The 85,155-nt window shown below is 70.3% G+C and carries 78 protein-coding genes; 41 read left to right on the top strand and 37 right to left on the bottom strand.

Going from position 1 to position 85,155, the window contains the following annotated elements:
* From Q8S40_RS10360 to Q8S40_RS10345, 4 genes are all read right to left on the bottom strand, one after another.
* Positions 1-561: NAD(P)-dependent oxidoreductase (locus tag Q8S40_RS10360; RefSeq protein WP_305670318.1), on the bottom strand; the 561-nt coding region annotated here is incomplete at its 3' end.
* Positions 562-671: 110 nt separating this feature from the next.
* Positions 672-1,610, bottom strand: coding sequence for a lactate/malate family dehydrogenase (locus tag Q8S40_RS10355; RefSeq protein ID WP_305670317.1), 939 nt, complete (start codon positions 1,608-1,610; stop codon positions 672-674).
* A 1-nt stretch (position 1,611) separates the two neighbouring features.
* Positions 1,612-3,093 carry a DASS family sodium-coupled anion symporter gene (locus Q8S40_RS10350; RefSeq protein ID WP_305670316.1) on the bottom strand — a complete coding sequence of 494 codons (1,482 nt, stop codon included), beginning with the start codon at positions 3,091-3,093 and terminating at the stop codon, positions 1,612-1,614.
* A gap of 227 nt (positions 3,094-3,320) precedes the next feature.
* Entirely contained in the window at positions 3,321-4,088 is a 768-nt protein-coding gene (locus Q8S40_RS10345; RefSeq protein WP_304807936.1) for an SDR family oxidoreductase, read from the bottom strand.
* A gap of 46 nt (positions 4,089-4,134) precedes the next feature.
* On the opposite strand from Q8S40_RS10345, the gene Q8S40_RS10340 reads away from it, so the two are divergent.
* Positions 4,135-5,082 carry a 2-hydroxyacid dehydrogenase gene (locus Q8S40_RS10340; protein WP_305670315.1) on the top strand — a complete coding sequence of 316 codons (948 nt, stop codon included), beginning with the start codon at positions 4,135-4,137 and terminating at the stop codon, positions 5,080-5,082.
* 50 nt (positions 5,083-5,132) lie between these two features.
* Here Q8S40_RS10340 and Q8S40_RS10335 read toward each other — a convergent pair whose 3' ends face one another.
* The gene (locus tag Q8S40_RS10335; RefSeq protein ID WP_305670314.1) at positions 5,133-5,567 is read right to left on the bottom strand and encodes an OsmC family protein; all 435 of its coding nucleotides are present in this window, start codon (positions 5,565-5,567) and stop codon (positions 5,133-5,135) included.
* Positions 5,568-5,706: 139 nt separating this feature from the next.
* Here Q8S40_RS10335 and Q8S40_RS10330 point away from each other — a divergent pair, with 139 nt between their 5' ends.
* Complete coding sequence (locus Q8S40_RS10330) at positions 5,707-6,381, top strand: RraA family protein (protein WP_305670313.1); 675 nt, start codon at positions 5,707-5,709, stop codon at positions 6,379-6,381.
* Between the two features lie 25 nt (positions 6,382-6,406).
* The gene (locus Q8S40_RS10325) at positions 6,407-7,714 is read left to right on the top strand and encodes a Coenzyme F420 hydrogenase/dehydrogenase, beta subunit C-terminal domain (RefSeq protein ID WP_305670312.1); all 1,308 of its coding nucleotides are present in this window, start codon (positions 6,407-6,409) and stop codon (positions 7,712-7,714) included.
* Here Q8S40_RS10325 and Q8S40_RS10320 read toward each other — a convergent pair.
* Positions 7,674-7,913: a hypothetical protein gene (locus Q8S40_RS10320; protein WP_305670311.1), complete on the bottom strand. Its 240-nt coding sequence runs from the start codon at positions 7,911-7,913 to the stop codon at positions 7,674-7,676. The two genes, Q8S40_RS10325 and Q8S40_RS10320, sit on opposite strands and share 41 nt — an antisense overlap.
* 62 nt (positions 7,914-7,975) lie before the next feature.
* Positions 7,976-10,555: a PAS domain-containing protein gene (locus tag Q8S40_RS10315; RefSeq protein WP_305670310.1), complete on the bottom strand. Its 2,580-nt coding sequence runs from the start codon at positions 10,553-10,555 to the stop codon at positions 7,976-7,978.
* Between the two features lie 309 nt (positions 10,556-10,864).
* Between Q8S40_RS10315 and Q8S40_RS10310 the strand changes: the two genes are divergently transcribed.
* The 4 genes from Q8S40_RS10310 to Q8S40_RS10295 are packed head-to-tail and all read left to right on the top strand — an operon-like array spanning position 10,865 to position 14,566.
* A complete protein-coding gene (locus Q8S40_RS10310) occupies positions 10,865-11,782 on the top strand; it encodes an ABC transporter permease (RefSeq protein WP_305670309.1) in 918 nt (305 codons plus the stop codon).
* Positions 11,779-12,663, top strand: coding sequence for an ABC transporter permease (locus Q8S40_RS10305; protein WP_304807922.1), 885 nt, complete (start codon positions 11,779-11,781; stop codon positions 12,661-12,663). Before Q8S40_RS10310 ends, Q8S40_RS10305 begins: the two co-directional genes overlap by 4 nt.
* Positions 12,660-13,619, top strand: a complete 960-nt coding sequence (locus Q8S40_RS10300; RefSeq protein ID WP_305670308.1) for an ABC transporter ATP-binding protein — start codon at positions 12,660-12,662, stop codon at positions 13,617-13,619. Before Q8S40_RS10305 ends, Q8S40_RS10300 begins: the two co-directional genes overlap by 4 nt.
* On the top strand, positions 13,616-14,566 hold the full coding sequence (locus Q8S40_RS10295; protein ID WP_305670307.1) for an ABC transporter ATP-binding protein: 951 nt from the start codon (positions 13,616-13,618) through the stop codon (positions 14,564-14,566). Before Q8S40_RS10300 ends, Q8S40_RS10295 begins: the two co-directional genes overlap by 4 nt.
* Positions 14,567-14,570: 4 nt before the next feature.
* Here Q8S40_RS10295 and Q8S40_RS10290 read toward each other — a convergent pair whose 3' ends face one another.
* Together Q8S40_RS10290 and Q8S40_RS10285 are read right to left on the bottom strand one after the other, a co-directional pair.
* Positions 14,571-16,112 carry an ABC transporter substrate-binding protein gene (locus Q8S40_RS10290; RefSeq protein ID WP_305670306.1) on the bottom strand — a complete coding sequence of 514 codons (1,542 nt, stop codon included), beginning with the start codon at positions 16,110-16,112 and terminating at the stop codon, positions 14,571-14,573.
* 74 nt (positions 16,113-16,186) lie between these two features.
* Entirely contained in the window at positions 16,187-17,761 is a 1,575-nt protein-coding gene (locus Q8S40_RS10285; protein WP_305670305.1) for an ABC transporter substrate-binding protein, read from the bottom strand.
* A 104-nt stretch (positions 17,762-17,865) separates the two neighbouring features.
* Here Q8S40_RS10285 and Q8S40_RS10280 point away from each other — a divergent pair, with 104 nt between their 5' ends.
* The gene (locus tag Q8S40_RS10280) at positions 17,866-19,299 is read left to right on the top strand and encodes an amidase (protein ID WP_305670304.1); all 1,434 of its coding nucleotides are present in this window, start codon (positions 17,866-17,868) and stop codon (positions 19,297-19,299) included.
* 7 nt (positions 19,300-19,306) lie between these two features.
* Here the strand turns inward: Q8S40_RS10280 and Q8S40_RS10275 are convergent, their stop codons facing one another.
* Positions 19,307-20,548 (bottom strand): aminotransferase class III-fold pyridoxal phosphate-dependent enzyme, encoded by a 1,242-nt coding sequence (locus Q8S40_RS10275; protein ID WP_305670303.1) that lies wholly within the window; start codon positions 20,546-20,548, stop codon positions 19,307-19,309.
* A 122-nt stretch (positions 20,549-20,670) separates the two neighbouring features.
* Between Q8S40_RS10275 and Q8S40_RS10270 the strand changes: the two genes are divergently transcribed.
* Entirely contained in the window at positions 20,671-22,137 is a 1,467-nt protein-coding gene (locus Q8S40_RS10270) for an ABC transporter substrate-binding protein (protein WP_305670302.1), read from the top strand.
* 44 nt (positions 22,138-22,181) lie between these two features.
* Here Q8S40_RS10270 and Q8S40_RS10265 read toward each other — a convergent pair whose 3' ends face one another.
* Together Q8S40_RS10265 and Q8S40_RS10260 are read right to left on the bottom strand one after the other, a co-directional pair.
* Positions 22,182-24,338, bottom strand: a complete 2,157-nt coding sequence (locus Q8S40_RS10265) for a thiamine pyrophosphate-dependent enzyme (protein ID WP_305670301.1) — start codon at positions 24,336-24,338, stop codon at positions 22,182-22,184.
* A complete protein-coding gene (locus Q8S40_RS10260) occupies positions 24,335-25,060 on the bottom strand; it encodes a GntR family transcriptional regulator (RefSeq protein WP_305670300.1) in 726 nt (241 codons plus the stop codon). Before Q8S40_RS10260 ends, Q8S40_RS10265 begins: the two co-directional genes overlap by 4 nt.
* Before the next feature lie 62 nt (positions 25,061-25,122).
* On the opposite strand from Q8S40_RS10260, the gene Q8S40_RS10255 reads away from it, so the two are divergent.
* Positions 25,123-27,438: a penicillin acylase family protein gene (locus Q8S40_RS10255; RefSeq protein ID WP_305670299.1), complete on the top strand. Its 2,316-nt coding sequence runs from the start codon at positions 25,123-25,125 to the stop codon at positions 27,436-27,438.
* Between the two features lie 3 nt (positions 27,439-27,441).
* Here the strand turns inward: Q8S40_RS10255 and Q8S40_RS10250 are convergent, their stop codons facing one another.
* From Q8S40_RS10250 to Q8S40_RS10235, 4 genes are read right to left on the bottom strand one after another with little or no spacing between them, the layout of a single operon-like run.
* Complete coding sequence (locus tag Q8S40_RS10250) at positions 27,442-28,773, bottom strand: cytosine deaminase (protein ID WP_305670298.1); 1,332 nt, start codon at positions 28,771-28,773, stop codon at positions 27,442-27,444.
* Positions 28,770-29,630: an ABC transporter permease gene (locus Q8S40_RS10245; protein WP_305670297.1), complete on the bottom strand. Its 861-nt coding sequence runs from the start codon at positions 29,628-29,630 to the stop codon at positions 28,770-28,772. The genes Q8S40_RS10250 and Q8S40_RS10245 overlap by 4 nt, the downstream gene beginning before the upstream one ends.
* Positions 29,627-30,379, bottom strand: a complete 753-nt coding sequence (locus Q8S40_RS10240) for an ABC transporter ATP-binding protein (protein ID WP_305670296.1) — start codon at positions 30,377-30,379, stop codon at positions 29,627-29,629. Before Q8S40_RS10240 ends, Q8S40_RS10245 begins: the two co-directional genes overlap by 4 nt.
* Before the next feature lie 3 nt (positions 30,380-30,382).
* Entirely contained in the window at positions 30,383-31,402 is a 1,020-nt protein-coding gene (locus Q8S40_RS10235; RefSeq protein WP_305670295.1) for an ABC transporter substrate-binding protein, read from the bottom strand.
* A gap of 267 nt (positions 31,403-31,669) precedes the next feature.
* Between Q8S40_RS10235 and Q8S40_RS10230 the strand changes: the two genes are divergently transcribed.
* The 3 genes from Q8S40_RS10230 to Q8S40_RS10220 are packed head-to-tail and all read left to right on the top strand — an operon-like array spanning position 31,670 to position 35,516.
* Positions 31,670-32,749, top strand: coding sequence for an ABC transporter ATP-binding protein (locus tag Q8S40_RS10230; protein WP_304807892.1), 1,080 nt, complete (start codon positions 31,670-31,672; stop codon positions 32,747-32,749).
* On the top strand, positions 32,746-33,789 hold the full coding sequence (locus Q8S40_RS10225; RefSeq protein ID WP_305670294.1) for an extracellular solute-binding protein: 1,044 nt from the start codon (positions 32,746-32,748) through the stop codon (positions 33,787-33,789). The genes Q8S40_RS10230 and Q8S40_RS10225 overlap by 4 nt, the downstream gene beginning before the upstream one ends.
* A 23-nt stretch (positions 33,790-33,812) precedes the next feature.
* Positions 33,813-35,516, top strand: a complete 1,704-nt coding sequence (locus Q8S40_RS10220; protein WP_305670293.1) for an ABC transporter permease subunit — start codon at positions 33,813-33,815, stop codon at positions 35,514-35,516.
* Here Q8S40_RS10220 and Q8S40_RS10215 read toward each other — a convergent pair.
* Positions 35,443-36,360 (bottom strand): IclR family transcriptional regulator, encoded by a 918-nt coding sequence (locus Q8S40_RS10215; RefSeq protein ID WP_305670292.1) that lies wholly within the window; start codon positions 36,358-36,360, stop codon positions 35,443-35,445. The two genes, Q8S40_RS10220 and Q8S40_RS10215, sit on opposite strands and share 74 nt — an antisense overlap.
* A gap of 33 nt (positions 36,361-36,393) precedes the next feature.
* Between Q8S40_RS10215 and speB the strand changes: the two genes are divergently transcribed.
* From speB to Q8S40_RS10185, 6 genes are all read left to right on the top strand, one after another.
* Entirely contained in the window at positions 36,394-37,278 is an 885-nt protein-coding gene (gene speB / locus Q8S40_RS10210) for an agmatinase (RefSeq protein WP_305670291.1), read from the top strand.
* Positions 37,279-37,841: 563 nt separating this feature from the next.
* Positions 37,842-39,062, top strand: a complete 1,221-nt coding sequence (locus tag Q8S40_RS10205) for a type III PLP-dependent enzyme (protein WP_305670290.1) — start codon at positions 37,842-37,844, stop codon at positions 39,060-39,062.
* 59 nt (positions 39,063-39,121) lie between these two features.
* On the top strand, positions 39,122-40,540 hold the full coding sequence (locus Q8S40_RS10200; protein WP_305670289.1) for a homospermidine synthase: 1,419 nt from the start codon (positions 39,122-39,124) through the stop codon (positions 40,538-40,540).
* A gap of 56 nt (positions 40,541-40,596) precedes the next feature.
* Positions 40,597-42,228 (top strand): ABC transporter substrate-binding protein, encoded by a 1,632-nt coding sequence (locus Q8S40_RS10195; protein ID WP_305670288.1) that lies wholly within the window; start codon positions 40,597-40,599, stop codon positions 42,226-42,228.
* Positions 42,225-43,115: an alpha/beta hydrolase gene (locus Q8S40_RS10190; protein ID WP_305670287.1), complete on the top strand. Its 891-nt coding sequence runs from the start codon at positions 42,225-42,227 to the stop codon at positions 43,113-43,115. The genes Q8S40_RS10195 and Q8S40_RS10190 overlap by 4 nt, the downstream gene beginning before the upstream one ends.
* Positions 43,116-43,186: 71 nt before the next feature.
* A complete protein-coding gene (locus tag Q8S40_RS10185; RefSeq protein WP_305670286.1) occupies positions 43,187-43,927 on the top strand; it encodes a FadR/GntR family transcriptional regulator in 741 nt (246 codons plus the stop codon).
* On the opposite strand, the gene Q8S40_RS10180 is transcribed toward Q8S40_RS10185, so the two are convergent.
* A complete protein-coding gene (locus Q8S40_RS10180; RefSeq protein ID WP_305670285.1) occupies positions 43,924-44,877 on the bottom strand; it encodes a tripartite tricarboxylate transporter substrate binding protein in 954 nt (317 codons plus the stop codon). The genes Q8S40_RS10185 and Q8S40_RS10180 overlap by 4 nt on opposite strands.
* Positions 44,878-45,075: 198 nt before the next feature.
* On the opposite strand from Q8S40_RS10180, the gene Q8S40_RS10175 reads away from it, so the two are divergent.
* Positions 45,076-46,413 carry an MmgE/PrpD family protein gene (locus tag Q8S40_RS10175; RefSeq protein ID WP_305670284.1) on the top strand — a complete coding sequence of 446 codons (1,338 nt, stop codon included), beginning with the start codon at positions 45,076-45,078 and terminating at the stop codon, positions 46,411-46,413.
* 4 nt (positions 46,414-46,417) lie between these two features.
* Here the strand turns inward: Q8S40_RS10175 and Q8S40_RS10170 are convergent, their stop codons facing one another.
* Positions 46,418-46,594, bottom strand: a complete 177-nt coding sequence (locus Q8S40_RS10170) for a DUF1289 domain-containing protein (RefSeq protein WP_304807868.1) — start codon at positions 46,592-46,594, stop codon at positions 46,418-46,420.
* Positions 46,591-47,973, bottom strand: a complete 1,383-nt coding sequence (locus tag Q8S40_RS10165) for an FAD-dependent oxidoreductase (protein ID WP_371136826.1) — start codon at positions 47,971-47,973, stop codon at positions 46,591-46,593. Before Q8S40_RS10165 ends, Q8S40_RS10170 begins: the two co-directional genes overlap by 4 nt.
* Positions 47,974-48,100: 127 nt before the next feature.
* On the opposite strand from Q8S40_RS10165, the gene Q8S40_RS10160 reads away from it, so the two are divergent.
* Complete coding sequence (locus Q8S40_RS10160) at positions 48,101-49,069, top strand: tripartite tricarboxylate transporter substrate binding protein (RefSeq protein WP_304807865.1); 969 nt, start codon at positions 48,101-48,103, stop codon at positions 49,067-49,069.
* Between the two features lie 15 nt (positions 49,070-49,084).
* Here Q8S40_RS10160 and Q8S40_RS10155 read toward each other — a convergent pair whose 3' ends face one another.
* From Q8S40_RS10155 to Q8S40_RS10095, 13 genes are read right to left on the bottom strand one after another with little or no spacing between them, the layout of a single operon-like run.
* Positions 49,085-50,059 carry an ABC transporter ATP-binding protein gene (locus tag Q8S40_RS10155; RefSeq protein ID WP_304807863.1) on the bottom strand — a complete coding sequence of 325 codons (975 nt, stop codon included), beginning with the start codon at positions 50,057-50,059 and terminating at the stop codon, positions 49,085-49,087.
* Positions 50,056-50,934 carry an ABC transporter permease gene (locus Q8S40_RS10150; protein WP_304807861.1) on the bottom strand — a complete coding sequence of 293 codons (879 nt, stop codon included), beginning with the start codon at positions 50,932-50,934 and terminating at the stop codon, positions 50,056-50,058. The genes Q8S40_RS10155 and Q8S40_RS10150 overlap by 4 nt, the downstream gene beginning before the upstream one ends.
* On the bottom strand, positions 50,931-51,872 hold the full coding sequence (locus tag Q8S40_RS10145) for an ABC transporter permease (protein WP_304807859.1): 942 nt from the start codon (positions 51,870-51,872) through the stop codon (positions 50,931-50,933). The genes Q8S40_RS10150 and Q8S40_RS10145 overlap by 4 nt, the downstream gene beginning before the upstream one ends.
* Before the next feature lie 31 nt (positions 51,873-51,903).
* A complete protein-coding gene (locus tag Q8S40_RS10140) occupies positions 51,904-53,463 on the bottom strand; it encodes an ABC transporter substrate-binding protein (RefSeq protein WP_304807857.1) in 1,560 nt (519 codons plus the stop codon).
* Between the two features lie 32 nt (positions 53,464-53,495).
* The gene (locus Q8S40_RS10135; protein ID WP_304807855.1) at positions 53,496-54,614 is read right to left on the bottom strand and encodes an FAD-binding oxidoreductase; all 1,119 of its coding nucleotides are present in this window, start codon (positions 54,612-54,614) and stop codon (positions 53,496-53,498) included.
* Positions 54,614-55,972, bottom strand: a complete 1,359-nt coding sequence (locus Q8S40_RS10130) for an FAD/NAD(P)-binding oxidoreductase (protein WP_305670282.1) — start codon at positions 55,970-55,972, stop codon at positions 54,614-54,616. Before Q8S40_RS10130 ends, Q8S40_RS10135 begins: the two co-directional genes overlap by 1 nt.
* Positions 55,969-56,244, bottom strand: coding sequence for a (2Fe-2S)-binding protein (locus Q8S40_RS10125; RefSeq protein WP_304807851.1), 276 nt, complete (start codon positions 56,242-56,244; stop codon positions 55,969-55,971). Before Q8S40_RS10125 ends, Q8S40_RS10130 begins: the two co-directional genes overlap by 4 nt.
* Positions 56,241-56,933 carry an SDR family NAD(P)-dependent oxidoreductase gene (locus Q8S40_RS10120; RefSeq protein WP_304807849.1) on the bottom strand — a complete coding sequence of 231 codons (693 nt, stop codon included), beginning with the start codon at positions 56,931-56,933 and terminating at the stop codon, positions 56,241-56,243. The genes Q8S40_RS10125 and Q8S40_RS10120 overlap by 4 nt, the downstream gene beginning before the upstream one ends.
* A complete protein-coding gene (locus tag Q8S40_RS10115; protein ID WP_304807847.1) occupies positions 56,926-57,909 on the bottom strand; it encodes an ABC transporter ATP-binding protein in 984 nt (327 codons plus the stop codon). The genes Q8S40_RS10120 and Q8S40_RS10115 overlap by 8 nt, the downstream gene beginning before the upstream one ends.
* Before the next feature lie 33 nt (positions 57,910-57,942).
* On the bottom strand, positions 57,943-59,058 hold the full coding sequence (locus tag Q8S40_RS10110; RefSeq protein WP_305670281.1) for an FAD-binding oxidoreductase: 1,116 nt from the start codon (positions 59,056-59,058) through the stop codon (positions 57,943-57,945).
* 31 nt (positions 59,059-59,089) lie between these two features.
* Positions 59,090-60,496, bottom strand: a complete 1,407-nt coding sequence (locus Q8S40_RS10105; RefSeq protein WP_305670280.1) for an NAD(P)/FAD-dependent oxidoreductase — start codon at positions 60,494-60,496, stop codon at positions 59,090-59,092.
* The gene (locus tag Q8S40_RS10100) at positions 60,493-60,789 is read right to left on the bottom strand and encodes a (2Fe-2S)-binding protein (RefSeq protein ID WP_305670279.1); all 297 of its coding nucleotides are present in this window, start codon (positions 60,787-60,789) and stop codon (positions 60,493-60,495) included. Before Q8S40_RS10100 ends, Q8S40_RS10105 begins: the two co-directional genes overlap by 4 nt.
* Complete coding sequence (locus Q8S40_RS10095; RefSeq protein ID WP_305670278.1) at positions 60,773-61,909, bottom strand: FAD-binding oxidoreductase; 1,137 nt, start codon at positions 61,907-61,909, stop codon at positions 60,773-60,775. The genes Q8S40_RS10100 and Q8S40_RS10095 overlap by 17 nt, the downstream gene beginning before the upstream one ends.
* A gap of 66 nt (positions 61,910-61,975) precedes the next feature.
* Between Q8S40_RS10095 and Q8S40_RS10090 the strand changes: the two genes are divergently transcribed.
* The 3 genes from Q8S40_RS10090 to mscL all read left to right on the top strand — a co-directional run bounded on the left by Q8S40_RS10090 (position 61,976) and on the right by mscL (position 65,420).
* The gene (locus Q8S40_RS10090; protein ID WP_305670277.1) at positions 61,976-63,496 is read left to right on the top strand and encodes an ABC transporter substrate-binding protein; all 1,521 of its coding nucleotides are present in this window, start codon (positions 61,976-61,978) and stop codon (positions 63,494-63,496) included.
* A 66-nt stretch (positions 63,497-63,562) separates the two neighbouring features.
* A complete protein-coding gene (locus tag Q8S40_RS10085) occupies positions 63,563-64,858 on the top strand; it encodes a M20 family metallopeptidase (RefSeq protein ID WP_305670276.1) in 1,296 nt (431 codons plus the stop codon).
* Positions 64,859-64,934: 76 nt separating this feature from the next.
* Entirely contained in the window at positions 64,935-65,420 is a 486-nt protein-coding gene (gene mscL, locus Q8S40_RS10080) for a large conductance mechanosensitive channel protein MscL (protein ID WP_304807833.1), read from the top strand.
* Here the strand turns inward: mscL and Q8S40_RS10075 are convergent.
* The gene (locus Q8S40_RS10075) at positions 65,377-66,294 is read right to left on the bottom strand and encodes a BMP family ABC transporter substrate-binding protein (protein WP_305670275.1); all 918 of its coding nucleotides are present in this window, start codon (positions 66,292-66,294) and stop codon (positions 65,377-65,379) included. The two genes, mscL and Q8S40_RS10075, sit on opposite strands and share 44 nt — an antisense overlap.
* Positions 66,291-67,268, bottom strand: coding sequence for a tripartite tricarboxylate transporter substrate binding protein (locus Q8S40_RS10070; protein WP_305670274.1), 978 nt, complete (start codon positions 67,266-67,268; stop codon positions 66,291-66,293). Before Q8S40_RS10070 ends, Q8S40_RS10075 begins: the two co-directional genes overlap by 4 nt.
* A 104-nt stretch (positions 67,269-67,372) precedes the next feature.
* Here Q8S40_RS10070 and Q8S40_RS10065 point away from each other — a divergent pair, with 104 nt between their 5' ends.
* The 11 genes from Q8S40_RS10065 (at position 67,373) to Q8S40_RS10015 (ending at position 76,901) form a co-directional block, all read left to right on the top strand.
* A complete protein-coding gene (locus Q8S40_RS10065) occupies positions 67,373-68,110 on the top strand; it encodes an aspartate/glutamate racemase family protein (RefSeq protein WP_305670273.1) in 738 nt (245 codons plus the stop codon).
* On the top strand, positions 68,110-68,463 hold the full coding sequence (locus Q8S40_RS10060; protein ID WP_305670272.1) for a hydroxyisourate hydrolase: 354 nt from the start codon (positions 68,110-68,112) through the stop codon (positions 68,461-68,463). The genes Q8S40_RS10065 and Q8S40_RS10060 overlap by 1 nt, the downstream gene beginning before the upstream one ends.
* The gene (locus tag Q8S40_RS10055) at positions 68,460-69,377 is read left to right on the top strand and encodes a polysaccharide deacetylase family protein (RefSeq protein ID WP_305670271.1); all 918 of its coding nucleotides are present in this window, start codon (positions 68,460-68,462) and stop codon (positions 69,375-69,377) included. Before Q8S40_RS10060 ends, Q8S40_RS10055 begins: the two co-directional genes overlap by 4 nt.
* Positions 69,374-70,105, top strand: a complete 732-nt coding sequence (locus Q8S40_RS10050; protein WP_305670270.1) for an aspartate/glutamate racemase family protein — start codon at positions 69,374-69,376, stop codon at positions 70,103-70,105. The genes Q8S40_RS10055 and Q8S40_RS10050 overlap by 4 nt, the downstream gene beginning before the upstream one ends.
* A gap of 1 nt (position 70,106) precedes the next feature.
* Positions 70,107-71,018: a TraB/GumN family protein gene (locus tag Q8S40_RS10045; protein ID WP_305670269.1), complete on the top strand. Its 912-nt coding sequence runs from the start codon at positions 70,107-70,109 to the stop codon at positions 71,016-71,018.
* Positions 71,019-71,072: 54 nt separating this feature from the next.
* A complete protein-coding gene (locus tag Q8S40_RS10040) occupies positions 71,073-72,071 on the top strand; it encodes a tripartite tricarboxylate transporter substrate binding protein (RefSeq protein ID WP_305670268.1) in 999 nt (332 codons plus the stop codon).
* 95 nt (positions 72,072-72,166) lie between these two features.
* A complete protein-coding gene (locus Q8S40_RS10035) occupies positions 72,167-73,141 on the top strand; it encodes a tripartite tricarboxylate transporter substrate binding protein (protein WP_305670267.1) in 975 nt (324 codons plus the stop codon).
* Positions 73,142-73,178: 37 nt separating this feature from the next.
* Complete coding sequence (locus Q8S40_RS10030) at positions 73,179-74,489, top strand: MATE family efflux transporter (RefSeq protein ID WP_305670266.1); 1,311 nt, start codon at positions 73,179-73,181, stop codon at positions 74,487-74,489.
* A 39-nt stretch (positions 74,490-74,528) separates the two neighbouring features.
* A complete protein-coding gene (locus Q8S40_RS10025; protein WP_305670265.1) occupies positions 74,529-75,659 on the top strand; it encodes an acyl-CoA dehydrogenase family protein in 1,131 nt (376 codons plus the stop codon).
* Complete coding sequence (locus Q8S40_RS10020; protein WP_305670264.1) at positions 75,656-76,423, top strand: 3-ketoacyl-ACP reductase; 768 nt, start codon at positions 75,656-75,658, stop codon at positions 76,421-76,423. The genes Q8S40_RS10025 and Q8S40_RS10020 overlap by 4 nt, the downstream gene beginning before the upstream one ends.
* Before the next feature lie 10 nt (positions 76,424-76,433).
* The gene (locus tag Q8S40_RS10015) at positions 76,434-76,901 is read left to right on the top strand and encodes a MaoC/PaaZ C-terminal domain-containing protein (RefSeq protein WP_305670263.1); all 468 of its coding nucleotides are present in this window, start codon (positions 76,434-76,436) and stop codon (positions 76,899-76,901) included.
* Here the strand turns inward: Q8S40_RS10015 and Q8S40_RS10010 are convergent.
* Positions 76,878-77,897: a Gfo/Idh/MocA family protein gene (locus Q8S40_RS10010; protein ID WP_305670262.1), complete on the bottom strand. Its 1,020-nt coding sequence runs from the start codon at positions 77,895-77,897 to the stop codon at positions 76,878-76,880. The genes Q8S40_RS10015 and Q8S40_RS10010 overlap by 24 nt on opposite strands.
* The gene (locus tag Q8S40_RS10005) at positions 77,894-78,625 is read right to left on the bottom strand and encodes an enoyl-CoA hydratase/isomerase family protein (RefSeq protein ID WP_305670261.1); all 732 of its coding nucleotides are present in this window, start codon (positions 78,623-78,625) and stop codon (positions 77,894-77,896) included. Before Q8S40_RS10005 ends, Q8S40_RS10010 begins: the two co-directional genes overlap by 4 nt.
* A 63-nt stretch (positions 78,626-78,688) precedes the next feature.
* On the opposite strand from Q8S40_RS10005, the gene Q8S40_RS10000 reads away from it, so the two are divergent.
* From Q8S40_RS10000 to Q8S40_RS09975, 6 genes are all read left to right on the top strand, one after another.
* Positions 78,689-80,227 (top strand): acyl CoA:acetate/3-ketoacid CoA transferase, encoded by a 1,539-nt coding sequence (locus Q8S40_RS10000; RefSeq protein WP_305670260.1) that lies wholly within the window; start codon positions 78,689-78,691, stop codon positions 80,225-80,227.
* Entirely contained in the window at positions 80,224-80,661 is a 438-nt protein-coding gene (locus Q8S40_RS09995; RefSeq protein ID WP_305670259.1) for a MaoC family dehydratase, read from the top strand. The genes Q8S40_RS10000 and Q8S40_RS09995 overlap by 4 nt, the downstream gene beginning before the upstream one ends.
* 84 nt (positions 80,662-80,745) lie before the next feature.
* Entirely contained in the window at positions 80,746-81,744 is a 999-nt protein-coding gene (locus tag Q8S40_RS09990) for a TRAP transporter substrate-binding protein (RefSeq protein ID WP_304807798.1), read from the top strand.
* 76 nt (positions 81,745-81,820) lie between these two features.
* Positions 81,821-82,336: a TRAP transporter small permease gene (locus Q8S40_RS09985; protein ID WP_304807796.1), complete on the top strand. Its 516-nt coding sequence runs from the start codon at positions 81,821-81,823 to the stop codon at positions 82,334-82,336.
* Positions 82,337-82,377: 41 nt separating this feature from the next.
* Positions 82,378-83,655, top strand: coding sequence for a TRAP transporter large permease (locus tag Q8S40_RS09980; protein WP_305670258.1), 1,278 nt, complete (start codon positions 82,378-82,380; stop codon positions 83,653-83,655).
* Positions 83,656-83,755: 100 nt separating this feature from the next.
* Positions 83,756-85,155, top strand: a 1,400-nt coding sequence (locus Q8S40_RS09975; RefSeq protein WP_305670257.1) for an ABC transporter transmembrane domain-containing protein, incomplete at its 3' end; no start/stop codon positions are given.

The following is an 85,155-nucleotide window of genomic DNA, read 5'->3' as shown; positions in this document are numbered from 1 at the left end:
GCGCCGCTCGAGCCCAGGCCGAGGAACGAGCCGCCAAGGCACGGGCCGCCGCGGCTGACGGCCACAAGCTACGTGGCCGTTAAACCCAAAGACCCCCACGCCGCCCTGGCCCGTGCCGAAGCCGACCACGCCGAGCGTGCGGCCGTGCAGTTCCATCATCTGCGCCTCGTAGCGCAACCGCCAATCCAGGCCGCGCACCGCGGCATCGGCCGGGATCACCTTGCGGGCGAGGGCCAGCACCAGCGCCATGGCGTGTTCGGCCACGGAACGGGCATTGGCGGTGGGGGTGAAGACGGTCGGGATGCCGAGTGCGGCGGCCGCCCCCAGGTCGATCTCATTGGTGCCGACGCCATGGTTGGCGATGACGCGCAGGCTCGGCGCCGCTCGCATCGCCGCCCCGTCCAGCCCGGCGCTGCGGGTGATGGCGGCGACGCAGCCGGGCAGTTCGCGCGCCACACTCGCCATGTCCGGCGCCGTGGCGAAACGTGGCGTGACGCCGCCCGCCCGCAGCGTTTCGAGACCCGCCGGGTGGATCGGCTGGATGATCAGGCACTCAGTCATCGGGCCACGATCCCGCGCAATGATGTGGCCTGACGACCAGGCTCACCGGCGGCGATACGTCACTGCGCGCGCCCCGGCAACCGGCCGGCGGCGCGGTCGCGCACAGCCTGTCACGCCAGCCCGGCGCGGATGGCCTCCTGCAGCAGCGCGGCGCTCTGGCGCAGCGCCTCCGTCTCCGCCGCATCCGTGTCCGGCAGCAAGGGATGCGAGGCACCGCGGGCGCCGAGCAGATGCGGCAGGGAGACACAGGTCTCGGTCACCCCCAGAAGTTCCTCCATGAAGGTGGAGACGCTGAAGACCGCCTGTTCGTCATTGACGATGCTGCGCGCAAGCCGGGCGATGGAGCCGGCGATCCCGAAATTGGAGACGCCCTTGCCTTCCTTGATCCGATAGGCGGAGGTGCGGACCTCGCTGGCCATCGCTGTTCGCATCTCGGCGGGCAGCGGGCGGCCGATCTGTTCGGCGAAGCGCAGCAGCGGCATGCCCGCCGCCTGCGCGCCGCTCCAGTGCAGCACCTCGGAATCGCCATGCTCGCCCAGCACATAGGCATGGACGGAGCCGGTGGCGATGCCGAGATAGCGCGCCAGGCGGTCGCGGAAGCGCGCCGAATCCAGCGCGCATCCGGTGCCGATCGCCCGCCCCGGCGGCACCCCGAAGCGCCGCACCGCCAGCGCCGGCATGACGTCGACGGGATTGGTCGCGAACAGCAGCACGGCGTCGGGCGCCACAGGCAGCACCTGCTCCAGCACGGCGCTGACCACCTTCACATTGGCGGCCAGCAGATCGAGCCGGGTCTGGCCCGGCTTCAGGCTGGCGCCCGCCGTGATGACCACGAGCTGCGCGCCCGCCAGATCGGCATAGTCGCCGGAGGCCACCTGCGCGGCCGGGCCGAAAGCCGCGGCATGGCTGATATCGGACGCCTCGGAAGCCGCCCGCGCCGCATCCTGGTCCAGCAGGATCAGCTCATCGACGCCGGAGGTCTGCGCCAGCAGAAAGCCGGAAGCGGCACCCACCTGGCCCGCGCCCACAATGCCCACCTTGCCGCGCATGTCAGAGCACTCCCATCATCGGCCAGATCGTGGCCGAGAGCAGCAGGATCAGCCCCAGCCCCGCGAGGGTCATCACCACGCCGACCTTGGCGAGTTGCATCGTGTTGAAGGCGCCGGTCCCGTAGCAGAGCATGTTCTGCGGCGCGTTGGTCGGCAGGATGAAGCCGAAAGAGACGACATAGGCCTGGATCATCACGATGCCGAAGATGGTCTGCGGCCCGAAGGGCAGGGTCTGCGCGAAGGCGATCATGATCGGGATCAGCGTGCTGGCCAGGCCCGTCGCCGAGGCGAAGCCCAGATGCAGGATGATGCTGAACAGCGACAGCGCGCCCACCACCGCCACGACGGAACGCGTCTCCAGCCCCAGCTGCCCGAGCGTGACGCTGGCCAGCCATGCGGCGGCACCGGTGCGCGCCAGCAGGATGCCGAGCGCAATGCCGGCCGCGAACAGCACGATGGTGCCCCAGGGCACCTGCTTCTCGGCCCCCGCCCAGGTCATGACGCCGAAGCGCGGCATCAGCAGCACCGCGATGCCGACCAGCGTGACCGTGGTGGTATCCAGTGGATGCAGCCAGCCCTCGGTGGACCAGGCCACCAGAAGCAGGCCGGCGACCAGCATCAGCCGCCATTCCGCCGGCGTTACCGGGCCGAGGCCCGCAACCTCCTTCGCCAGCCGCGCCTGCGCCTCCTCTGCCGGTGGCACCTGCGGGCGCAGCAGGAGCAGGGAGACGAAGAACAGCACGACGCTCATGGACAGCGTGAGCGGCAGAGCGGTGACGAACCATTCGCCCCAGGTCACCGTGCGCTCGAAGCTGGACTGCATGAAGTTCAGGCTGATCAGGTTCTGTGCCGCACCGGTCTTCACCGCGATGTTGAAGATGGAGCAGGCCTGCGCCGTCACGATCATCAGCGTGGCGCCCAGGCTGCTGGCCACGGGCAGGCCCAGCGCTACGGTCACGCCGATCATGATGGGAATGATGGCGCCGACACGGGCGGTGGCGGAGGGGATGAACAGCGCCAGCACGAAACCCACGATCATGGCGCCCAAGGTGAGCCGGGCGGCCGAAATGCCGACGCGGCTCATCACCAGCAGCGCCACGCGGCGATCCAGACCGGTGATGCGCAGCGCGACGGCCAGGAACAGCGCACCCGCCACGAGAATGACGGCGGAGGAGGAAAAGCCCGCCAGCATCACCGACAGCGCCTCGACCGAGCGCATCGGCGCGCCGCCCGCCTGCAGGGGCTTGCCCATGAGGCCCAGCACGGCACCGCCGATCAGCAGCACGGCGCTGGCGGCGGGCGAGACGCATTCGCTGATCCACAGGATGACCACCAGCGCCAGCAGCCCCAGCGCCACCTGCCCCGAGGCCGAGAGGCCATCCGGCGTCGGCAGCAGCAGAATGGAAATATACGTGCCGATGGCGAGGGCGAGGAAGGCAAGTTTTCGATTTGAGGAAGGTTCGGCTGGGGAGATGAAAGGCATCAGGCGCAGTCCTTGCAGTCGCCCGGACAATCGGCTGGGCGCTGCGCCTTGGTCCTTCTGCGCTGGCGGAGCAAGCGCGGAACGATGACTTCGCTGTTTTTCAATAAATTATTGTGCCGGGACGCTTAATAAGCCGGATGTCTCGGCACAATATTTGGATCTTGATGCCGGATTTTCCCGCTTTCTTGGAAGGCCCGCGGATCGTGACCGGCCCGCGGGAATTTGCCTCACACCACCGCCGTCATCCCGCCATCCACATACAGCAGGTGCCCATTGACGAAGTCCGAGGCGCGGGAGGCCAGGAACACCGTCGCCCCCACCAACTCCTCCACCTTGCCCCAGCGCCCAGCCGGCACGCGCTGGCACAGCCATTCGGTGAACTTCGCATCATCCACCAGCGGCTTGGTGAGGTCGGTGGCGAAATAGCCCGGCGCCACGGCGTTCACCTGGATGCCGCCCTTGGCCCATTCGGCACACAGCGTGCGCGTCATCATCCGCACCGCGCCCTTGCTGGTCGCATAGGGAGAGATGGTGGCGCGGCCCAGTTCGGACTGCACGCTGGCGATGTTGATGATCTTGCCATGGCCGCGTTCCAGCATGCGCTTGGCGACCGCCTGGGCCATGAAGAACACCGCCTCCACATTGGTGGACATCACTTCCCGGAAGGTTTCGGGCGTGACGGAAACGGCCGGGAAGCGGCGGTTGATGCCGGCATTGTTCACCAGCACCTCGATCGGGCCGAGGCGCGTCTCGATCTCGGCGATGGCGGCGTCCAGCGCATGCGGGTCGGTCACGTCGAACCCGGCCTCGGTGACGTCCAGCCCCTCCGCCGCCAGGGTGCGCGTGGCATCCGCCAGCACCTTGGGGTCGCGGCCATTCAGCACCACGCTGGCCCCAGCCTGGCCCAGCCCGCGCGCCAGGGCGAAGCCGATGCCGCGGCTGGAGCCGGTGATCAGCACCCGGCGCCCCTTCAGGTCGAACAGCCCTTGCGTCATTCTCGTCTCCTGCCCTTCATGCGGGGCGAAAATGCGGGGAAACGCGATGTCGGACAAGCCGGGGCTGCTGGTGGTGGGCGAATTGCCCGATTGGGACTACGCCGCATTGGAGCAGCGCTTCACCCTCCACCATTACTGGCAGGCCACGGACAAGGCCGCCCTGCTGGCAGCCGGGCGGGACAGCATCGTCGCCATCTGCACCAAGGGCGAGATCGGCGCCGACGCGGCGCTGATGGATGCGCTGCCGGGCACGAAAATCATCGCCTGCTACGGCGTCGGCGTCGATGCCATCGACCTCGAGGCGGCACGCGCCCGCGGCATCCGGGTGACCAACACGCCGGATGTGCTGACCGAGGAAGTGGCCGACATGGCCATGATGCTGATGCTGGCCGCCGCGCGGAATTTGCGCCTCGGCGAGGCCTGGGTGCGCGATGGGTCCTGGCAGGCGAAGGGCGCCATGCCGCTGACCACGCGGGTCTGGGGCAAGCGGCTCGGCATCGTCGGGCTTGGGCGCATCGGCAAGGCCATCGCAACACGCGCGGCCGCCTTCGGCATGTCCATCAGCTATTCCGGCCGCAGCCCGCAGCCGGGGCTGCCCTACACCCACTTCGCCACGCCGGCGGCGCTCGCCCCGCATGTGGATGTGTTCTGCGTCTCCGCCGCCGGGGGTGCCGCCACCCGCGGCCTGGTGGACCGCGCGGCGATCGCGGCGCTGAAGCCGGGGGTGGTGTTCGTCAACGTCTCCCGCGGCACCGTGGTGGATGAGGCGGCGCTGCTGGCGGCGCTGCGGGATGGGCGGATCGGCGCCGCCGGGCTCGACGTATTCCTGAACGAGCCGGCGATCGACCCGGAATTCCTGACCTTCCCCCACGTGGTGCTGCAGCCGCATGCGGCCAGCGGCACGGTGGAGACGCGCAAGGATATGGGCCGGCTGATGCGGGAGAATCTGGAAGCGCAGCTCGATGGCCGCCCGCTTCTGACCGCCCTGGTCTGAAGCCCTCCCCCTGCTGAGGGGGGAGGGTTGGGTGGGGGCTTGCGGCCTTGTTACCCCTCCAGCGTCGCGTCCAGCGTGATCTCGGCATTCAGCACCTTGGAGACGGGGCAATTCGCCTTGGCCGTCTCCGCCAGCTTGCGGAAGGTCGCCTCGTCGCAGCCCGGAATGCTGGCCTTCAGCGTCAGCGCGACGCGGGCGATCTTCCAGCCGCCCTCCACCTGGTCCATCTCGACCTTGGCCGAGGTGTCCATCCTGGTCGCCTTGAGCTCCGCCCCGGCCAGCTGGAAGGCCAGCGCCATGGTGAAGCAGCCGGCATGGGCGGCGGCGATCAGTTCCTCCGGATTGGTGCCGGGGCCTTCGGCGAAGCGGGTGTTGAAGCCGTAGGGCGCCTGTTTCAGCACGCCGGACTGGGTGGAGACGTGGCCGGTGCCGTCCTTGCCGCCGCCTTCCCAATGGGCGGAACCGCTGCGTGAAATGCTGGCCATGGTGGCTCTCCTTCTGTTGCCGCAGCGGCAGATGGGGCGCCACCGCCCGCATCCCGCATGACAAAGCCGCGCGCGCCCACCTTGCCGCCGCCGCGCCCCACCTGTAGGCGATGAAAAAGTCCTGCCTGGAGAGACGCCCATGCCCGTCGGTTTCCGCATCCTGCCGCGCACCCGCGCCGTGGCCCCCGCGCTGGTCGAGCGCTTCCGCAAGCTGCCCGTCGCCAATGTCTCCGACAGCATGTCCCGCATCTTCGCCGCCGGCCCGCGCCTGCGCCCGATGCACCAGGGCGGCGTGATGGCCGGCCCGGCCTTCACCGTGCGCTGCCGCCCCGGCGACAATCTGATGGTCCACAAGGCGATCGACATGGCCGAGGCCGGCGACGTGGTGGTGGTGGATGCCGGTGGCGACCTGACCAATGCGATCATCGGCGAGCTGATGCTGGCGCAGATGGTGCGCCGCAAGCTGGGCGGCATCGTCATCAATGGCGCGATCCGCGACAGCGGCGCGCTGGCGAAGCAGCCCTTCCCGGTCTACGCCGCCGGCATCACCCATCGCGGCCCCTACAAGGACGGCCCGGGCGAGATCAACGTTGCCATCGGCTTCGAGGGGCTGGTGATCGCGCCGGGCGACATGATCCTGGGCGACGAGGACGGCTTCGTTTCCATCCCCTATGCCGACGCCGAGACGGTGTGTGTGGCCACGGAGGCGAAGCACGCCGCCGAGGGCAAGCAGATGGCGGAGATCGAGGCCGGCACGATCGACCGCGCCTGGGTGGATGCCACGCTCCGCAAGCTGGGCTGCGAGGGCGTCTGAGCCCGGCGCCGGCGGCACCCCGTCCATGACATCCGCGGCGGTGCAGGTGCCGGCGCTCGGCCCTGCGGCGCCGCGCGGGCTGTGCACGGATTGCGGTGTCTCCCGCATGGCGGATGCCAAGGCCTGCGGGCGGGCCTGCCAGTTCATCCAGCCCGACTATGCCCGGCTCGAGACGCAGGTGCATGGCCGGGCGCGCGACCCATCCCGGCCGGATGAGCTGCATTTCGGCCCGCACCGCCAGATGCTGCGGGCGCGCCTCGCCGCTCCCCGCCCCGGCGCACAATGGACCGGCATCACCACGCGCCTTGCCGAGAAGCTGCTGGAGGTGGGCGCGGTGGATGCCGTGCTGACCATGGCGCCGGACCCCGATGACAAATGGCGCCCGGTGCCGGTGCTGGTGACGAAGCCGGAGGGCATGGCGCAGTGCCGCGGCATGCGGATGGGCTACGCGCCGCTGCTGGCGCTGCTGGAACCGGCGCGCGCCGCCGGCCACAAGCGGCTCGCCATCATCGGCATCCCCTGCCAGGTCTATGCGCTGCGGGCGCTGGAGGCGGAGCTGGGGCTGGAGCGCCTGTTCGTGATCGGCACGCCATGCTCCGACAACACGACGACGGAGAATTTCCACCAGTTCCTGGCGCTGCTGGACGCGGATCCGGACAGCATCACCTATCTGGAATTCCGCGCGGATTATCATGTGGAGCTGCGCTTCGCGGATGGCCGGGTGCGGGAAATTCCCTTCCTGCAATTGCCGATCAGCCAGCTGCCCGGCGATTTCTTCCCCCTCACCTGCCGCACCTGCGTCGACTACACCAATGTGCTGGCCGACATCACCGTGGGCTACATGGCCGGCGAGGGCGACCAGTGGCTACTGGTGCGAAACCAGCGCGGGGCGGAGTTGCTGGCCCTGCTCGGCGATGAGGTGATCACCACCACGCCCGGCAGTGCCGGCAAGCGCGCCGGCGCCGTGCGCGGCTTCCTGGCCAATACCGAACGGGCGGCGGGCGGGTTGCCGCTGCGGCGCATGCCAGATTTTCTGCGCGGCATCGTCGGCTGGCTGATGCCGCGCATCGGGCCGCGCGGCCTGGAATTCGCCCGCGCCAGGGTGGAGATGAAGGCGGTGGAAACCGTGCTGCATCTGCGCCGCCAACTCCCGGCGCGGCTCAAGAACATGGTTCCGCCGCATGTCTGGGCGCTGGTCGCGCCCTACGGCTTGCGGCCCGGCGCAGACGAGGCAGTCAGCCAGCCTGCCGGACCCCGACCTGGCACGCCCTCAACCGGCACGCCCCTGCCTGTCAGGCAACCGCCGGCGGCATCTGCGGACCGGGCGGGCTGATGCCAGGCACTTCCGGGTACTGGCCCGGATAGGGCAGGTCCGGTCCAGGCGTCGGTGTGGAGGGCGGCAGATCCGGCGCCGGCCCGGGCATGGTGTCCGGCTCCAGTGGCGGAAGCTCTCTCTCCGGCGCTGGCGGGTTCACGGGGGGCAGGCCGGGCAGTTCCGGCGGCGGCGGCTTCGGCTCGGAGGAGTGGGTCATGGCGCATCAACGCGACAGGCCGCCCACCGTTCAATCGAGTCTGCCGATCAGAGGCGTGAGGCTCAGTCGCGGGTCCTCAGTCGCTGCTCGAGATCCGGCAACAGGGCGCGGGACAGCGGCACCCGCATCTCGCAATCCAGCCCCCCGCCGCGCCAATGCAGCACGATGCGCCCGCCCAGCTGGCCGGCAATGGTCGCCTCCAACACCCGGGACCCGAAGCCGAGCCGCTGCGGCGGGGCGGCAACCGGCGGGCCGCCGCGCTCCAGCCAGCGCAGGACAAGCTGGCGCGGCACATCGTCCCGGCCCGGCGCGCCGCGGGCATCCAGCCGCCAGGACAGGTCGATGCGGCCTTCGCTGACGGACAAGGCGCCATGCTTGGTCGCATTCGTCGCCAGCTCATGCAGCGCCATCGCCAGGGCCTGCGCCGCGGTGGGTGCGATCATCACGGACGGGCCCGAGGCGGTGACGCGGCCTTCGCCCTCCGGCGTCAGGAAGGGCGCCATCTCCCCGGCCACCAGGTCATGCAGCGCCACCCCGTCCCAGCGCCCTTCCGCCAGCAGGGTATGCGCGCGGGCCAATGCGGCAACGCGGCCGAGCACGGCGGTGGCGAAGGCCTCCGCGTCATCCTTCGGCGTCATCCGCACCGCGGCCTGCACGACGGCCAGCGCGTTCTTCGCCCGGTGGTCCAACTCCCGCATCAGCAGGGTCTGGCGTTCCTCCGTCGCCCGCTGCTCCGTCACATCCAGCGCGACGCCCCGCAGCCGCAGCGCGCGGCCGGTGGCCGGGTCGCGCACCAGCTCGCCCCGCGCCGACATCCAGCGCACCGCACTCTCACCGGCGCGGTGGAACCGGAACTCGATGGACCAGGGAACCGCCCCGCTGGTCAGGACCTGGCGCAGTTCGGCATCCACGCGCGGCCGGTCCGCCGGGTGGATCGCCGCGCGCCACAGATCGAGGTCCGCGCCCGCCGCGGGGTTCGTGCCGAACAGGCGATGGCAGCTTGCCGACCAGTGGACGGCGCCGCTGACCACATCCCACTCCCAGGTACCAACCCCGCCGGCATCCTGCGCCAGGCGCAGCCTTTCCTCGCTCTGGCGCAGCGCCGTCTCCGCGCTGCGGCGCTGGATCTCGGCCTGGCGCCGCCCCTCCAGGTCCCGCGCCGCCACGGTCACGCCGCCGCCTTCGGCGGGGTGGACGTTCACTTCGAACCAGCGTCCGGCCAGCGGCGACCTGGCGCAGAAATGCGCCTCCACCCGGTCCGTGAGCGCGGCGGAGATCACCTGCCAGCTCAGGCTGCCATGCACGGCGGGAAACAGGCCCGGGAAGAGCTGGCCGAGCACCTCCTCCGCCCGCATGCCCCACATCTCCAGCGCGCGCCGGCTGGCGAAGCGGATGTGGGCCTGGCTGTCGAGCGCGTAGAGCATGTCGCCCAGGCTCTCCAGCACTTCCCGCGCCCGCTGCACCGATTCGGCCAGCGCCGCCTCGGCCAGCTTCAGCTCCGTCACATCCACATGCGCGCCCAGCATCCGCAGCGCCTGGCCGGCCGGGCCGCGTTCGATCTCGGCCCGCGCCGCAATCCAGCGCACGCCGCCGCCCGGGGTGAGGATGCGGTATTCCTGCGCGTAGTCCGTGGCGCCCGATTCATCCGAGACGGCGTCCAGATAGCGGCGTTCGGCGCGCACCCGGTCCTCCGGATGCAGCCGGGCGACCCAATCCTGGTGCAGTTCCTTCGCCGAGCGCGGCTCCAGCCCCTGCAGGTCCATGTATTCGGCAGAGCGATGGTTCTGGCCGGTCCGCAGGTCGATCTCGAAGCCGCCGACGCGGCCGATCTGCTGCACGCGGCGCAGACGTTGTTCGCTCAGCCGCAGCCGGGCTTCCGCGTGGCGGCGCTGCAAGGCGGGCCAGATGCGACCCGTCGCCTCCCGCACCAGGGCTTCCTCGGCCATGCTCCAGTGACGCGGTGCGGCGTTGTTCAGATGCAGCATCGCAACAAGCTCGCCCCGCTTCAGCACGGGCACCGTCAGGCCGCCGCCATCCTCGCCGAGGCCGAGACTGGCACCAGCCCGCAGCGCCGCCAGCTGGTCCGCGCCGCAATCCTGCAAGGGGTGCACGCCGACGGCGCTCGGCAGGCTGCCGTCGGTCCAGTCGGCCAGGATGCGGCAGGTGGCGGTCGCGGCATCCACCTCGGCAAAGGCGCAGCGCCCGGCGCCGAGGTGGCGGCCGAGATGCGTGGCGGCGGTCCGCACCACGGCCTCCGGCGAGTCCAGATCCCGCAGGGCGGCTTCGAGGTCGAGCAGGAAGGCACTGCGGCGTTCGGTCTGCACCGCGCAGGTGGTCTCGACGGCGGTCAGCAGCACGCCGGCGAGGGCACCTGCCCCGTCGCGCGCCGGCAGGACGGCCAGGCTGAAGAAGGCCGGCCCGCCCTGCCCCGGAAAGGCCAGGGTCTGCGGTGCCATCGGCTGGCCGGCAAGTGCCGCCCGCACCAGCGCCGCGACGCCACCCCCATCGGGCCACAGCGCGGCGCAGCGCCGGCCCTGTGCGGGCGCGCCTTGCGGCAGCAGGGGCAGGAACGCCGCATTGTGCAGGCAGATCAGGTCCGGCCCCCACAGAAGCGCCGCGGGCGCTGCGCTGTCGCGCACCATCGCGGCCAGCATGCGGGGCGCTACGGGCCGGCGGCTGTCTCCGGCGGAATCGCCACCCGGGCTAGGCAGAGGCGCGTGACCAGGCATTTTTGCTCGTCGGTCTCCATTGTCCTGCCACCAGGCCGCCCGCGACCTGGTGCAATCCCGGGGCTTATTCAGGCTAGCGGATTCGGCGCGGCATGCCGCGTCACGAAGACTGAGATATGGGCGGATTTCGGTCCGGCGCCCCAATTCCGCGCGATCTCCGATGCGCGGCGGCGGAACAGCGCGCTTGCCACCTCACGCAACGCGTGACTAGGCTTCCAACCGATGGTCCGTTTTCTCCTGCGCCGGTTCACCGTCGCGATCCTTGTGGCCCTGACGGTGCTGACGCTGAGCTTCCTGCTCACGCGGCTTTCGGGCGACCTCGCCATCTCCATCGCCGGGCCGAATGCAACGCAGCAGGATGTCGAGCTGATCCGTCAGGCCTATGGCCTCAACCGGCCATTGGCACAGCAGTATCTCGACTGGCTGCTGCGCGCCGTGCAGGGCGATTTCGGTGAGAGCTTCTTCTTCAAGGATCGTGTCGCCAACCTGATCGCGCATCGCCTGCCGATCACGCTGACGCTCGGGCTGGTCGGGCTGGCGCTGGCGCTGGTGGTGGCGCTGCCGCTCGGCATCATCGCCGCGGTGCGGGAAGGCAGCTATGTCGATCGCGGCGTGATGCTGGTGGCGCTGATCGGCCAGGCGATGCCGTCCTTCTGGCTGGGCCTGATCCTGATGGTGGTGCTGGGGCTGAACCTCGGCTGGCTGCCGATCTCGGGCACGGGCGGGTGGGAGTACTACGTCATGCCCGGCATCGTGCTGTCCTTCTCCGCCATCCCTTCGCTGATGCGCCTGACGCGCAGCGGGATGATCGAGGCGCTGTCCTCGGACTACATCCGCACGGCGCGCGCCAAGGGACTTTCGCGGCTGTCCATCCTGGTGAAGCACGGGTTTCGCAATGCGGCGATCCCGGTGGTGTCCATCGCGGCGGTGCAGCTGGGTTTCATGCTCGGCGGCTCCATCGTCATCGAGACGGTCTTCGCCATGCATGGCGTCGGCTACCTGGCGTGGGAGAGCATCAGCAAGAACGACTTCCCCGTGGTGCAGGCGGTGATCCTGGTGCTGGCGCTGATCTACATCGCGCTGACGCTGCTGGCGGATTTGCTGAACGCCGTGCTCGACCCGCGGCTCCGTACATCATGAGCGGCCCGGCCTTGCCTGGCCTGGTCGTGCCGGGCACCGGCGCCACGCGGCGGCTGCTGCGGAACGCCACCTTCGTGACGGGCGCGCTGATCGTCGGCTTCGCGCTGGTGATGGCGATCCTTGCCCCGCTGATCGCGCCCTATGATCCCTATGCCATCGACCTCGGCCGCCGGCTGGTGCCGCCCGCCTGGATGGAGGGCGGCACGCCGGCCAACTGGCTCGGCACGGATCAGCTCGGGCGGGATTATCTGTCCCGGCTGATCTATGGCGCGCGGATTTCGCTGATCATCGGCGTCGCCACTGTCATCACCTCCGGCCTGATCGGCACCACGCTCGGGGTACTTGGCGGCTTCTATGGCGGGCGCATCGATGATGTCGTGATGTTCCTGATCACGGCGCGGCTTTCGATTCCCGTGGTGCTGGTGGCACTCGCTGTGGCGGGGCTGCTGGGCACCAGTTTCACGCTGGTGATCCTGGTGCTCGGCCTGTTGCTGTGGGACCGCTTCGCGGTGGTCGCACGCTCCACCACCATGCAGTTGCGGACGCTGGATTATGTCAGCGCCGCCTGGTGCGCCGGCTCGTCGCACGCCAGCGTGCTGCTGCGCGAAATCCTGCCGAACATCGCGACCCACCTGGCGGTGGTGGCGACGCTGGAAATGGCGCTGGCCATTCTGCTGGAGGCGGCCCTGTCCTTCCTCGGCCTCGGCGTCCCGGCACCCCTGCCCTCCTGGGGCCTGATGATCTCGGAGGCGAAGGAATACATGTTCTTCACCCCCTGGGTGATCCTGGTGCCCGGCATCGCGCTGTTCGTGCTGGTCTTCGGCGTGAACCTGTTGGGCGATGCGCTGCGCGACATGCTCGGCACGGATTTGTCGCGTTGAGCGCGCTACTCGAGGTGCAGGATCTGCGCGTGACCTTCGGCGGCACGGCGGCGGTGCGCGGTGCCTCCATGGCGGTGGCGAAGGGGGAGACGCATTGCCTGGTCGGCGAAAGCGGCTGCGGCAAATCCGTCACCTCGCTCGCCATCATGGGGCTGCTGGCGCGCGGCGGGAAGCGGGAGGCCTCGGCACTGCGCTTCGCGGGGCAGGAGATCGGCGGCTTCAACGAACGCGAGATGTCCCGCCTGCGTGGCGACCGCATGGCGATGATCTTTCAGGAACCGATGACCAGCCTGAATCCCGCCTATACGGTGGGCAGCCAGATGACGGAGGTGCTGCGCCGGCACCGGGGCGCCACGCGCGCGCAGGCGGTGGACCGCGCGGCGGAACTGCTCGGCCGCGTCGGTATCACGGCGCCAGGACTGCGGCTCGGGCAATTTCCGCACCAGCTTTCAGGCGGCCTGCGGCAGCGCGTGATGATCGCCATGGCGCTGATGTGCGACCCCGAATTGCTGATCGCGGATGAGCCCACCACGGCGCTGGACGTGACCGTGCAGGCGCAGATCCTGCGGCTGCTGGCCGGGCTGCAACGCGACCTCGGCCTCGGCATCCTGCTGATCACGCATGACCTCGGCGTGGTGGCGCGCATCGCGGACCGCGTTTCCGTCATGTATGCGGGCGAAGTGGTGGAGAGCGCGCCGACGGCGGAGTTGTTCGGAAACCCGCGCCATCCCTATACGCGCGGCCTGCTGGCCTGCGTGCCGGTGCCGGGCAAGGTGAAGCGCGGCGATCGGCTGGGCAGCATCCCCGGCGTGGTGCCGCGCATCCCGCCCGGCTTCGCAGGCTGCGCCTTCCGCGACCGCTGCAACCACGCTCACGCGGCATGCACCGGGCCGATCCCGCGCAAGCAGGCCGGGCCGGGGCATGAGGTGCTGTGCACGCTGGATCTCGCCGCATGACGCCGGCGATCGAGGTCCGCGACCTGCGCCGCATCTTCAATGTGCGCCAGGGCCTGTTCGCGCCGCCGCGCCAGGTGCGGGCGGTGGACGGTGTATCCTTTGCCGTGCCGCCGGGCAGCGTGCTCGGCGTGGTCGGCGAAAGCGGCTGCGGCAAATCGACACTGGCGCGCATGATCCTCGGCCTGCTGCCGCCAACCTCCGGCGAGGTGCTGGTGGATGGCCAGCGCCTGTCGAATATGGACCGCAAGGCGCGCGCGCGGCTGATCCAGCCGGTGTTCCAGGACCCCTTCTCCTCGCTCAACCCGCGCCGCCGGGTGCAGGACATCGTCGCGATGCCGCTGGTGGCGCAGGGCGATATCGACCGCGCGACCGTGGCGCGACGGGTGGGCGAGGCGCTGGAGCGCGTCGGGCTTTCCGCCGAACAGGGCGGGCGCTTCCCCTCCCAGCTTTCCGGCGGGCAGCGCCAGCGCGTGGCGATCGCCCGCGCGCTGGTCCTGCGGCCGCGCATCGTCATCTGCGACGAGCCGACCAGCGCGCTGGATGTTTCCGTGCAGGCGCAGATCCTGAACCTGCTGGATGAGCTGCGCCGCGACCTCGGCCTGACCTACCTGTTCATCAGCCACAACCTTGCCGTGGTGGAACACGTCGCGAGCGAGGTCGCCGTGATGTATCTCGGCCGCATCGTGGAGCGCCAGGAATCGGAGGCGCTGTTCCACAACCCGCGCCACCCCTACACGCAGGCGCTGCTCGCCAGCGTGCTGACGCCGGAGCCGGGCCTCGGCGTGCCGGATGTGGGGCTCGGCGACATCATGCCGGACCCGGCCAATGTGCCGCCCGGCTGCCGCTTCCATCCGCGCTGCCCGAAGGTCTTCGCGCCCTGCGCCACACAGGCGCCGAGGCCCACCGCATTCGCGGCGGGCCTCGTGGAATGTCACCTGGAAGGGTGACGCCTCACTTCCACTTCGCCAGATAGAAGCGCGGCAGCTCGTCCGGGAACGCCTTGAAGTCGAGCTGGCGGGCGAAGGCGTAGGTGTTGACGTAGGTGTGCAGCGGCACCCAGTACGCCTGCTCCGTGATCCGCTTGATGGCGGCGGAATAGGCGGCGTTGCGCACCGCCTCATCGGCGCTTGATCCACCCTCCACCAGCAGGCGTTGCAGCTCCGGGTCGCGGGCGTAGTCGTCGTTGGTGTCGCCGAAGAAGTTGGGCAGGATGGCGGAGACGTCGTTGATCGAATAGCTGCCCCAGCTGCCCATCGACATCGCCAACTCGCCACGCCAGGCGCGCTGGATCTGGGCTGCCACCTGCAACAGGTTCAGCCGCGCGCGGATGCCGACGGCCTGCAGGTAGCTCTGCACCGCCTCGGACCACTGGCGCGGCTGGACGTAGCTGGTCAGCTCGATGTCGAAGCCGTTCGGGAAGCCGGCCTCGGCGAGAAGCTGCTTCGCCTTTTCCGGATTGTAGTCGTACTGCACCGCAGCATCGGCGTTGCAGCCGAACTGGCTGGGGTAGCAGGGCGCCACCGGAACCCGGGACCCGCCGGTGACCAGGCGTTCCGCAATGGTCTGCCGGTCGATCGCGTGCCAGACGGCCTGGCGCACCTTCAGGTTCTTCATCGGCGTATCGCCGCTGCGGCCGGCGGCATCCAGGCTGAGATAGCCGATCCGCATGGATTCCTGCCGCAGGGTCTGCAGGAAGGGGATGCGGTTGACGTTGGGCACCTGGTCCGGATTCATGTTCCAGATCCAGTCGACGCGCTGCGCCAGCAGCTCCGTCAGTTCCGTCGCGGCATCCGTCACGAAGCGCACAGTGATGCGGCGGATGGCCGGCTTGCCCTTCGGGCCGCCCTCATAATAATCGTCGAAGCGCTCATATTCCACGCCGGTGGCGACATCGAACTTCGTGATCTTGTAGGGGCCGGCGCCCATCGGCGCGCGGCTGTAGCCCTCCACGCCGACACGTTCCCGATACGCCTGCGGCCAGATCGGCGTGACGAGCGCCAGATAGTCCAGCGCCGCCGGTGTCGGCCGCTTCAGATGGATGCGCAGCTTGAAGTCGCCATCCGCCTCGGCGCGTTCGATCCAGGCGTAGTTGCTCGGCGTCGCGACGCGGGTTTCCGGGTTGGAGACGGTGTTGAGCGTGTAGACGGCATCCTTCGCGGTGAAGGGGCTGCCATCATGGAACTTCACGCCCTGGCGCAGCGTGAACTCCAGCAGCAAGGGGTTCACCCAGTTCCACTCGGTCGCCATTGCCGGCACCACGCGGAAGGTTTCCGGGTCCCGGTGCACCAGCCCGTCCCAGGCCTGGTGGCCAAGGATCAGCCCGGTGCGCTGGCTGTTGAAATAGGGGTCGATGTTCGGCACCGCATCGCGGAACACCAGGCGCAGCGTATCCTGCGCCCGCTGCGCCTGCGCCTCGCCTCCGATCAGCCCTGGAATGGCAAGCCCGCCTGCCGCGGCAAGGCCTTTGCCGAGCGTCCTGCGTCCGATGGTCATCTCATTGCTCTCCCGTTTGAACACAGCGGAGCGTAGGAACCACGCGCCCCCCATGGCAAGCGGAGAGAGTGCGCTCAGGCCTTCTCGACGTTCCAGAAGATCGGGAAGGAGGATTCCATCAAGCCGGTGAGCGAGGTGCGATAGGCCGCCGGGATGGTGAACTGCCCCCACATGACGGAGGGGGTCAGCTCATAGGACAGGCGCTGGATTTCCTCGGTCAGGCGCCGGCGCTCCGCCGGGGTTTCGGCATTCGCGAATTCCTGCGTCAGCCGGGGAATGCGTTCGTCGCAGGACCAGCCGGGGAAGTCCGCGCAGGTGCTGGCGATATAGAAATGGGTCAGCGGCGTGATCATGTCGACGCCGTTCGAATAGACGGCGAACATGCTCCACCCATCGCGCCGTGCGCGGCGCGCGAGCACGGTGCCCCAATCCATCTGCTGCTCGTCCACCGTGAAGCCGGCCTGCTTCATGTTCTGCACCAGCACCATCGCCGCGGTCTGGGAGATGGAGCCGGCCACCTGCAGGAACTGCACCGGCTGGCCGGCATAGGCGGTCTTCGCCAGCTCCGCCCGCGCTTCCGCGATGGAGAATTTCGCAGCCTCCGCACCGGCATCGGTGCTGTAGGGCGCGTCGCACATCCAGAAGCTGGTGCATTGCGGCGCGCGAAACCGCTCCGGCACGCCGATCGCCTGCAACACCATGTTCTGGTCCACCAGCTTCCACAGCACGCGGCGCACGGCGGGATCGTCGAAGGGGGGTGCTGCATGGTTCAGGCGGAAATTGCCCTGGAACTGATGCAGCCCGCCGAGCGAGAGCAGCCGCACATCGCGGGAACGTTCAAGGCGCGGAATCCAATCGAAGGGCACGTATTGCTGGTAGTCGATCTCATTCGCCAGCAGCGCCGTGGCACCCGTCGCCTGGTCCGGCATGACGCGCAGCGACAGGCTGTCCACCTTCACCACCTTGCCGCCGGAGAGGAAATCCGGCGCCTCGCTGCGCGGCACGTAGTCCGGGAATTTCTCCAGCACCATGTAGTTGCCGGGGCGCCACTGGTCCGGGCGGAAGCGGAAGGGGCCGGAGCCGATGATCTCCGTGATGCGCGTATCGCCCGGGGTCCGCGCCAGGCGTTCGGGCAGGATGAAGGGCACCGGCGCATTCGGCTTGCCGAGCACATCCAGAACCAGCGGGAAGGGTCGCTTCAGCACCAGCTCGAAGCCGAGCGTGCCCTTGGCGGTCAGGCTCTCATGCGCGTCCCGCAACATGCGCCCCAGCGCATCCTTCGGCATCCAGCGTTGCAGCGACAGCACCACGTCGGTTGAGGTGACCGGCGAGCCATCATGGAACTTCATCCCCGGGCGCAGGGTGAAATTCCAGGTCAGCCGATCGGCGGAGGTGGTGTGGCTTTCCACCATCTGCGGCTGGATGCGGCCCTGGCCATCCATCGCATAGAGCGTGTCGAAGATGTGGAAGCCGAAGGTCCGCGTGATCGCGGCCGTGGTCATGTAGGGGTCGAGGATGACCACCTCCGACTCCAGCACCAGGTTCATCTGCCTGGCGGCGCGCGCCTCGGGTGGGCGGATCAGCCCGGAGGCGGCGAGCGCGGTGCCGCCCGCCATCAGGCCACGACGCCCGATCTGGATTTGGGACATGCCTCGATTTCCTCTTCCCCAGGCGGGGTTGGCCCCTCGCCGTTCGATATATCCTATGCCAGCATGACCCCCTGGAAGCGGTCTGCGCAAGAAGGAAACGGGCGATGGACGACACGGATCTGCTGTTCATGCCGGCAACCAGGGCGGCCGCGCTGATCCGCCGCCGCCGGCTTTCGCCGGTGGAGCTGACACAAGCCGTGCTGGCGGCGATCGACCGTCAACAGCCGCGGCTGAACTGCTTCGTCACGGTGCTGCACGACCAGGCGATGGAAAGTGCGCGGCGGGCCGAACAGGCGGTGATGGATGGCGCCGCATTGGGGCCGCTGCACGGCGTGCCGCTGCACATCAAGGACCAGGTCGATACCGCCGATGTGCTGACGACGCACGGCTCCGCCATCTTCGCCAGCAACGTGCCGGTGCGCGACGACGCCACGGCGGCGCGGCTGAAGGCGGCGGGCGGCATCCTGCTCGGCAAGACCACCATGCCGGAATTCGGCCATAAGGGCCTGACGGATGGCCCGAGCTTCGGCACCACGCGCAACCCGTGGGATCTGTCGCGCACCACCGGCGGGTCCTCCGGCGGCGCGGCGGCGGCGGTCGCGGCGGGGCTGGGGCCGCTCGGGCTGGGCACGGATGGCGCCGGGTCCGTGCGAATTCCGGCCGCCTGCTGCGGCATTGTCGGGCTGAAGGCGACGCTCGGCACGGTGCCGTGGGAAGCCTCGGCCGATACCTTCGCGAATAATGTCTACGCGGGGCCGATGACGCGCACGGTCAGCGATGCGGCGGTGATGTTCTCCGTCATCGCCGGACCCAGCGAGCGCGACGCGCAGAGCCTGCGCGGGCCGGGTATCGCGCCGCTGCCGCCGGGGCTGATCGGCGGCGACCTGCACGGGCTGCGCGTCGGCTACATCGCGCGTGCCTGCAATGCCAAGGTGCAGGCGGAGATGGCGGAGAACACGCTGGCCAGCCTCGATGCGCTGGCCACCCGCGGCGCCTTCGTCGAGGAAGTGACGGATGCGATCGACTGGATGGAGCTGCCCGGCCGCATCATGTACCAGGCCGGCTTCTTCGTGAGTTGCACGCCGCATCTGGCGCAATGGCACAACCAGATGGACCCGGTGCTGCTGGCCTTCATGGAGCGCGGCTCGGGCTTCTCCCTCACCCAGTTCCGCGAGGCGCAATTCGCCCGCACCCAGCTGTTCCGCACCATCCAGGGCCTGTTCCAGCGTTACGACGTGCTGGTGACGCCGACGCTGACGCGCACCGCTTTGCCCGCCGATTTCGACGCCGCCGATGGCCAGATCGAGATCGAGGGCGAAATGTGCGGCATCACCCGCCAGGGCTGGTCCAGCTACATGTACCCCTTCAACCTGACCGGCCACCCGGCGGTGACCATCCCCTCCGGCTTTGCCAAGGACGGCCTGCCGACGGCGGTGCAGCTTGTCGGGTCCTGGGGTGCGGATATGAGCCTGCTGCGCCTCGGCGCGATCCTGGAACAGGACCGCCCCTGGGCGCAGCACCGCCCGCCTTCAGCTTAGGCCGCCTTCAGCCCAGGATGCGCGCCAAGGCGGCGAAGCCCTGCTCCGCGGCTTCCAACCCACGATCCACCGCGGCCGCGTCATGCGCGCAGTTCAGGAACATGTTGTGGCGCGGGTGGAAATAGGCGCCCGCCGCCAGCGCCGCCGAACAGAAGGCCTCGCCGAGCCGGAAATCCATGTCGCCGTCGAATTGCAACAGCGGCATTTGCGGCGGGCCGGATTGGATGATGGCCAGGCCGTGCCGTTCCGCACCCGCCGCCAGCCCGTCCCGCAACCGCTGGCCCATCTCGCGCATGCGGGCCGGGCCGTCGATGCGCTGCAATTCCTCCAGCGTTGCCAGCGCCGCGGCCATCGGCACGGCGCCGCACCAGAAGGACCCGGTGGTGAAGACCTCGGTCGCCGCGCGGCGCAGCCATTCGGCGCCGGTCACGGCGGCCAGAGGGTGGCCATTGGCGATCGCCTTGCTGTAGGCGGCGAGGTCCGGCCGGACGCCCACCGTCTCCCACGATCCGCCGAGATGCAGCCGGAAGCCGGCCCGCACATCATCCAGGATCAGCGCCGCGCCGGTCTCGTCGCAGATGGCACGCAGCGCGCGGGCGAAGGCGGGGTCGGGCAGGTCCAGGGTGCGGGACATGTCGTGCCGGAAGGCGGTGACCAGGATGCCGGCCAGGTCGTCCTTCGCCGCCTCCGCCGCGTCCTGCACGGAGGCCACGTCGTTGTAGTCATAGAACACCAGATGCGCGCGATCCTCCGCCGTGACGCCAGCCGTGGAGGGAGAGCACCAGGGCACCGCGCCGTGATAGGACCCGCGCGCCACCAGCACCTTGCGCTTCCGCGTCGCCGCCCGGGCGATGGTGACGCAGGCGGTGGTCGCATCCGTGCCGTTCTTCGCCAGAAGGCACCATTCGGCATGTGGGATGGTAGCGACCAGGCGCTCCGCCAGTTCCACCAGCACCGGCGCCGGGCCGTTCATGCAATCCCCCAGTTGCGCTTGCCGCCGCGCCGCTTCCTCCACCACCGGGTCATGGTGGCCGAGCACGATTGGGCCCCAGGAGGACATGAAGTCCACCACCTCCCGCCCATCCACATCCCATAGCCGGCAGCCCTCGGCGCGGCTGTAATATTGCGGGTAGCCGGCGGGCAGGCGCGCGGCGTTGAGGTGGCCCCAGAGGCCGCCGGGGATCACCCGCCCGGCACGCTCGCGCAGCGCCGCGTCGCGGCTGAGATTGGCGGGGTAGGAATCAGGCATCCGGCGCTCCATCGGCTCGGGATCGATATATCATATGGTGACACCGGGCGAAAACGATTCAAGGATGCGCTTGCAGAAACGGAGACCATGGCATGCGACCACTCCTCGCCGCCCTACTTGGCTTGACGCTGGCCCTCCCTGCCGGGGCGCAGACGCTGCGCATCGGCATTGCCTCGGACCCCGATGTGCTGGACCCGACGCTGTCGCGCAGCGTGGCGGCGCGGCAGGTGTTCATGGCGATGTGCGACAAGCTGATCGAGGTGGATGAGCAGGGCGCGCTGGTGCCGCAGCTCGCCACCGAATGGGAATGGCAGGAAGCCGGCCGCGCGCTGCTGCTGACGCTGCGCCCCGGCGTCACCTTCCATGACGGCGTGGCGCTGGATGCCGCGGCCGCGGTCGCCGGGCTGAACCGCCACATCAACGCATCCGGCTCCACCCGCCGCGGCGAACTCGGACCCGTGACGGCGGTGGAGGAAGCGGGGCCGATGCAGATCCGCATCCGCCTGTCGGAGCCCTTCGCCCCACTGCTCGCCGCGCTGTCGGACCGCGCCGGCATGCTGGTCTCGCCGCGCCAGGCGGAGGTGCTGGGCGCCGATTTCCAGCGCGAGCCCGCCTGCGCCGGCCCCTATCGCCTGACGCGCCGCGTGCCGCAGGACCGGATCGAGCTGGAGCGTTTCCCCGGCTACTGGAACGCTGGCGCGCTGCATTTCGACCGGGTGGTGTACCGGCCGATCCCCGATACCACCGTGCGGGCGGCGAACCTGCGGTCCGGCACGCTGGACGTGATCGAGCGGGTGAACCCCTCCGACGTCACCACGCTGCGGCGCGACGCCCGCGTGAAGCTGCTGGACGGGCCGTCGCTGGCTTCCGTCTATCTCGCCGTCAATGTCGCTCATGGTGATCGCGCCCGGAACCCGCTCGGCCAGGATGCGCGGGTGCGGGAGGCGCTGGAGCTCGCCATCGACCGCAACGCGCTGAACCAGGTGGCTTTCGAGGGGCTGTACCGCCCCGGCAACCAATCCACCCCGCCCGGCCACCCGCACCACATCGCGGCCCTGCCGGTGCCGGGCCGCGACCTGGCCCGGGCGCGCGCGCTGCTGCGAGAGGCCGGGCAGGAACGGGTGCGGGTGAAATTCTCCGTCCCCAACACCACCGAATACGTCCAGGCGGCGGAGGTGATCCAGGCCATGGCGGCTGAGGCCGGCATCGCGCTGGAGATCCAGGTGATCGAAGTGGCGACCCTGCTGCGCGCCTGGACCGCCGGGGATTTCGAGGTGCTGATCATCGCCTGGTCCGGCCGCACCGATGTGGACGGAAATCTCTGGGGCTTCAACGCCTGTGGCCAGAGCCTGAATGGCGGCCGCTATTGCAGCGAGCAGGCCGATGCGGCGCTGCGCGCCGGCCGCACCAGCGTGGAGCCCGCGGCACGGCTGGCCGCCTATGGCACCGCGATGGAAATCCTGCTGCGCGACCGCCCCTATATCTATCTGTGGCACCCGCAGAGCTTCTTCGGCACCACCGCCGCGGTGAGCGGTCTGCGCCTGATCCCGGACGGTCTGATCCGCATCCAGGGCCTGCGCGCGAACTGAGCCGGCAAAAGCCCTCTCCCCCCACAACGGGAAGAGGGCGCCACTCATCGCATCAGCCGCCGCAGCCCCTCCGCCACCTTCGCCGCATCCGCCAGCGCCGCAGCGTTGAGCGGACGGGAGACGGTGGGCGCGGCGCGGCTGCCATGCACGCGGGTGATCTCCGCATCCAGCCAGTCGAAGCAGCGGCGCTGGATCTCATCCACCCAGCGCGCGCCATGTGCCGTGCCATGCGCGGTCTGTTCCGCGATCAGCACGCGGTTGGTGCGCTTGATGCTAGCCTCGATGGCGGGCCAGTCCATGCCCTCGATATCCAGGCTGCGCAGGTCGAGGATCTCCGCATCGATTCCGGTCTCCGCCACCGCCACCTCCGTCTCCGGCACCATGGCGCCATAGGTGAGGATGGTGCAGGCGCGGCCCGGCCGCACCAGGCGCGCGCGGCCGAAGGGCACGATGTAGCCGAGGTCCTGCGGCACCGGGCCGCTGGTCTGGAACAGGCCCTGATGCTCGATCATCAGCACCGGATCCTCGCAGGCCAGTGCCGCATTCATCAGCCCGACATAGTCGTGCGGCGTGGAGGGATGCAGGATGCGCCAGCCCGGAAAGCCCGCGAACAGCCCGGACGGGTCCATCGAATGCTGCGAGCCATAGCCCGCCGCCGGCGAAACGCGCGCGCGCACCACCAGCGGAATGCCGAAGCCGCCGCCGAACATATGCGCGAACTTGCCGATGCCGTTGAACATCTGGTCCGCGGCGACGATGGTGAAGTCGCCGAACATGATGTCCACCACCGGCCGCAACCCACACAGCGCCGCACCCAGCGCCATCCCCGTAAAGCCGTTCTCGCAGATCGGCGTGGCGAAGACGCGTTCGGGGAATTTCTCCATCACGCCCTTCGACGAACCGGAGACGCCGCCACGCAGCCGGTGGATATCCTCGCCGATCAACACGATGCGCGGATCGCGTTCCATGTTGTGCAGCAAGGTGGCGGCGATGGCATCGATGTATTTCATCGGCTGCGCCGGCACCGCACCGGCTTCCTGCACCCGCAACCCACGCAATTCGGCAAGGTCACCGCGGATGCCGTGCTCGATATCCGCCACCTCCGGCAGCAGGCCGGGCCGCAGTTGCGGCGCATTGGCACCGGGCGGCGTCTCCACCAGCGCGGCTGCCGCATCCTCCACAACGACACGCACCCGCGCCTCCAGCGCCGCCAGCCCGTCCGCATCCAGCACGCCGAGCCGGTTCAGGATCGGCGGCAGCGTCGCCACCGGATCGCGGGCGCGCCAGGCTTCCTCCTCCGCCTTGTCGCGATAGCCGAACTGGCTGCCGAGCATCGGGCCGGATTGGTGCAGGAAGCGGTAGCAGATCGCCTCGACGAAGACTGGACCGCCGGTTTCGGCAATCTGCGCGCGCGCCCATTGCATCGCGCGCCGCACCGCCAGCACATCCATGCCGTCGCATTCGACCGATGGCACGCCGAACATGGCGCCGCGCGTGGTCAGCCGCGTCTCCCGCGTCTGGTCCTGCACATGGGTGGAGACGGCGTAGAAGTTGTTCTCCAGGAAGAACACCACCGGCAGGCGATACAGCGCCGCCAGGTTGATCGCCTCCAGCGTCTGGCCCGCCATCAGCGTGCCATCGCCGAAGAAGGCGACCGAGATATTGTCTCGCCCAAGCACCTTGTCGGCCAGCCCGTAGCCCACCGCATGCGGCACATTGCCGCCGATGATGGCGGAGGACCCGACCACGCCGGCCTCCGCGATCCGCATGTGCATCGAGCCACCGCGGCCACCATTATAGCCCTGGGCCAGCCCCATGATCTCCGCCATGGTCCGCTGCACATGGCCGCGCGCTTCCTCCGGCACCGCATCCCGCCGCGGGTCGTAGCCCGCTGGCGTCGCGGCGTTCAGCAGCTTGGCCAGGATCTGGTGATGCGCCCGATGCGTGCCGTTGATCTTGTCCGCGGTGCCGAGCACGGACAGCGCCCCGACCGCGCCACCCTCCTGCCCGATCGAGGCATGGGCGGGGCCATGGATCAGCCCGGCGCCGTGCAGATCCAGGATCTTTTCCTCGAAGCGGCGGATCAGCAGAAGCTGTTCCATCCAGCGGGCAAGGTCGGCCGGGTCCTCCGTTGCCCAGTCGGTGTCCTCGACCTCGAGCCGGAACCAGGGCGTCGCGGTGGCAATCGGGCTGAGCTTCACGCGGCTTTTCCCTTGGCAGGTGCGGGCTGTTCCATCGCCGCCAGATGACGCAGCAGGCCGGCGCCGCCTTCCTCCATATCCGCCTGCACCGCCGCCCGCGTCGCGGCCGCATCCCGCGCCCGCAGCCCGTCCAGTATGTCCAGGTGCCGGTGCCGGCCGGGGTAGGTCGGGCGGGCATCGGGGTAGAGGTAGGTCAGCATCGGGCCGTTGCGCAGCCAGATGCCCTCGATCACCGACAGCAATTCCGGCATGGCGGCGGCGCGGTACAGGCCGTGGTGGAAGCGCCAATTGGCGCGGATGGCGGACGCCCCCTCCCCGGCCGCCTCGGCGCGGACCAGCTCGGCATGGGCGCGTTCCAGGGCGCGGATTTCGGCAGGGGTGATGTGGCGCGCGGCGGCCTCGGCGGCCAGGCCCTCCAGCGCGGTGCGGACCAGGCGCAGCTCCTGGTACTGCGCCAGCGTCAGCCCCGCCACGGTGATGGCCTTGGCCTGTTCCATCCGCAGCGCCCGTTCGCGGACAAGCTGCATCACCGCCTCTCGCACCGGGGTTTCGGAGGTGCCGAGTTGCAGCGCCAGGTCGCGGATCTTCAGCCGCTGGCCGGGCCGCATGCGGCCTTCCATCAGCGCGTTCCGCAACTCGCCATAGACGCGGCCGGTCAGGTTTTCCCGGCCCACGGGGGACAGGAAGTCGATTTCGGTGGAGGGGGGGACGCTTGCGCTCATCGCTCCATCGTATTTGATATATCCAGCCCGCGGCAATCCCGGCCGCGCCGGAGGATATGCCGATGCCGCCCACCCCCGGCCATGAGGCCCTGCGCGCCGCCCTGCCGCCGCTCGATGGCCAGGTGCAGGTGCCGGGGCTGACCGCGCCCGCCACCGTGCTGCGCGACCGCTGGGGCATCCCGCATATCCGTACCGCGGGCGGGGCGCCGGACGCCTTCCGCGCCCAGGGCTTCGTCCATGCCCAGGACCGGCTGTTCCAGATGGAGCTGAACCGCCGCCGCGCGCTCGGCCGCAGCGCCGAATGGCTCGGCGCGGCGGCGGCGGAGGGCGACATCCTCGCCCGCCGCCTCGGCATCGAGGCCGCCAGCCGGCGCGACCACGCGGCACTCGGCGCGGAGGCGCAGGCGATGCTGGAAGCCTATGCCGCCGGGGTGAACGCCTTCCTCGATTCCGGCGCGCCGCTGCCGGTGGAATACACGCTGCTGGAGGCAGTGCCGGAACGCTGGGAGGGCTGGCACGCGATCGCCGTGATGCGCCGCCTCGGCCTGCTGATGGGCTCGGTCTGGTTCAAGCTGTGGCGCGCGGCAGCGCTGCCGGTGGTCGGCGCGCAGCAGGCGGTGAAGCTGCGCTACGATGATGGCGGGCAGGATCTGCTGCTGGTGCCACCGGGGGCGGAGGCGAAGCGGCTGGAGGCGGACCTCGCCGCGCTGCGCCCGGCGATCGAGGCGCTGCTGGGCGGCACGCCGCCGGATGCGACGGGCGGTGGCAGCAACAACTGGGCGGTGGCGCCCTCGCAGTCTTCCACCGGCCGCCCGGTGGTGGCCGGCGACCCGCACCGGGTCTTCGAGATTCCCAACATGTACGCCCAGGGCCACCTGGCCTGCGCGGATTTCGACGTGGTGGGGCTGACGGCGCCCGGCGTGCCCGGCTTCCCGCACTTCGCTCATAACGGCCAGGTCGCCTATTGCGTGACCCATGCCTTCGTCGACATCCACGACGTCTTCGTCGAACGCTTCGACGCGGGCGCGGAGAACGCGCTCGGCCCGGATGGCTGGGTGCCGGTGCAGCGCCGGGCCGACCGCATTGCCATTCGCGGCGGCGCGGCGCGGGAGTTCGAGGTGGTGGAGACCCGGCACGGCCCCGTCATCGCCGGCGACCCGGGCAGCGGCACCGCGCTGGCCTTGCGATCCGTGCAATTCGCCGAGACCGACCTGTCCTTCGACTGCCTACCCCGCATGCTGCGCGCCGGCAGCGTGGAGGCGCTGTTCGAGGCGACGCGCGGCTGGGGGCTGATCGACCATAATCTGGTCGCCGGCGACACCGGCGGGCATATCGGCCTCCAGATCCGCGCCCTGGTGCCGCGTCGCCCGGCCGAGAATGGCTGGCTGCCGGTGCCCGGCTGGCTGGCGGCGCCGGATTGGCAGGGCATGATCGCGCATGAGGATATGCCCCGCGTGATGGACCCGGCCGAGGGGCTGATCGTCACCGCCAACAACCGCGTCGTGGCGGATGGCGGCCCGGACTACCTCTGCACCGATTGCCACCCACCCTACCGCGCCCAGCGCGTGCTGGCCCGGCTGCGCGCGGCGCCGGAAGCCCGCAGCGTGGAGGGTGCGGCCAGCCTGCATGGCGACACGCTGTCGCTGAACGCGCTGCTGTTCCGCGAGAAGCTCGCTGGCCTGCCCGCCCCCGCCGAGCCCGGGGCCGAAGCACTGCGCCAGCGCCTGCTGGATTGGGATGGGCGGATGGCGGCGGATGCCAGCGCACCCGCCGCCTATGTCGCCTTCCGCCGGGCGCTGACGGCGATACTGGTTGAGCGCAGCGGGTTGGGCGCGCTGGCCGGCCACCCGATGCTGGCCGTCGCCCCCGGCGTGCCGCCCGCCAATCAGCTCTGGTGGACCCTGCCGAACCTTCTGCGCGCGGATGATGCCAGCCTGCTCGGCGGCATGAGCTGGCCGGAAGCCCTGACCGAGGCACTGCGCCGCGCGGCACCGGAAGCCGCCGGCACGCGCCCCTGGGGCGAGGTGCATCGCCCGCGCCTGACCCACCCGCTCTCGCCGCTATTCCCGGATTGGGCGGCGCTGCTGGACCCGCCTTCGCTGCCGATCGGCGGGGATATGGACACGGTGCTGGCCACCGGCTTCTTCGCCGCCTCCGGCAACGCCGCGGGCTACGGCGCGCTGGCGCGCTACGCCTTCGATGTGGGGGAATGGGAGAACAGCCGCTGGTCGGTCTTCCACGGCACCTCCGGCCATCCCGGCAGCCCGCATTACGCGGACCAGCACCCGGTCTGGGCCGGCACGGCGATGGTGCCGATGCTCTATGGCTGGGACGGCATCCAGGCGCAGGCGGTGTGGACGCAGGTGCTGGCGCCGTAGGCGCTATTCCGCCACCCCCACCATCGCATCCAGCTCTCGCCAATCCGGCGCCGTGGCCTCCAGCACCCGCCCCGCCCGCAGCACCACGCGATCCGATTGCGGGCGGGACAGCAGCTCCGTCATGAAGCGGGCGCCGTAGAGCACCAGGTCCGCGCTGGCGCCCACGCGGATGGTGCCATGTTCCGCCGCGATGCCCATGGCCTCCGCCGGCCGCGCGGTGGCTGCGGCGGGCCAACTGGCAAAAGGGTGGTCGAGGTGCAGGATGCGGGCGGATTCCCGGAACACCTCGGTCATGTCGAGGTCGCCATAGGCGTAGAACGGATCGCGGGTGTTGTCGGAGGCGACGGAGACGCGAATGCCCGCCGCCTGCATCTCATGCACCAGCGTCACGCCCCGCCAGCGCGGCGTGCGGTTTGCCACACGATCCTGCAGGTACATGTTGCACATCGGCAGCACGACGATGTCGATGCCGGCCTCCGCCACGCGGGCGATGGTCTCCCGCGCGAAATCCTCCGGCTGGATCGAGAGTGAGCAGCAATGGCCGCACTGGATCTTGCCGCGAAAGCCGCGCTTCAGGGCGGTGAGGGCAATCTCCCGCAGGGCACGCGCGCCGGATTCACCGCTCTCATCGACATGCAAATCGAGGTCGAGGCCGCGCGCCTCCGCCAGGCTGAAGAAATGGTCCAGCTCCGCCTGGAAGCTCTCGGGCAGCGCGTCATGGATGCCGCCGGTGTGGCGCGTGACCATGCCGAGCACGCCGCCCGATTCCGCCACCATATCGGCCAGCGTCGTGCCATCCGGCCCCGCGAAACGGTCCAGCGGGCAGATCGAGGACATCTGCAAGGCGATGCGCCCGGCCCATTCCTCCCGCAGCTTGCGGAAGACCCGCCAGGTGGTCACGCCATGCGGCAGGTAGGTGTCCAGATGGGTGCGGATGGCAACCGTGCCGTGGGCATGGGCGCAGCGCAGGGCGAAATCAGCGCGGGCCGTGATGTCGGCCTCCGACCAGGCGGCACCGCGATCGCCCATCACGGCCTGGATCGCGCCGGCGAAATCGCCGGTCGGGTTGCGGGTGCGCGGCCAGATATGGCCCTTGTCGAGATGCGTATGGGCATCGACGAAGCCGGGCCAGACCTGGCCGCCGCGCAGATCGATGCCATCCGGCGCGGTGCCCAGCGGCGCCAGCGCGGCGATGCGGCCATGCTCGATGTGGATGTCCAGCCGCACCAGGCCGTCCACATCCTGCGGGCCTTCGAAGCCTTGCACCAGCGCGGCATGAGTCCGCGCATTACGCAGCCAGAAGCTGGGGCCAACCGAAGCAAATTCGGCCTTCATCGGCGGTCTTTCATGGCGCTTTCATGCCAATGGCGCAGCGCGAGGTGGGAGATCAGGCTCATCGCCAGGAAAATCGCGATGCCGGTCAATGAAACCAGCACCAGGGCGGCGAACATCTTGGGGATCTGCAACTGGTACCCGGCCTCCAGGATGCGGTAGGCCAGCCCCGAAGCCCGCCCGCCCGTGCCGGCGACGAATTCCGCGACGATGGCACCGATCAGCGCCAGCCCGCCCGAAATGCGAAGCCCCGCCAGGAAGTACGGCATCGCCGTCGGCAGCCGCAGATGGCACAGCACCTGCCAGCGGCTGGCGCGGTACAGGCGGAACAGGTCGGTCAGGTTCTGGTCCGCGCTGTTCAGCCCGAGTGTGGTGTTCGACAGGATCGGGAAGAAGGCGACGATCCAGGCGCAGATCAGCAGCGCCAGGCGGATATCATCCACCCAGATGATGATCAGCGGCGCGATCGCCACAACCGGCGTGACCTGCAGGATCACCGCATAGGGAAACAGCGACATCTCGATGATGCGGGATTGCGCGAACAGCACCGACAGCAGCAGGCCGAGGGCTGCCGCCACGAACAGTGCGGCGAAGGTGATCTGCAAGGTGACCAGCAGCGAGACGGAAAGCGACGGCCATTCGCGGATCAGCGCGCGCCCCACCTCCAGCGGTCCGGGCAGCAGGTAGGGCGGGATCTCGTTGATCCGCACCACCGCTTCCCACCCCGCCAGTGCCAGCACGCCGATGAGGCTCGGCGCCAGGATGCGGAACCAGGTCTCCGCCGTCAGCCCGGCATAGCGGGGTGCGTGGTTTTCCTCCGGCGCGTCGGCGGCCTCGTTGGCGGAGAGGGTGACGGTCATGCGCCCATGGCCCTGTCCAATGCGTGGGAAATGTCGCGGCAATGCGCCGCATAATCGGCGGAGGTCCGGAAGGCCTCGCCGCGCGGATAGGGGGCCTCCACCGCCAGGTCCTCGACAACCCGGCCCGGCCGCGCCGCCATCACCACGATGCGACGGGACAGGTACACGCTCTCGAACACCGAATGGGTGACAAAGACGGCGGTGAAGCGCTCCGCCTCCCACAGCGTCAGCAGGTCGTTGTTCAGCTTGTGGCGGGTGATTTCGTCGAGTGCCGCGAAAGGCTCGTCCATCAGCAGCAGGCGGGGCCGCGTGACCAGGGCGCGGGCGATGGAGACGCGCATCTTCATGCCGCCCGACAGCGCGCGCGGATAGCTGGATTCAAAGCCCGCCAGCCCCACCGAGGCCAGCGCGGCACGGGCCCGCCGTTCCGCCTCGCTTCGGGCCGTGCCGGCCAGGCGCAGCGGTAGCATCACGTTCTTCAACGCGCTGGCCCAGGGCATCAGTGTCGGTTCCTGGAAGACGAAGCCGATATCCCCCGTCTCCCCCCCGCCCGCGACCTCGACCCGGCCGGAGGATGGCGCGATCAGGCCCGCCATCATCCGCAACACCGTGGATTTGCCGCAGCCGGATGGGCCGAGTAGCGAGACGAAATCGCCCCGCTGCACCGACAGATCCACGCCGCGCACAGCCAGCGTGCCATTGGCGTAGCGCTTGGAGACGCCTTGCAGCGTGACGACCGCCGCCGGCACCACTCAGGCGAGGCCGACGCGCTTGTTGACGAATTCCAGGCTGTAGGCGCGCGTGTGGTCCATGCCGGCCGGATACAGGCCGACATCGCGCATGCCCTCATAAAACGACTTCCAGCGCGCATCGGTCATCGCGCCGATGCCGAGTTGCAGCGCATCGCCGGATTGCACGATGCCTGCCTCGTTCATCACGCGCACGGCGTAGGCAATCTTGGCATCGTCCATCTCCGGATTGTCGCGCTTGATGGCGGCGTTGGCGGCGCCGACATCCTCACCCTTCACATAGGCGCTCCAGCCCTCGATGGTGGCGTTGACGAAACGCTGCACCAGGTCCTTCTTCTCCGTCACCATGCGGCGAGAGACATCGATGGTGGTCTGGTAGTTCTGGTAGCCGGCGTCGGCAATCAGGAACACCCGTGGCGTGGCGCCGGCCTGCTGCGCGGCGAAGGGCTCGGAACTGATGAAGCCCTGCTGGATCGCCATGCGGTCCGCCATGAAGGGGCCGACATTGAAGGTGTAGGGCCGGATCTGTTCATCCGTGAAGCCGAAGCGCGCCTTCAGGAAGGGCCAGTAGGTGACGCGGCCGGAGGCACCGATCAGGATCGGGCGGCCCTTCATGTCCTCAAAGGAATTGATGCCGTTACCCGCATGGGTCATCAGCACCTGCGGGTCCTTCTGCATGATGGCGCCGATGGTCAGGAAGGGCAGGTTTTCCCGCGCATAGTTCAGCGCCTGGAAGCCGTTGGACATGATGAAGTCCACCCGGCCGGCCAGCAGCAGCTGCGACGGGTTCTGCTGCGGCCCGCCCATGCGGATTTCGCAGTCGATGCCGTGGCGGCGATAGATGCCGGCGGCAACCGCCTGATAGTAGCCGCCGTGTTCGGCCTGGGCGCGCCAATTGGTCTGGAAGGAGACCCGGTCCAGGCTCTGCGCCAGCGGCACCCGGGCGCCAGGTACCGCGGCCAGTGCCAGGCCCACGCCGCCCGCCAGCAGGCTGCGCCGTTCGACTCGATATCGCGTCCGCATCCGCAGATCCCTCCCTCTCTCACCGACGGCCCCGGCGGGACCATAACCGAACCGTATCAGGTGCGGGGTCGCGCCGCTGCAAGGGACAGCAAGGCCCATGCCAGCATGGCCGCCGCCTCTCGGCCGACGGATGGGCCGAAGCTCGCCTCAAACGAGAGCATTCGCAAGTTTTTTGGGCATAAAGGGTGGGGTCTTTCGTATCGCAGTCGCGGATCGGGGCCATCCCCCGCCCTGGCGCCGTGGCATTGCGTTTGCCTAGACTGGCGCGTGACCCAAACCCTCCCCCATCTGGTGCTCGACCGGCTGACCAAGCGCTATGGCGCGCAGGCGGCGGTCGATGGCGTCTCGCTTTCCGTCGGGCGTGGCGAATGCATCGCACTCCTCGGCCCCTCCGGCTGCGGCAAGACCACCACGCTGCGGCTGGTCGCCGGCTTCATCCTGCCGGATGAGGGACATATCCTGCTGAACGGCACGGCGATTGAGCGTGCGCCGCCGCATCGCCGGCAGATCGGCATGGTGTTCCAGAACTATGCGCTGTTCCCGCATTTGACCGCCGCCGGCAATGTCGCCTTCGGGCTGGAGATGCGGGATGTGAACCGCGCCGAGCGCGACCGTCGGGTGGCCGAGGCCCTGGCCATGGTGGGCCTGGCGCATCTGGCGGATCGCTACCCGGCGCGCATGTCCGGTGGCCAGCAGCAGCGTGTGGCGCTGGCCCGCGCGCTGGTGATCCGCCCCGACCTGCTGCTGCTGGATGAGCCGCTGTCCAACCTCGATGCCGGTCTGCGCGTGGAGATGCGGGAGGAGATTGCCCGGCTGCGCGATGCCTCCGGCATCACCACCCTGTTCGTGACGCATGACCAGGAGGAAGCGCTGGCACTCGCCGACCGCGTGGCCGTGATGGATCGCGGCCGCATCGTCGAATGCGCCGCGCCGGCCGAGCTGACGGAACGCCCGCGCCATATCTTCACCGCCGGATTCCTCGGCGCCCGCAGCGTCATCCCCGGCCGGGCGGAAGCGGGCGTCTTTCACGCCGAAGGCCTCGCCGTGACGCTGCCGGCGGATGCGCCGGACCGGCCCAGCCACCTGGTGCTGCGCGCCGCACGGCTGCTGCTGCTGCCCGCCGCCGTCGCCACGCCGCATCTGGCCCTGCCCGGCCTGGTGGAGGCGGCGACGCGGTTGGATGACAGCATCCACTACGAGGTCTCGGTCGGCCCGCACCGCCTGCGCGTGCACCGCCCGAGCGCCGAGCCCGGCTTCCCGCCGGGCGCCGCCATCACCCTGGCCGCGCCGCCCGAGGCGATTGCCTGGATCGAAGATTTCACCGCCACGACCGGAGCCCTGCCATGACGATCTCCCTCACCCGCCGTGGCCTGCTGGCCACCGCGACGCTGGCCGCCCCCGCCATCTGGGGCCGCGACGCCGTCGCCCAGATCCGCCGCGGCGATGAGCTGACCGTCGGCATCTGGGGCGGCGCGCAGGAACGCATCACGCGGCAGTATTGCGCGCAGCCGCTGGAGCGGCAGCATGGGGTGAAGATCAACTACATCCTCGGCGGCACCCCGGAACGCCGGGCGCGGGCCTATGCCGAGCGCGGGCGGCCCTCCTTCGACCTGCTCTATCTCAACATCTTCGAAAGCCGCCAGGCGGTGCGCGACGGCGTCACCATGGCGCCATCGGCCAATGTGCCGAACTTCGAGAACCTGTACCCGCTGGCCCGCATCGGCGGCTATGGCGTGGCCTTCAACCCGGTCACCATCGTCTATGACCGCCGCATGGTCGCGGCGCCGATGACGTCGTGGAAGGATTTCTGGCGCGACGACCTGAAGGGCAAGGTGATCTGGCCGACCTATCCGGGCGCGCAGGGCACCGCGGGGCTGCTGATGACGGCCAAGGTCTGGGGCGGGTCGGAGAACGACATCGACCCGGCCTTCCGCAAGATCGCCGAACTCAAGCCCTTCGCCGCCATCCAAGGCAGCCAGGACCAGCTCTACGGCATGTTCGACCAGCAGGTCGGCGCGGCATCGGTGGAATTCGGCAGCTTCACCCGCACCTATGCGGAAACCCGCAACCCGAACATCGTCATCGCTGAGCCCACGGAAGGCCAGGCGGTCGCCGCCAACTTCGCCTGCATCCCGACCGGCACCCGCAACCAGGCACTCGCCGAGGCCTTCGTGAACCTGCACCTCAGCCCGGAATGCCAGCAGGCCTATGCGGAGCAGACCTACTACAGCCCCACCATCCGCAACATCACCCTGCCGCCGGAGCTCGCCGCCAAGCTGATCATGGGCGAGGAGGCGGTTTCCAAGCTGATCGACTTCGACTGGGATGTGGTGATCCGCAACCAGGCCCGCTGGTCCAGCCGCTTCACCCGCGAGATCGCCGGCTGACGACACCACAGGGCGCGTAGCCGATGCAGGACTCCCCCCGCGCGGGCTGGTTGGCCGCGCCCTATGTGCTGTGGCTGCTGGCCGCCTTCGCGGCGCCGCTGGGGGCTGTCGCGCTGCTCTCGGTGCAGGAAAGCGGCGAGATCTTCGCGCCGATCTCGCTGTGGCCCTCCACCGCGCAATATGCGGAGATCCTGGGCGACAGCTTCTTCCTGCGGCTGCTGCTGAACACCGCGCTGCTCGGCCTGGCGGTCGCCGCGGCCTCCGCCGTGCTGGCCTATCCGCTGGCGCTGTGGCTGACGCGGCTGTCGCCCCGCGCCAAGCCTTTCGGCTTCGCCATCATCCTGGTGCCGCTGCTGACCAATGTGGTGGTGCGCTCGCTCGGCATCATTCTTCTGCTGGCGCCGCGCGGCGTGGTCTCCAACGCCGCGCAGGCGCTGGGTTTCCCGCCGCTCAACCTGCTGTTCGGCTGGTTCGCGGTGGGGCTTTCGCTGGTGCAGGTGTTCCTGCCCTTCATGGTGCTGGCTCTGTACGATGTGCTGGATGGGCAGGAGAAGCGGCTGGAGGAAGCCGCCGCAGGGCTCGGCGCCGGGCCGGCCGTGCGCTTCTGGCGGGTGATCTTTCCGCTGTCGCTGCCCGGGCTGCGCGGCGGACTGACGCTGGTCTTTTTGATGGCGTCCACGGCCTACGTCTCCGCCACGCTGGTCGGCGGGCGGAAGGTGCAGGTCACCGGCATGGTGGTGCTGCGGGAGGGGATGGAGATCCTGAACTACCCGCTGGCCTCCGCACTCGCGATGCTGATGCTGGCGACCTCCATCCTCGTCACCTTCGTCTTCGCCCGCGCCATCGGCGGCATGACGCCCTGGGTGCAGGCCCGCCCGCCGCGAAGCTGGCCCAGCCTGCCGCCGGCGCTGCGCCGCGTCGTGGTGGCGGCGGCGGAGGCGGTGGCGCCGGTCGTCTCACGCATTTTGCTGCTGGCCGCCATCGCCATCCTGCTGTTCCCGCTGCTGCTGGTGGCGGTGGCGTCGGTGAACGACAGCCCGCAGGCCACCGTCGCGCAATTCGTCGGCTTCACCTGGAAATGGTACGCCGCGGTGCTGCAGAATGAGCGCTATCTGTCCGATGCCTGGACCAGCCTGCAGATCGCGCTGTGCTGCGTCGTCATCTCGCTCGGCCTCGCTTTGCCCGCCGCCTTCGCCCTGGTGCGGGCGGGCTTCACGGGGAAGGAGGCGGTGGGCGCCTTCCTGATGCTGCCGCTCGCTTTGCCCGGCATCGCCATCGGGCTTGGCATGTTGCGGCTGTTGCAATGGTTCAACCAGATTCCGCCCTTCCTCGGCGTGCTGGCGGTGCATGTGGTGCTGGTGACGCCCTTCATGCTCGCCCTGCTGCGGGCTTCGGTGGCGCAGCTCGACCGCGGGCTGGAGGAAGCCGCGGGCGGGCTGGGGGCGACGCCTTCGCGCGTGTTCCGGCGCGTGATCCTGCCGCAGCTCGCGCCGGGCATCGCCGTGTCCTGCGTCATCGGCTTCCTGCTGTCCTTCGGCGAGGTCACCGTCACCGCCTTCCTCACCACGGCGCGGCTGCAGACCCTGCCGGTGCGGATCTATGCGGAGGCGACCTTCAGCCTGGAGAACACGGTGAACGCCATCTCCACCATCTTCATCCTGGTGACGGTGGCGCTGCTGGTGCTGGTGAACCGGCTGATGCCGCTGGACCGGGTGTGGAAGCGGTAGGCTTCGCGCCCGGGCCATAGCGCGTGGCGCCAAGCCGCAGGCTGATCTCCGCGGCCGCCGCCTGCAGCGCGGCCAGCATCGCCTGGTCAGGCGGGTCCGGCACGAATTGCACCGAGCCCACGATGCCGATCGAGCCCACCAGCACATGCCCCGCCGCGAAAAGCGGCGCGGCCAGCGCATTGACGCCGAGCAGCGCCTCCGACGGCGCGGTGTCCCACATCCGCCCGCGCACCACCTCCAGCCGCGCCCGCAGCCGGGCGGGGTCGGTCAGGGAATGCGGGGTCAGCGCCTCCATCTTGCCGGCCAGCGCGCGGGCCTCGGCGGCCGGTGGGCCGAAGGCGAGCATGATGCGGCCCTGGGCGGAGCAATGCGCCGGCGGGCGGTTGCCGGGCTGGACGGAGATCTGCACCGTGTTCGGCGCCTCCAGCGCATGCACCACCATCGGGTCGCCGCCGGTCGGCACCGCCAGCAGCACGGATTGCCCCACCGCATCGCGCAGCCGGTGCATGGCGGGCTCCGCCACGCGCTTCAGGTCGAACTGTTCGCCCGCCGCCTGGCCGATCTGGAACATGCGCCAGGTCAGGTGATAGCGCTCCGTCGCTTCCTCCTGCGCCACCAGCCCGGCCAGGCGCAGCGTGACCAGGTGGCGGTGGACGCGGCCCTTCGGCTCGGTCAGCCGGCGCGCCAGGTCGGAGACCCGCAGCGGGCCGCCGGCCAGCGCCATCGCCTCCAGCACCCGCACGGCCATCAGCACGGATCGGACGGCGGCGGTGCCTTCCTCGGTCCCATCCTCCCCGGGTGTCGCTTTTCCTGGACTTGTCATTGCCGCCAGCCTGCGGCCCATGGGGGGGCGCTGTCCATCCCATCAGGAGTCGTCATGGCCGGAACGCCCACCTATGCCACCCCGCCCGGCTTTCTCGGCGTCACGCGGCGGGACCCGCAGGATGCCATCGGCATTGCCGGCATCCCGATGGATATCGGCACCACCAACCGCGCCGGCACGCGGGACGGGCCAAGGGCGATCCGCGCCGCATCCCGTATGCTGGTGGATGGCGCGCATCCCGGCAGCTGGGTGGACCCGGCGGCGCTGCCGCTGGCCGATCTGGGTGATTTCGAACTGGCACTGGGCGACATCCCCGGCAGCCTGGCGCGGATCGAGCAGCAGGCGGCGGCGGTCGGCCATCTGGTGGCGCTCGGCGGCGAGCATGGCGTGACGCTGCCGCTGCTGCGGGCGCTGCGGAAGAAGCTGGGCGTCCCGCTCGGCCTGCTGGTGTTCGACGCGCATGTGGATACCTGGGCCGATAATTTCGGCCAGGCCTATGCGCATGGCTCGGTCTTCTACCACGCGATCAATGAGGGGCTGGTGGAGCCGAAGCGGATGATCCAGCTCGGCATCCGGTCCCCGGTGCAGCGGGAGGTCTGGGACTGGACGCTCGGCCAGGGCGTCACCGTCATCACCGCCCAGCAATTCCATGAGACGGGGCCGGAGGCGGTGGCGGCGCGGGTGCGCCAGGTGCTGGGCGCCGCGCCCGCCTACCTGTCCTTCGACATCGATGCGCTGGACCCCGCCTTCGCCCCAGGCACCGGCACGCCGGAGATTGGCGGCCTGGCGACCTGGCAGGCGCAGGCGGTGCTGCGGCGCCTCGGCGGCGCGGATTTCCGCGGCATGGATGTGGTGGAGGTGGCGCCCGCCTACGACCATGGCGAGATCACCGCCCTGGCGGCCGCCAGCATGGTCTGGGAATACCTCTGCCGCGGCTGAAACCCTTCCGGTCGATCAAGTCGATCACAGGCAGTCCCCCGCGACAATTCCGCAAAGGCCCGAAAAAACCTCTTGCACTCTGCGGAGGTGACCGCTATTTATCCGGCCGTGGCGACGCCTTGTGGCGCGCCGCGGAGACCCGACGCCATCGCACGTGCCGCGAGCCCCCGCCTATCCGGGGCACAGCAACGACGGGACGCGTCCTTTGTTCAGCCGGCCTGCAAGGGCCGGAAGGTTCGAGGGAACCGCCTGTGTCGCCTGATCGCCGCCGCGCGAAGCCGGGATTTCCCCCGCGACTTTCCGCGTGACCGCGCCCGAAGCGCCGCATGCCGCCCGTCCAGACCCGAGGGTCTGAGGCGCCGGCCTGCGACGCTTCCGCCGCCCGCGTCCCGTTCCCCACCGCAAGGTGGCGGGCGTGCCGTGCGCGGTGAACCAAGGGTGCGCGCCGATCCGGCCCCGGTTCCCTCCTTCCCGCCGCCGCGCCCGCCCTTCGGGGCCGTGGCGCGGCGGCGGGCCAAATTGCCCGCGCAGCCGCGCAAACCCCAGGCCCAGGGAGCCCCGCCATGACCGTCCTCCGCTTCCGCGGCGCCACCGCGCCGCTCCGCCGCCCCGCCGCTCCTGCACTACCCCGCAATGTCGCGGGCGTGGTCGCGGCGCTGCGGCCGGAAGATCCGCTGCACTGCCTGCGGCCGGCCACCATCAGCGCGGCGGGCGCCACCTTCCAGGCGGCCTTCCCGGGCACCACCATGTACGCCGTGAAGTGCAACCCGGACCCCACGGTGCTGCGCGCGCTGTGGGCCGGTGGCCTGCGCCATTTCGACTGTGCCTCGGCCGGCGAAGTGCGCCTGGTGCGCAGCCTGTTCCCGCAGGCCGTGATCCACTTCATGCACCCGGTGAAGGCGCGCGGCGCGATCCGCGAGGCCTACGCCACCCACGGCGTCCGCGACTTCGTGCTGGATTCCCCGGCGGAGCTGGCCAAGATCCTGGAGGAGACGGGGGGCGAGGATCTCAACCTCATCATCCGCCTCGGCCTGCCGAAGGGCAGCGCGGTCTATGACCTTTCCGGGAAATTCGGCGCGGAGCCGGCGGAAGCGGTGGCGCTGCTGCGTGCGGCGCGGCCACATGCGGGCAAGCTTGGGGTGTCCTTCCATGTCGGCTCGCAATGCCTGGAGCCTGCCGCCTATGCCCGCGCCATCGCCCTCGCCGCTGCCGTGATCCGGCAGGCGGGCGTGGCGGTGGAGGTGCTGGATGTCGGTGGCGGCTTCCCGGTGGCCTATCCGGATGTCGTGCCGCCGCCGCTCTCGGCCTTCATGGACAGCATCGCCACGGCCTTCGCCGAGGCAGCGCTGCCGGGGGTGGAGCTGTGGGCGGAGCCGGGCCGCGCGCTGGTGGCGGGCGGTGCCTCCATCGTCGTGCAGGTGCAGGCGCGGCGCGATGGCATGCTGTTCATCAATGATGGCGTCTATGGCGCGCTGTCCGATGCCGGCGTGCCCGGCTTCCGCTTCCCGGTGAAGCTGATCCGGCCCGGTTCCGTCAGCGAGGCGGAGACGGTGCCCTTCAGCTTCTTCGGCCCGACCTGCGACACCGCGGACCGCATGGAAGGCCCCTTCCTGCTGCCGGCCGATGTGGCGGAGGGCGACTGGATCGAGATCGGCCAGCTCGGTGCCTATGGCGCCTGCCTGCGCACCGCCTTCAACGGCATGGACCGCGCCGGCGTGGTGGAAGTGGCCGACCTGCCACTGCTGGAAACGCCGGGCTATGTGCAGGACGTGCAAGCGGCCTGAAGACCGGGAGGCGGCGCAGGCCGCCTCCACCCAAGAAACCTGAATGGAGTGCCTGGACGATGAAGCACGCAGAATTCTCCGGCCGCCTGGTCATGCTGGGCTTCGGCTCGATCGGCCAGGGTGTCCTGCCGCTGATCCTGCGGCACATCGACATCCCGTCCGAGCGCATCACCATCGTCACCGCGGAAACCCGCGGTGATGACGTGGCCGCCGAATACGGCATCCGCTTCATCCTGCAGGCGGCAACGCGCGAGAATTTTGCCGATCTGCTCTCGCCCCTGCTGGCGCCGGGCGACTTCCTGCTGAACCTGTCGGTGGACGTGTCATCGGTGGAGCTGATGAAGCTGTGCCACAAGCTGGACGTGCTGTACCTCGACACCGTCGTGGAGCCCTGGGCCGGCGGCTATACCGACACGTCGCTGACGCCGTCGCAGCGGTCCAACTACGCGATGCGCGAAGCCGCCATCGCGCTGCGTCCGGCGTTTGTGGGCGGACCCACCAGCATCACCGCGCATGGCGCGAACCCGGGGCTGGTCAGCCACTTCGTCAAGCAGGCGCTGCTGAACATCGCCCGCGACACCGGCGCGCCAATCGCCACCCCGCCGCCGGCCAGCGACCGCACCGCCTGGGCGCAAATCGCCCAAAGTCTCGGCGTGAAGGTCATCCACATCGCGGAGCGTGACACCCAGGTGGCCGAGCGCCCGAAGAAGCCGGGCGAATTCGTCAACACCTGGTCGGTCGATGGCTTCGTCGGCGAAGGCTGCCAGCCGGCGGAGCTCGGCTGGGGCAGCCACGAGAAGGCATTGCCGCCGGATGGCCACCGGCACGGCTTCGGCTGCGATGCCGCGATCTACCTGATGCGCCCCGGCGCCTCCACCCGCGTGCGCACCTGGACGCCGCTGGAGGGGCCGATGCATGGCTTCCTCATCACCCATAACGAGAGCATTTCGCTGGCGGATTACTACACGCTGCGCGATGACACTGGCGCGGTCACCTACCGCCCCACCGCGCATTACGCCTACCACCCCTGCGACGACGCGGTGCTGTCGGTGCATGAACTCGCCGGCAAGAACTGGGAGATGCAGCCGGAGAAGCGGCTGATGACGGATGAGATCACCCACGGCATGGATGAGCTGGGCGTCTTGCTGATGGGCCACGCCAGGGGCGCCTATTGGTTCGGCTCCCGCCTCACCATCGGCGAGGCCCGCCGCGCCGCGCCGCACAACAACGCCACCTCGTTGCAGGTGACGGCGGCGGTGCTGGCCGGGGTGATCTGGGCCATGGAGAACCCGCGCCAGGGCCTCGTCGAGTCGGACGAGATCGATCATGCAAGGGTGCTGGACATCTGCGCGCCCTATCTCGGCGACGTGGTCGGTGAATATGCCGGCTGGACCCCGCTGGAAGGCCGCGGCGTGCTGTTCCCCGAGGATGTGGACACCACCGATCCGTGGCAGTTCCGCAACTTCCGCGTGACCTGACTAGGCCGAACACCCTCATCGGCGGCATGATGGCCGACGGCTGAGGGATGCACGGCATGAGGCGAGTTGTTCTGGCAGGCGCCGCCTGCCTTGGTGTCTGGACAGGGGCCGGCTGGACGGGGCCCGGCGCCATCGAGGCGCAGGCACAGACGCTGCGCATCGGCATGGCGGCGGAGCCGACCTCGGCCGACCCGCAGCAATACGCGGCAGCCCCCAATTCCACCCTGCACAACCATGTCTTTGAATCCCTGGTCGCGCTGGATGCGCGGCTGAAGGCGGGGCCGTCGCTCGCCACCGCCTGGTCCCGGCGCGACGACACCACCTGGGTCTTCGACCTGCGGGAAGGGGTGAAATTCCACAATGGCCAGGATTTCACCGCCGCGGATGTGGTGTTCTCCTTCTGCCGCATCCTGAACAATGAGGGGGAGCTGGCCAGCTCCTTCTCCTCCATCGTCCGCCGCCTGGACCGGGTGGAGGCGGAGGGGCCGCACCGTATCGTCATCGGCACACGCCAGCCGGAACCGCTGCTGCCGGCGGACCTGTCCACGCTGCGGATCATCCCGGCCGGCCTGGTGCCGGCACGCCCCATCGCCTTCAGCCTGGAAGATCAGTGCGGCGGACGCGGCCAGCCCTGGCCGGCGCTGGCGCAGTTCAACGATGGCTCGGCGGCGATCGGCACCGGCCCCTTCCGCCTGCGGCATTTCGGCCGCAGCGGCGTGACCGAACTGGCGCGGCATGACGGATACTGGGGCGAGACGCCGCATTGGGCGCAGGTGCGGCTGCAACCCGTGACCGCCGCCGGTCCGCGCCTCGCCGGGCTGCTGGCCGGTGACCATGATGTGGTGGAGGCACCCGCCACCGGCGACATCCCGCGGCTGCGCAACAATGCCGCCATCGGCCTGGCCGTCGCGCCGACCACGCGGCTGATCTTCCTGCAGCTGGACCAGCGCAACCCGGCGCCCTTCGTCAATGGCGGCATGGCGCCGAACCCGTTGCAGGATGTGCGGGTGCGCCAGGCGCTGTCGCTCGCCATCGATCGCAACGCCATCGCCAGCCGGGTGATGGATGGGCTCGCTTTGCCCGCCGCGCAATTCCTGCCGGAGGGCATGTTCGGCACCATCCCCGGCCTGCCCGTGCTGCCCTACGACCCGGCCCGCGCCCGCGCCCTGCTGGCGGAGGCCGGCTACGCCAACGGCTTCAGCCTGACCCTGCACGCGACCAACAACCGCTACGTCAATGATGCCCGCGTGATCCAGGCGATCGGCCAGTATTTCGCCCGCATCGGCGTGCGGGCGGAGGTGGATGCGATGCCCTCCAACGTGTTCTTCGGCCGCCGCGCCCGGCGCGAATTCTCGATTCCGATGGGCGGCTGGGCGGCGAGCGCGGAGGAAACGCTGCTGTTCTTCCGCACCTGGATGGCCAGCACGGATCGCGAGCGGGGCGTCGGCGGCAGCAACTACGGCAACTGGTCCCACGCCGCCTTCGACGCCGCGGCGCTGACCGCGCTGACCACCATGGGAGAGCCGGAGCGGGAGCAGTTGCTGCGCGAGGCCAGCCGCATCGGCCTGCAGGAGATGCCGATCCTGCCGCTGCATTTCGAAAGCGCCATCTGGGCTTTCCGCCGCGGCCTCACCTATGCCGGGCGGATGGACCAGCAGACCCTGGCGCAGGAGATCCGCCCGCAATGAGCCCGCCCCTGTCTCCCCTGGCGCTTGCCTTCTCGCAGCCCGGCCGCAGCGCCATTCCCTGGGCGGATGCGGCCTGCGACCTGGCCCGGCCGCTGACCCTGCATGGCTATCGCCCGGCCAGCCACCGGCCGGAGAATCCCGTCGTCATCGTGCAGCACGGCATGCTGCGGAATGGTGACGACTATCGCGATTTCTGGATTCCGGCGGCCGAGAAGCACGGGCTGCTCATCATCGCCCCCACCTATGGCAAGCAGGCCTGGCCGGAGGCCGAGCACTACAATAACGGCCTGGTGCTGGATGACCTCGGCCAGCCGCGGCCGGCCGAGAGCTGGGGCTACGCCATTCCGCAGCGCATCTTCCAGGCGCTGCGCCAGGCTGGCGTGACCACGCGGGACAAGGCGCATCTGTTCGGCCATTCCGCCGGCGGGCAGTTCGGCCACCGGCTGCTCTCAACCCAGCCGCATGACTGGCTGGAGGCGGCCACCATCGGCAATCCGGGCTGGTACACGCTGCCGACTCTGGACCGGGCGTTCCCCGAGGGGCTCGGCGGCATCGGGCTGGGGGAGACGGCGCTGCTGGCGCTGCTCGCCTTTCCGATGACCATCCTGGCCGGCGACCAGGATACCGAGACGGACGGCCCCTCCCTCCCCTCCCAGCCCGCCGCGCTGGCACAGGGCCCGCATCGCTTCGCCCGCGCGCACAACTACCTGGAAGCGGGCCGTGCGGAGGCGGCGCGGCGAGGCGTGGCGTGCAACTGGAAGCTCGTGCCGGTGGCCGGCGTGGGGCATGACGGGCGCGCCATGTCCGCCATCTGCGCGGCGCTCTGGTTCGAGGATCGGCTGATCTCGGCGGCGGAAGCGGGCGTCTCAGCGGAGCGGGTTGCCTGAGCCTGAATTGACGGCAGGGGCCGAGGGTTGTCATATCATATGATGACCCAACGCCACCTGACCCGGCTGCCATGATGCGCCGCGACATCGGCATGGCGCCGCTGCGCCCGGCCGCAAACCTGACCGGCGCCCTGGTGCATCGCCTGGCCGAGGAAATCCGCTCCGGCCGCCTCGCTCCCGGCGCCCGCCTGCCGACCGAGCAGGATCTGATGCGGGAAGCCGGCGTCAGCCGCACCGTGGTGCGCGAAGCGGTGGCGGCGCTGCGGGCGGAGGGGTTGGTGGTGACCCGCCAGGGCGTCGGCGCCTTCGTCACCGAGCGCCCCGGCGAGGGCATCTTCCGCCTGACCCCCAGCGAGGCCGAGGGACTGCAACAGGTCATCCAGGTGTTGGAACTGCGCCTGGCGCTGGAGGTGGAAGCCGCCGGCCTCGCCGCCGAACGCCGCAGCCAGGCCGCCTTGACCCTGATCGGCGAGGCCGAGGCGACCTTCGATGCCGCGGTGGCCGCCGGCGGCGATGCGGCGGAGGCCGATTTCGCCCTGCACCGCGCCATCTTCATGGCCACCGGCAACCCGCATTTCCTGCGCTTCCTGGAAGTGCTCGGCCGCCATGCCATCCCGCGCCGCGCGCTTGGCCTGGTCGAGCGCAGCGATGCGGAGCGGAAGCAATATTTGGCGCAGGTGCGCGGCGAGCACCGGCTGGTGGCGGAGGCGATCGCGGCGGGCGATCCGAAGGCCGCCCGCGGCGCCATGCGCCAGCATCTGGAGGCGGCGCGCGAACGCTACCGAAAACTGGCGGCGCAGGCGGCGGCCTAACGCCGCCAGGGCCTCTCGCGCCACAGCGCCCGGTGGGTGGCATCCACCTGGCGCAGGAAGGCCACGTAATCCGCGGGGTTCAGGTAGCGCAGCGGCTGGAAGGCGCGCTCGCTGGTGGCGCGGAAGGCGGGGTTGGCCAGCACCTTGTCCAGCGCCGACGAAATCCGCGCCACCACCTCCGCCGGCATGCCCTTCGGCCCACCCAGCCCGCGCAGCGACCCGCCGCGGATGTCGTAGCCGGCTTCCTTGAAGGTCGGCACATCGGGCGCCATCGGGTGCCGCGCATCGGACATCACGCCGAGCGTCCGCCAGGGCTGGCGCTGGGCGAAGGTCAGGCTCTCACCCAGATTGGCGGTGGCGACCTGGATCTCCCGCGTCATCAGCGCCTGCGCGCCCGGCGCGGTGCCGGCATAGGCCACCGGCTCGAACCGCACGCCGGCCGCCTGTTCCAGCAGCATGACGCTGATGCTGCCGGCGGAACCCGGTCCCTGGTCGGCCACGGTGATGCGGCCCGGCTCGCGCCGCGCCGCAGCGACCAAGTCCGCGATGCTGCGGATTTCGCTGTCCGGGTGCACGGCGAGGGTGGCCGGGTCGTCCACCACGGCGGCGATGAAGGTGAAGCTGTCCATCGACCAGCGCGGCGTACGCTCGATCGGGATGGTGACGATGCCGGGGGTGTTGATGATGCCGAGCGTGTAGCCATCCGGCCGCGCATCGGCCAGCGCCGTCAGCCCGATCTCGCCGCCCGCGCCGCCGCGATTCTGCACCACCACCGGCTGGCCCAGCTCCACCTCCAGGAACTGCGCCATGACCCGGGCGGAAACGTCCGTGCCGCCGCCGGCGGCGAAGGGCACGATGATGGTCAGCGGCCGCTCGGGCCAGGCGGCATGGGCCGGGCGCGTGGCGGCAAGCAGGCCTGCCCCGAGGGCAAGGCGGCGGGTGAGGATCATGGAGCGGTCCCTTGTCTCGATGGGTGCAGCCGCGCCGGCCTTCCTCGCGCCGCGTCCCGCTCTGCCGGCGGGTAGGTTGAGCGCAGGGTCTGGATACCAGCTGCATTTCGTTTTGCCCCCAGCAACCGCGCGCCACGGGCTGGCGCCGGGCGGCGCGCGGTGCATGCTGGCGGCACTGGGACAAACGGAACCGCACGCATGGACAACCCCCTGATCCGCCTCGCCGCGCATGCCGCGAGCTGGCGCGACCGGCCCTTGCCGGAGGATGTCGCGCATCACGCCCGCCGCGCGTTGATCGACTGGTTCGCCGCGTTGCTGCCGGGCGTTTCGCAACCCCCCGCAAGCCTGATGGCCCGCGTGCTGGCGGACCAGCGCGGCAACGGACGCGCCATCTGCTACGTCGATGGCCAGGCGGGCGGGCTGCGCCACGCGGCACTGCTGAACGCCACCGCCAGCCACACGGTGGAATTCGACGACATCTACCGCGATGCCGGCTACCACCCTGGCTGCCCCACGATCCCCGCCGCGCTCGCCGCTGCCCAGGCGCAAGCCAGCGACATGGACCTGCTGCTGCGCGCCATCACCGCGGGCTATGAGGTCGGCTGCCGCATCGGCCTGGCGGTCCAGCCCAGCCATTACCGCTGCTGGCACACCACCGGCACCGTCGGCACCTTCGGCGCGGCGGCGGCCGTGGGCGTCGTGCTCGGCCTGGACGAGACGCGCATGGCCCATGCGCTGGCCACCGCCGCCACCATGGCCGGCGGCCTGCAACAGGCCTTCCGGGGCGAAGGCATGAGCAAGCCGCTGCATCCCGGCCATGCGGCGGAGGCTGGCGCGCTGGCCGCCCTTGCCGCTTCCGCGGGCGTCACCGGCGCGCTGGATGTGCTGCACGGCCCGGTCGGCTTCGCCGCCGCCACCAGCGAGGATGCCGGCAAGTGGGACAAGGCGCTGGCGAGCCTCGATGACCACATCGCCATCACCAGCATGACCTTCAAGAATCACGGCTGCTGCGGCCACATCTTCGCGGGCCTCGACGGGCTGGCGGCGATGCAGGCGCAGCACGGCTTCGGGGCGGGGGATGTCGCCGCCATCCATCTCGGCGGCTACTCCGCCACCAAGGATGTGTGTGACCGGCCGGAGGTGGCGACGGAACAGCAGGCGCGGTTCTCGGCACAATACTGCCTCGGCGCGCTGCTGGTGCTGGGCGGCGTGCGGATTGCCGCCTTCACGCCGGAAAGCCTGGCCGATCCGCGCATCCGCGCGGTGATGCCGAAGGTGACCGTCAGCCTCGACCCGGCGCTCGCCGCCGACTACCCGGCCCGGCGCGCCGCCAACCTCGAGGTGCGGCTGACCGATGGCCGCGTGCTGCGCCACCACCAGCCGACCCGCAAGGGCGACCCGGACGCGCCGCTGAGCGATGCGGAGCTTGCCGCCAAGTTTCGCGAATTGGCGGAGCCGGTGATCGGCACCTCCGCCGCCGCCGAACTCCTCGACCTGCTGCGGCAGGGAACGGCGCTGCCCGGCGCCATTCCCTGAAGCCTCAGGCGGGGCGCGCCACCGGGGCCAGCCGCGCCGGCAATTGCCGCATCAGCGCCTCGCGCGCGGCAGGGGACAGCCGGCTCCAGCCCGTGATCTCCGCCATGGTGCGGCCGCACCCACGGCACAGGCCGCTATGCGCGTCGATCTCGCACAGCCGGGTGCAGGGGCTTTCGATCATCGCGCCGCGGCGCGCCCGGCGCGCAGCCCCAGGGCGAAGGATTGCGCCAGGCCATTGCCCGGCACATAGCCGGCAGCGCCCCGGCCCGAAATGCCGCAGGCCACGCCGCCGGCGGCGAACAGGCGCGGGATGGCGGTGCCATCGGCGCGCAGCACCCGCGCATCCGCATCTACCCGCACGCCGCCCTGGGTATGGGCGAGCGCGCCCGTGACCTCCGCGGCAAAGAAGGGCGCCCGGGGTGGCCCGTCCCAGCGGCGACGACCGAAGCGATCCGGCGCCGCGAAGGTCTCGGCCAGCGCGTCCTCCGGCAGGTCGAAGCGCGCGGCGAGTTCGGACAGGTCGGCGCAGCGCAGCACCGCGCCCAGTTCCACCGCCCGCCGGAACGGGCCGCCGGCCAGCGCCGCCTGCTGCGCCGCCTCCCCCCACACCTCCACCGCCACACCGCCGGGTTGCGCCAGCAGATGCGCGGTGAGTTCGGAGGGGCCGATATCCTCCGCCACGAAACGCCGCCCCAGCCGGTTCACCAGCACCGCGCCCAGCGCCGGCAGCGAGGCGCCGAAGCGCGGCCGCACGCCGCCCACCAGATGCGGCGAGACATGCGGCTGGCCCTGGTAGCTGTCCATGCAGAGCAACTCCGCCCCCAGCGCCGCCGCCCAGGCGATGCCGGCGCCATCGGCGTGTTGGCCGCCGACATGCACCGCCTGCGCCGCCTCCGGGCAGTATTGCGCGACAAGCCCCGGCGCACCGCCGAAGCCGCCCGTGGCGAGCACGATGGCGGCGGCATCCATCGCACCGTCACTGGTCGCCACCCCCTCCGGCCGCAGCGCCGTCACCGCCACGCCATCCTGGAAGCTGATGCGTGGCTGCCGCGCCACCGCCTGGCGCAGCAGTGCCTGCAATTCCGCGCCGCTTTCCGCCGGCGTCGCATGCAGCCGCATGGCGGAATGGCCGGGCCAGCGGGAGGCAGTGTGCAGATGGATCGGCAGGCCCGCGAGATCGGCGAGGAAGGCCACCGCCTCCGCCGCCCCCTGCGTCACCGTCTCCAGCAGCACGGCATCCACCGCCGCGCCGCTTTTCGCCCGCACATCGGCAGCGAAGGTCCCGGGGGAGTCGCGCTCCCCCACCGCATCCTGCCAGCGCGTGCCGGCGGCGGAGATCAAGCCGCCGGAGACGGACAGCGTGCTGGGCGCCGCCGCATCGCGCTCCAGCAACGCCACCTGCGCGCCGCGCGCCGCGGCCACCAGCGCTGCCATCATCCCGGCCGCGCCGGCGCCGGCCACCACAACATCGAAGCTCTGCATCCGGGCGATATGGCCCGCGGCGCGCGACCTGCCAATCCGGCGTCTTGACAGCGGCAGGCGCCCGGCTTGTCGTTGCATCCCGCTGAACACATTCAGGATCTTCGATGCTCCTGCCGAATACCGCGGATCGTGAGCGAGCCGCCCTCCGTCACCGCATGAGCGTCGGGCGCCATTCTGCGCCTCCGCCGGCCACAGCGTCCGGGCCATGAAAGCGGGTATCGCACGCCGCCACCTGATCGCCGCCGGCCTCGCCCTGCCGGTGCGGCCCGCCCGGGCACAGGGCCTGCCCGACCGGCCGGTGCGCTGCGTCAATCCCTTCGCCGCCGGATCGGCCGTGGATGTGGTGATTCGCCTGGTGGCGCAGGATCTGTCGGAGCGGCTTGGAACGCCCTTCATCGTCGAAAACCGCACCGGCGCCTCCGGCAATATCGGCACGGATTTCGTGGCGCGCGCGCGGCCGGATGGTGCCACGCTGCTGGTTGGCTCGCCCGGCACCATGGCGATCAACCCCTTCCTGTTCCGCAGCCTGCCCTACCGGGTCGAGGATTTCGTCGCGGTCAGCCACCTGGTGTCCTTTCCCCAGGTGATGGTGGTGAACCCGAACAGCCCGATCCGCAGCCTGGGCGACCTGGTGCAGGCGGCGCAGGCGCGGCCCGGCGCGTTGAATTTCGCAACCTCCGGCGCCGGCTCCACCAGCCATCTGGCCTTCGAACTGGTGCGCGCCGCAACCGGCATCGAGATGACGCACATCCCCTTTCGCGGCGGTGCGCCGGCCATCCAGGCGGTGATGCAGGGCGAGGTGCAGGTGACGATCGAAGGCCTGCCCTCCCTGCCCGGTTTCCTCTCCTCCGGCCAGCTTCGCGCCATCGCCGTCACCTCGGGCACGCGCGCGGCGATGCTGCCGGAGGTGCCGGCGGTGGCGGAGACGGTGGCCGGCTTCGATGCCGCGGCCTGGGTGATCGTCTTCGCCCCCGCAGGCACGCCGCCCGCCATTGTGCAGCGGCTGTCGGCGGAGATGCAGGCGTCGCTGGCCAGGCCAGCCGTGCGGGAAAGGCTGCAGGCGCTGGGCGCCACCGTCATTGGCAGCGACGCCGCCACCACCACGGCCTTCCATGCAGCGGAATTGGCGAAGTGGCAGCGCGCCGTCCAGCTTTCCGGCGCGCGCGTGGAGTGAACGGCCGGCGGCGCCTCAGCCGTGCAGGTGGCAGGCGACCCCGCCCTGGTTGTCGCCCGCTGCCAGCGTCCAGCCCGGCATCACCTGGCTGCATTGCGGCATGGCGTGGACGCAGCGCGGGTGGAAGGGGCAGCCCGGCGGCGGATTCGCGGCTGATGGGATTTCCCCGATGATGCGCGGCAGCACGCCGCGCCGCGCCGGGTCCGGCACCGGGGAGGCATCGCGCAGCATCTGCGCGTAGGGGTGCATCGGGTTGGCCAGCACGCGGCCGGCCGGACCTTCCTCCACAATGCGGCCGAGATACATCACTGCCACGCGGTCGCAGAACCAGCGCACCACGGACAGGTCATGGCTGACGAACAGGAAGGACAGGCCGCGGCGCTTGCGCAGATCCTGCATCAGCAGCAGCACCTGCGCCTGCACCGAGACATCGAGCGCCGAGACCGGCTCATCCGCCACGATCAGCTCCGGCTCCACCGTCAGCGCGCGGGCGATGCCGATGCGCTGGCGCTGGCCGCCGCTGAATTCATGCGGGAAGCGATCCAGCGCGGCCGGCGGCAGGCCCACCTCCTCAAGCAGCGCACCGGCACGGCGGCGGGCTTCCTGGCCTTCCGCCAGGCCATGCACATGCATCGGCTCCATCAGCGCGCTGCCAATGGATTGCCGAGGATCGAGCGAGGAATAGGGGTCCTGGAATACGATCTGCATGCGCCGGCGCAGCGCCTTCAGCGCCGCACCCTTGGCGGTGAGGACATTCTCCCCCTTCCAGGTGACGGTGCCGGCATCGGGTTCGATCAGCCGCAGCAGGGCGCGGGCGGCGGTGGATTTGCCGCAGCCGGACTCACCGACCAGGCCAAAGGCCTCCCCGGCATGGATGGTGAAGGAGATATCCTCCACCGCCCGCACGCGGATGGTGCGCGGTTTTGGAAACCCCTTCTTCGCGACGAAATGCTTCCGGAGACCTTCGACGATGAGGACGGGTGCGGTCATTCGTTCCTCAGCTTCGGGTCGGTCGCATCGCGCAGCCCATCCCCCACCATGTTCAGCCCGAGCACCAGGAACAGGATGGCGAGGCCCGGGAACACGGCGAGCCAGGGCGCATCCAGGATATTCTCGAAGCCATCACGGGTCATGCCGCCCCAGGTCGCGGTCGGCGGCTTCACGCCGAGGCCGATGAAGGACAGGGACGCCTCGACACGCACCGCGGTCGCCAGCCACAGCGTGCCCATCACCATCACCTCCGACATGATGTTGGGCAGGATATGGCGGAACAGCACGCGGGTGTGGCTGAAGCCGAGCGCGCGCCCGGCCTCGACGAAGGCGCGTTCCTTCAGCGCCATGGTCGGCGCGCGGGCGACGCGGGCGAAGGGGGCGATGGCAGTCAGCGCGATGGCCACCACCAGATTGATCAACTCCGGCCCCAGCAGCGCCACCACGATCAGCCCGAGGATGAGCGAGGGGAAGGACAGCAGCACATCCATCACCTGCATCACGAACAGGTCGAACCGGCCGCCGATATAGCCGGAGATCAGGCCGATGGCGCCGCCGATGATGGCGGCGGCGAAGATGGCGCCGAGCGAGACGGTCAGCGAGATTCGCCCGCCCCACATCAGGCGCGAGAGGATGTCCCGCCCGAACTGGTCCGTGCCCAGCCAGAACTCGGCCGAGGGCGGCTGCAGGCGGTTGAAGATGTCCTGGTCGGCCGGGTCATAGGGCGCGACCCAGGGGGCGAGGATGGCGGCCGCCATGATGATGATGCAGATCACCACGCCCACCGCCGTGGTCGGATTGCTGCGCGCCTTGCCCAGCGCACGCTTCCAGCCGGCGGGCGCGGGCGGTGCCACCAGTTCCTGTGTGGTGCTCATTCCGCCTTCACCCGGGGGTCAATCACGCCATAGAGCAGATCGGTGATGAGGTTCACCACGACGATCAGGAAGCAGTAGATCACCATCAATCCCTGCAGCATCGTGTAGTCGCGCTGGTTCAGCGCGCCGACGATGATTTTGCCCAGACCCGGCCGGTTGAAGACGATCTCCGTCAACACGGAATTGCCGAGCAGGATGCCGACATACAGCCCCACCACGGTGACGATGGGGATCGAGGCGTTGCGCAGCCCATGCACCCAGACCACGCGGCGCCACGGCACGCCCTTCGCGCGCGCCGTGCGGATGTAGTCCTCACCGAGCGATTGCAGCATGGCGCTGCGCGTCACCCGCGTGATGTAGGCCGCCATCACCAGCCCGAGCGCCACCGTCGGCAGCACCAGCTTGTGCAGCCGGTCCCCGTAATCGGACAGGTCGGCGCTGCCGATGACGGGAAACCAGCGCCAATGCAGCGAAAACGCCAGCAGAAGGAAAATGCCGGAGACAAAGACCGGAAAGGACAGGCCGAGCAGCGACAGCACCCGCGCCGCCACATCGACCACGCCATTGCGATGCAGCGCCGCCCAGATGCCGACCGGCACGCCGATGACGATGCCGAAGATCATCGAGGCCAGGGTCAGGTCGATCGTATGCGGCAGCACCGCGCCGACCTCGGCCATGATCGACCGGCCGGTGACCATGGAAACGCCGAAGTCACCGACCAGCGCGCTGGTGATGAAGCTGAAATACTGCGCCCACAACGACCGGTCCAAACCCAGCCGGGTGCGCAGCGCCGCGATCGCTTCCGGCGTCGCCTGGTCGCCCAGGATCACCAGCGCCGGGTCGCCGGGCACGATGCGGACGATGATGAAGACCAGCGTCAGCACCGCGATCAGCGTCGGTACCGCGGCCAGCAGGCGCCGCAGGACGAAGCCGGTCATGTCCGCTTGGCCCCGAGGCGCCTATGCATCCTCACCGCAGCCGGGTCGCTTCGGTGATCAGCGGGCCGAGGCTCATCGACCCCTTCAGCTCATAGCCATAGTCCAGATCCGCACGGCGGGCGAAGACCAGCAGCGTCTCGATCAGCGGCACGCCGCAGACATTCTGCACCAGGATGCGCTGCGCCTCCGCCCACAGGCGCTTCTGCTCCTCCACATCGGTGCTGACCCGCGCCGCATCGATCTGGCTGTCCGCCTGGTCGCAATGCGAGAAGTTGGTCACCGCGGTCGGCGTGCGCACGCGCGACCGGCCATGGAAGAACTGCGTCAGATAGATGTCCGCCACCGGGAAGCGCGCGGCGGAGTAATAGACCATCGGCGACAGGTCCTGGCGGATCTGCTGGTGGAAGGTCGCGTGTTCCACCACCTGAAGGTCGAGCGTGATGCCGGACCGGCGCAGCTGCTGCTGCACCACCTGCATCATGTTCAGCATTTCGGGCAGCTGCGTGTGGATGGCGCGGATGGTGATGCCGTTCGGATGCCCGGCCTCTGCCAGCAGCGCACGTGCCCGCGCCGGGTCCGCCGGCAGCAGGCCGTTATCGGCGCTGAAGCCGAGATAGCCGCGTGGCACCAGAGACTGGCCCTCGCGCGCCACATCCTGGCCGCGGAAGCGCACCAGCTCCGCCCGGTTCACCGCATGGGCCATCGCCTGGCGGATGCGGATGTCGTTGAAGGGCGGCTGGTTGGTGTTGAGGTTGATGATGGCGAGCTCACCCGGCTCGAACACATCCACCACCGTGTTGGGCACGGCGCGGGTGCGGTTCAGCCAGGTCTGGTCGGCGCGGCCGTAATTCACGTCCAGCTCCCGGTTCTGGAAGGCCAGGTCGCGGGAGGCGTCGGAGGGGATGAAGCGGTAGCTGATACGCCCGATCTGCGGCGCGCCACGGAAATACCCCGCATGGGCCACCAGTTCCGCCGACTGGTTCGGCGTCACGCGGTCCAGCGCGAAGGGGCCGGTGCCGATGGGGTTACGCACGAAGGTATCGCCCCGCTCCTCAACCGCGCGCTTCGAGACGATGTAGCCGCCCGCATAATTGGTCAGGATGCCGAGCAGGCTCGGGATGTTTTCCCGCAGCACGATGCGGACGGTGTGGCTGTCCACCGCCTCGATGGTCTCGAGCGCGCGGTAATCGGCGGAGAAGGCGCTGGTCGCCGCGGTGCCGGCCTTCTTCAGCGAAAACACCACGTCATCGGCCGTCAGCTCGCCGAAGCCGCCGTGGAACTGCACGCCGCGGCGCAGGTGGAAGGTCCAGGTCTTGCCGTCGGCGCTGCTTTCCCAGCGTTCGGCCAGGTCAGACTCGATCTCGGCCGGGTTGATGGAGCCGGGCTTGAAGCGCACCAGCCCGTTGAACATCCACGCCACCACGACGCGATCGATGGTGGAGACGGCGAAATGCGGGTCGAGCCGCCCGACATCCTGCGCCGCCATGCCGACGCGCAGCGTCTGGCCCTGTGCCATGGCGCTCGTGTTGAATCCGATGGCCGATGCCACGGCCAGGGCACTGCCAAGCAGCGCCGCCCGAAATCCCCGCATGAAATTATTCCCCGTTTGCCTTGCCGGGGAGCTTAGACCGCTCCGGAGGCTGCCGTGAAGCGTCCGATATCGAAAGCGTCGAGCGGAACCTCGGTGGCGCCGTCCATCACCAGCTCCGACAGCACGGCGCCGACGCCCGGACCGGTCTGGAACCCCTCGCCGCAGAAGCCGAAGGCGTGCAGCAGGCCCGGCGTGGTGCGCGATGCGCCGAGCACCGGGAAGTGGTCCGGCATCTCGCCATCCGTGCCGGTCCAGCTGCGGATCACCATGGCGTCCCGGAGGCGGGGGATCACGGCAATGGCGCGCTGCATTGCACCAAAGGCGGCATCGGGGCGCGGCCGCGTCACGCGGATCTCGGCATCGCTCTCGCCGCGGCCGCCGCCGAAGATGATGTTGCCGCGCGGAATCTGCCGCAGATACAGATCACCACCGACCACGCCCAGGCTTTCGCGCAGGAAATAGGGCAGCGGCTCCGTCACCAGCATGTTCGGGTGCAGCTTCTCGATCGGCACCGGCTCCCCGAAGCGGGCCGCGATGGCGCCGCCCCAGAAGCCGGCACAGTTCAGCAGCCAGGGGGCGGTGAAGCGCTGGCCATTGGCCATCACCTCGAAGGCGCTGCCGTCATGGTCCAGCGTCGTCACCGCATGATGCTCGCGGATATCGGCGCCGGCGGCACGCGCGGCGCGGGCGAGCGCCGGGGCGAGCAGGCGCGGATTGGCGCTGCCATCCTCCTCCATCAGGCTGCCGGCGATGACGACATCGCTGAAATAGGGGTGCTGTTCGCGAATGGCGTTGCGGCCGATCATGCGCGGGCGCAGGCCGTGCTCGGCGGCCAGCGCGTTCCAACGCAGCAGCTCCGCCTCATCTTCCGCGCTGCGCGCCAGCTTCAGATGGCCGCAGGGGTCGAATTCGATGTCGCTGCCGGTGAGTTCGGTGATGCGCGACCAGATCTCGCGCGATTTGCGCGCCAGCGGCAGGCCGGCCGGGTGGCGCCCCTGCTGGCGCACCCCGCCGTAATTCACCCCCGTGGCCTGGCCACCGACCAGCCCACGTTCCAGCAGCACCACCCGCACGCCACGCTGCGCCAGGTGCAGCGCCGCGGAACACCCCGCGCCGCCGCCGCCAATGACCAGCACATCGGCACGCGTCATCACCCCACCTGTTGCAGCGGCACCGGCTTCACCGGCGGCTGGCCGCGCAGGCGGCCGACCTCCGGCACCTCTACGGCCAGCGCGCGGGCCAGTACGGCGGCGGCCGGCGTGCCGCAGAGCCGCCCCTGGCAGCGCCCCATCCCGACGCGGGAGAAGGCCTTGGCGCGGTTCAGCTCCGGCGCCTCCGCCGCCGCGGCGGCGCGCAGCTCGCCCGCCGTGATCACCTCGCAGCGGCAGACGGAGGTGCTGTCCTCCATCCGCGACGCGAGGCGCGCCGGGTAGGGGAAGGCGCGCTCCAGCGCCGCACGGAAGCGGCGCTCGGTCCGCAGCCTGCCGTCGAGATGCTTGCTCAGCGCCATGTCGGACGGCAGCTTCGCATCCGCCAGCAATGCCAGCGCGGCGCGCGCGCCGCCCAGTTCCGCGACATCCACGCCGCCAATGCCTGCGCCATCGCCGGCCAGGTACACGCCCGCCACAGGGGACCGCCCGGCGGCATCCTTGCGCGGCACCCAGTTCTGCTGCGTGTCGTCATAGTCGAAGGGCACGCCGGCGAGGTCGGCCAGCTGCGCCTCCGGCTTCAGGCCCCAGCCGAGCGCCACCGCATCGCAGGGGGTGACATGTTCCTTCCAGGCGGCGTCGCGCCAATGCACGGCAGTCACCTTGTCCACGCCCTCGATCGCCAGCGGCGTCACATCCTCATACATCTTCACGCCGCGCAGCTTCAGGCTGGCGTAGAGGCCCATGCCGCGCAGCAGCGTCGGGATGTTCCACAGCATGCCGCCGCCGAAGCGCGCCTTGGTCAGCAGGTCCGTGGTGTCGAGCACCGCGGCGGGCTTGGCACCGGCCTTGGCGTATTGCAGCGCGGTCAGCCACAGCAGCGGCCCGGTGCCGATCAGAACGGGGTTCGCGCCGATGCCCACTCCCTGCGACTTCAGCGCCGTCTGCGCGCCGCCCAGCGTGGTGGCGCCCGGCAGCGTCCAGCCCGGCAGCGGCAGCACCCGGTCCATCGCGCCGGTGCAGAGGATGACGGCATCATAGGACACCTCATCCTGCGCCGCGCCATTGGTCAGGGTGTGCAGCACCCTGGCATCGGGGCGGATGTTCCAGACCAGCGTGTCCGGCCGCCAATCGACGCGCGCCTTGAGGGAATCGAGCGCCGCATGCAGGCGCTTGGCGCGGCCGGCATCGGCGCCGTATAGCGCGGCGTGGCTGCGGCTGAATTCAGCCGGCGGGCGCTGCGTGATGCGGCCGCCGCCATCCGGGCCTTCCTCGATCCAGGTCGGGAACACGCCCGCGCGCACCAATTGCTCCACCGCGCGGATACCGGCCGGACCGGCGCCAACAACCACAACCTTCATCGCCTGATCACCTCAATCCCGGTTTCGACCAATGTCGTGCAGGCACGCCGAACGCCCTTCCCCACCACCACCACCCAGCAATCCTGGCAGGCGCCCATCCAGCAGAAGCCGGCCCGGCCGCCATCGCCGAATTCGCTGGTGCGGACATGGCCGAGGCCGGCCGTCAGCATCGCCGTCAACAGCGTATCGCCCTGCTTGGCCGGGACTTCCACGCCATCGACCGTGAAGATGAGCGCGGGCCGGTCCTGGTCAACCAGGCGGATGGCCGTCACAGAAGCGCCTCGAAGCGGCAATTCACCTTGATCTCGCCGACCGCCGCGGTGTTGGGCAGGCGCAGCACCATCTCGACCAGGGTGGCCACATCCTCCGGCCGGCTCATCGCCTCCCGTGGGTATTTCGCGTGCAGGGTCATTTCCGTCTGCACGAAGCCGGGGCAGATCGCGGTGGCGCGGATGCCGTGTTCCCAGCCCAGCCGGCGCACCTCCTGCGTCAGCGCCACCACGGCGAATTTGCTCATGGCATAGCCAAGGTTCTCATTCGCCACGCGCTTGCCGGAGAGCGAGGCGAGGTTCACCACCCGCCCCTCCCCGCTTTCGATCAGATGCGGCCAGGCGGCGCGGATGACGCGCATCGGTGCCTTCACGTTGACCTGCCACATCGCGTCATGCGGCGTTTCATCCGCATCCAGCAGGCGGGCCATCGGGTTGATGCCGGCGGCGTTCACCACGGCGTCGATGCGGCCGAAGCGGGCCATGGTGGCGGCCACCCAGGCCTCCGCGCTGCCTTCCTTCTCCGCATCCCAGCGATGCAGCATGAGGTCCGGCCCGGCGACCAGCTTGCCGGCGCTGCGGATGCCGGCGCTGATCATCCAGCCGGAGCCATGCAGGCGGCGCAGCACCTCCCGCCCGATGCCGCGGGACCCGCCGGTGATGAGGACGACGCGGCCGACGGGATCAAGCATGCATCAAGGCTCCGGTTGCGACATGGCAGCGTGCGGCATGGCCCTGCGCGACCTCGGCCAGCACCTGGTCCCGCTCGCATCCCGCCCGGGCCAGCGGGCAGCGTGGCGCGAAGCGGCAGCCATCCGGCATGGCATCCAGCGGCGGCACGCGGCCGGGGATGGCGGACAGCGCCTGGCCGGGCTGGTCCAGCCGCGGAATCGCGGAGAACAGCGCGCGCGTATAGGGGTGCTGCGGGTTGGCGAAGATCGCCTCGACCGGCCCCTGTTCCACGATCTCCCCAGCATACATCACCGCCACCCGGTCCGCGATCTGCGCCACCACGCCCAGATTGTGGGTGATGAACAGCACCGCCATGCCGAAGCGGGACCGCAGGTCGGCCAGCAGGCCCAGCACCTGCGCCTGGATGGTCACATCCAGCGCCGTGGTCGGTTCATCCGCCAGCAGCACCGCCGGTTCGCAGGCCAGCGCGATCGCGATCATCACGCGCTGGCGCATGCCGCCGGAGAATTGGTGCGGATACTCGTCCAGCCGTTGCGCGGCGGAGGGGATCTTCACCTCCTCGAACAATTCCAGCGCACGGGCGCGGGCCGCCTTGCGGTCCATGCCGCGATGAATCCGCAAGGCTTCCGCCACCTGGTCACCCACGGTCATCACCGGGTTCAGGCTGGTCATCGGTTCCTGGAAGATCATCGCCATGCGGTCGCCGCGCACGGATTCCAGCGCCTGGTCGGACAGCCCGGCCAGGTCCTGCCCATCCAGCAGGATGCGCCCGGCCGCCACCCGGCCAAAGGGCGGCTGCACCAGCCCCATGACGGAGAGCGCGGTCACGGATTTGCCGCAGCCGCTTTCGCCGACCAGCGCCAGGGTCTCATCCCGCATGAGGGTCAGCGACAGGTCGCGCACCGCGGGGTGCCAGCGGCCGCCGATACGGAACTCCGTCCGGAGTCCCACCAGTTCCAGGGCAGGTTTCGTCATCATGGCCGAGCCTGCGCCAGCCAGCGGCCGGCATCAAGCCGGAATGGCGAAGCGGTCCTGGGTGAAGGGCGCGATCGGCAGGTTGGTGGCACCGCGCGCCATCAGCTCCGCCACCGCGGCGCCGGCCGCAGGCGAAAGCTGGAAGCCGTGGCCGGAGAAGCCGAAGGAATGGAACAGCCCCGGCAGGCTGCGGCTTTCGCCGATCACCGGCATATCGTCCGGCGGCCGCGCCTCGGTGCCTGTCCAGGTGCGGATGATCCGCGCGCCGGCGACGCAGGGGAATATTTCGGCGGCGATCCGGGCCGCGAAGGCCAGGCTGCCGAACAGGACGGAGGAGGTTTCCGCCGCCCGGTCATTGATGCCCTGGTGCCCGCCGCCGATCACCACCGTGCCGGCGGCCGTCTGCTTGAAGGACAGCGCCCGGGCGGTCGCCCCCACCGTGGGCTCGACGAAAGGCGGCAGGCGCTCCGTCACGATCATCATGCTGGCCTTGGTGCCGCAGGGGATGGTCTCGCCCGCCAATGCGGCGAGGTCGGGTGCCCAGGCGCCGGCGCAATTGGCGACGCGCTCGGCCTCATGGGGTCCGTGGTCGGTTTCGACGCGGATGGTGCCATCGGCGGTGGCCGCCAGCCCGTTGACGGCGACGCCCTCGATGATCGTCACCCCGGCCTGTTCCGCGGCACGCCGGAAGGCCATGACGGTCCGCATCGGGTCGGCCGAGCCATCATCCCGCGTCACGATGGCGCCGACCACGTGGCGGGACACGGCCGGCAGCAGGCGGCGGACCTCAGCCTGGTCCACCACCTCCTCATGCGTCCAGCCCAGGGCGCGGACCTGGGCGACGCGGGCGTGGTTCCTGGCCATGTCGGCCTCGCTCTCGGCCACCTTCACCTGGCCGGTGGCGCGGAAGCCGCAATCATCGCCGACCAGCGCGGTGATGCCGTGCCACATCTCGGCGGCCACCACCGACAGCGCGATCTCCGGCAGCGCCCGGCCGAGGCGCCGCACGCCGCCCGCATTCACCCCGCTGGAATGCCGCCCGACATGGCGGCGTTCCAGCAGCGTGACCTGCCAGCCGGGGGTGCGGGCCAGGTGCAAGGCGGTGGACAGGCCATGCAGGCCGCCGCCGATGACGAGGGCCTTCCTCATGGGCGGGTCAGAGCCGAGGCCGGCGCCCGTCTCATCCCGCCAGCGCCGCCAATTCGCCGAGCGTCAGCGGCTTGGTCGGGAAGCGGGTGCGGAACGGGTCCACCTCGCCCCCCGGCACGCCACGCGCGGCGGCGATCACGCCATGCACCGCCGGCCCGCAGATGCGCCCCTGGCACGGCCCCATGCCGGCGCGGGTGAAGGCCTTGGTCTGGTTGGCGCCGAGGCAGCCCAGCCCGACCGCCTGCCGCACCCGCCCGGCCGTCACCTCCTCGCAGCGGCACAGGATGGTCTCATCCGGGATGGCGGCTTCCGGCAGCGGCGGGAACATGGCGTCGAGAAACGGCCGCGGGGCGAGCTGGCGGTCGCGCAGCAGGCGCAGCGGACCAGCACGGCCGTCGCGTTCATCGGTCGTGATGCGGCCAAGCGCGCGCGCCGCCTCCAGCGCCGCGATGCGGCCGGACAGCGCCGCGGCGCGGGCGCCGCCGATGCCGCCCGAATCGCCCGCCACCATCACGCCGGCCACCGCGGTGTTGCCCCAGAGGTCCAGCGCCGGCCGCCAGCAGCGCTGCACCGGGTCCCAGCCATGCGTCAGCCCGGCGATGGCCCGCGTGACCTGCGTATTCGGCACCACGCCATCATGCAGCAGCAGCAGATCGGCCGGGTGGGCGACGCCATCCACCAGCATGCGTGCGAGCTGCCCCTCGCCTTCCGCGCGCAGCTCCCGCGCCTGGATCACCCGCGTCGCGCGCTTCACCCGCTGCTGCCAGACCAGGCCGCGCAAAAGATATTCCGGCGCCTTCAACGCGCGCAGCAGGTGCGGCCGCGCCCGCGAGAACCCGCCCGGCGGCGACAGGTCGATGATGCCGGCGATCTTCCCGCCCTTGGCCAGCGCCTGCACCGCATAGAGCCACAGCAGCGGCCCCTGCCCGGCCAGCCAGACATTCCCCTCCGGCACCAGCCCCGCCGTCTTCAACGCGATCTGCGCGGCGCCGACGCTCATCACCCCCGGCAGGGTCCAGCCGGGGATCGGCAGCGGCCGCTCCGTGGCACCGGCGGCCAGGATCAGCCGCTCCGCCTGGATGCTGCGCGCAGCACCGCTCTCGGACCAGAAAACCTTGCCGCCCGGTTCCACCGCCCAGAGGGTGGCGCCGGGCCGGTACTGCGCGCCGGAAGCCCGGAATGCCGCCGCCAGCTTGGCGCCGTCCTTGTCCTGGCCGTCAGAAACGGCGCCCTTGGCCAGACGCGCCTCGACCGCGCGATGCACCTGCCCGCCCGGCGCGCCATTCTCATCCAGCACCAGCACCCGCATGCCATGCGCGCGCGCCTCGGTCGCGGCCGCCATGCCGGCCGGGCCGGCGCCGAGCACCAGCAGATCCACCGTCTCCGCCACCGGCGCCACCGCCTCCCGCCCGGCGGTCCATTCGTCGGCGACGCTCATGCCGCATCTTCCTCGAAGCTGCGGGCGCCGTGCTGAATTCCGGCGACCAGTCCAGGCGTCACCGGCACCAGGCAGGCCTGCATGTTCTGCACGCCCGCCACCTCCACCAGGCAGTCGAAGCAGGCGCCCATCAGGCAAAGCGGGCCGCGCGCCGCACCCGTCACCGGCGTCTCCCGGAAGCTGGTGATGCCGGCGGCGAGCAAGGCCACGGCCAGGCTCTCCCCTTCGCGGGCCGGCAGGTCACGCCCCTCCCAGACGATGGTGCAGTCGGTGGGTTCAGTGCGACGAAACATGGGTCATCCCAAGGAAGCGGTCCGGGTGCAGGTCGCGCGCATGGTCCGGCAGCGCGCCGGTCAGGATCGCCTCCGCCAGCGGTCCGGCATGCACGGCGGCGAGCGTGACGCCGGAATGGCAGGTGGCGACGAAGCAGCCGGGATGGGTGGGGCTTTCGGCATAGGCGGGAAAGCCATCCGGCGTCATCGGCCGCAGCGCCGCCCAGCCCCGCACCATCCGCGCCTGGCCGAGCACCGGCAGCACCCGCAGCGCGCGGGCCGCCATGCGGGCCAGGGCGGCGGTGGTCGTCGCCGTCTCGAAGCTGCCGTCATCCTCGCTGGTCACGCCGATCTGCACCGTGCCGTCGCCGGTCTGGCGGATGGCGCTGGCGGGCAGCGGCAGGATCGGCGCCAGGCGTTCGGTGACGATATTCTGCCCGCGCACCGGCCGCACCGGCACGTCGAGGCCGATCAGCGCCGCGATCGGCGTGGTCTTCACCCCGGCGGCCACCACGATGCGCGTGGCGCAGACCTCGCTGCCATCGGCGCGGGTGATGCGGTAGCCACCGGCCACAGGCTCCACCGCCTGCACCGCCGCGCCGGGCAGATGGGTGCCGCCGGCGGCCCGCATGCCGGCCTGCAACCCGCGCAGCAGGGTCAGCGGATCGACATGGCCATCGGCGGGCTGGAAGCTGGCGCCAAGCACCTCCGGCCCCAGCGGGCAGCCGGGCATCAGCTCGGCCAGTTCGCGCCGGTCCAGCATCCGCAGGCCTTCCTGGCCCTGGTTGTGCATGCGCTGCACGAACAGGCTGCGCGCCGCGAATTCACCCTCATCCAGGCAGAAGGTCAGCCCGCCCACCGCGCGATACTGCACGTCCCGCCCCGCCAGAACCGAGGCGCGTTCCGCCAGCACGGGCCACAGCCCCACGCTCTGCCGCGTCCAGGCGGCATAGGCCGGCATGCCATCGCCCTTGGATTGCGACCAGACCAGCCCGAAATTGCCGCGCGCCGCGCGCAGCGCGACATCGCCCTCATCCAGTATGGCGACCCGCGCGCCACGTTCGGCACAGCCGAAGCCGATGGCCGAGCCCACCATGCCGCCGCCGATGATCGCCACGTCAAACATATCAGGGGAAGACATGCTTGCGAGGGTGGCGCGGCCCGGCCCATCCTGCAAGCCGGGAAGGCTCTCGGAAGGACAGAACACATGCGAAGCACGCTGCTGGCCGTTGCCCTGGCGCTTGCGCTGCCGCTCACCTTGCCCCCGGCCGGGCAGGCGCAGACCCTGCGGGTCGGGCTCATCGCACAGGATATGGGCACCACGGACCCGCACCGGGCCAGCGCGACGCAGGACAAGGCGCCGCTCGCCTGGGCCTATGACGGGCTGGTACGCTTCCCGCCCGGCTCCGCCGACCCGGCGAAGCTGGAGCCGGATCTGGCGGAGCGCTTCACCCGCAGCGCCGATGGCCTGACCTACACCTTCCACCTGCGGCCCGGCGTGCGCTTCCATGATGGCAGCCCGCTGGAAGCCGAGGATGTGGTCTTCTCCCTGCGCCGCGCCGCGGACAGCGCCCGCAGCGCCTTCGCCAGCAGCTACGCGCCTATGACGGCGGTGGAGGTGGTGGACCCGATGACGGTGCGCGTCACGTTGAATGAGGCGGTGGCCGGCGCGCTCGGGCTGTTCGCCAACTACCATGGCGGCATGATCGTCTCCCGCCGCGCCGATGCCGGCGGGCAGCCGCCCGGCACCGGGCCGTTCCGCCTGGACCGCGCCGGTGGCGGTGCCGCGCGGATGCTGGCCTTCGACGATCATTGGCGCGGCCGCCCGGCGATCCGTGAGATCGACCTGCGCTTCATCACCTCCGACGCGACGCGGGAACTGGCCTATACGGCCGGGGAGCTGGACCTGTTCATCGGCCGGCGCGAACAGCGATGGGTGGCACGGATGAAGGCGCATCCGAATACGGTGGTGGAGGTCTTCTCCCCCGGTGAATTCCGCACCCTGCTGATCAGCAGCCGCAGCGCGCCGTTGAATGATGTGCGGGTGCGCCGTGCGGTGCAGCACGCGATCGACACGCAAGGCATCGCGCGCTTCGTCGGGCTGGATGTCGCGACCCCCTGGGCCAGCCCGGTGCCGCCCGGCTACCTCGGCGCGACGGAGGATGTGCCGCGCTTCCCGCACGACATCGCCCGCGCCCGCGCCTTGCTGGCGGAAGCCGGGCACCCGGATGGCGTGACCATCCGCGCCGTCGTCTCCTCCAACTCCGCGCAGCAGCCGATCATGGAGGTGATCCAGGCACAGCTGCGGCGCGCCAATATCCGGCTCGACATGGATGTGGTGGAACACGCCACCTACCACGCCCGCATCCGGCAGGACCTGTCGCAGCTGACCTTCTACGGCGCCGCGCGCTACCCGGTGGCGGACAGCTATCTGAGCCAGTTCTACCATTCGCGCAGCGCGCCCGGGCAGCCGACCATGTCGCTGAACTTCGCCCATTGCAGCGCGGCGGATGCCGAGATCGACGCGGCGCGGGCGGAGCCGGATGAGGCGAAGCAGATGGCGCTGTGGGCGACCGCGCAGCGCAAGGTGATGGAGGCCGGCTGCAGCCTGCCGCTGTTCGACCTGAAGCAGGTCTGGGTGCGCCGCAGCGGCCTGAACCTCGGCTACCGGCTGGAGGGAGCGCTGAACCTGGGTCCGGCGATCACCGCGGCCACGCGCCTGGAATGAGAGGGCCCCGGTTGCCCCGCCCACCACCTTCGCTAAGGTCGTGCCCCCGCAACCCAGGGCGACTCCATGACCGATATCGCGACACGTGTGGACCAGGCAGCCGAAGCAGGGGGTGAGGCAGCCGTGGTCTTCCTGCGCGACCTCATCCGGCTTCAGGCGGGCGGGGAGGAAGCGGTGCAGGCCCGCGTCGCCTCGGCCTTCGAGGATCTCGGCTGCATCGTGGAGACCCGCCGGTACCATCCCGCCAGCATCGTGCTGCGGGAGGAATTCGCCAGCGAGACCGCCATGGCGACGGAGGAACGCGCCGCCGTCATCGCCCGCTTCCCCGGCAGCGGCGGCGGCCGCAGCGTGATCTTCTTCGCCCATCCGGATGGCGAGGCCTTCCAGCCCAACCATGGCTGGCTGCACGACCCGATGGCCGGCGAGATCGACAATGGCCGCATCCATGGCTGGGGCGTGGCCGATGACCTGGCGGGCGTCGCCACGATGGTGGAGGCGCTGCGCGCCGTGCGTGCCGCCGGGCTGACGCCGAAGGGTGATGTCATCCTGACCTCCACACCCTCGAAGCGCCACGCGCGCGGCGTGCATGCGCTGCTCGCCAGCGGCATCACCGCGGATGCCGCAGTATATCTGCACCCGGCCGAATCGGGCATCGGGATGCGGGAGGTGAAGGCGCTCGCCTCCGGCCAGCTCGTGTTCCGCATCGTGGTGAAAGGCCGCCTGCCGGCGACGCAGGAGCCGGGCCACGCCGCCTTCGCCCACACCGCGATCAACCCGATCGACAAGGCCACGTCGGTGCTCGCGGCCCTGAAGGCGCTCGATGCGAAGCGCGGCGCGCGGGTGCATCACCCGGCGCTGGATGCCGCGGTCGGGCGCAGTACCAACCTGCTGGTCGGCGACTTCAAGACACTCGGCGATGGCCGCGCCGCGCGCGTGCCGCCGGCCGTGCAAATCTCCTGCGCCCTGTCCTTCCCGCCTGGTGAGAAGCTGGCCGATGTGCAGGCGGAGGTGGAGGCCGCGCTGGCCGAGGCGGTGGCCGCCGATGCGGACCTGATGCTGGAAACCAGCTTCCTGTCCGGCGTCACCGGCGCCGAGGTGCCGCTCGACCACCCGCTGTGGATCGAGACGAGCGAGGCGGTGCGCCGTGGCACCGGCACGCTGCCGGAGATCAACCCGATGCACACCTCGTCAGATATCCGCAACCCGATGGTGCAGTCGGGCATTCCCTGCGTCGGCCTCGGCCCGCTCTGTGGCGACCTGACGCAGAATGGCGGGCGCGACGAATGGGTGGATGTGGCGGATTACCGTCGCGGGGTCGCCGTGGTGGCGGCGCTGATCACCGGCTGGTGCGGCGCCGCCTGACCGGGGCAGGCGCGGCTTTTTGCGTGGCGCGGCGGCGTGTGGCAACGCACCCTGCCGCCCCCTTCAGGAGCTGCCCATGAGACCCCCGATCACCATCAACGAACCGGCCTGGCTGGCGGAGTTCAAGGCCTTCATCATGCGCGGCAGCGTGGTGGACCTGGCCGTCGGCATCGTCATCGGTGCGGCCTTCACCGCCATCGTCGGCAGCCTGGTGGAGGATCTGATCAATCCCCTCATCGGCCTGATGATCGGCGGGATCGACTTCTCCAACGTCTTCCTGGTGCTCAGCGGCGAACGCCAGACCACGCTGGAAGCGACGCGCGAAGGTGGTGCGGCCGTGCTGGCGGTGGGCCGCTTCATCAACGCCATCATCAAGTTCCTGATCGTGGCGATGGCGATCTTCTGGCTGCTGAAGGCGCTGACCCGGCTGCGTGTGCGGCAGGAGGCGGTGAAGGGGCCGAGTTCCACCGACCGGTTGCTGGCGGATATCCTGGCGGAGCTGAAGGCCAGGCCGCCCCTTACGGCGCCCACTCCGCCCCCTGCCACGCCTCCGGCACCCTGACCGCACCCTCCAGCACCGCCGCGCGCAGCGCATCCAGGCGTGCGGCGAGCCCGGCCGGCACATCGGCCGCCAGCGCAAGCCGCACCGCCTCCGGCGCCTCCAGCCCGATGCGGCGATCGGTGAAATCGCCGGCCAGGAAGGCCTCGATCGCCGCCTGCATCGCCACGCCATTATCGGCGATGGCGGAGGCGAGGAACACCGTATCCTCCACCGTCCAGTCGCGCACATTGCCGATGGCGCGCATGCCCGCTGCCTTGCAGGCCGCGATCGCCCCGGCGCGGCCACCATCCAGCATGGCGAAGTTCAGCGTGGCGCCCGCCGCCGCCTGGCCTGCGATCCAGCGCGCCGCGAGGTCCGGGTCGTGCTGGTTGCCGCAGAAGCCACTCAGCAGCCGCGCATCAGGGTTGGCATGAGCGAGGCCCGCGGCGAAGCCGGCGCGCCCGCGCAGGCCGGGTGGAACCGGCTCGCCCGACAGATGCGCGGCGATCCCGCCAGGGGCGATCCACCAGCCGGCCAGCGCCCCGGCGAGGAAGGCCGATTGCTCCTGCAGCACCTCGAATCCCGCGATGTTCGGGCCGGTGATGCGGCCCTGGGTCACGGCGAAGGCGACATCCGGGAAGGCCGGTGCCACGGCGGCCACCGCCGCCTCCCCCTGCCCGCCATGCGCCACCACCAGATCCGCCCGCGCCGCCGCGGCCTCGATGGTCACGGTGCGGCGGGCGGGATTCGGCTCCCACATCGTCTCCAGCCGCACCGGCAGGGCGGCGGCGCGGGAAAGGCCCTGCACGCCCGCGGCGTTGAAGGCACCGATCTCCAGCGGGTCCGTGCCCGGCCGCCCGAACAGCACGGCGACAACCCGGGGCAGGCTGCTCATTGCGCGGTGAGGCCCAGCGCCTTCACCGCGCCGCCGACCACGCGCACCTGATCCGCGACGAAGCCCGTGAATTCCGGCTGGGTCATCGGCCGCACCGCGATGCCGTGTTCCAGGATACGGGTCTTCATCATCGGCGCATCGAGCGCGGCCGCCACCTCCCGGTGCAGCGTGGCGACGATGGGCGCAGGCAGGCCGGGCGGGCCGGCGAGGCCGAGCCAGTTCTCCGCCAGCAGGCCAGGGAAGCCGGCCTCCGCCGTGGTCGGCACCTCCGGCGCCATCTGCTGCCGTGTGGGGGCGGTGATGGCGATGGGGCGCAGGCGTCCGGCGCGGATGTTCTCGACATTCTGCGGCAGCGTGTCGAAGGACAGCGGAATGGCGCCGCCGAGCAGATCCGCCTGCATGGGTGCGCTGCCGCGATACGGCACATGCGTCAACGCCGCGCCGGTGCGGCTTGAGAAAGCCTCGCCGAAGATATGGGCGACGGAGCCGGCGCCGGAGCTGCCATAGGCGGGCGGCGCCGGCTGCGCCTTCATCCAGGCGACCAGCCCGGCGAGGTCCGTCGCCGGCACCAGGCGCGGGTTCACCAGGATCACCAGCGGCGTCGCGCCGAGATAGGCGATGTGGGTGAAGCCGGCGACCGGATCATAGGGCACATTGGCATATATGGGCGGGGAGGTGACGATCGGCGCGGTGTTCGACAGCAGCAGCGTCAGCCCATCCGCCGGCTGTGTCGCGACATAGGCCGCGCCCAGCGTGCCGCCGGCGCCGGGGCGGTTTTCGACCATCACGCGCTGCGGCAGGCGCTGGGACAGCACCTCCGCCAGCACACGGGCGACGATGTCGGAGGACCCGCCGGGCGGGAAGGTGACGATGATGCGGATCGGCCGCGCCGGCCAGGCTGGCTGCGCGCGCGATTCATTGCTGGCGGCAAAGGCGGCGAGTGCCGCGATAACGGGCAGATGGCGTCGGCGCATGGGCAGGATCCTCGATCGGACCGCCAGCGACGCAATTGCCGTGCCGCGCGATGCCGGTGCAGGCTGGCCGCATGAACGCCCAAATCCTGATGCCAGACCGTTTGATGCCCGAGGCACCCCGCCTGCTGGCCAGCATCCTGCCCTCCGCCAACACGGTGGTGGAGCGCACCACCCAGGCGCTGCTGCGCGACCTGCCGGGCGTGATGCCGATCTTCACCCGCGTCGCCAAGCGCGGCGCCGTGGACCCCTTCCCGGACAGCTATGACTGGGATGCGATGATGCAGGCCGCCGAATTGCTGGCGGATGCGAAGCCGGATGCCATCATCTGGTCCGCCAGCAAGGGCGCCGTGATCGGGCTGGAGCATGACCGCGCGCTGGTGCGGCGGGTGCGGGACGCCACCGGCCTGCCCTGCACCACCTCCGGCCTCGCCTTGCTGCGCGCGCTGGAACTGCTCGGCGCCACGCGCGTCGCGCTGATCGGGCCGCATACGGCGGAGTACAACCGGCGCGCCGCCCGTGGCCTGGCGGCGGAGGGGGTGGAGATGGTGGCGGAGGCCAGCCTCGGCATCACGGACAACCTGGCCTTCGCCTCGGTGGGTTATGGCGCGGTGGCGGCGCTGGCGCGGCAGGTGGCGCGGCCGGGGGTGCAGGCAATCATCCTGTGGAACACCAATTGCGCCGGCGCGCCTCTGGCCGCGGCGCTGGAGGCCGAGACCGGAATCCCGCTGCTGGATGCCACGGCGCTGGGCGTCTGGGGCGGGCTGGGCGCGGCCGGTATTCCGGAAACCCCTGGCCGGGGGTGGGGGCGGTTGTTTACCCTGCCCGCAAAGGGGAGTGGCTGATGTCGGCTGGTATTTCGGTGCATGCGGTGGATGTGGCCAGTGGGCGGCCGGGCCTGGGGATGAAGGTGGAAATCCACCGCATCCTCCCCGATGGCAGCCGGCAAGCCGTGGCGGAAGGCCGGCTCGGGGCCGATGGCGCGCTGCACCACCCGGTGACGAAGGGCGAGGGCGTGCAGGAAGGGGTGCATGAGGTGCTGTTCCATATCGGCGCCTTCTTCGCCGAATCGGCCAGCCCGCCACCGCCCTTCCTGGAACTGGTGCCCTTCCGATTCCGCGTCTTCGACGCCAGCCTGCATTATCACCTGCCGATCAAATTCACCCCCTGGGGCTTCTCGCTGTATCGCGGCGCATGAGTGCGCTGCCGGCCGGCCTCCCTGGGGGCATGCCCCCCGCCAGTCGCGACCTGGCCGGCCGGGCCGGCGCACCCATTGCCGCGTCCTGGCCCGGCGGCGCGAAGCTCGCCTTGTCCTTCGTGGTGAATGTGGAGGAAGGGGCGGAACTGGCGCTGACCTCCGGCGATGCCCGCAACGAGGCGACCTACGAAGCGCGGGAGGAGGTGGTGGGCCACCCCGACCCCTGCATGGAAAGCCACTTTGGTTATGGCAGCCGCGTCGGGCTTTGGCGGATCCTGGATGCCTTCGATGCGCATGGGGTGAAGGCGACCTTCTCAAGCTGCGGGCGCGCCGTGGCCGCGACGCCGGTGCTGGCCGCGGCGCCACATGCGCGCGGGCACGAAATCTCCGCCCATGGCTGGCGCTGGGAAAGCCATGCCGGAATGCCGGAGGACACCGAGCGCGCTGTCATCGCCGCCACCGTCAGCGCCATCCGCGACGCCACCGGCGAACGTCCGGTCGGCTGGCACACGCGCAGCGCGTCCTCCATCAACACGCGTCGCCTTCTGCTGGAGGAAGGCGGCTTCCTGTATGACAGCGACACCTACGACGACGACCTGCCCCGGCGGCACGGCGCCAGGCATGTCCGCCTGCCCTACGCCTTCGACACCAACGACATGCGCTTCGCCCCCGGCGGCGGTTTTGTTCATGCCGAGGATTTCTCGCGCTATTGCATCGCGGCGATCGACTGGCTTTTGGCCGAAGGCGCGCCGCGCATGCTCTCCATCGGCCTGCATCTCCGCATCATCGGGCGCCCGGCGCGCATGCCCGGCCTGGCCGCGGTGCTGCGGCATGTGGCGGGGCGCGAGGATATCTGGGTGGCGCGGCGTTGCGACATCGCCCGCCACTGGCTGACGCAGGAGACGCGGATTTGAGACTGCTGGTGGTCAACAGCAACACGACCGAGAGCGTCACCACCCGCATCGGCGCCGCGGCGCGCCTGGCGGCTTCGCCCGGCACGGAGATCGAGGCGGTCTCCGCCCCCTTCGGCCTGCCGCTGATTGTCACGCGCGCCGATTGGCTGGTGGCGGGGCCGGCGACCCTGGCGGCGCTGGCCGCACGGCGCGGCAGCTACGACGCTGCGGTGATCGCCTGCTTCGGCGACCCGGGCCTCGATGCCGCCAAGGAATTGCTGGACGTGCCGGTGCTCGGCATCAGCGAGGCCGCCTTCCACGCCGCCGCCATGCTCGGCCGCCGCTTCGGCGTGGTGTCCTTCACCGCGGCGCTGCGGCCGATGTTCGAGGAGTGCCTGGCGCATCACGGCCTGGCTGGCCGCTGCGCCGGCTTCCGCATGGGCCCCGCCTTCGCCGGCGACCCCGGGCTGGTGGCGGAGCAGCGCGCCGAATTGCTGGTGGATCTCTGCCGGCAATCGGTGGAGCAGGACGGGGCGGAGGCGGTGATCCTGGCCGGCGGGCCGCTGGCCGGCCTGGCGCCGATCATCGCGGATCGCGTCCCGGCGTCGCTGGTGGATGGTACGGCCGCGGCGGTGCGAATGGCGGAGGCCCTGGTCGGCCTGGCGCCACCGGGCGCCGCCCGCGCCAGGCGGCCGCGCGCGCTGACGGGCTTCGCGCCGGAAATCGCCGCACTGTACAGCGCGGGCTGAGATGCGCCGGCTTTTCCTGCTGCTGGCGCTGCTCGCCGCGCCGTCCGCCCATGCGGACACGCTGGCCGGCTTTCGCATCACCCCCGCCGGACGCGACGCGCCCGCCTCCCTGCTGATCCCCGGCTCGCATCAGGGCGAGGCCGGGCTGCCCTCCCCCGCGCCCGCCATCTTCGAGGGCCGCGCCGCGCTGCTGCTGGAATCGGTGCAGGAGACGGAGGATGTCAGCGACCTGCTGCGCGCGCCGCGCGGCTTCGAGGTGCTGGCCCCCTTCCCGCCCGCCCAGCGCCGACTGCTGGAGGCCGCTTCCGCCTGCGCACGCCTCGGCGTGGAGCCACTCAGCCCGATCGGCCTGTTCCTGGCCCTGATCGTCGCCAGCGCGGACCCGCCCTGCCCCGGCCTGCCCGCGCCACAGGCCACATCAAACGGCCCGCCCTCCGGCGGCGACCCGGCGCTGCGCGCCCTGGCCGAGGCGCGCGGCATCCCCATCGAGGGGCTGGAAACCCGGCGCGAGCAGCTGACGGCGCTGCAACGCATGGGCGGTGACGCGCTGCTGCGACTGGTCGCGCGGATGGTGGAGGAGATGCAGGCAAGCCGGCCGCCCGATGGCCGCTCCAACCTCGATGCCGCGATGGTCCAGGCGCTGCTGGCCGGGGATTTCGCGGCGCTGCGCACGCACACCCTGGCCACCATGGCCGCCGACCCGCCACTGCGCGCCGCCTTCGCCCGCTTCATGCTGGATGAGCGCAGCGCGCTGATGGCGAGGCGCCTGGCGGCGCGGCTGCCGCGCGAAAGCCTGGTGATCGGCATCGGCGCCGCCCACGCCAGCGGGCCGCAGGGCGTGGTGGCGCTGCTGCGCCAGGCGGGCTTCACGGTGGATGCGGTCCGCATCCCCGCCTTGCCGCCGCCGCCCTAGCCCACAAGGCACGGCATTTGCATCCGGGTCCGTCACAAGACCCGGAGAGACACCATGACCACCCGCCGCCAGCTTCTCGCCGCTGCCATCGCATCCCCGTTGACCGCCCCCCTGGCCGCCTCCCTCGCCGCCCCTGCCCTGGCCCAGGGCGCCTGGCCGAACCGCCCGGTCCGCATCATCAATCCCTATGCCCCCGGCGGCACCAGCGACCTGATCATCCGGCCGCTGACCGAGCGCCTGGAACGCGCCTTCGGCCGCCCCTTCGTCGTCGAGAACAAGCCCGGCGCCGGCGGCACCGTCGCCACCGCGGAAGCCGCCCGTGCCACGGCGGATGGCCACACGCTGCTGATCTCGAACACCGGGCCGCTGGCCGTGGCGCCTTCCCTGTTCCGCAACCTGGCCTATGACCCGCAGCGTGCCTTTTCCTGGGTCAGCCTGCTCGGCGGCGCGCCCATCGTCTGTGCGGTGAAGGGCGACAGCCCGCTGAACACGCTGGCCGACTACAAGGCGATGGCCGCCCAGGCGCCGGAGACGGTGTCCTTCGGTTCCTCCGGCGTCGGCTCCGTCGGCCACCTGACCGGCGTGATGTGGGCGATGGAGGCCGGGGTGCAGATGCTGCATGTGCCGTTCCGTGGGGCTGCGGAGGCGCAGCAGAACGTGCTTGGCGGCAACACGACGTCCTTGTGGGATACCTCCGGCGCCAATGCGCCGGCGATCCGCGCCGGGACGCTGAAGGCGCTGGCCGTCTCCTCGCCCGAGCGGGTCAGTGCCTTGCCGGAGGTGCCGACGCTGGTGCAGGGCGGCTTCCCCGGCTCCGTCTCCACCAACTGGTTCGTCATGGCGGCACCTGCCGGGCTGGACCCCGCCATCGCGGCAAAGCTCAACACGGAATTGCAGGCGGGGCTGGCGGACGCCGCCATCAAGACCCGGCTGGAAAGCATTGGCGTGGTCTCGCTCGGTGACCTCAGCGCGGCGCGGATCGGCGAATTCGTCGCCGCCGAGGCGGCGCGCTGGGCGCCGGTGGTGCGCGCGGCAGGCGTGCAGCCGAGCTGACGGCATCGAGAGGGGGCGCATCCGCATCGCGTGCCCCCTTCGCGCCGCAGCATCGGGGTGCCAGCATGTCATGGCACCTTTACGAGTGATTGCGGATGCCTGAGCTTCTTCGGCGCGGCCTGCTCGCCTTGGCTGCGTCAATCCCCGGCCTGGCCGTGGCCCAGAGGGCGCGCTGGCCGAATCGCCCGCTGCGCCTCATCGTCCCCTTCCAGCCCGGCGCTGCCCCGGATCTGCTGGCGCGTGCCTACGCCCCGCGACTGGCGGAATTGCTCGGGCAGCCCGTGCTGATCGAGAACCGCGCCGGCGCCAGCGGCCTGGTCGGGACGGAGGTGGCAGCGCGCGCGCCGGCCGATGGTTACACATTGCTGCTGGCCAATGCCTCCGTTCTCGCAATCAGTCCCGCCATCCGCACCAACCTGCCCTATGACCCGATCGGCAGTTTCGATCCGGTGGCACTCGTCGGCACGGACGACAGCGCGCTGGTGGTGCGTGCCGACTCGCCCTTTCGGCGCGCGACGGATGTGCTGGCGGCGGCGAAGGCCTGGCCGGATGGGTTGAGCTACTCCTCCGGCGGCATCGGCAGTTCCACGCATATGGCAGCCGAGTTCCTTCAGCAGATGGTGGGGGTGGACCTGCTGCACGTGCCCTATCGTGGCAGCCCCCAGGCGCTGGCGGGCATGCTCACCGGGCAGGTGGATATGACCTTCACCACGATGAATGCGGCGATGGCGGCGGTGCGGGGCCGCGCGGCGCGCGCGCTCGCCACGACCGGCGCGACCCGCGACCCGTTGCTGCCGGATGTTCCGACCTTCGCCGAGCTGGGCTTCCCCGCCTACGAGGCGAGCGGCTGGCTCGGCTTCGTGGTGCCGGCGGGCACGCCGCCGGACATCGTGGGCGAGCTGGCCGGCGCCATCAGGCAGGTTGCGGCCCAGCCAGGCACCGCCCGGCGCGTTGCGAGCCTCGGCATCAAGCCCATCCTCAGCACCCCGGCCGCCTTCCGTGCCATCCTTCCCCCGGAGATCGCCCGCTGGAGCGAGGTGGCGCGCCAGGCCGGGGTGCAGCTGGAGTGATCCGGCGGCGGGCAGCCCACGTTAGAATGCTCGTGCCATGATCATGGCCAGGCTGCGGCGCATCGGCGCGCTGGCGGCGCCGACTGCGGTGGTCGCGCTGTTGCAGGTGTTCGGGCAGCTGTTCGAGACCTGGCTGGCGGCGCGGCAGGGCACGGCGGCGCTGGCGGGCTGGGCCACGGTGCTGCCCTTCGCGCTGCTGATGCAGATGATGTCCACCGGCGCCATGGGCGGCGGCGTGGTCTCCGCCATCGCGCGGGCGCTCGGCGGCGGGCGGCGGGACGAGGCCTCCGCCATGGTGCTGCATGCCGGGCTGATCGCACTCGCCGCCGGGCTGATCTTCGCGCTGCCGCTGGCGATCTTTCCGCGTGCCATCTTCGGCGCCATCGGCGGGGCGGCGGTGGCGGAGGCCGCTGCACCCTATGCGATGTGGCTGTTCGGGGCCGGGGCGGTGCCGGTCTGGATGACCAATACGCTCGCCTCCGTCCTGCGCGGCGGCGGGCGGCACGCGCTGGCGGCGCGGGTGCTGGTGCTGGCCTGGCTGGCGCTGCCGCCGGTGAGCTGGGCACTGGCGGAACCGCTCGGCATGGGGCTGGCGGGGTTGGGGGCCGGCATCGCCCTGGTATTCTGGGTGGCGACGCTGGCGATGGGCTTGGTGGTGCTGCGCGGCGGCGCCGGCTTCGTGCCGACGCTGCGCATCAGGCCGAGGGCGGCGGTCTTCGCCAAGATTCTCTCCGTGGGGCTGGTGGCGAGCGGGCTGGCGGTGGTGGCGAACCTGTCCACCATCCTGGTGACGGCGCAGATGGCCACTTATGGCGCCGTGGCGGTCGCCGCCTATGGCATCTCCGCCCGGCTCGAGTTCCTGATGATCCCGCTGGCCTTCGGCATCGGCTCCGCGCTGACGGCGCTGGTCGGGCGCGCGGCGGGCGCGGGGGATTGGGCGGAGGCGCGGGCCCTGGCCTGGACCGGCGCCGCGATGGCGCTGCTGCTGACCGGCACGGCGGGGCTGGTGGTGGCGCTGTGGCCGGTGCCGGTGGCGTCGCTGTTCACGGATGATGCGGCGGTGCTGGCGATCGCGGCGCGCGGCCTGGCCTATGTCGGCTTCGGCTTCGGCGGCTTCGGGCTGGGCATGGCGCTGTACTTTGCCAGCCAGGGCGCCGGGCGGATGGGCTACCCGGTCGCCGGCGCGCTGTCCCGGCTGCTGTTGGCCGTGGGCGGCGGGGCGCTGCTGGCGGGGCCGCTGGGCATGGGGTTCGAGGGGCATTTCCTCGGCGTGGCGCTGGGCATCACCGCCTATGGCGCGGTCACCGCACTCGGCGTGCGCCGGGCAGTCTGGCCGGGACGCGCCTGACACGGCAGGATGGGCCCCAAGAATTGGGGGAACGCCGCATTGGCCTTATCAGGGGAACTCGCCGCCCTGCGGGAGACGGCGCGCCGCTTCGCTGAAGCGGAAGTCGCGCCACGCGCGGCAGATCTGGATGAGACGGAAGCCTTTCCGGCCGACATCTACCGCGCGCTCGGCCGGCTCGGCCTGCTCGGGATGACAGTGCCGGAGGCGCTGGGTGGCGCGGAGGCCGGGGTGCAGGCCTATGCGATCGTCATGGAGGAATTGTCCCGCGGCTATGCCAGCGTGGCGGACCAGGTGGGGCTGGTGGAATTGCTCGGCACGCTGCTGTCCGAACATGGCACGCCGGCGCAACAGGCGCGCTACCTCACCCCGCTGCTGCGCTACGAGACGAGCTGCGCCTATGCGCTGACGGAATCCGACGCCGGATCGGACCTGGCCAATCTGAAAACCACTGCGCGGCGGGACGGCGCGGATTGGGTGCTGAACGGCGAGAAGATGTGGATCCATATGGCGCCCCGCGCGGATTTCGCCGCGGTGCTGGCGCGGACCGACCCCGCCGCCGGGCATCGCGGCATGTCGATCTTCCTGGCCGATCTGAACGCGCCGGGCGTGGAGCGGCTGCGGGCGGAGCACAAGATGGGCCAGCGCGCCTCCCCGGTCGGCGGGCTTCGCTTCACCGACGTGCGGCTGCCCAGCGAGGCGCTGCTGGGGCCGGAAGGGCGCGGTTTCCACATGATGATGTCGGTGCTGGACAAGGGCCGCATCGGCATCGCGGCGCTCGCGCTCGGCATCCTGCAACGCGCGCTGGAGGAAAGCGTGAGCTACGCGAAGCAGCGGGTGCAGTTCGGCAAGCCCATCGCGGAACAGCAGGCCATCCGCTTCCTGATCGCCGACATGGCGAAGGACGCGCATGCGGCGCGGCTGATGGTGCGCGATGCGGCACAGGGCATGGATGAAGGTCGTCGCGTGACGCTAGAGGCCAGCATGGCGAAATGCTTCGCGAGCGACGCCGCCGTGGCGCGCACCGCGGATGCCGTGCAGATCCATGGCGGCACCGGCTACATTCGTGGCGTGACGGTGGAGCGGCTGTATCGCGACGCCAAGATCACGCAGATCTACGAAGGCACCAACCAGATCCAGAGGGTCATCATGGCACGCGAGATTCTTTCGTGACGCGCCCCGTCGCACTCGTCACCGGCGCGCGCCGCGGCATCGGCCGGGCCGCCTGCGTGGCGCTCGCCGCCAAGGGCTATGATGTGCTCGGCTGCGACATCGGCGCCGATGGGTTCGATGAAACCGCGCAGGCGGTGGAGGCCGAGGGCGGCCGCTTCGCCTGGCACCTCTGCGACGTCTCCGACCTCGCCCAGATCGAGCTTCTGGTCGACTGGGCCTGGCAGATCTGGGGCGGGGTGGAGGTGCTGGTGAACAATGCCGGCGTCGGCGCCATGCAGCGCGGCGACCTGCTGGAGGTTTCGCCCGAATCCTGGGACCGCTGCCTGGATATCAACACCCGCGCGCCCTTCTTCGTCTCCCAGCATGTGGCGCGGCGGATGGTGGCGGAAGGCGCGCCGCAGCGTGGCAACCGTTCGCTGGTCTTCATCTCCTCCGCCAATGCCGCGCTGGTCAGCGCCGACCGCACCGAATACAGCGCAAGCAAGGTCGCCGTCAGCATGGTGGCACGCTGCTTCGCCGTGCGCATGGCGGAGGAAGGCGTGCCGGTCTACGACATCCGCCCCGGCGTGATCCGCACGGACATGACGGCCGCCGTCACCGCGCGCTACGACCAGCGCATCGCCGACGGGCTTTCCCCGGTGAAGCGCTGGGGCGAGCCGGAGGATGTGGGCCGCGCCATCGCCGCCCTGGTCACCGGCGCCATCCCCTTCTCCACCGGCGATGCCTTCCACATCGACGGCGGCCTGCATCTGCATCGCCTCTAGGATTGGGGCTATGAAAATCGACCCCGCGCTGCTGCGCTATGAACAGGTGGAGCCGGGCCTCGTCATCGAGACCGGCGGCATCACGGTGACGGAGGCGCATATCGTCGCCTTCGCCGGGCTGACCGGCGATTTCTTCGACATCCACATGGATGATGATTATGCCCGCGGCCTCGGCTATCCCGGCCGCGTCGCGCATGGGCTGCTGGGGCTGGCACTGTGCGACGGGCTGAAGAACCGCGCGCCGACGCGGTTTGCCGCCATCGTCTCGCTGTCCTGGCGCTGGTCCTTCACCGGACCGATCCTGGTGGGGGATCGCATCGCGGCGCGGATCACCGTGCTGTCGAAGCGCCTGACGAAAAATCCGGCGCGCGGCATTCTCACCATGGGGTTCGACCTGACCAATCAGAAGGGTCAGGTCGTGCAGAAGGGGGAGAACGACATGATGGTGCACACCCTACACATCGACGAAGGCGCCTGATTCCGAACTCCGCAGAATCGCCTCGATGGCGTGCAGCACGGGCAGGCCGGTGGTGCCGTCATTCATCGGCGCGCGGCGCTGCGTGATGGCGGCGCAGGTCTCGGCGATCATGGCGCGGTGCGGGCCGTGGTCGAAGGCCATCGGGTCGGCGCCGCCACCGCCGGCCATGGCACCTTCCACGATCTCCACCGGGCGGCCCTTCACGTGCAACTCCAGCCGTTCCGCCACCAGGGACGCGCTGCCGCCGGTGCCGGCGATCTCGACGCGCTCGGGGTAGCCCGGCTCCGCCACCGTGGTCGCATCCAGCGCGCCGATCGCACCGCTGGTGAATTGCAGCGCGGCGCAGGCCATGTCCTCCGTATCGATGGCGCGCAGGCCACTGGTCCTGGCCAGGGCACCGACGCGCGCCAGCGGCCCCGCGATGTGCAGCAGCAGGTCCAGCGTGTGGATCGCCTGGGTCAACAGCACGCCGCCGCCATCGCGCGCCTTCATACCGCGCCCGGCCTGCGCGAAATACGCCGCATCGCGCCACCAGCGGATGGAGGCCGAACAGGACAGCAATGTGCCAAGCTCACCGCCCGCGACCGCCTGCTTCAGCCGAAGTGCCGCCGGCCGGAAGCGATGCTGGAACACCACGCCAAGGGTCACGCCGGCCTCCCGCGCCAGCTGCACCAGCGCCGCGCCTTCCGCCGCGCTGCGTTCCAGCGGCTTCTCCACCAGCAGGTGCTTGCCTGCCGCCGCCGCGGCCTGCGCCACCGGCAGATGCGCGCCGGGCGGCGTCAGCACCAGCACCAGGTCCAGCCCGGGCGCGGCCAGCAGCGCGTCCTGGCTGCCAAACACCGGCGCCTTCCAACGCAGCGCGAAGCCGTCCCGCCGTTCGGCGCTGGGCGAGAAGCCGCCGATTAGCCGCGCAGTTCCGGCCGCTTCCAGATCGCGGATCGCCAGCATGTGCGGCTGGGTCGCCATGCCCAGCCCGACAATTCCAATGCCGATCATCGTCCCGGTCCTTCCCGCATGGCTGCCAGGCACAGCACGTTCATCTCGTTCTCATAGGCGAGCCCCGCGGTCAGCGGTGCCTCCAGCGATTGCCGGACCGCCGCCTTCACCGCCTGCACCGCCACCGGGCTGAGCGCCGCCAGCCGGGCGCACAGCGTTCGCGCCGCATCTTCCAGCGCCGCATCCGGCACCAGCTGTTCCACCAGCCGCAGCCGCAGCGCCTCCGCCCCGTCGATCGGCTCGCCGGTCAGCAGCAGCCGCATCGCCTGGCCGAAGCCCGCCACGCGCGGCAGCATCTGGGAAGCGCCGCCGCCGCCGACCCAGCCGCGCGTCACCTCCGGAAAGCCGATGCGGCTGGATTCGGCCGCGATGCGGATATCGGCGGCCAGCGCCAGTTCGAAGCCGCCGCCCAGCGCCCAGCCCTTGATGGCGGCAACCACCGGCTTGCGGATGGCACGCACGGCGCCGGGGTAGTCCGGCCGATGGCGGAAATCCCAGGCGGTCGGAAAGGCCTCGATGGCGCGCAGATCCATGCCCGCGCAGAAGGCCCGCGTCCCGGCGCCACGCAGCAGCACCGCGCGCACCGCATCATTGGCATTGATGGCGCGCGCATGGTGCATGAGCTGTTCCGCCATCGCATTGGTGATGGCGTTGTGCTTCGCCGGGCGGTCGAGCGTCAGCGTCGCGACGCCCTCCGCCACCTCCAGCGTCACCTGGCCGTCTTCCATCCCGTTTCCTCCCACGCACCGCACCGCTAGACTGGCGGCAACACGGTTGGGGAAACGGGCGCAATGCGCAAGGTCACGGCGCAACAGGCGGCATCGCTGGTGCGGGATGGCGACACGCTGCTGATTGGCGGCTCCGGTGGTGGGCATGCCGTGCCGGACGCGCTGCTCGCGGCGCTGGGCGAACGCTTCCGCGACTCCGGCGCACCGCGCGGCCTGACGGCGCTGCATCCGGTGGGCGTGGGCGATGGCGGGTCCCGCGGTCTCGGCCATCTGGCGCAAAAGGGTTTGCTGCGCCGCAACATCGCCGGCAGCTACGTGAACAGCCCACCGATCGGCGCCATGGCCCTGGCCGATGAGATCGAGGCCTGGTCCCTGCCGCAGGGCGCCCTCAGCCAGTTGATGCGCGAAATGGCCGCTGGCCGCATGGGCCTGTTCACGAAAACAGGCCTGCACAGCTTTGTCGATCCACGCCTCGGCGGCGGCCGCCAAAGCCCCTCCGCCAAGGAGGATCTGGTGGAACTGGTGACCGTGCGCGGTGAGGAGATGCTGTTCTTCAAACCCTACCATGTGGACATCGCCTTCCTGCGCGGCACCACGGCCGATGAGGATGGCAATGTTTCCATGGAGCAGGAGGCGGTGACGCTCGAGATGCTGTCCGAGGCGCAGGCGACGAAGCGCTGCGGCGGCATCGTCGTGGTGCAGGTCAAGCGCATGGTCCGCCGCGGCAGCCTGCATCCGAAGATGGTGAAGATCCCCGGCATCCTGGTGGATCTGGTGGTGCTGGCGCCGGAGCAGGAGCAGACCTTCCTCACGCCGTATTCGCCCGCCTATTCCGGCGAATTCCGCATGCCGCTGGATGATATTCCCCGGCTGAAACTGGATGCCCGCAAGGTGGTGGCGCGGCGCGGCACGCTGGAGTTGTTCCCCGGCGCCATCTGCAACCTCGGCTCCGGCATCTTCACCGGCATCGCCAATGTGGCGGCGGAGGAAGGCTGCCTGGACGCCATCTGCCTGACCAATGAGCAGGGCAATATCGGCGGCGCCCCGGCCTCGGGCGGCGAAGCCGGGGCGGCGATGAATCCGGACGCCACGGTGGACCAGCCCTACCAGTTCGATTTCTACGATGGCGGCGGGCTCGATCTCGCCTTCCTGTCCTTCGCGGAATTCGACGCGGCGGGCAATGTGAACGTCTCCCGCTTCGGTGGGCGCATCATCGGGCCGGGCGGCTTCATCAATATCAGCCAGAACGCGCAGCGCGTGATCTTCGGCGGCACGCTGACCGCGGGCGGCAAGCCGAAGGCGGTGGCGCAGGTGGAACAGGTCACCTTTTCCGGCGCCTTCGCCCGCGAACGCGGCCAGCCGGTGCTGTATGTGACGGAAGCCGCCGTCTTCCGCCTGGGCGAGACCGGCCCCGAGCTGACGGAAATCGCTCCCGGCCTGACGGTGGAGGAGGTTTGCGGCCGCATGGGCTTCCGGCCGGCCATCGCGCCCGATCTGCGGGAGATGGAGGCGCGGCTGTTCGCGGAGGCGAAGATCGGGCTCGCCGCGCATATCGCCGGCCGCCCCGCCAAGCCTGCCTCGCCGCGCCTGGCCGCGCTGTGACGCTCGGCCTGGAAATCGGCGCGGAGGCGCGCTTCAGCAAGACGGTGACGGAACGTGACCTGCTGCTGACGGCGGAGATCACCGGCGACCACGACCCGCTGCATGTGGACGCGGCCTATGCCGCGACCACCGCCTTCGGCCAGCGAATCGCCCATGGCGCGCTGGTGCTCGGCGTGCTGTCCGCAACCGCGTCGGAAATCGCCCATCGCGCCATCGCGGCGGGCTGCGCGGGCATGCCGGTTTCCCTTGGCTATGACCGGGTGCGCTTCCTGGCGCCGGTGTTCATCGGCGATGTGCTGGGGGCGGAATACCGGGTGGAGGCGCTGGACGCGGCGCGCGGGCGGTCGGAAGCCGCTTGCACAGTCGTGAACCAGAAGGGGGAGACCTGCCTGGTCGCCCGGCACATCATGAAATGGGTGCCGGCCGCTGGGTAACTGGGCAGTTTCCAGCGCGGCGGGACCGGGCTAAACTAGGCGGGCAACCGGGCATATGACCCGCAACCAAAGGGGAAGCTATCCATGGAACGTCGTGCACTGCTCGGCGGCCTTGCCGCTGCAACCGGCCTTCTTGCCACGCCGCATGTGGCCCGCGCTCAGGCGCCGATCACGCTGAACGGCGCCAGCCAGTTCAACGAGGAACATGTCTTCACCCGCGCGATGAAGCACTTCGCCGAGAAGGTGGTGGAATATTACGGCCGCCCGGTGAACTTCGTCTGGCACCTCAACAGCTCCCTCGGCCTTGAGAAGCAGTATTTCGAGTATATGTCCGCCGGCCGCGCCGTGGATTTCGGCATCGTCAGCCCGGCGCACATGTCCACCTTCAGCCGCGCCGCGCCGTTCATCGACGCGCCCTTCCTGTTCCGCGACCTGGCGCATTGGAACAAGGTGCTGGACGGGGACATGCTGAAGCCCGTCTCGGACGAGGTGGAGCGTCGCGCCCGCGTCGCCCTGATCGGCTATGCCGGCGGCGGCACGCGCAACATCTTCTCGAACCGCCCGGCCACCAACATGGCGGAACTGCGCGGCCTGCGCGTCCGCGTGCAGGGCGCGCCGATCTGGTCGCGCACCTTCCAGGCGATCGGCATGGCGCCGCAGGTCATCGCCTATAACGAGGTCTACAACGCCATCCAGAACAACGTCATCCAGGCCGGTGAGAACGAGGCCGCGGGTGTCGAGCAGATGCGCTTCTACGAGGTCGGGCCGAACCTGATCATGACGGAGCACGCCATCACCGTGCGGCCGCTGTGCTTCTCCGCCCAGACCCTGTCCCGCCTGCCGGCGCCGCTGCAGGAAGCGATCCGTCGCGCAGGCCGCGAGGCCGGCGTGTTCGGCCGCAACGCCGAGAGCAGCGAGGACGCACAGAAGATCACAGCGCTGGAATCCGCCGGTCGCCTGAAGAAGATCGCCTTCACCGAGCGGGCGCAGATGAACGCCGCCGTGCAGCCGGTTATGGAAGCCTATGCGAAGGAGATCGATGCGGACCGCATCTTCTCCGCCATCAACGCATTGACCTCCTGACTCCCCAGGGCGGGGCGCCGCGCGCGCCCCGCCCTGCCTTTTTCACCAAGCCCGAAATCGAAGGATTCCCAGCCGCATGCCGCCACCGGGCGCGCGCGGATTGTTCCGCCGCATCACCGCCTTCTATGCGCGTTTCCTCGAAGTGCTGCTGGTTGTCACCGTCGTCGGCATCATCCTGCCGGTCACCATGCAGATTTTCGCACGCTTCGTGGATTTCATCCCGCGCTACATCTGGACCGAGGAGCTGGCGCGTTTCCTGCTCGTCTGGATGATCATGATCGGCGCCATGCTTGGCGTGCGCGAAGCCACGCATTTCAACGTCGACCTGTTCTACAACCTGCGCGGTCGCGCCAAGGCGGCGATGGACATCCTGGCTTCGCTTTTCGTGCTCGGCTTCGCCTATGTCTTCATCGTCTATGGCTGGGAATTCACCGATACCGCCTGGTACCGGATCAGCGAGCTGGCGGAACTGCCGCTCTGGACCATCCACATCGCCTGGCCGATCGCCGGCGTCACCTGGGTGATCTTCGCCGGCGAACGTGTGTGGGACGACCTGCAGATCCTGCTGCACGGTGAGAAGGCGGAACACTGATGGGCGGCAATGTGTTGGCCACGGGCGATGCCGCGTGGATCATGTTCGGTATCTTCTTCACCCTGCTGGCACTGCGCGTGCCGGTGGCGGTCTCGCTCGGCATTGCCTGCCTGCCGGCCTTCATCCTGGAAGACCGCCTCTGGCCGATGATCCTGGTGCAGGAGACGTTCAACTCCTACAACTCTTTCATCCTGCTGGCGGTGCCCTTCTTCCTGCTGGCCGCGAACCTGATGACGGCCGGCGGCATCACGGACCGGTTGGTCACGCTGTCCAGATCCATGGTCGGCCACCTGCCGGGCGGCCTGGCGCAGATCAATGTCGTGCTGTCCGTGTTCTTCGCCGGCATCTCCGGCAGTTCCACGGCAGACGCCGCCAGCCAGGGCCGCGTCTTCATTGAGGCGCAGATCAAGGAAGGTTATTCGCCGAGCTTCTCGGTGGCGATCACCGCGGTGTCCTCCGTGCTCGCCGTGGTCATCCCGCCCTCGATCCTGATGATCGTCTGGGGCGGCGTGCTGACCACTTCAATCGGCGCGTTGTTCCTGGCCGGCATCCTGCCCGGTCTGATGCTGGCGATGTCGCAGATGGGCACCGTCCACGTCTATTCGAAGATCCGCAACTACCCGACCTACCCCAAGGCGACCTGGGGCGAGCTTGGCTACGCGCTGTTCATCTCGATCCCGGCGCTGATGACGCCCTTCATCATCATCGGCGGCAAGATCTTCGGCTGGTTCACCCCGACGGAGGCCGCCTGCATCGCGGTGCTCTATGCGCTGGCGCTGTCGCTGCTGGTCTATCGCAAGCTGGATATGCGCGGGCTGTATGACGCCTTCAGCCGCACCGGCCGTTTCGCCGCCATCACGCTGTTCGCCGTCGGTACCGCCAGCGTCTTTGGCTGGCTGATGGCCTTCTACCAGATCCCGCAGGCGCTGCTGGCGGGCGTTTCCTCCTGGGAGATGGGGCCGATCGCGGCCGGGTTCTTCATCGCCGCCACCTTCCTGGTGGTGGGCTGCTTCCTGGATGCGATTCCGGCCATCATCATCGTCGGCACCATCCTGCAGCCAATCGCGGCGGCGGCGGGCATCCACCCCGTCCACTTCGCCATGATCAGCATCGTCTCCCTGGCTTTCGGGCTGGTGACGCCACCCTATGGGTTGTGCCTGCTGATCTGCTGTTCCATCGCCGGGCTACGGCTGGTGGATGTGCTGAAGGACGTGATGATCATGCTGGTGCCGATGTTCCTGGTGCTGGTGCTGCTGATCCTGTGGCCGGACATGGCGCTGATGATCCCGCGCTTCCTCGAGCCGGGGTTCATGGAGTAGCCGCCCGGGACAGGGCAGCCCGGTTGCGAAACGGCGGGGCGGGGCGCATTTAGCGGGGGTGTCCATTGCCCCCTCCCCCCGCCCACCGGCGGCCGCACCCGTGGCCTCGCCCGCTGCCTCCTTGGGGCTGCTGCTGCCGCATCTGCGGCCCTATCTGCCGCGCGCCCTCGCCGCCGGCTTTGCACTGATCGCTGCCTCCGGCCTGACGCTGGCGCTCGGCCAGGGCTTGCGGCAGTTGATCGACCGCGGCTTCACCGGCGGCGCCAGCGCGCTGGACCAGGCGGCGATCTTCATGGGCAGCGTGGTGGCGCTGCTGGCCGTCGCCACCTCCGCCCGCTTCTACCTGGTGTCCTGGCTGGGGGAGCGGGTGGCGGCCGACCTGCGGCGGCGGGTCTTCGACCATGTGCTGTCGCTGTCGCCCAGCTATTTCGAAACGGCGCGCACCGGCGACATCCTGTCCCGAATGACCGCAGATGTGGCGCTGCTGCAATCCCTGATTGGTTCCGCCATCTCCATGGGGCTGCGGAACACGCTGACCGGCCTTGGCGCGCTGGCCATGCTGCTGGCGACCAGCGCCAAGCTGGCCGGCATCGTGCTGGCCGTGCTGCCGCTGGTGATCGTGCCGCTGGTGGTGTTCGGCCGGCGCGAACGCCGGCTGTCCAAGGTGGCGCAGGAACGCGTGGCGGATCTGGCCGCGACGGCGGAGGAGGCGCTGAACGGGCTGCGCATCGTGCAGGCCTTCACCCACGAGCCGGAGGATCGAAGGCGCTTCTCGCGGGAGGTGGAAGGCTCGGTCGCCGCGGCGCTGAAGCGCATCGCCTCCCGCGGCTTCCTGATCCTGGCGGTAATCCTGCTGGGCTTCGGCGCCATCACCTTCAGCCTGTGGGTCGGCGGGCATGATGTGGTGGCGGGGCGGATGACGGGGGGCGAATTGACCGCCTTTGTCTTCTACGCCGTGCTGCTGGCCTCCTCCGGCGCCTCGATGAGCGAGCTGTGGGGCGAGATCCAGCGCGCCGGGGCGGCCGCGGACCGGCTGCTGGAACTGCTCGCCGCCCGGCCGGACATTCCCGTGCCGGCCAACCCCACTCCGCTGCCGCAGCCGGCACTGGGGCGGGTTGTCTTCGAGAACATCCGCTTCGCCTACCCGACCCGCCCCGGCCAGAATGCGCTGGAGGATTTCTCCCTGGTGGTGGAGCCGGGGGAGACGGTGGCGCTGGTCGGGCCATCGGGCGCCGGCAAGACCACGGTGTTCCAGTTGCTGCTGCGCTTCTACGACCCGCAATCCGGCCGCGTGCTGGTCGATGGGGTGGATGCGGCGCAGGCGGAGGTGGCGGCGCTGCGCGGCCGGCTCGGCCTGGTGCCGCAGGACCCGGCCATCTTCTCCACCTCCGTTGCCGAGAACATCCGCTATGGCCGGCTGGATGCGACGGATGCCGAGGTGGAGGCAGCGGCGGTGGCCGCGGCGGCGGATGACTTCATCCGCAAGCTGCCGCAGGGCTA

Source organism: Falsiroseomonas sp., assembly GCF_030695085.1.
Lineage (GTDB): Bacteria > Pseudomonadota > Alphaproteobacteria > Acetobacterales > Acetobacteraceae > Falsiroseomonas.
The sequence above is the reverse complement of the archived record's forward strand: the minus strand, read 5'-3'. Positions and strand labels throughout refer to the sequence as shown.

Bases quoted from the DNA above. Each gene is read 5' to 3' on its own strand.
- Q8S40_RS10045 (WP_305670269.1), top strand. From the start codon at position 70,107: ATGCGCCGGCTTTTCCTGCTGCTGGCGCTGCTCGCCGCGCCGTCCGCC.
- Q8S40_RS10110 (WP_305670281.1), bottom strand. From the start codon at position 59,058: ATGAGGAAGGCCCTCGTCATCGGCGGCGGCCTGCATGGCCTGTCCACC.
- Q8S40_RS10180 (WP_305670285.1), bottom strand. From the start codon at position 44,877: ATGATCCTCACCCGCCGCCTTGCCCTCGGGGCAGGCCTGCTTGCCGCC.
- Q8S40_RS09990 (WP_304807798.1), top strand. From the start codon at position 80,746: ATGGAACGTCGTGCACTGCTCGGCGGCCTTGCCGCTGCAACCGGCCTT.
- Q8S40_RS10325 (WP_305670312.1), top strand. From the start codon at position 6,407: ATGACATCCGCGGCGGTGCAGGTGCCGGCGCTCGGCCCTGCGGCGCCG.
- Q8S40_RS10205 (WP_305670290.1), top strand. From the start codon at position 37,842: ATGACCGTCCTCCGCTTCCGCGGCGCCACCGCGCCGCTCCGCCGCCCC.
- Q8S40_RS10085 (WP_305670276.1), top strand. From the start codon at position 63,563: ATGACCGATATCGCGACACGTGTGGACCAGGCAGCCGAAGCAGGGGGT.
- Q8S40_RS10160 (WP_304807865.1), top strand. From the start codon at position 48,101: ATGAAAGCGGGTATCGCACGCCGCCACCTGATCGCCGCCGGCCTCGCC.
- Q8S40_RS10100 (WP_305670279.1), bottom strand. From the start codon at position 60,789: ATGTTTCGTCGCACTGAACCCACCGACTGCACCATCGTCTGGGAGGGG.
- Q8S40_RS10195 (WP_305670288.1), top strand. From the start codon at position 40,597: ATGAGGCGAGTTGTTCTGGCAGGCGCCGCCTGCCTTGGTGTCTGGACA.
- Q8S40_RS10280 (WP_305670304.1), top strand. From the start codon at position 17,866: ATGGACGACACGGATCTGCTGTTCATGCCGGCAACCAGGGCGGCCGCG.
- Q8S40_RS10140 (WP_304807857.1), bottom strand. From the start codon at position 53,463: ATGCGGGGATTTCGGGCGGCGCTGCTTGGCAGTGCCCTGGCCGTGGCA.
- Q8S40_RS10285 (WP_305670305.1), bottom strand. From the start codon at position 17,761: ATGTCCCAAATCCAGATCGGGCGTCGTGGCCTGATGGCGGGCGGCACC.
- Q8S40_RS10070 (WP_305670274.1), bottom strand. From the start codon at position 67,268: ATGCGCCGACGCCATCTGCCCGTTATCGCGGCACTCGCCGCCTTTGCC.
- Q8S40_RS10295 (WP_305670307.1), top strand. From the start codon at position 13,616: ATGACGCCGGCGATCGAGGTCCGCGACCTGCGCCGCATCTTCAATGTG.
- Q8S40_RS10135 (WP_304807855.1), bottom strand. From the start codon at position 54,614: ATGACGCGTGCCGATGTGCTGGTCATTGGCGGCGGCGGCGCGGGGTGT.
- Q8S40_RS10245 (WP_305670297.1), bottom strand. From the start codon at position 29,630: ATGACCGTCACCCTCTCCGCCAACGAGGCCGCCGACGCGCCGGAGGAA.
- Q8S40_RS10145 (WP_304807859.1), bottom strand. From the start codon at position 51,872: ATGACCGGCTTCGTCCTGCGGCGCCTGCTGGCCGCGGTACCGACGCTG.
- Q8S40_RS10330 (WP_305670313.1), top strand. From the start codon at position 5,707: ATGCCCGTCGGTTTCCGCATCCTGCCGCGCACCCGCGCCGTGGCCCCC.
- Q8S40_RS10095 (WP_305670278.1), bottom strand. From the start codon at position 61,909: ATGTCTTCCCCTGATATGTTTGACGTGGCGATCATCGGCGGCGGCATG.
- Q8S40_RS10275 (WP_305670303.1), bottom strand. From the start codon at position 20,548: ATGCCTGATTCCTACCCCGCCAATCTCAGCCGCGACGCGGCGCTGCGC.
- Q8S40_RS10060 (WP_305670272.1), top strand. From the start codon at position 68,110: ATGTCGGCTGGTATTTCGGTGCATGCGGTGGATGTGGCCAGTGGGCGG.
- Q8S40_RS10220 (WP_305670293.1), top strand. From the start codon at position 33,813: ATGCAGGACTCCCCCCGCGCGGGCTGGTTGGCCGCGCCCTATGTGCTG.
- Q8S40_RS10040 (WP_305670268.1), top strand. From the start codon at position 71,073: ATGACCACCCGCCGCCAGCTTCTCGCCGCTGCCATCGCATCCCCGTTG.
- Q8S40_RS10225 (WP_305670294.1), top strand. From the start codon at position 32,746: ATGACGATCTCCCTCACCCGCCGTGGCCTGCTGGCCACCGCGACGCTG.
- Q8S40_RS10105 (WP_305670280.1), bottom strand. From the start codon at position 60,496: ATGAGCGTCGCCGACGAATGGACCGCCGGGCGGGAGGCGGTGGCGCCG.
- Q8S40_RS10345 (WP_304807936.1), bottom strand. From the start codon at position 4,088: ATGACGCAAGGGCTGTTCGACCTGAAGGGGCGCCGGGTGCTGATCACC.
- Q8S40_RS10000 (WP_305670260.1), top strand. From the start codon at position 78,689: ATGCGCAAGGTCACGGCGCAACAGGCGGCATCGCTGGTGCGGGATGGC.
- Q8S40_RS10290 (WP_305670306.1), bottom strand. From the start codon at position 16,112: ATGACCATCGGACGCAGGACGCTCGGCAAAGGCCTTGCCGCGGCAGGC.
- Q8S40_RS10310 (WP_305670309.1), top strand. From the start codon at position 10,865: ATGGTCCGTTTTCTCCTGCGCCGGTTCACCGTCGCGATCCTTGTGGCC.
- Q8S40_RS10015 (WP_305670263.1), top strand. From the start codon at position 76,434: ATGAAAATCGACCCCGCGCTGCTGCGCTATGAACAGGTGGAGCCGGGC.
- Q8S40_RS10185 (WP_305670286.1), top strand. From the start codon at position 43,187: ATGATGCGCCGCGACATCGGCATGGCGCCGCTGCGCCCGGCCGCAAAC.
- Q8S40_RS10175 (WP_305670284.1), top strand. From the start codon at position 45,076: ATGGACAACCCCCTGATCCGCCTCGCCGCGCATGCCGCGAGCTGGCGC.
- Q8S40_RS10200 (WP_305670289.1), top strand. From the start codon at position 39,122: ATGAAGCACGCAGAATTCTCCGGCCGCCTGGTCATGCTGGGCTTCGGC.
- Q8S40_RS10010 (WP_305670262.1), bottom strand. From the start codon at position 77,897: ATGATCGGCATTGGAATTGTCGGGCTGGGCATGGCGACCCAGCCGCAC.
- Q8S40_RS10155 (WP_304807863.1), bottom strand. From the start codon at position 50,059: ATGACCGCACCCGTCCTCATCGTCGAAGGTCTCCGGAAGCATTTCGTC.
- Q8S40_RS10215 (WP_305670292.1), bottom strand. From the start codon at position 36,360: ATGGGCCGCAGGCTGGCGGCAATGACAAGTCCAGGAAAAGCGACACCC.
- Q8S40_RS10115 (WP_304807847.1), bottom strand. From the start codon at position 57,909: ATGACGAAACCTGCCCTGGAACTGGTGGGACTCCGGACGGAGTTCCGT.
- Q8S40_RS10150 (WP_304807861.1), bottom strand. From the start codon at position 50,934: ATGAGCACCACACAGGAACTGGTGGCACCGCCCGCGCCCGCCGGCTGG.
- Q8S40_RS10190 (WP_305670287.1), top strand. From the start codon at position 42,225: ATGAGCCCGCCCCTGTCTCCCCTGGCGCTTGCCTTCTCGCAGCCCGGC.
- Q8S40_RS09985 (WP_304807796.1), top strand. From the start codon at position 81,821: ATGCCGCCACCGGGCGCGCGCGGATTGTTCCGCCGCATCACCGCCTTC.
- Q8S40_RS10055 (WP_305670271.1), top strand. From the start codon at position 68,460: ATGAGTGCGCTGCCGGCCGGCCTCCCTGGGGGCATGCCCCCCGCCAGT.
- Q8S40_RS10315 (WP_305670310.1), bottom strand. From the start codon at position 10,555: ATGGTGCGCGACAGCGCAGCGCCCGCGGCGCTTCTGTGGGGGCCGGAC.
- Q8S40_RS10090 (WP_305670277.1), top strand. From the start codon at position 61,976: ATGCGAAGCACGCTGCTGGCCGTTGCCCTGGCGCTTGCGCTGCCGCTC.
- Q8S40_RS10320 (WP_305670311.1), bottom strand. From the start codon at position 7,913: ATGACCCACTCCTCCGAGCCGAAGCCGCCGCCGCCGGAACTGCCCGGC.
- Q8S40_RS10255 (WP_305670299.1), top strand. From the start codon at position 25,123: ATGCCGCCCACCCCCGGCCATGAGGCCCTGCGCGCCGCCCTGCCGCCG.
- Q8S40_RS10250 (WP_305670298.1), bottom strand. From the start codon at position 28,773: ATGAAGGCCGAATTTGCTTCGGTTGGCCCCAGCTTCTGGCTGCGTAAT.
- Q8S40_RS10335 (WP_305670314.1), bottom strand. From the start codon at position 5,567: ATGGCCAGCATTTCACGCAGCGGTTCCGCCCATTGGGAAGGCGGCGGC.
- Q8S40_RS10165 (WP_371136826.1), bottom strand. From the start codon at position 47,973: ATGCAACGACAAGCCGGGCGCCTGCCGCTGTCAAGACGCCGGATTGGC.
- Q8S40_RS10065 (WP_305670273.1), top strand. From the start codon at position 67,373: ATGCCCGAGGCACCCCGCCTGCTGGCCAGCATCCTGCCCTCCGCCAAC.
- Q8S40_RS09980 (WP_305670258.1), top strand. From the start codon at position 82,378: ATGTTCGGTATCTTCTTCACCCTGCTGGCACTGCGCGTGCCGGTGGCG.
- Q8S40_RS10030 (WP_305670266.1), top strand. From the start codon at position 73,179: ATGATCATGGCCAGGCTGCGGCGCATCGGCGCGCTGGCGGCGCCGACT.
- speB (WP_305670291.1), top strand. From the start codon at position 36,394: ATGGCCGGAACGCCCACCTATGCCACCCCGCCCGGCTTTCTCGGCGTC.
- Q8S40_RS10235 (WP_305670295.1), bottom strand. From the start codon at position 31,402: ATGCGGACGCGATATCGAGTCGAACGGCGCAGCCTGCTGGCGGGCGGC.
- Q8S40_RS10350 (WP_305670316.1), bottom strand. From the start codon at position 3,093: ATGCCTTTCATCTCCCCAGCCGAACCTTCCTCAAATCGAAAACTTGCC.
- Q8S40_RS10355 (WP_305670317.1), bottom strand. From the start codon at position 1,610: ATGCGCGGCAAGGTGGGCATTGTGGGCGCGGGCCAGGTGGGTGCCGCT.
- Q8S40_RS10170 (WP_304807868.1), bottom strand. From the start codon at position 46,594: ATGATCGAAAGCCCCTGCACCCGGCTGTGCGAGATCGACGCGCATAGC.
- mscL (WP_304807833.1), top strand. From the start codon at position 64,935: ATGAGACCCCCGATCACCATCAACGAACCGGCCTGGCTGGCGGAGTTC.
- Q8S40_RS10260 (WP_305670300.1), bottom strand. From the start codon at position 25,060: ATGAGCGCAAGCGTCCCCCCCTCCACCGAAATCGACTTCCTGTCCCCC.
- Q8S40_RS10075 (WP_305670275.1), bottom strand. From the start codon at position 66,294: ATGAGCAGCCTGCCCCGGGTTGTCGCCGTGCTGTTCGGGCGGCCGGGC.
- Q8S40_RS10305 (WP_304807922.1), top strand. From the start codon at position 11,779: ATGAGCGGCCCGGCCTTGCCTGGCCTGGTCGTGCCGGGCACCGGCGCC.
- Q8S40_RS10130 (WP_305670282.1), bottom strand. From the start codon at position 55,972: ATGAAGGTTGTGGTTGTTGGCGCCGGTCCGGCCGGTATCCGCGCGGTG.
- Q8S40_RS10120 (WP_304807849.1), bottom strand. From the start codon at position 56,933: ATGCTTGATCCCGTCGGCCGCGTCGTCCTCATCACCGGCGGGTCCCGC.
- Q8S40_RS10005 (WP_305670261.1), bottom strand. From the start codon at position 78,625: ATGGAAGACGGCCAGGTGACGCTGGAGGTGGCGGAGGGCGTCGCGACG.
- Q8S40_RS10035 (WP_305670267.1), top strand. From the start codon at position 72,167: ATGCCTGAGCTTCTTCGGCGCGGCCTGCTCGCCTTGGCTGCGTCAATC.
- Q8S40_RS10340 (WP_305670315.1), top strand. From the start codon at position 4,135: ATGTCGGACAAGCCGGGGCTGCTGGTGGTGGGCGAATTGCCCGATTGG.